We start from the raw sequence: 110,302 nt of genomic DNA on the forward strand, positions 1-110,302 counted from the left end.
GCCGCCGCCGGCATAGAAGCGCCGCGACGGCGCGATCGCATCGCGCGGCGCGCCCGCAATCGTGCCGAGCCGGATCCGGCCCGCGAGGACGGTACCCTTTGCGACGCTCTTGTACGTGCTCGCATCGAATTGCAGCCGCGCATAGCCGAAGGCTTTGCCCTCGAGCGAGATTTCAGGTGAGAGAAACGCCCACTCAGGCGGAAGCCGCGCGTCGGATCGAGCAGATCGTTCGACCCGTCGTAGCTCAGCACAGTGGGCAGCGCGCCGATGAAATAGGTCCGCCGCCGCGGCGCGCCGGTGTCGATGAGGACGTCACGCTCGTCCGATGCGACGAGTTCGGCACCGAGCGACCAGGTCCATTTCTTCTGGAAGAAGATGTTGGTCTGGCGCTCGAGGCTGCCCGACAGCGACACCGTACGCGCCTGGTACGCCGTGCGCTTGACGTTCGAGGCGACCGTCTGGAAGGTCAGGATCCGATCGCGCCCGTTGAAATTGTTGCGGCGGAAGGTGACGCTCGCGGATTGCTCCTGCGTCCCGAGCACCCCTGCCAGCGTCAGGGCGCCCTCGGGTGGGAAGAGGTTGCGGTTCGTCCAGCTCAGCGCGGCACGCGCGCCTTCGCCGGTGCCATAGCCGAGCTCGCCCGCGATGGTGTGCTTGGGGGCGGGTTCGAGGCCGACCGCGATGTCGACCGTACCGGGCTCCTTGCCCTCTACCGGCGTAATCTTGACGCTCGATACCAGGCTGGTCTGGACGAGTGCCCGGCGCACATCGGCGAGCGCCGACGCATCGAACGACTGCCCGGGAACGAAGCGGGCGATATCCTGGACATGATCGGCATCGAACACCTTGCTGCCCGACGTCATGGTGATCGCCCCGAAGCGCCGAGCGCCGCCGGGAACGACCGCCAGGTCGAGCATCGCGGTATGCGCGGCGCGATCGACCACGATCTGCGGATCGCCGACGATCGCGAAGGGAAAACCGCGATCGCTGATCGTCGTGCGCAGGCTGGTCTCGGCGGCGAGCACGGCATCGACATTGACCGCGTCGCCGGGATCGAGCCCGAACGCCTTGCGCAAGGCGGGCGCCTTGTCGCCGGCGGCGTCGATCCCGGCGACGTTGACGCCCCCGAAGGTATAGAGCGTGCCGGGTTCGGCATCGAGCACCACGAGCGGCCATGCCGCCGGCTCGACGCGCGTCGCGACCCGCGCGTCGTAATAGCCTTCACCCCGCAGCAGGGTGGTTAGCAGCGTCGCATCCTCGCGCGCGCGTCGGTCGAGCTGCGCCGCGTTCGCGGGCTGGCCGTCATTGGCCCTGAGCGTCGAGAGTTGCGCGAAGCGATCGCGCAGCAGCGTGCTCGCCACATCATCGATCCCATCGATGCGATAGCTGTAGCGCGTCTCGCCGGTCATCGCAGTCGGGGTATTGGCCGTGACGGGTTCCTGCGGCGCCTTTGACAGGTCGGGCCAGTCCACCCCGAGTCCGGGCAGGGGCGCGAGCGGTGACTGCGGATCGAGCGGCAGGCTTGTCTGCGGCAACGGATCGGCGGGCGACTCGACTGGCGCCGCGACGGGGGCCCCCGCCGGACGCGTTTGCGCCACCGCGCCGGAACCGACACACCAAAGAATCCCAGCGGCCGCCCGATACGCACGCCGCCGCCCCACCGATAACGACATACGCCGTCCTAGCCCGGCTGTTTGGCGAACGACAGGGGTTTAGCGCAGGTACGGCGCCGCAATCAGTGAATCGTGCCGATCGCGCGATCGAACGAGAGCAAGGCGATCAGCCGCTCGATCTGCCGCCAGCGGCAGAAGTGGAGATAGTTGCCGAGATCGCGGCTGCGGTTGGCGCGCGTCGCCGCTTCCCGGCCCGCGTCCGCGCCGAACACTGTAATGAGATCGGTCGCATGCGTCACTTCGGTGCAATCGGCGAGATAGGGAAGATGCATGCAAGCTCCGCTCGAGACACGTCCGCCGGGACTGCGGGCATCGTCCCGCTTCACGGTCCGTGCCAGTCCGGGCAAGGTCCGGCGTAGCGCGCGAGACGAAGGTTAATGCGTGCGCGCGAGGCGCCTCACCCCTCCCAACATGGGACGCTGGCGTCCTGCCGCGGGACATGGCACAGCGTCGCGCATGATCCATTCCTCTCCGCCCCGTACCCCGCTTGCCGGCGGAGCGCTGATCGCGCTCGGTGCGATCGCCGGGACGGGGATCGGCCTGTTCTCACCACTCGGACCGACGCGTGGCTTCCTGATCGGGCTTGGGCTCGGCGTGGCGATCTCGCTCGTCATGTGGCTGCGCGACTCGCGCCGCTAGCGTAGTGCCCGCGACAGCCAGACGACCCGGCCGAGGATCTGGGCGGCCTTTGTCGTGATCGGCGGATAGGCCGGGTTGTCGCTTTCGATCAGCATCCCGCCGGTCGTCCGCGACACGCGCTTGACGAGCAGGACGCCGTCGAGCCGCAGCACGAAGATGGCGGGCATAGGCTCGATCCGCGTGTCGCGTTCGTCGATCACGATCTGGTCGCCATCGGCGATCGTCGGCAGCATCGAATCGCCGCGCGCCCGCAGCATCGCCGCATCTTTGGCCTTCAGCCGCAACGATTCGAGCAAAGCGGGGTCGAGCAGCATGGCACCCGCGCGCACCGCATCGGCGGCGAGCGCGCCGGGCCCGGCCGACGCCTCGAGATCGAGCCGCCGGATCGGCGCCATGCGCGGGATGGCCACCCCGCCAAGCTCGGCCGCATCGACGCGAAAATACGCTGCGAGCAACGCCCGGTCGCGTTCGGCAAGGTCGCGCGGCGTGCCGCGTCGGACATATTGCTGGAGATAGGCGTCGTTGCGGCGAAGCATCCGCGACAGCGCGGCATAGCTGACGCCGTTCGCGTCGATCAGCGCTGCCAGGCGCGTGCGGGGATCATCCCTGTCCATACGCCCGATCATAAGCATAGGATTTTTCCTAGACAAGTTGGAAAATAGAACAGATCGTGAACATGAAGCCATTGAGGCTGCAACGAATCACGAGGAGACCGGCATGTCGGTGTTGCAGAAGATCGACCGTTATCTGAAGGCGAGCGCCATGCCGCCGACCACGTTCGGGCGGCTCGCGGTGCGCGACCCGCGCCTGGTCCGCGATCTGCGCTGCGGGCGCGAGCCGGGAACGCGGATGGTCCGCCGGATCGAGGCATTCCTCGCCGACCAGCGAGCCGAGCGATGAGCCGCGGCCCCGATTCCGCCATCTTGCTCCAACGCGCGCTCGAACGCAGCGCCGATGCGGCTGGATGCGCCGCGGTGGCACGCGTGCTAGAGACGACGCGCTGGGCGAGCGCCACCTTTGTCGGCGCGCGACATCAGATCGCCCTCACGCTGCGCGACGATCCCGTGAGCCTGCATTGGCTGGCCGCGCTCGGTGACGCCGAGTTGACGATGCGCGGGCATCTGGTCGCCGATATCGTGACGCGCTCGACGCCACGGCGCAATGGCGAGGCGGTCGTCGCGCTCGAGGCGTTGACGGTCGAGACCTGAACGCCCGCGCCGGATGCGACGATCAGCGGTGGTCGGTCGCCAGCCGGCGCAGGCTGCTCAGACTGTCCTCGATCGTCTCGCGCGGCTGGGTTGCGCTCGGCGGCGTGTCGCGGCGGCTGACGACGCGCTCGAGCCGGTCGAGCAAGGCGTGGATCGAGTCCGAAGGGTCACTCGATCCGGTCGCCTCGCGCGGCGGACGCGCGATCGGCGTGGGGGTGCGCCGCTCGACCGCAGGCGCATCGATCGGGCCGAGCGGGAAGGTTTCGAAACGCTCGCTCGGATCGTAGGTCTGGCGACGCGGCAGCGGCAGCGGCTGGTCGACGATCGCTGCGGCGGGCGCGGTGTCGCGCAGAAAGGTCGGGTCATAGGCCGAGAGCGGCTCGTCGAGATCGACCGGCAGCGAGCGCTCGACGAGCGGCGCCATTTCGGCCGCATCGAGATGAACGGGACGGGCGCGGACTTCGAGGAACGGCGTGCCAAGATCGGTATTGGCAAACAGCGGGCGGCGCGCCGGGGCGTCGGGATGCGCGTCGGCGCGGCGCAGCACCGGAGCATCCTCATCGTTACGGGTGCGGCGGTGGAGCGCGATCGTGCGGGTGCCGAACGCCAGGAACAGCGCGAACCACGCCAGTACGCCGACCCCGCCGCCACAGAGCAACACGAGCGCGGCGCGCGCGGTATAGCCCAACGGCGGCTCGGCGGCGGAGACGACCGATGCGATGCCGCTATCGACCACCATCGACTCGAGCAAGCCGGTCGGGATCAGCGCGAACATTGCCGCGGTCAGCACCCCGATAATGGCCGCGACGAGCGGGGCCAGTGGGAGGGTCAGGCGTTGAGGATCGGAGGAGACGGCCATGCACTCTGCTCTGCCATGCTATCGGTAAGTTTTTGGTAAACGGGCGCGTAACGCGCAACGTTAACAGCCCAGTTACGCTCCGCCTCGACAAAAATACGCCCGCGTTCGCGGCGATCGTCCCAACTGCCGCGATCGGCAAGCAGATCGGCGAGCGCGCGCGCCATCGCAGCGGGGTCGCCGGGCGCGAACAGCGTCCCCGTTTCGCCATCGCGAATCAGCTCGCGATGCCCGCCGACGTCCGATGCGGCGACCAGCCGGCGTTGCGCCATCGCCTCGAGTGGCTTGAGCGGCGTCACCAGGTCGGTCAGCCGCATCTTCTTGCGCGGATAGGCCAGCACGTCGATCACGCTGTAATAGCGCTCGACCGCGCCATGCGGCACGCGCCCGACGAAATGGATCTGCGCCGCCACTGGCGATGCCGCCGCCTGCGCACGCAGCGCGGCTTCCATCGGACCGCCGCCGACGAGCACGAGATGCGCCTGCGGACGCGCGGCGACCAAAGCGGGCATCGCCGCGATCAGATCGTCGAGCCCTTCATAATCGTAGAAGCTGCCGATGAAGCCAATGACGTCCTTCCCGGTGATCCCGAGCGCTTCGGCAAGCGCGGCGTCGTGTGCCAGCGGCGTGCCGAACATCGCGAGATCGACTCCGTTGGGCGAGACGATCAACTTGCCGGGATCGATCCCGCGCGCGATCAGGTCGTCGCGCAGCCCCTCGCAGATTACCGCCACCGCATCGGCGCGCCTGACCGCCCAGGTCTCGAGCGCACGCGTCGCACGATAGCGCAGCGAGCCCTCGCGGCCCGTCCCGTTGCCGACCGACGCGTCCTCCCAAAAGGCGCGGATCTCATAGACCAGCGGCAGCTTGTATTTGCCGGCGACGCGCAGGCCGGCGAGCGCATCGAGCACGGGCGAATGCGCGTGGAGGATGTCGGGCTTGAACCGTTCGACAACCTCGCCGATTCGTCGCGCGAACGCCGCGATCTCGCGCAGCTCCCCGAACGGCGCCGGCAAGCGCTTCACCGCGGCGGTGCGGAAAAAGTCGATGCCATCGACGCTCTCCTCCAGCGCTCGCGGCGACGCCTGCCGCGGCCCGGTCACTGCAGCAACGGTCCAGCCGCGCTGCATCTGGCTTTTCAGGATCGCGCGGGTGCGGAAGGTGTAGCCGCTCTGCAACGGCAGGCCGTGATCCAGAAGATGGAGAATGCGCATGCTATCGCCCTAACGCATGAGTGCTTAACGGAGCCTCAACCCCACACCCGTAGAACGGCCTGAACCCCGCAGCGATAGGGCGGGTACGGGCTTTGCGAAAGGAGCGCGACGGCATGATCGACAATCTCGCGCTGGCGATCAGCCACGGCCTGATCGCGCTGACAATCTGGCGGCTGCTGCGCCGCCCCGATCTCGACCGCGAAACCGTGCCCGGCGAAGCGCCCGTCCGCAAGCGGAAGGGCCGCCCGCTTGCGTGATCTCGTCTTCGTCGCCTTCCTCGCCGCCTTCTTCGCGGCGGGGTTTCGTCGGCCGTTCATCTTCGTCCTCGCCTATGTCTATATCGACGTCGTCGCGCCGCAGCGGCTGACCTACGTGCTGCTCAACAGCGTGCCCGTTTCGCTGATCGCGGTCGTGCTCGCGGTCGGCGGATGGCTCGTCGCCGACGACAAGACCGGCACACGCTTCACGCCGCGGCAGGGAATGATCGTCCTGCTGATGGTCTATTGCTATTGCACCACACTCACCGCCGATTTCCCGGTCGAGGCGCTCGATAAATGGGGGTGGGTATGGAAGTGCCTGGCGTTCGCCGCCTTCCTCCCCTTCACGCTGCGCACCAAGCTCCGGATCGAATCGCTGCTGCTGGTGATGGTCGCCTCGGCAGCGTCGATCATCATTGTCGGCGGGATCAAGACGATCGCCAGCGGCGGCGGTGGCTATGGCTCGCTCAACCTGATGGTGTCGAACAATTCGGGCCTGTACGAGGGATCGACGATCTCGACCGTTGCGGTCGCGATCATCCCCTTGATCCTGTGGTTCACGCGCCACGGCACGATCTTTCCGCCCGACTGGAAGGTGAAGGGCTTTTGCTATGCGCTCGTCTTTTCCTGCCTGTTGATCCCGGTGGGCACCTCGACGCGCACCGGGCTGCTCTGCATTGGCCTGGTCGCCTTGCTGATGCTGCGCGATGCCAAGCGCAAGGTGCTGTATCTGTGCCTGCTCGGCGCGGCGGGGATGATCGCGGTGCCGTTCCTGCCGTCTGCCTTCACCGACCGGATGAGCACGATCAAGACCTATAGGGGCGACGAATCGGCCTCAACGCGGATCGCTGTTTGGGGCTGGACTTGGGAATATGCGAAGGAGCATCCGCTGGGCGGCGGGTTCGAAATGTATCGCCAGAACAAGATCCGCTACGACACAGAACGCGTCGAGGGCAGCGCCGAGAATGCGACCGTCGATCGCCATCTGACGGTCGACCAGGCGCGCGCGTTTCATAGCGCGTATTTCGAGATGCTCGGCGAGCAGGGCTTTCCGGGACTGATCCTGTGGCTGTCGATCAGCCTGATCGGCATCTTCCGCATGGAGGTGCTGCGCCATCGCTATCGCAAGGGCGCGGTCGACATGGCGTGGGTCACGCCGCTCGCCGGCGCGTTGCAATCGGCGCATATCGTCTATCTGCTCGGCGCGGCGTTCATCGGCATCGCATTCCAGCCGTTCGTCTATATGCTGATCGGCGCGCAGATCGGGCTCGATACCTATCTTGCGCGCAAGCGGGCCGGACAGCCGTGGAAGCCGCGCCGGGCGATGCGGGCGGCTGAACCTGCAGCCGCATGATGACCTCGCTGTCCCCTGCCCCGCGCCGCCACGAACTGCGCGCGCTGACCGGGATGCGCGGGATCGCCGCGTGGTTCGTCGTCCTGTTCCATATCCGGATTTCACTCGACTGGTTGCCGCCGACGGTGCTGGCCGTCTTCGCCAAGGGCTATCTGGCGGTCGATTTCTTCTTCCTGCTGTCGGGCTTCGTCATCTGGCTGAGCTGGAGCGCGCGACTCCGGCGCGGTGGTCTTGGCGCCGTGCCGGGGTTCCTGTGGCGCCGGCTGGCGCGAATCTGGCCGCTCCACATCGTCATGCTGGGCGCGACCGTCGCGCTCGTCCTCGCGCTCGCCGCGACGGGGCGGCACGATGCCGGGCATTATCCCTATGCCGAACTGCCGCTGCACGTCGCGCTGCTGCAGACCTGGGGGTTTACCGACCATCTCGCCTGGAACGACCCGAGCTGGTCGATCAGTACCGAATGGGCTGCCTATCTGCTCTTTCCGCTCATCGCCTTCGCCCTCGACTGGCGGCGCGTGCCGAGCTGGGTGGTCATCGCGATGATCGTCGCTTTGCTGGCGCTGCTGCATGTCGCGATGGCGGGGGCACCGACGCTCGGCACCGACATCTGGATCTTCGGGCTGCGCCGCTGCCTGATCGAGTTCACGGTCGGCGGCGCGCTGTGTTCGCTGTGGGAGCGGTGGCGCGATGCGCCGCTCGTCCCCGCGCTCGTGGCGATCGGCTGTGCGCTCGTGGCATTTGCCGCGAAGCTGTCCGGCGAGCCTGAGACGCTCACCGTCCCCGCCGCGTTCGCCGCCGGCTTGCTCGCGCTCGCTTTGACCTCGGAAGTGCGCGGCAACCCGCTCGACATCCCGGCGCTGCACTATCTCGGCGAGATCAGCTACGCGACTTATCTCAGCCACTTCCTGCTGTTCGTCATCGTCAAGCTCGCCTTGATCGACGACGTCCAGGGAATCCCGCCGGTCCTGATCGCGCTGTATCTTCTGCTAGTGCTGGGAACGTCGGTGGCGCTCCACCATCTGGTCGAGCGCCCCGCACAGGATTGGATGAACCGTCTCCCCGCCCACCTGAGGCGGGCGGGGAGCGCGGGTCAGGCCGCTTCGAGCTCTTCCTGAAGCGCCTCGAGGATCGCCTTGTTGAAGGCGGGGATGTCGTCGGGCTTGCGGCTGGTGATGAACGGGCCGTCGATCACGACCGCTTCATCGACCACGTCTGCGCCGGCATTGGCGAGATCGGTGCGCACCGAGGGCCAACTCGTCATGCGACGGCCATCGACGACATCGGCCTCGATCAGCAGCCATGGCGCATGGCAGATCGCGGCGATCAGCTTCTCGTCATCGGCGAATTCCTCGATGATCTCGATCGCGCGGTCGTTCATCCGCAGCGTGTCGGGGTTGGCGACGCCACCCGGCAGCAGCAGCGCGGTGTAATCCTCGGTGTCGACGTCATCGAGCAAAATGTCGGGCGTGATCGTGTCGCCCTTCTCGTCGTGGTTCATGCCCTGGATCGGATCGGTCTTGTCCGAGGCGAGCGTCACCTTGACGCCGGCGTCGAGCAGCGCCTGGCGGGGTTGAAAGAGTTCGACCTGCTCGAAACCATCGGTTGCGAGAATGAGCACGTGGGCAGTTGAAAGATCGGCCATGATGGGTCTCCGGCTGGGGTGTTCCGGCGGCTTAACCATCGGCAGGGCCAGCCCGTTCCGGAACGATGCGATGGCCCGTGCATTCCTAAAGGCCATGGCGAACATCTCTTACCACGACGACAGTGACCCTGGTATTACACGCAAGGCGATGAAGCACGGCTGGGGCTATTTCACCGTCGATGGCGCGCGCATTACAGACCGCGACGAGATCGACCGGTTGAACGCGATCGGCCTGCCCCCCGCCTATCGCGACGCCTGGTACTGCCCGAGCCCCAACGGCCATATCCAGGCGGTCGGCTGGGATGAGAAGGGCCGCAAGCAATATCGCTATCACCTCGGCTTCCGCGAAACGCAGGAGGCGGCGAAATACGAACTGTGCGCGCCGTTCGGCCATGCGCTGCCCAAGCTGCGCGCCCGCGTCGCCACCGATCTCGCCAAGCGCGGCATCGGCAAGGACACCGCCGTCGCGGCGGTCGTTCGACTGCTCGATCTTGGCAAGGTGCGGATCGGCAACGAAGGCTATGTGAAGGCCAACAAGAGTTTCGGCGCGACGACGCTGCGCAAGCGCCATGCCGCGTTGAAGGGCACGGCGTTGAAGCTGCAGTTCAAAGCCAAGTCGGGCAAGTTGCGGGTGCTGACGATCACCGACGGATCGCTCAGCCGTTTCGTCAAACGCTGCCAGGATTTGCCGGGCCAGCATCTGTTCCGCTGGATCGACAGCGCGGGCGAGGCGCATCCGGTCACCTCATCCGACGTCAACGCCTATATCCGCGAGGCGATGGGCGCCGACTTCACCGCCAAGCATTTTCGCACCTGGAGCGCGAGCGTACTCGCCTTCGAGGCACTCGCGACCGCGCCGCACGACATCAGCCTCAAGACGATGCTGCTCCCGGTCAGCGAGGCGCTTGGCAATACGCCCGCGATCGCGCGCAAGTCGTATGTCCATCCTGCCCTGCTCGCGCTCGCCAAGGACGGACAGTCCGCATTTCGCGAAACGCTCCGCCTGCCGCGCAGCACGCAGCATCTGAGCCGCGCCGAACGCGGCTTGCTCGCCTTCCTCGAACAGGGCACGGCACCGTCTCCTGCGAAAGCCGCCTGAGAAGTTTAAATGACGACCAAGAATAGCACCGCAATCCTGCCGCCGATCCGCGTCCAGGATTTCGATGAACAACTCCGCAGCCTGATCAGCACGACCTATCGCTGGGCCGCAACGCACTGGCTTCAACTGATCGTCGCCGTCGCGGTAGCCAGCGCGCTGGTGGTCGCGATGCATTTCGTCCGCCGGCTCGCGCGAAAATATTGCGCACATCCGTCATTGTCGCGTCGCTGGGGCGCGATCGTTGCGCGCGCGGTCGTCGCCACGGGCAACACTTTCATGGTGATCGCCGCCATCAAACTCGTCAGCGCGGCGAATTTCACCGACACCCCGCAAAATGTGCGCGCGACGATCAGCTTCATCTGGATCCTCGTGGCGGGCTATCAGGGTGCCATCTGGGCGCGCGAGATCATCATCGGCGCGATCGAATATCGCACCGCCGACGAGCATTATTCAGGCGAGGCGATCGGCAGTGCGATGGGGATCATCCGCATCCTCGTGGGCTTCGCCGTGTTCGCGATCGCCGCAATCGTCGTGCTCGACAATTTGGGCGTCAATGTCACCGGCCTGATCGCCGGTCTCGGCGTCGGCGGCATTGCGATCGGTCTGGCAGCACAAGGCATCTTCGCCGATCTGTTCGCAGCCCTCGCGATCATCTTCGATCGCCCGTTCCGGCGCGGCGATGCGATCAGCTATGACAAATCGTCGGGCACGGTCGAGGCAATCGGGCTCAAGTCGACGCGCATCCGCGGCGTCACCGGCGAGGAGCGGATCGTCGCCAACAAGCAATTGCTCGAGAAGGAAATCATCAACAACACGCAACGCGAATATCGCCGCGTCGTGTTCACGCTGGGGCTGGTGCAATGGACCCCGATCGAGACGCTCGAGGCGCTGCCGACGATGATCAAGGACGTGGTCGAGGCGCGCGGCATGAAGTTCGTGCGCGCGGGCTTCACCACCTTCGGCGCGAGCAGCTACGATTTCGACGTCGAATTCGATTCGCCGAGCGCAGCGTTCCAGGAATTCTACGACGCGCGCCATACCGTCGGCCTGGCGATCATCCGCTGCCTCAACGATGCGGGGATCAGCCTCGCGTATCCGACACAGACAAGTTTCACCGCCGCGCCCGACGGCGAGATGGTGTTGCCCTATGCGGCGCCCGATGCGCACCCGGCACCACCAAAGGTCGAACCGACGCCCGTTCCGGCGCACCGCCAGGGAACTGGCGCAACGCCGAGCGACTCTGCGGTGGATGACGATTCGGGGCATAGCTGACCCACCGTCACCCCGGCCTTGTGCCGGGGCCCACCGGGATGCGCGACTTGTCGTCGTAGCACGCGCGGCACGGTGGACCCCGGCACAAGGCCGGGGTGACGGAGGAGCTCAGATCCCACCTTCGTCCAGGCTCAGCAAAGTTGCATTCCCGCCAGCACTCGTGGTGTCGATCGACACCGCGCGCTCCACCACGAACCGGTGAAGGTAATGCGGCCCGCCCGCCTTTGGCCCGGTGCCCGACAGCCCCTCGCCGCCGAACGGTTGCGAGCCGACCACCGCGCCGATCATCGAGCGGTTGACGTAGAGATTGCCGACCTGCGCGAGCGCCTCGGTCTCCTCGGCGGCGCGCGCGATGCGGCTGTGCAGGCCCATCGTCAGTCCATAGCCCTTGGCGTTGACCGCCGCGATCGTCTCGGCGAGCTTGCCCGCGGGCCAGGTGGCAACGTGCAGGATCGGCCCGAACCATTCCTGCATCAGGTCTTCGATCCGGTCGAGCTGCACCAGAGTCGGCGGCACGAACAGCCCGTCGGCGGGCGCGTCGAGCGTCTTCACCACCCCGGCGCGCGCGCGATAGGCCATCAGCTTGTCGTACGCGGCCTGATCGATCACCGGGCCGACATCGGTCGCCGGATCGGCCGGATCGCCGAGCCGCAGCGTCTCCATCGCGCCTTTCAGCATCTCGATGGTCGTGCCGGCGATTTCCTCCTGCAGCAGCAGGAGCCGCAGCGCCGAGCAACGCTGCCCCGCCGAGCGGAAGGCCGAGGTGACGACGTCCGCCACGACCTGCTCGGGAAGCGCGGTCGAATCGACGATCATCGCGTTGATCCCGCCGGTCTCGGCGATCAGCGGGACGATCGGGCGGTTGTCGTCCTCAAGCAGCGACCGCGCAATTTTCCGCGCGGTGGCGGTCGAACCGGTGAACGCGACGCCCATGACGCGCGCGTCGGCAGTCAGCGCGGCCCCGACGTCTGGGCCGCCGGGGAGCAGGATCAGCGCGTCCGCGGGCACGCCGGCTTCATGCGCCAGTTCAACCGCGCGTGCGGCGATGCGCGGCGTCTGCGGCGCGGGCTTGGCGACGACACTGTTGCCCGCGACGAGCGCGGCGACGGTCTGGCCGAGGAAGATCGCGAGCGGGAAATTCCACGGCGCGATCGTCGCCCACACCCCGCGCCCGTCGAAGCGCAGCACGTTGCGCTCGCCAGTCGGCCCGGGGAGTTCGACCGGCTGGAGCCCGTCACGCGCCTGTTGCGCATAGTAACGGCAGAAATCGACGGCCTCGCGGACCTCGCCGAGCGCGTCGGGGATGGTCTTGAAGGCTTCCTGGACGCAGATCGCCATCAGGTCGTCGCGGTGCTGCTCGAGCAGATCGGCGAGGCGATCGAGGCAGGCGGCACGCTGGGTGACCGGGGTGGCGGACCAGGCGGGGAACGCGGCGTGGGCGCGCGCAACCGCATCTCCCCTCCCGCTTGCGGGAGGGGTTGGGGGAGGGAAGTGCGCAACGGTCGAGGTCGCGCCTGAGGCACGCCCCTCCCCTAGCCCCTCCCGCAGGCGGGAGGGGGATTCGACTGCCGCGACCGTCTCGCGCAGCACCACCCGATCCGCGAGGTCGAGCCCAGCGCTGTTGCGCCGCCCCGCCCCGAACAGATCGACCGGCAACGGAATGCTCGGATGCCGCGCACCACCGACCGCGGCGATCTTCGCCACCGGGTCGGCGAGGATCTCCGCCTCGGTCAGCCGCTCATCGGCCAACTGATGCACGAACGACGAATTCGCCCCATTCTCCAGCAAACGCCGCACCAGATACGCCAGCAGATCGCGATGCCCACCGACCGGCGCATAGACCCGGCAGTGATAGCCATTCTCGCGCACCAGCCGCTCGTACAGCCCGTCGCCCATGCCGTGCAGCCGCTGGAACTCGAAGTCGCGGCTGTTGCCCGCCCATTCCATGATCGTCGCGACCGTCAGCGCATTGTGGCTCGCGAAAGCCGGACGGATATTCGGCGCATCGAGCATGTCGCGCGCGACGGCGAGATACGACACGTCGGTCGCCGCCTTGCGCGTGAACAAGGGATAGTCCGCCAGCCCCTCGACCTGCGTGCGCTTGATCTCGCTGTCCCAATAGGCGCCCTTGACCAACCGCACGTTCATGATCCGATCGAACGCGCCCGCCCACGCGACAACCGGCCGCGCGCGCTTGCCGTACGCCTGCACCGCCATGCCGAACCCGTCCCAGCCCTTGAGGCTCGGCAGTGCGGCGACGGTGCCGATGATGTCGAGGCTCATCTCGAGCCGCTCGCTCTCCTCGGCATCGACCGTCAGCGCGATGCCCTTGCTCGCCGCCTGCACCGCGAGCGCCTCGAGCATCTCGGTCAGCGCCGGCACGCACTCGTCCCAGCGCGACACTTCGTAGCGCGGGTGCAGCGCCGACAGCTTGACCGAGATCGAATGCCCCGCCGCCGGATCGCGCCCGACCGCGTCGACCGCGTCGGTATAGGCGCGGAAATAGCGCTGCGCGTCGTCGTGCGTCCGCGCCGCCTCGCCGAGCATGTCGAAGCTCGCGGTGAAGCCCTTATTCTCGGGCTTGCGCATCCGCTTCATCGCCTCGTCGATCGTGCGGCCCATGACGAAGATCTCGCCCATCATCCGCATCGCCGCGCCGACCGCCTGCCGCACGAACGGCTCGCCCGCGCGACTGATGAGACGCCGCAGCGAACTCTGCGTCTGCCCGTCGCCAACCAGCGCACGGCCGACCACCAGGCCCCAGGTCGCCGAATTGACGAGCGTCGAGTTCGACTTGCCCGTGTGCGCGCGCCAATCGGCATCACCGAGCTTGTCGGCGATCAGCAGATCGGCGGTCTCGGGATCGGGCACGCGCAGGAACGCCTCGGCCAGCGACAGCAACGCCACGCCCTCGGACGAATTGAGCCGATATTCTAGCAGAAACTGGTTCACCCACCCCTTGCCCTGCGCCGCACGCAGGTCGGCAAGCAGCCCGAGCGCATGCCCCATCACCCGCTCGCGCGAATCGGGCGTGAGCGCTGCACGGTCCAGAAGCGACTTTAGAACATCGGGTTCGCTCGCCCGGTGCAAAGCGCCCATGGATTTGCGGGCAGTGGACGCTACGTCAAAGGTCATGTTCCGGTTTCCGGTCAGGGTGAGACTTGCGCGGGGCGTGCGTGAGTGCCATTTGCCTGCGCGGCGTCGCCTATGCGACGAATTTGCTTTCAGGGGAATGCCGTGACGACCGTTACAGCTCAGGAAATGACCGGCCGGATCGGCACCGAACAGGTGTCCGACTGGGTCGAGATCAGCCAGGAGATGATCGACAAATTCGCAGATGCGACGGGCGATCATCAGTTCATCCACGTCAACCCGGCAATGGCGGCGATGACGCCGTTCGGCGGGACGATCGCGCATGGCTTCCTCACGCTGTCACTGATGCCGTTGCTGTCGTCGAAGATCATCGATCCGGTGACGATCGACGGCGTGAAGATGGGGATCAATTACGGCGGCAACAAAGTCCGCTTCCTTCAGCCGGTCCGCTCGGGCAAGCGCGTGCGCGGGCGTTTCAAGCTGCTGAGCTTCGAGGAGAAGCGCCCCGGCCAGTGGCAGCAGACCAACGAATTCACGGTCGAGATCGAAGGCGAGGAAAAGCCCGCGATGATCGCCGAATGGATGTCGCAGATTTTCGTTTGATTTTAGATCCCCCTCCCGCTTGCGGGAGGGGTTAGGGGAGGGCAGTTCCGAACGCTGCGCTTTCCTTGAACTCCCCTCCCCCAGCCCCTCCCGCAAGCGGGAGGGGGGAAGAAGCAGAAGGAAGAAACCCATGCGTTCCGCCGTCATCGTCTCCACCGCCCGCACCCCGATCGGCCGCGCTTACCGCGGCGCGTTCAACAACACCCCCGCCCCGACGCTCGCGGCGCATTCGATCCGCGCGGCGGTCGAGCGCGCCGGCATCGACGGCGGCATGGTCGACGACGTCGTGTTCGGCTCGGCGCTGCAGCAGGGTCATCAGGCCGGCAACATCGCGCGCACCTCGCTGCTGCGCGCAGGGCTCCCCGTCACCGTTCCCGGCATGTCGGTCGACCGCCAGTGCGCCTCGGGCCTGATGGCGATCGCCACCGCCGCCAAGCAGATCATCATCGACCAGATGGACATCACCATCGGTGGCGGCGTCGAGAGCATCAGCCTCGTCCAGACCCCGCAGATGCGCGTCGCCGCCGATCCCGAGCTGATCGCGATGCACAAGGACGTCTACATGCCGATGCTCGGCACCGCCGAGACCGTCGCCAAGCGCTACAATATCAGCCGTGAAGTCTGCGACGAATATGCACTCGAGTCGCAGCGCCGCACCGCCGCCGCGCAGGCCGCGGGCTATCTCGACGCCGAGATCGTGCCGACGACCGCCACTATGGCGATCACCAACAAGGAAACCAAGGAAGTCACCTACAAGGAGGTGACGCTGTCGAAGGACGAGGGCAACCGTCCCGAGACGACGCTCGAGGGCCTGCAGGCGCTCCAGCCGGTGATGGGCCCGGGCATGAACGTGACGGCGGGCAACGCTTCGCAGCTGTCGGACGGCTCGTCGGCATCGGTGCTGATGGAAGAGAAGCTCGCCGAACAGCGCGGCCTTCAGCCGCTCGGCCGCTACGTCGGCATGGCGGTTGCCGGCACCGAGCCCGACGAAATGGGCATCGGCCCGGTCTTCGCGATCCCCAAGCTGCTCGAGCGCTTCAATCTCAAGATGGACGATATCGGGCTGTGGGAGCTCAACGAGGCGTTCGCGGTGCAGGTGCTCTATTGCCGTGACAAGCTCGGTATCCCGAACGAGTTGCTCAACGTCTCGGGCGGCGCGATCTCGATCGGCCACCCCTATGGCATGACCGGCGCACGCGCGACCGGCCACGCGCTGATCGAAGGCAAGCGTCGCGGCGCGAAATATGTCGTCGTGACGATGTGCATCGGCGGCGGCCAGGGTGCTGCCGGGCTGTTCGAGGTCCTCTGAGCCTGATTGCTACCCGGGAGGCCCTGCGCCTCCGTTTCGAGCCCCGGTCGCTACGGCGTACCGGGGCTCGTTTCGTTTCGGGCCGGCGCGCCCTGCGGCTCCAAAAAATATTGCTAAAGCTTTGCGTGCCGCTGCCGTTGTTCCCAAGGAAAAGGGAGTCGCGCGCATGAGCATCGGTGGCATAAGTTCGATCAGTCCGCTGTTCTCGCAACTGCAGGCGCAAGGGCTGTCGAAGGACAAGTCCAAGCTCGTCGCCGACGATGTAGCAGCGGCCACCGCGCAAAGCGCGGCGGGCAGCAGCGCGGGCGCCGCCAAGATCACCCCCGAGGTGCGCGCCGCGATCGACACCAAGATTTCCGCCGATGTCCTCTCTGGCAAGCTGTCCAAGTCGGATGCTACCGCGGTCAAGGCGGTGCTCGACAAGGCCGACGGCCAAGCCCCACCGGCCGCGTCGGGCTCGACCGATGACGCCGCCCCCGCCGCTGCGGAAGAGACCGGCGGCGCAAAAGCGGGCGGCGGTGCCGGTGGCGAGTCGAAAAAGACCGAGTTGTCCGAATCGATCGTCGTTGCCGGATCGACCAAGACGACCACGATCACCTATACCGACAATACCACCGAGACGACCACGAAGACGGCCAGCCAATCCGACATCGTGCGCTACAGCAAGCCCGGCCCCGGCCCATCGGAAGCGGTGAAGGAGTACAGCCCCGCGATCGAACCCGGCCTGATCGTCGATCAGCTGGCCTGATCGGCGTCAGGATCCCGCGGCGCCGCCACGATCATCGTCGCGGCGCCGCAACCAACCGCTCTCATCGTCGTTTCTCTCCCGAACCATCCTTCAGGAGAGACCAGCATGGCCGACACGCACGAGATCACCCAGACGCTCTGGAAGAAAATGGCCGACAGCCCGTTCCTGATGGTCGGTCTGGCCGACGGCTCGTCGCACAGCGAACCGCTGACCGCGCAGCTCGACAAGGACCTGGTCGACACGCTCTTCTTCTTCGTCGGCAAGGACAATCGCTTGATCGGTGGCGGCAAGGTGATGGCGCAGTTCGTCTCCAAGGGGCACGATTTCTTCGCATGCATCGCCGGCACGATCGCGCAGGACAATGACCGCGCGATGATCGATAAGCTCTGGAACAAGCAGGTCGAGGCCTGGTTTCCCAAAGGCAAGGAAGACCCCAACCTCGCGCTGCTGCGCCTGAAGATCGACAATGCCGAGCTGTGGGAAACCGACCTCTCGCTGTCGGGTCGCCTCAAGATGCTCGTCGGCGGCACGATCACGCCCAGTGAGAATGGCAGCCACGCTGTCGTCGACACGACTGCTGCCTGAGGAAACAGTTCGGCCCTGCCTTCGCTGAAGGCAGGGCCGAACCACTATCTGCGATGAAGCGCGCGGCGTCAGCCGTGCGCTTTCATCCATTCCTCGACGACCGGTGCGACCTTATTGCGCCACTTCGAGCCGTTGAAGATGCCGTAATGCCCGGCACCCTCGGCCATGTAATAGCGCTTCTTCGCGTCAGGCAGGTTGGTCGCGATCGTCAACGCCGCCTTGGTCTGGCCCAGCCCCGAAATATCGTCCTTCTCGCCCTCGATCGCCAGGATTGCGATGTCGGTGATCGCGCCCGGATCGACGACGCGGCCGCGGTGCGTCATCGTGCCCTTGGGCAGCGCATGATCCTGGAAGACGACATCGATCGTCTGCAGATAGAATTCGGCGGTCATGTCGCAGACCGAGCGATATTCCTCGTAGAACGCCTTGGTCGAGTCGGCCTGGAGATCCTCGCCCTGGACGAGATGTTTGAACAGCTCGTAATGCGACATCATGTGGTTGCCGAGGTTCATCGACATGAAGCCGGCAAGCTGCAGGAAGCCCGGATAGACGCGGCGCCCGGCACCCGGAAAATTACCCGGGATCGTCGCGATGACGTTCTGGCTGAACCAGCTGTGCGGCCGCTCGGTCGCCAGCGTGTTGACCGCGGTCGGCGCCTCGCGCGTGTCGACCGGCCCGCCCATCATCGTCAGCGTCTTGGGGCGGCACGGATTCTTGTCGGCGCTCATCACGCAGGCAGCGGCGTAGCACGGCACCGACGGCTGGCAGACCGCGAGAATGTGCGTGCCCCCCTGCCCGTCGTTCGGCCCGATCGCCTCGAGGAATTCGATCAGATAATCGACGTAATCGTCGAGATCGAACTTGCCGTCGCTCAACGGGACGAGCTTCGCGTCGCGCCAATCCGTAATGTAGACGTCGGCAACGGGCAGCATCCGCTCGACCGTGCCGCGCAGCAGCGTCGCATAGTGTCCCGACATCGGCGCGACGATCAGCAGCTTGGGGCCGCCCTCGACGCCGACACGGCGGAAGCGCTTGAGTTGCCCGAAGGATTTGCGCAGTACCACGTCTTCGACAATCGCCACCTCGGCGCCATCGATCGTCGTGCTGTCGAGCCCGAACGCCGGCTTGCCGCGCGGCGCCGCGGCATGCGCGAACACTTCGAGCGCCGAGCCGAGCACGGCACCGCCGCCGAAATAGGCGAACGGATTGGCGGGATTGCTCAGCAGTCCGGCACTGAAATCGGCCATGGCGCTGGCGCCTGCCAGCATCGACTTCTGCATTTCGTAAGCGTTGTAAAGCATACCGGACTTTCTAGCAGACAATCATCAATGTCAAAATACTGTTTATGCTGCGCTGCGGCAAACAGCAATGCCGGGTTTGCGGCAATTCCGTAGCGGATTGAGGCAGGGTCTGGCGCCTGCTACGCACCCCACATGGTCGAAACACAACCCGCCGCCGTCCCGATCGATCCTCCCGTCGCGCCGCCCCGACCAAGCGGGCGAAAGCTCGCCAGCCTTGCGATGGTGTGGCGCTACACCTCGCACTATCCACTCCAGCTGACGATCGCGCTGGTGGCCTTGTTCGTCACGTCGACGACGACGCTGGCGACCTCCTGGAGCATCAAGTCGGTGATCGACCGCGGCTTCACCCACGGCGCCGGCGACATCGCGCATATCGACCATGTCTTCTATGATCTGCTCGGCCTCGTCGTCGTCCTCGCCATCGCGACTGCGATCCGCTTCTACTTCGTGTCGTGGCTCGGCGAACGCACCGTCGCCGATATCCGCATCGCGGTGCAGGCCAACCTGTTGCAGCTCGCGCCGCGCTGGTTCGAGGAGAACCGCCCGTCCGAAGTCGCCTCGCGGCTGACCTCGGACACCGCGCTGATCGAAGGCGCGGTCGGCACGACGGTGTCGGTCGCCTTGCGCAACGGGCTGACCGGGATCGGCGGCGTGATCCTGCTGTTCGTCTTCGCGCCGAAAATGGCCTTGTCGATCGTGATCGGTGTGCCGTTGATCATCCTGCCGATCATGCTGCTCGGCCGCCGCGTGCGCAGCCAGTCGCGCGCGAGCCAGGACCGCATCGCCGATATCGGGTCGATGGCGGTCGAGACCTTCACCGCGATGAAGATCGTCCAGGCATTCGGCCAGGAAGCGCGTGAGGCGAAGCGCTTCGGCGATGCCGTTGATCGCAGCCTCGATGCCGCCAAGCGGCGCATCGCGACGCGCGCGATCATGACCGCGCTGGTGATGGGGCTGTTGTTCGGCGCGGTGACGCTGCTGATGTGGTCGACTGTCGGCGATGTCGCCGCCGGGCGGCTGTCGGCGGGGTCGCTCGCCGGCTTCCTCGTCACCGCGACGCTGGTGACGGGCTCGTTCGGCTCGCTGACCGAAGTCTATGGCGACCTGCTGCGCGCCTCGGGCGCCGCCGAGCGCCTGTCCGAGCTGCTCGCCGAAGTCCCCGAGATCCGCGCGCCCGCGCAGCCGACGACGCTTCCCGTGCCCGCGCGCGGCACGCTCGAATTCGACCATGTCGAGTTCCGCTATCCGACGCGGCGCGACGTCGCGGCACTGCATGATTTCTCGCTGTCGGTCAGCCCCGGCGAAACCGTCGCGATCGTCGGGCCGTCGGGCGCGGGCAAGACCACCTTGTTCCAGCTGATCCAGCGCTTTTACGATCCCGAAGCGGGCAGCGTGCGGATCGACGGCGTCGACTTGCGCAACGCCGACCCGGCCGAAGTGCGCGCGCGAATTGCGATGGTGCCGCAGGAGACCGTGATCTTCGGCGCGTCGGCGCGCGACAATCTGCGCTACGGCCGCTGGGACGCGCCCGACGACGCGCTCTGGGCCGCCGCCGAGGCCGCCAATGCCGCCGAGTTCCTCCACGAGCTCCCCGAGGGGCTCGACACCTTCCTCGGCGAGGGCGGCGCACGGCTGTCGGGCGGCCAGCGCCAGCGTGTCGCGATCGCACGCGCGCTGCTGCGCGATGCGCCGATCCTGCTGCTCGACGAAGCGACCAGCGCGCTCGACGCCGAAAGCGAACGACTCGTCCAGGAAGCGCTCGAGCGCTTGATGGCCGAGCGCACGACGCTCGTCATCGCGCATCGTCTCGCCACGGTGCGCGCAGCCGAGCGGATCATCGTGATGCGCGAGGGGCGGATCGTAGAACAAGGCAGCCACGCCTCGCTGATCGGCGAGAGCGGCCTGTATGCGCGGCTGGCCAGTCTGCAGTTCAGCGAAGCCGCCTGATCTCAGCCTCCCCTCCGGCTTGCGGGAGAAGCTGGGGGAGGGCATGATCCTGCCAACCGCGCGGATGGACGGGCCCTCCCCGTCCCACCGCCAAGCGGATGGGGGAGAGATATGCGCGACTTCGACATCATCGTTTATGGCGCCACCGGCTTTACCGGCCGGCTCGTCGCCGAATATCTGACCCAGATCGGTGCGCAGCGCTGGGCCATGGCCGGTCGGTCGCTATCCAAGCTGCAGGAGGTGCGCGACCTGATCGGCGCAGCCGCCGACACCCCGCTCGTCACCGCCAATTCGGATGACCCCGCCAGCCTGCGAAGCTTGTGCGAACGCACCAAGGTCGTGCTCACCACGGTCGGTCCGTACCAGCTCTACGGCAACGACCTAGTCGCCGCCTGTGCCGAGACCGGCACCGCTTATGTCGACCTGTGCGGCGAGCCCGCCTGGATGCGCCACATGATCGACGCGCATCACGAAACCGCCAGGCGCACCGGCGCGCGCATCGTCTTCTCGTGTGGGTTCGATTCGATCCCGTTCGACCTCGGTGTGCTCGCGCTGCAGGACGCCGCCAAGGCCAAGTTCGGGCATCCCATGCCGCGCGTTAAGGGCCGTGTTCGGAAGATGCAGGGCGGCGCGTCGGGCGGCACCGTGGCGAGCCTCAAGGCGACGCTCGCCGCCGCTGCCAAGCAGCCCTCGATCCTCGGCCTGCTGGTCAATCCGTTCGCGCTCACCCCCGGTTTCGAGGGGCCAGCGCAGCCCAAGGGTCTGCTCCCCGAATATGACCGTGCGATCGAGGCATGGGTCGCGCCGTTCATCATGGCGCCGATCAACACCAAGAACGTCCACCGCACCAACTTCCTGCTCGGCGAGGCGTACGGCGCCGACTTCGTCTATGACGAGATGATGGTCGCGCCGGGGATCGGCGAGATGAGCAAGGCCGCCGCAGAGGCGATCGCGCGGATGAACCCGCTCGCCAGCGACAAGGGCCCCAAGCCCGGCGAAGGCCCCTCGCCCGAGGAACGCGACGCAGGCTTCTACGACCTGCTCTTCATCGGCGAAGGCGCGAATGGCGAGCGGATCGACTGCGTCGTCACCGGCGACAAGGATCCGGGCTATGGCTCGACGAGCAAGATGATCGCCGAAACCGCTTTGTGCCTGGTCGAGGATGTCGCGGGTGAAGGCGGTATCTGGACCCCGGGCGCGCTGATGGGAAAGGTGCTCGCCGACCGCTTGCAGGCGAAAGCGGGGCTGACTTTCCGCGCCGGATGAGCTCGCGCCGTCGCCCCGGCGCAGGCCGGGGCCGCTCGGTTGCGCGCGCGGCCGGGAGCGCGCGTCATCGGGCCGGCCCCGACCTCCGCCGGGGCGACGATGGGCGGTCGGCCTTTACCGCTTCTTCCCCTGATGCCGGATGTTCGTCGGCCGCCCGCGATGCTTGATCACACGCTTCGGGCGTCGGTCGTCGCTTTCGACTCGAGCCCCCCTGCCCTCGACCATCTCGAAGCGTAGCGCCCCCGATACCGGGTTCGCTTCGGCCAGCCGCAACTGAAGCTTCTGCCCGCTGGCATAGACCGTCCCGCTCTGGTCGCCGATCAATGTGCGCGAGGCTTCGTCGAAGCGGAAATATTCCCCCCCGATATCGCGCACCGGCATCAGCCCGTCGCCGCCAATCCCCTCGACCGTCGCGAAGAAGCCGAAATTGGTGACGCCGGTGATCCGCGTCTCGAGCACCTCGCCGACCTTCTCCGACAGATACGCCGCGACATAGCGGTCGATCGTGTCGCGCTCAGCCTCCATCGCGCGGCGTTCGAGCATCGAGATGCTCTCGCCGATCTTCTCCATCGCCGCGGCTTCGCCCTCGGTCAACCCGCCGGGCCCCAGATCATACGCCGCCGCCAGCGCGCGGTGGACGAGCAGATCGGCATAGCGCCGGATCGGCGAGGTGAAGTGGCCGTAACTGCCGAGCGCGAGCCCGAAATGCCCCATATTGGCGGGGCTGTAATAGGCCTGCGTCTGCGTGCGCAGCACCTGCTCCATGATCTGCGGGCGTTCGTCGCGATCGATCACCTTGTCGAGGATGTGATTGAAGGTGCGCGGCTGGACGACCTGGCCGAGCGCGAACTCGATCCCGAAGGTCTTGAGATAGTCCTTCAACGCGACCAGCTTCTCGCGGCCGGGCTGCTCGTGGACGCGGTACATGACGGGCGCCTTCTTCGCCTCGAGCGCCTTGGCGGCGGCGACGTTGGCGGCGATCATGTAATCCTCGATCAATTTGTGCGCATCGAGCCGCTCGCGCGGCGCGACCGAGAGGATGCGGCCCTTCTCGTCGAGCATCACGCGGCGTTCGGGGAGATCGAGATCGAGCGGCGCGCGCGCGGTGCGCGCCTTGTTGAGCGCATGCCAGCAGGACCAGAGCGGGAGGAGGGCGTGGAGGATTGCGCTGCCCGAATCCCCCTCCCGCGTGCGGGAGGGGTTAGGGGAGGGGCGTGCCTCCATCGCGTCGTCGTCCGTCGCGTGGACAGGCCCTCCCCCAGCCCAGTTCGGGGTCGGATGTGCCCCCGGCACATCCTCGACAGCGCGGGGCGCTGTCGACCCCGAACTCGCGAGCGGGAGGGGAGCAGAAGGAGCAGAAGTAGCGTGATGCGCATCCACCATCGCCTGCGCCTCTTCATACGCCAAATTCGCCGCAATCCGCACCACCGCACGCGTGAACCGCCACGACTTCAGCGTTCCATCCTTGCCGATCCGCAAATGGCACGCCAACGCCGCCCGATCGACGCCTTCCTTCAGCGAACACATCTCCGCCGACAGACTCTCGGGCAACATCGGCACGACGCGATCGGGGAAATACACGCTGTTCCCGCGCCGCCGCGCTTCGCGATCAAGGCTCGACCCCGGCCGCACGTAGAACGACACATCGGCGATCGCGACGATCGCCTTCCAGCCGCCATCATTGGCGGGATCGTCATCGAGGGCCGCCCACACCGCATCGTCATGATCGCGCGCATCGGCCGGATCGATCGCGACGATCGGCAAATGGCGCAGATCCTCGCGCTTCTCGCCGAGCGGCTGCGCGGCAACGCGAACCGCCTCGTCGAGCGTCTCGGACGAGAACACATCGGGAATGCCGAGCTTGTGGATCGCGATCAGCGAGAAGCTACGCGGCGCGAACGGATCGCCGAGCACCTGCGTCACGCGCACCGTTATCCGCGGCGGCCGTCCCGCCATCTCGGCGAGCACCAGATCGCCGACCTGCGCCTCGCCCGCATCGGACACCTGGAACTCGCGCCGCTCCTTCTTCTCGACGCCTTGCAGCCACAGCGCCTTGCCCTCCTGGCGCAGCACGCCGAGCACGAGCTCCTCGCCCTTGGGCAAGGTCTTCATCGGATGCGCGATCCACCCCTGCCCGGCTTCCTCGGTCCGCGCGAGCACGCGGTCGCCGACGCCGAGCGCGCCGTTCTTCTTCTCGCGCACGCGCAGTTTTGGCGCGGGCGTCGTCGCTTCCCAGCGCTCGGGCACCGCCCAGACATTGCCGCTGTCGTCGACATCGACGATCCGCAGCACGGTCACCTTGGGCACGCCGCCCATCTTGTGGAAGGCGCGGCCGGGGGCGCTGTCGATCAGCCTTTCATCCGCCATGTCCTTCAACAGCGCCTTGAGCAGGATCTTGTCCTGCGCGGTCAGCCCGAAGGCACGCGCGATCTCGCGTTTGCCCGCAGGTACGTCGCTTTCGGCGATGAAGGCGAGGATCTGGTCGCGCGTGGGCAGACCGGGGCTGCGCTTGATTGGCTTGGGCATCGGAGCAGCGATACGCGAGCACGACGCAAACGGCAAAGGGCGCGCCATCCACTGCGGATGCCGCGCCCGTGCCGGCGCTCAGAACTTCTGCGAAATGCCAACCTTCGCGGTGAATCCGAGCGGGCTCGCGGTGAACGGATCGTAATTCTGATCGAGCCGTGCAAACGGCGGCGCCTTGTTGAAGATGTTGAGCGCCGACAGCGTCAGCGTCGACCCCGTCCCGCGCAGCACCAGCCGATAGGTCGCATCGAAGGTGGTGAACGGCTTGATATTTTTGCCCGCCGTTACCGAAGCGCCCGCCAGCGCGCCGGTATTCGCCCCGAAGATCGCGGCGCCGCGCTGATCGGTATAGCCGTCGATATAGTTGTACTGGACGCGCAGGCTGTGCCCACCGACGGCGCCCTGGACATAGGCGGTACCCTTGATCTGCGGGATCGGATAGGCGGTGGTCTGGTAATTGAGCAGCCCCACGCCATCGAACGCCGGCTGGACGACGATGCCTTCGACCGTGATGTCCCTGGTCTTGTATTCGATCACGTAAGTGCCGCTGCCGCCGAATTCGAGATTCGCGGCACCGAGCCCGAAGCGATACGCCGCCTGCAGATCGAGCCCCGAGGTGGTGACGTTGGCGCTGTTGATCGTCTGCGTCCGCAGCCGCTGGACATTGGCGATGCCGCAGCCCGAGCCGGTGAAGGTGAAACGCGCCTGAAGCGCCGCATAGGCCGCATTGCCGCAATTGGCGGTACCGCTCGCGCCGAACAGCGCGTTGACCATCCCCTGGATCGGCTCGCCCTCGATCGGCCCCTTCAATTTGTAGCGGTAATAATCGAGGCTCGCGCTGAAGCCGCCGCTGTGGAGCAGGATGCCCGCGCTATAGGTCGTCGCCTTTTCGGGCGAGAGGTTGGGGTTGCCGTTGATATCGACCGCGCGAAACGACGTGCCGATGATCTGCAGCGCGGTCAGATTGCCCGACAATTGCTGCGCGGGCGGCCCGCGAAAGGTCGTCCCAGCCCCGCCGCGCAGCGCCAGCCAGTCGGTCACCTGCAGCCGGATGCGCCCCTGCGGGTTGAAGGTCGAGCCGACCCGCCCGCCATAATCCTCGTACCGCGCCGCGAGTTGCACATTGAGCCGGTCGAACACGGGCAGCTGCAATTCGGCGAACACCGCCTTGATATCGTTGCTCGTCTTCAGATTGGCGTTGGTACCGAGGAAACCGAGCGCGCCGGTCTGCTGCGTACAGGTCGCCGCCGGATTGAGCGGCGAGCCCGGGCACGGATTGACCGCGATGTTGCTGTCGTTGTTGTAGAGCACCGAATAGTCGTTCTTGCGATACTGCGCGCCGACCGCGAAGCTGAGGTCGCCGCCCGGCAGTCGCAGTCCGGTCTTGCCGCTCAGCACCAGATCGCCGACCAGCAGCCGCGTGTCGTAGCGCGTGTTGGTGGTGCGGAAGAAATTGTCGAACGTCGCCAGATCGTTGATCAACCCGGCACCGGGGGTGAGGTTGTAGCCCGCCGGGTTGCGCGTGCCGGCATAATTGGGGTTCGCCGTCCCGCTCACCCCGTTCGCGGCGACCGCGGTCGAGAAGGGGTTGAAGAAGGTGCAGCCATTGGTCCCGGCAAGCGCGGCGAGTTGCGCCGAAGTCAGCCCGGCGCGCGACTGCGGCGTCGCATAGGCGCAATTCGCGCCGCCAAAGCCCGCCAGCGCGTTCTGCAGCAGGTCGCCGAAGGTGTCGGTCCCCTCGCTCTCGCGATAATATTCGGAATAGGTGAAGCTGCCGGTCAGATTGAGATCGGGCGTCACGTCGTACGAGAGATCGGCGGTGAAGCGCATCTCGTCGGAGACGCGCTTGCTATAGGCCGATCCGCGATCGTCGCCATTGTGATTGAGGAACAGCGGATTGCCGCCGAGCAAGGCCGGGCGGAACAGCACCGGGAAGGCGATCGCCGGCGCGAGCGGGACGCCGCCTGCGGTGATGCAGCCCGACGCCGCACCGTATAACGAGCAATAATCGCGCAGCGCCGGGGCATAGGTCGGGATGACGAACAGCCCCGCGCCGCCGCTCGCCGCGTTCACCGAGGGCGGCAGGGTCGGCAGATAGGTCGGCGACGTGGTGATCCGCGTCGAGCTGTTGCCATAGAGCGCGCTGGCCGAGAATTTGAGTGTGTCGGTCAGCTGGATCGATGTCTCGACATAGGCCTGGATCCGATCTTCGGGCTCGACGAGATTGCCGAACTGGCCGTAATTGTTGAAGCAGCGGTCGGTCGTCGATCCGGCCTGGCTGCGGAAGCCGCCGAGCGCCTCGCACCCGAGATCGCGGACGAAATTGGCCGAGCCGGCAAAGCCGAAATTGCCCGGATTGCCGCCCCCGGTATAGCCGCCCTGCGGGTTGTTGGCATAGGGCTGGACGGTGAAATCGCGATCGGTCGTGCGCAGTTCGGAACGGTGCTGATAGCCGACCGAGGCGAGGAAATGCAGTGCCCCGCCATTATGGCCGAAGCTCAGATTGGCGGTGTAGTCGCCCGTCGACCCGCGAATATAGCGATAATCCCCCGAGGCGAGGAAGCCCTTCTGATCGGTCCGCGTGATGAAATTGACGACGCCCGCGATCGCATCGGAGCCATAGGTCGCCGCCGCGCCCTCCTTGAGCACTTCGACGCGACCGATCGCGCCCGAGGGGATCAGGTTGATATCGACGATCGGGATGCCGCCGCCGATCGGCACCAGCCGCTTGCCGTTGAGCAGCACGAGCGTGCGCTGCGGGCCGAGCCCGCGCAGGTTGACCGAGGCGACGCCTTCATTGCCCTGGCTGCGACTGTCGAACTGGTTGGCATCGCCGATCACCCCGCTCGAGGTCGGCAGGTTCTTGAGCAGGTCGACCGCGCTCGGCGTACCCTGTTTCGACAGCTCTTCGCTCGAAATGACATCGACCGGGATAGCGGCATCCTCGGGCGTGCCGCGGATCAGCGATCCGGTGACGACGATGTCGGGGCCGGTGAGATCCTCGACCGGCCCACTCGGTCGCGGCGGCGGTGGCGGAGTGGCCCCGATCTGCGCTGCGGCTGGCCATGCCAGGCCGACCGACAGCGCGAAAATGGCGCACGACGTCACATGCCGCGAACGAGGCATCGCATCTCTCCCCTAATGGGTCAGAGCACTGAACGGCTCCGTACCCGAAGCTCGAATTGACTCCGAAACGGCCCTAATGTCAAGCCAGATATGGGGTCGGATTGCCGAGTTTTCCTATAGGGAACGTCCCCTAAGCGATTTCGCTAGGTCGATGACGGGCAGGACCGATCCTCGAAACACACGCATGCACGGCGTGCGCTCCGCTCGAAATGCCGCGCATGGCAAAAGCGCGGCGCCGCTTCCCTTTCAGGACGACAGCCACCGCACCTTGTCGTTACGGATCGAAAACAATCGGACGCGAAGCCTCGCGCGCGGAGCGGCTCAGTAGCCGTTCAACCGCGCGAAACGCTCGCGATGAAACGCCGCATTGCCCCACATCGCTTCGAGCACGCGGGCGCGCTTGATGTAGAAGCCGGCGTCGTAATCGTCGGTCATGCCGATCCCGCCGTGCAGCTGGATCATCTCGCGGCTGACGAGATGGAGCGTGTCGCTTGCGACCGCCTTGGCGAGACTGACGGCCTGGTCGAGATCGGACCGCCCGGCGTCGATCGCCTCGAGCGCGCCCTCTACCGCCGATCGCATCAATTCGAGCTCGGTGAACATCTTCGCCATGCGGTGCTGCAGCGCCTGGAAGGTCGAGAGCTGCTGGCCGAACTGGACGCGCGTCTTGAGATAATCGTTGGTGGTGGCGAACGCCTGTTCGGCCATCCCCAGCATTTCCGCGCACACCGCCGCCGTCGCGCGGTCGATGACCTGCGCAGTGAGCGTCGCGTCGCCCAGTTTCTCCGCCGGTGCCGCATCGAACGTCACCTGCGCATGGCTGCGCGAGTCGGCCATGTGGCGCGACGCGCGCGTGACGCCGGCATCGCCCGCGACGAGATAGAGGCCATCGGTCGCTGCGACGACGAAGACCCCTGCGCTGTCGCCCTCGGCCACGAACGCCTTGGTCCCGCTGAGCTTGCCGCCGCTCACCGTGGTCACGATCTTCGCGGGATCATGGACCGGACCTTCGTCGATCGCGAGCGTCGCCACCACCGCGCCGCTGGCGATCTGCGGCAGCCACTGCGCCTTCAGCGCCTCTGACCCGCCCATCAGGATCGCGGTCGCCGCCGCCGAGGTGGAGGCCAGCGGCGAAGCAGCGAGATTGCGGCCGAGCTGTTCGAGTACCAGCCCGAGCGAGAGATAGCCGAATGCCGTGCCGCCATGCTCTTCCGGGATGACGATGCCCGGCAGCCCCATCTCGCCGAGCGTCGCCCACGCCGCCGGATCATAGCCCTCGGCGGGCGCCGCGGCGCGCATCTTGCGGAAGGCGCTGACGGGCGATTGCTCGTCGGACCATTCGCGCACCATGTCGCGGAGCATCGTCTGTTCGTCGTTGAGTACGGCCATGGTGCAGTCCCCGCTCGTGAAATGGGAAAACGGGGGAGGATGACTTAGGCCATCCTTCACCCCGCCCCTCTCCGGCCCGCCGGCAAACGCGCGCGGCAGCCTATCCTTGCATTACTGGTGGTCGAGCATCCCGAGGATGCGCTTCGAAATCACGTTGTTCTGGATCTCGGTCGATCCGCCATAGATCGATACCGCCTTGCCCCACAGCCAGGTGCGCGTCTGGGTCAGCTCGTCTTCGCTGAAGCCCTCGCCTTCCCAGCCGAGCCCGGCCATCCCCATGATCTCGATCGAGAGTTCGGCGCGATCCTGCGTGATGCGCGCGCCGACATTCTTCATGATCGATGTGGCGGCCGACGGCCCCTGGTTCGATTTCGCCTCGAGTGCGGCGCGGCGCAGCGTCAGCGCAAAGGCGCGGCTGTCCATCTCGTGCCGCACGATCCGCATCCGCAGATCGCTGTCGGGAACGCGGCCCTTCTCGTCCTCGCCGCGATATTCCTTGGCGAGCGCACCCATCGGCTTGCCGGCAAACAGCCGCGACGCACTGCCACCGCCCGACAGGCTGCTGCGCTCGTGCTGGAGCAGGCGCGTGCCGATTTCCCAGCCCTGCCCTTCACGCCCGACGAGGTTTTCCTTGGGCACCTTCACATTGGTGAAGAAGGTCTCGCAGAACGGCGACTGGCCCGAGATCATCGCGATCGGCCGAACTTCGACACCGGGCGCGGTCATGTCGAGCAGCAGGAAGCTGATGCCGCCATGCTTCCGGCTCTTGTCGGTGCGCACGAGCGCGAAGCATTTGTCGGCCCACTGGCCGCCCGAGGTCCAGGTCTTCTGGCCGTTGACGATATAATGGTCGCCGGCATCTTCGGCGAAGGTCTGGACGTTGGCGAGGTCGGAGCCGGCATTGGGCTCGCTATAGCCCTGGCACCAGCGCACCAGCCCCTTGGCGATCGCCGGGATATGTTCCTGCTTCTGCGCCTCGTTGCCATATTCGAGCAGCGTCGGCCCGAACATCATCACGCCCATCCCGCCGATCGGGTTCCACGCGCCCGCGCGCGCCATTTCCTCGTTGAGGACGCGGATCTGCGCCTTGTCGAGACCGCCGCCGCCATAGGCCGCGGGCCAGCTCGGCACGCCCCAACCCTTCTCGCCCATCGCGGCCTGCCATGCGGCCTGGTCGGGCGAAAGCGCGGTCGGGCCCTCGAGCGCCGACATGGCATTGTCCCTGCCCTTCAGCGATGCCGGGAAATTCGCGACAAGCCAGCCACGCACTTCTTCGCGAAACCCGTCAAGGGGAGCCGCTGGAGCGTCGAGTTCGGGCGCGGTAGCCATGGAAGCTGTCCTTTCAGACCGAATCTGAAGATCGGGTATGGCGGCGCGATACGACAGAATGCTGCCGATGGGAAGAGGCAGCATTGCGCTAGGGCGCATTGTTCGCGCCCCCCTCCCTGGAAGAGCGTCGGGTGAACAGCGCCGCGCGCTGTTCAGGTCATGCCGGGGGCATGACCGACCCGACGCTGGCTGGGGGTGGGTCGGCCCGTGGCGGCGGTCGAACGTCACAACGGGCCGCCCCACCCCCGCCCCCTCCCTTCCAGGGAGGGGAGGTTTACGCCGCGGGGAAACCCGATAAGCTGCTCACTCCGAGGGGAACCATGCCATGCCGTTCGCCAATCGTGCCGTGCCGATCGTGCTCGCCGCCGTGCTGATCGATTCGATCGGTTTTGGCATCGTCATGCCCGTGCTGCCGTCGCTGATCACCCGCCTCGGCCATGTCGGGATCGACGATGCGACGCGGATCGCGGGCTATATGCTCGTGGCATTCGCGCTGACCCAATTCGTCGCCGGGCCGGTGCTTGGCAATCTGAGCGACCGCTACGGGCGCAGACCGGTGCTGGTCGCCTCGATGCTGGCGTTCGGCATCGACTATGCGTTGATGGCGCTCGCGCCCACCCTTGCCTGGCTGTTCGTCGGTCGCGCCGTCGCCGGCGCGGCAGGGGCAATCTACGGCCCGGCAAGCTCGGTCATCGCCGACGTCACCCCGCCAGACAAGCGGAGCGCTGCGTTCGGCCTGGTCGGCGGCGCGTTCGGCATCGGCTTCATCCTCGGCCCTGCGCTTGGCGGGCTGCTTGCCGAACTGGGGCCGCGCATACCCTTTGCCGCCGCCGCGTTGCTCGCCTTGGGCAACGCCGTGGTGATGGCCTTCGCGATGCCTGAGTCGCTCGCGCGTGCGCACCGCCGTCCGTTCCGGTTGCGCGACGCGCATGTCGTCGGCGCGTTCAAGCCCTTGTTCGCAAGCCCGAAGGCGGTGCCGCTGGTGATCGCCCTGTTCCTCTGGCAGAACGCCAATCAGGTCTATCCCTCGATCTGGGCGTTCTGGGCGACGATCCGCTTCCACTGGACCCCCGGTGCGATCGGGCTGAGCCTTACCTATGTCGGCTTCGTCCTCGCCTGCGTGCAGGGGCTGATGGTCCCGGCGTCGATCGGGCGGCTCGGGGATCGGCGCGCGCTCGTCGTGGGCCTGACCTGTGCGATCCTCGGCTTCCTAGCGTTCGCCTTCATCCAGGCCGGCTGGCAGGTGTATGGCATCATGCTCGTCGCCGCCTGCCAGGGATTTGCCGCCCCCGCGTTCAGCGCGTTGCTGTCGCGAATGGTCGGGCCAGAGCGCCAGGGCGCATTGCAAGGCGGGATCGGCAGCATGAGCAGCGTCTCTTTGGTGATCAGTCCCTTGCTGATGTCGCAAGCGCTCGCCGCCGGGGTCAGACATGGTTTCCCCGGCGCAGCCTTTGCCGTGGCGGCGGCGCTTGCGCTTGCCGCGCTCGGCATCGTCGCGTGGAACGGGCTCGACCGGTCGAGATCGGCGCGCGATGCGGTTGCGCAGGCGTAACGGCTCTCCCATCTGAGGCGCGACACTTCAGGAGCAAGCGCATGATCGACCTGCATTACTGGCCCACGCCGAACGGCCACAAGATCACGCTGTTCCTCGAGGAAGCGGGAGTCGACTATCGCATCGTGCCGGTCAACATCGGGTCGGGCGCGCAATTCCAGCCCGATTTCCTCAAGATCGCGCCCAACAACCGCATGCCGGCGATCGTCGATCATGATCCCGAGGGCGGCGGCGAGCCGATCGCGATCTTCGAATCGGGTGCGATCCTGCTCTATCTCGCCGACAAATATGGGACGTTCATCGGCACCGATCTGCGCCAGCGGACCGAGACGGTGCAATGGCTGATGTGGCAGATGGGGGGCCTCGGGCCGATGCTCGGCCAGAACCACCATTTCAGCGGCTATGCGCCCGAGAAGATTCCCTACGCGATCGACCGCTACGTCAACGAGACCAACCGGCTGTACGGCGTGCTCGACCGCCGGCTCGAGGGGCGTGCGTTCATCACCGGACAATATTCGATCGCGGACATGGCCTGCTATCCGTGGATCGTGCCGTTCGAGCGGCAGGGGCAGCGGCTTGAGGATACGCCCAACGTGAAGCGCTGGTTCGACGCCATTGCCGCGCGGCCCGCGACCGTCGCGGCTTATGCCAAGGGCGCAGCGATCAGCGAGAACAAGCCGATGACCGAGGAAGCGAAGAAAGTGCTGTTCGGGCAGACGGCGAAGGTGCTCGGGTAAGGGGATCTCCCCGACGTTAAGCCGGGGGGACCGGCGGCGTTACGCGCTCGCACTCGGGCGGGCACTCGCCCGGGCATGCCACTTGCGCAACGCCCCCAGGTCTTCCGGTACCCCGATCCCCACGAACCCCGCGAAGTCGACCGTCGTCAGCAACACGATATCCGCGACCGAATAGCCCTCCCCGTCGAGCCAGGCGCGCCCGGTCAGCGCAGCGTCGAACTCGCGCATCGCCTCCAGCACGCGCGGACGCTGCGTTTCCCCATAATCGGGAAATTGCGGCTTGATGACGCGCGCGGTGAAGGGGTGGGTGTGCAGCCATACCTGCGACAACGGCGATCCCATCCGCAACTCGACGCGCCGCAGCCCCTGCTCGACCTCGGCTACTCCGCGCGCGCCCTTGCCGAACAAGGGAGGCTCAGGGTGCAGGCACTCGAAGTAGCGGCAGATCGCGATGCTCTCGGTGATGACGCTGCCGTCGTCGAGTTCCAGCGCAGGAATCTGCCCCAGCGGATTGACCTTGAGGAACGCCGCGCCCTTATGCTCCATGTCGCGGATGGACAGCGTCGTGCTGGGCACGCTCAAGCCCTTTTCGGCGAGATAGATCCGTACACGCCGTGGATTGGGCGCCGGGTTGACAGCGTCGTAGAAGAGCATGATGGCACCCCCCAAAATGTATTTTCGAAGATCGCGTATGGCATTTTTCCGTCAGCTGGACTAGCGAATCGAAGCCATGGACTTGCAAAAAGAGACACGATGACCGCTGCCGAAATGCTTGCCGGCGACTTCGCCACGCTGCCCGACCTGATCCGCGCACACGCCGCCGAGCAGGGCGACAAGGTCGCGCTCGCCGAGGCTGGCGGTGAGCTCGATTATGCCAGTCTCGATGCGCTGATGGACCGCATCGCCACAGCGCTCCAGCGCGACGGCGTGCGGCAGGGGCAGGCGGTCGCAATCATCGCCTCGGCCAGCATCGATTATGCCGCGGTGTTTCTCGGGGCTCTCCGCGCGGGTTGCCTCGCCACCCCGATCGCGCCGTCGGGCACGCCCGAAAGCATCGTCGCGATGATCGCCGATTGCGCCGCGCCGATCACCTTCGTCGATGCCGACGCCGCCACCGCGCTCGCCGGGCAGCATATCCCGGGCAAGCTCGTCCGCCTAAAGTCGCTCGGCACCTGGCTGGCGCCCGACGGCGCCACCCCCGCGCCTGTTACGATCCGGCCCGAGGACGGCTTCAACATCATCTATTCGTCGGGCACCACCGGCACCCCCAAAGGCATCGTCCAGAGCCATGCGATGCGCTGGGCACATATCAACCGCAACGAGGCCGCCGGGTTCGCGAGCGCGGTGACGATGATCGCAACGCCGCTCTATTCGAACACGACGCTCGTCAGCTTCCTGCCGACGCTCGGCTGGGGCGGCACCGTCGTCTTGATGAAGAAGTTCGACGCGCGCGGCTATCTGACGCTCGCCGAGCGCCACCGCGCGACGCACACCATGCTCGTTCCGGTGCAATATCAGCGGCTGATGGCGCTCCCCGATTTCGACCGGTTCGATTTGTCGAGCTTCCGCTTCAAGACCTGCACCTCGGCGCCCTTCTCCGCCGCGCTCAAAGCCGACGTGCTCGCACGCTGGCCGGGGCTGCTCGTCGAATATTACGGGATGACTGAAGGCGGCGGGACCTGCCTGCTCGTCGCCAACGGCTTTCCCGACAAGCTCCACACCGTCGGCCGCCCGGTCGAGGGCCATGACATCCGCCTGATCGACGACGACGGCACCGAAGTGCCCCAAGGCGAGATGGGCGAGGTCGTCGGCCGGTCGCCGGCGATGATGACGGGCTATCACGGCCGCAGCGACGCCACCGCCGCCGCCGAATGGCACGATGCCGAGGGCAATCGCTACATCCGCCACGGCGATGTCGGCCGCTTCGATGCAGACGGCTTCCTCACCCTGCTCGACCGCAAGAAGGACCTGATCATCTCGGGCGGCTTCAACATCTACCCGACCGATCTCGAGGCGGTGCTGCGCACGCATCCCGCGGTCGCCGATTGCAGCGTGATCGGCGTGCCGTCCGAGACATGGGGCGAGACGCCGGTCGGCTTCTACGTGCCGCACACCGGGGTCGACGCGAGCATCACGGAGATCCTCGACTGGACCAACGCCCAGCTCGGCAAGACGCAACGGCTGTCGGCGCTCCACGCGATCGACGAGCTGCCGCGCAGCGCGATCGGCAAGGTGCTCAAGCGCGACTTGCGCGATCGTCTGGCGGAGACCGCAGCATGACCCCGATCCGCGAGATCCTCGCCGCCGCGACGCCGATCGAGGGTGGCTTCCGCGCACAGATCCCGAGCGACTGGCTGCAGGGCCGTACCGCCTATGGCGGCCTGTCGAGCGCGCTCGCGCTCCACGCCGCGCAGGGGATCGAACCCGATCTGCCGCCGCTGCGATCGGCGCAAGTGTCGTTCATCGGCCCGCTGTCGGGCGAGGTGCGGGTCACCGCGACCAAGCTGCGCCGCGGCCGCACCGCCGCCTTTATCCAGGCCGACATCGTCTCCGACGCCGGGCTCGGCTATCGTGCGGTGTTCGTCTTCATGGCCGAGCAGCCGTCGCGGGTCGCGCTCAGCGGCGGTCTCGCCGCCACGCTGCCGCCGCCTGCGCCGGATGCGAAACTCTACACCGGTCCCGACGAATTCTTCACCGGCAACTTCAATTTCCTCGATCTCAAGGCCGAAGCGCCGGGCGAGGCCGAATGGCTGCGCTGGGCCCGGCTGCGCGATCATGCGGGGATCGACCCGATGGTCGAAGTGCTCGCGCTCGCCGACGCGCTGCCGCCCGCGGCGTTCAAGCTGTTCGGCAAGGAGTTCGTGCCGCTGAGTTCGGTGACGTGGATCGTCAATCTGCTCACGCCTGCGCCCGCCACGACCGACGGCTGGTGGCTGCTCTCGGCCGAATCGCAGCACGCCGTCAACGGCGGTTCGAGCCAGACGATGATGCTGTGGAACGCCGACGGGGTGCCCGTCGCGCAAGGCATGCAAAGCGTCGCGATCTTCGGATAGGGCATGCCGTGCGCGTCTGGCGGAGGGGCGCGATGGCTGCCGCCCCTCCCCGACCGTCGCCCCGGCGAAGGCCTGGGCCGCTCGGATGGAAACAGGCCACCGAACGACACCGGCCTCCGGCGACGACGAAGCAGGGCATGTCTGCTTGTGGTGGTTAGGCGACAGGCCGCTTTTGGACAAATTACGGCTTTGTTGCATAATTACGCGAGAGCATGACCGACGTTTTACTTGAAGATGTTATTGGATACGGACGGTCACCGGCGTTCCTATTTCGGAGAACCGATTGAGAATTGCAGCACGGACTTTGAGCTCGGTAATCTGACGATCGAAGGTGCGGGCGACAACGCGCTGGCCCAGGAGTTTGAAGCAGTGCATTTTGGTCTCGACCAGACTGCGGCGATGATAGCCGCTCCACTTTTTCCAGATTGCGCGACCAAGCCGCTTTGTCGCGCGTAGCGCTCCATTGCGTGCATCGACGCCGGGACCGCCTTCTGCCCATGGTTGCCCGTTGCGGCGGACCGGGATGACCGCATCGGCACCGCGCCCGGCAATAGCGGCATGGCAGTCCCTGGTATCATAAGCGCCATCTCCGCCGACGCTGAGTATCCGCTCGTCTCCGGGAATTTGCGCCAGGAGAACGGGCAGCGTCGGTGCGTCACCAATGGCATTCGTCGTGACCTCAATGGCCCGGATATCCAGCGTCCCAGCATCAATCCCGAGATGCACCTTGCGCCACTGGCGACGGTAGGACGGTCCGTGTTTGCGCGTCTTCCACTCGCCTTCTCCCGTCATTTTGATCCCGGTGCTGTCGACCAGCAGGTGCAGTCCGCCCGAGCTGATCCGCCCGCCGAGGTTGACCTTCAACGTCTTCTGCCGTCGGCACAGCGTCGTATAATCCGGCACCGACCAATCCAGCCCCGCCATTTTGATCAGGCTCGAAACCAACCCCGTCACTTGCCGCAAAGGCAGGTTGAACAGCGTCTTCAGCGTCAGGCACAGCTCTATCGCGCTGTCTGAAAACCGCATCGGGCGACCAGGGCGACCACACGGCTTCGAAAGCCAGTGCATCTCCGGATCAAACCATATTTCCAGCGACCCACGCCGCTTCAGCGCCGCATTATACTCAGGCCAGTTCGTCGTACGATACACAGGTGCGGCAGGTTTGGGCATTACGCCTATCTATACCGCTCGATTCCCTGCGTGAATCCCCGCCATCAGTTTTGCAACAAAGCCATGCGCAAGAGCGATCGGCGGCAGCAACCGCGTTTCCGTCCCCCATTTGCGACAAATTGCGACACTTCCCCGCGCCCACGACACAGCCGCGCGACAGGTTTCTCCCTATGAAGGAGACATAGGAACGGCACCCCGCCCAGCCAGCACAGGAGTTTCCGTCATGTCCCTCTCGCGCTTCTTCGTCGCCACGACGGTCGCTGCGCTCGCGACCGCCGCTGCCGTGGCGCAAGGCGGCGGCGGCATGTTCCGCACCGCCGACAGCAATGGCGACGGGCTGGTCTCGCGTGCCGAAAACACCGCCGAGGCCACCGCGCGCTTCACCACGATGGACGTCAACAAGGACGGCTTTCTCACCGCCGACGAAATGAAGGGCCCAGGCGCCCGCATGATGACGCGCGCCGATGCCGACAGCGACGGCAAGATCTCGCGCGCCGAGTTCCTCGCGCAGGCCGATACGCGCTTCAACCGGATCGATGCCAACAAGGACGGCCAGATCTCGCGCGAAGAGCTCACCGCCTGGATCGACCGCGCACACGCGATGCGACCCGGCGGTGCCGGCGGCCGCGCCGATCCCGCCGACGCGATCGCCCCGCCACCGGCGCCTCCGCCCCCTTCTTCTGCGCCATCCGCGCCGGGCAACTGATCCGGGCCGTTCCCCCTTGGCCCGGACGCCGGGCGAGCGTCCCCCCCGCTCGCCCGGCATCCCCTTTCAAGAGCGCCACACCATGCTAAGCAGCGAACCGATGGGAGACACGCCACATCTGTTGCTCGTCGACGACGAACGCTCGATCCGTGAACCGCTCGCGCAATATCTCACGCGGCAGGGCTTTCGCGTGACGCAGGCCGGCGACGCCGAGGGCGCGCGGGCGCGGATGACGGCCTATGCGATCGATCTCGTCATCCTCGACATCATGATGCCCGGCGAAGACGGCCTGTCGCTCACCCGCCACATACGCGAGAGCGGCGAGATCCCCGTCATCCTGCTCACCGCCCGCACCGAGGAGACCGACCGGATCGTCGGGCTCGAAATGGGCGCGGACGATTATGTCGTGAAGCCCTTTTCGCCGCGCGAGCTGGCGGCGCGCGTCAAGGTCATCCTGCGGCGCGCGGCGGCGGGCGGCACGCGCCAGCATGCACCCGAGAGCGGATCGTTCGCCTTTGCCGGCTGGGTGCTCAAATCGGGCGAGCGCACTTTGGTCGATCGCGAGGGCGTGTCGGTGCCGCTCTCGACCGGCGAGTACAACCTCCTCCACGCGCTCGTCACGCGCCCGCGCCAGGTGCTGACGCGCGACCAGCTGCTCGATCTGACGCAAGGTCGCGAGGCCGCCGCTTTCGACCGCGCGATCGACAACCAGATCAGCCGGCTGCGCCGCAAGATCGAGGCCGACGCCAAGGCGCCCGAACTGATCAAGACGGTGTGGGGCGGCGGCTACACGCTCGCCGCCGAAGTGACGCGCCTTTGAGGATCACGCGCCTGCGGGCGATCCCGCGCAGCCTTTCCGGGCAGATGGCGCTGCTCATCGCGGTTGCCTTGTTCGTCGCGCAGGCGATCAACTTCACGCTCGCGTTGCAGGACCGCCGCCGCGCGCGGCTCGACCAGGCGACCGGGCCGGTCGTCACGCGGATCATCGATGCCGACGAGCGGATCGCGGCGGGGCGGCATGTCGGCAACGGATCGGGCTGGAGCCGCATCCATCTCGCGCCGAGCTCGCCGATCCAGCCGAGCGGCGAGCATGTCGCCGAGGTCGAAAGCGCGTTGCGCACCGCGCTGTCCGAAGCCGGGGTCAAGGTCTCGCGGATCCAGACCCAGGTCATGCCGATCCAGCGCGACGACCCGCGGCTCCGCTATGTCAGCGCCCAGCGCGTCGAACGCTTGCTGCGCGCCGGTGCCGAGCTGCAGGTCGCGGTCGAGCGTCCCTCCGGGCAATGGCTGGTGCTCAGCCTGCCGTGGACGCGTGACAATTCGGATATTTTCTGGCGGCTGATCGCACAGACCGCGATCCTCTATATCGTCGTCCTGGTGCCGCTGCTGTGGGCCGGGCGGCGCATTTCGCGCCCGTTGCGCGGCCTCGCCGAAGCTGCGCGCAGTTTCCAGCCAGGTGCCGCCGCCGATCCGGTCGCCGCCGCCGGGCCGCAGGACGTGCGCGACGTGATCGCCGCGTTCAACGCGCTGCGGCTGCGCGTCACTGCGATGCTCGACGAGAAGGACCGGATGCTCGGCGCGATCGGGCATGATCTGCGCACCCCGCTCGCCTCGCTGCGCGTCCGCGTCGAATCGGTCGACGACGACGCCGACCGCTCGAAGATGGCCGAGACGATCGCCGAGATGAACCGGATGCTCGACGACATCCTGTCGCTTGCCCGGCTCGGGCGCCCAAGCGAGCCGCCGACCGAAGTCGATCTGGCGGCGCTGGTCGATGCCGTGGTCGAGGATTTCCGCGAGATCGGGCGCGAGGTCGTGTTCGAGGAGAGCCCGCGCATCCGGATGCGGCTGCGTCCGGGCCTGATGCGGCGCGCGTTGCGCAACCTGATCGAAAATGCGCTGAAATATGCCGGCGCGGTTGAGGTCAGCGTCGAAGCGGGGGCGCACTCGGTGGCGATTTTGGTGTGCGACCGCGGGCCCGGCATCCCGCCCGATCGGCTGGGCGACGTGTTCGATGCGTTCACCCGGCTCGAGACGTCGCGCAACAAGGAGACGGGCGGGATCGGGCTTGGCCTCGCGCTTGCGCGGACGATCGTGCGCGATGCCGGTGGCGACATCACGCTCGCCAATCGCGACGGTGGCGGACTGATTGCGCGGATCACGCTGGCGCGCTGACCCCTGCAGCGGTTTCCCGCCGAAGCGATACGGGCCAGAGCACGGCGCATCGCTTCGGCACGTCGTTCATACGAGCGCGCACCGTCAGAAGCGGTACTTTAACCCGGCCTGCAGGACGGGATAGACCTTATAGTCGTCGACCTTGCGCTGGGTGTTGAGCCGCTCGTTCTCGAGCTCGGCGAGGAAGCGCGGATCGGTGGCAAGCGTCCCGTTCGAGACGAAATCGCGCACGCGCACCGAGCCCTGGAACAGCGCGCCAGCCTCGACATTGAAGCTGAGACCGCGATGCAGGCCGCCGCCATAGCCGAGCGTCAGCTGCGGCGCGACGTCCTTGACCTCGGCGCGCCCGCTGATCGTGCCGATCTGTGCCGGCGTGAACGCGGTCGAGCCGATCGTCGTCGTGCTTTGGGGCGTCGCGCGCAGGCGGCCGTTATTGCCGTTGATCCGCGCGCCCGCCGACAGGAAGAAACCCCCGCCAAAGGGGTAGAGATCGAGCATCACGCCGCCCGATTTGAGGTTGGCGTGGCCGTCGTAGCGGACGTTGTTCGATTTGACGCTGTGGCTGAACGACAGGAACGTCGCATTCGCGCGCACACCGACCGTGCGATTGGCGCGATAACCGATCTCGGGGCCGACCCCGAGCGTGCCCGCCGTGACCCCGACACGGAAACGTCCTTCGTCCGCGGCCGGCGTCGGTTGCTGGCTATCCTGCACGGGCCCCGTTTGCGCAAAGCCCGGTTGCGCGATCAGCGTCAGGCACGAAGCGGCCAGCGCAATCCGAAAAAAAGGTGTCATGATTCCCCCAATTTGCTGCGTCCGCCCGTGATTCGCACAGGTGTTCGCCCATTACCGGGGGGTGTAGCGAGCGACCATGTTAAATTAGCTAATTGATTTGGCTCAATAAAATCGAACAGGTTCAGCATCAGCAATCGGATCGAACGGGCGCAGCCCGCCGCGTCCGGCTTGCGCGCAATGGTCGAGACAGGCACGATCCCGCCATCCTACCTTGCGCGTGTCCTCCTCTTGCTTCGCCCGGTCGTGGGCGGCGCGATTCGACCAGCGACAAGGCCTACGCGTGTGGAGAGTATGTTCGATGTGGCTGTTCGACCGTTTCGCCAAGAACCTCGTCAAGCGCGGCGAGCTGACGATCATCGATGCCGACGGAAAACGCTATCAGTACGGGACGCCCGACCCAGCCTTCAGACCCGTCACGCTACGCTTCGCCGACAAGAATGTCGCGACCTACATTGCCCGCCACCCGCGGCTTGGCGCGGCGCTCGCCTGGATGGATGGACGGCTGCTCGTCGATAACGACGACATTGCCGGGATGATCGACCTGATCCGCGGCAATGGCCGCTGGGAAGACGGGCGGAGCACGCTTGGCACCAAGAACCCGGTCAAGCTCGCCTGGGCGGCGAGCACCGCGCGATTGCGCCAGCTCAACCGCATCGCCAAATCGAAGCAGAATGTCGCGCACCATTACGACATTGGCGACCGGCTCTACGATCTCTTTCTCGACGCCGACCGCCAATATAGCTGCGCCTATTTCACCGACGAGGACAACACGCTCGAGCAGGCGCAGCTCGACAAGAAGGCGCATATCGCCGCCAAGCTGCGGTTGCGCCCCGGGCAGCGCGTGCTCGATATCGGCTGCGGCTGGGGCGGGATGGCGCTGTATCTCAACCGCGTGGCCGACGTCGATGTGCTCGGCATCACGCTGTCGGAAGAACAGCTCAAGACCGCACGGCGCCGCGCCGCGGAAGCCGGCGTCGCGGATCGCGTCAAATTCGAGCTGATCGACTATCGCGAGCTGACCGGTCGGTTCGATCGGATCGTCTCGGTCGGCATGTTCGAGCATGTCGGCGTACCCAACTACCGCACCTTCTTTCACAAATGCCGTGCTTTGCTCGAGGAGGACGGCGTGATGTTGCTTCACACGATCGGCCGGATGGGCGGCCCTGGGCAGACCGATCCGTTCACCGCGAAGTACATCTTTCCCGGCGGCTACAATCCGGCGCTGTCCGAGATCGTCGGCGCGAGCGAATCGGTCCGGCTGATCACCGCCGATGTCGAGACGCTCCGCGTCCATTACGCGCTGACGATCCGCCATTGGTACGACCGCACGCGGGCCAATCGCGACAAGATCGAGGCGATGTTCGATGCGCGCTTCTATCGGATGTGGGTGTTCTACCTCGCCGGCGCGATGGCGGCGTTCAAGCATGGCGTGATGTGCAACTACCAGCTCCAGCTGATCCGCGACCGCCGCGCGCTGCCGCTGACGCGCGGGTATATCGCCGAGGCCGAAGCTACTTTGCAGGGCACCGAAGCGGCGCCGTTGCCCGAGCCTGCCTTGCCATGATACGCTAGCGTCCCGATCGGGGGGGACGATCATGACGTATCGGCTGGTTCTTGCAGCAGTGCTGATGGCAGGCGGCGGGGTTGCCTCGGCGCAGACCACCGATGTCGCCGTGAAAGAGATCACGCAGGCCGAAGACGCCTGGCGACAGGCGCGGATCCATGCCGACCTCGACTTTCTCGAAGCCTTTTACGCAAAGGAAGGGCGGATCCAGGACATGACCGGCGCGGTCAAGACGCGTGCCGAAGATATCGATGTCTTCAGGACCGGCAAGATCAAGCCGAAATTCATCGATCACGGCAAGCTCGACATCGCCGTCTATGGCACCGCGGCGGTCGTCACCGGTGTCGATCATCTCGGTGGCACCGCCTTCGGGCAGTATGGCGAGATGTATCTGCGCTTCACCGATGTCCTGGTGAAGCGCGATGGCCGCTGGCAGTTGGTCGTCCAGCAGGCCACCCCGACGACGGGCTTTTAGAGGGGTCGCGGATCGGACCGACGATCAGGCGACCGCGATGACTTCGATCGCCTCGTCCTTCCCCGCGAAATCGACCCGCTCGCCGACCTCCGCGCCGATCAGCGCGCGCGCCAGCGGTGCCTGGTAGCCGATCTTCCCCGTCGCCGGATCGGCCTCGTCGCCACCGACGATCTCGACGCTGCGCTCGGCGCCGTTGAGGCGATACGTCACGCTGCTGCCGATGCCGACCTCACCCGCTGCCGGCGCCGTGACCACCTCGGCAGTGGTCTGGCGCGTGTGCCAGTAGCGCAGCTCGCGCAGCACCGCGTCGCGATCCTCGGCCGGCGCTTCCGCCACCGCCGCCTCAAGTTCGACCACCTTGGCCCCGATCAGCGCCAGCCCGCGTGGCGTCACCAGGTTCGGCCCCGGCGCGATCGGCCGTTCGAACTTGGGTTCCAGATGTTCTTCGTCGCTCTCGCGGCGGAAGGCGACGCTCATTCAGGCTCTCCACAGGCTTTGTTGCACAACGTCGTGGCGGACACTTGGGTGCAACGCAACAATCTGCTACGGCCCGCCGATGCTGAATATCAATGGTATCACGGTGCGCCTCGGTGGGCGCGCGATCCTCGACGGTGCGAGCGCGGCGCTGCCGCCCAAGAGCCGCGTCGGCCTGATCGGACGCAACGGCGCCGGCAAGTCCACGCTGATGAAGGTCATGATCGGCCAGCTCGAGCCCGACCTCGGCGAGATCGAGATGCCGCGCGGCACGCGCATCGGCTATATCGCGCAGGAGGCGCCGTCGGGCACGACGACCCCGGTCGAGGCGGTGCTCGCTGCCGACACCGAGCGCGCGTCGCTGCTGGAAGAGGCCGAGACCTGCCAGGATCCCGACCGCATGGGCGTCATCTACGAGCGCCTGACCGCGATCGACGCTTATACGGCCCCTGCCCGCGCCGCACGCATCCTCGTCGGCTTGGGCTTCGACGAGGAAATGCAGGGCCGCCCGCTCGATTCCTATTCGGGCGGCTGGAAGATGCGCGTCGCGCTTGCCGCCTTGCTCTTCTCCGAGCCTGACCTGCTGCTGCTCGACGAGCCCTCGAACCATCTCGATCTCGAAGCGACGCTGTGGCTCGAGAACTTCCTCAAATCCTACCCCGCGATGATGGTCGTCATCAGCCACGAGCGTGATCTGCTCAACAATGTGGTCGACACGATCCTCCATCTCGAGGGCGGCAAGGTCCATCTCTACACCGGCGGCTATGACAGCTTCGAGCGCCAGCGTGCCGAGCGCGTCGCGCAGCTCGCCGCCGCCAAGGCCGCGCAGGACACGCAAAGGGCCAAGCTGAGCGAGTACATCGCCAAGAACTCGGCCCGCGCCTCGACCGCGAAGCAGGCGCAGAGCCGCCAGAAGATGCTCGCCAAGATGCAGCCGATCGCGTCGATGGCCGAGGATCCGACGCTGTCGTTCGAATTCCCGAGCCCCGAGGAACTGCGCCCGCCGCTGATCACGCTCGACATGGCCGCCGTCGGCTACGCGGAAAAGCCGATCCTCCAGCGCCTCAACCTGCGCCTCGACCCCGACGACCGCGTTGCCCTGCTCGGCCGCAACGGCAACGGCAAGACCACGCTCGCCCGCCTGCTCGCGGCGCAGCTGCCGACGATGGACGGCGCGATGAATGCCAGCGGCAAGATGCGCGTCGGCTATTTCACGCAGTATCAGGTCGAGGAACTCGACGGCGACGATACCCCGCTCGAGCACATGACGCGGATGATGTCGGGCAAGACCCCTGGTGCGGTCCGCGCGCAGCTCGGTCGCTTCGGCTTCTCGGGCGTCAAGGCGACGCAGAAGGTCGGCAAGCTCTCGGGTGGCGAACGCGCCCGTCTGGCGCTGGCACTGATCACGCGCGACGCGCCGCACATGCTGATCCTCGACGAGCCGACGAACCATCTCGACGTCGATGCGCGCGAGGCGCTGGTGCAGGCGCTCAACGCCTATGACGGCGCGGTCATCCTCGTCAGCCACGATCGGCACATGGTCGAACTCACCGCCGACCGGCTCGTGCTGGTCGATAACGGCACCGCCAAGGAATATGCCGGCAGCATGGAGGATTACATCGCCTTCGTGCTCTCGGGCGACGGCGGCGGCGAAGGTGCCAAGACCAAGGCCGCCAAGAAGGACGACAAGCCGCAACTGAGCGCCGCCGCGGTCGCGCTACAGAAGAAGGCGCACGAGGCCGAGGCACTCGTCGCCAAGCTGACCAAGCAGCGCGACGCGATCGACCGCGCGATGCTCGATCCAAGCACCGCCGAAGCGTGGCTTGCGCGACTGAGCCCCGCCGATCTCGTCAAGCAGCACGCGCAGGTGTCGAAGAAGCTCGATACCGCTGAGGCGGTGTGGTTCGAGATCAGCGAATCGCTTGAGATGGCAGCCGCTTAACCACCATTAGGGACGTTTCCTTACGGATGTGCAACGTTTCGCCCGAGGGAAAAAGGCGGAAATCGTGGACGCGTGTCGTCTTTCAGGTGACAGTGATCATATCCTGGGGAGGCAACACTGATGAAACTCTCACCACAAATACGTGCGCGCCTGACCGCGGCTCGGAATGATCTCGGCGCGCGCAGCCACGCGAACATGCTCGACTGGTCCGACGACCAGTGCCTCTCCGCGCTGAGCCTGATCAACGCCGGCCATAGCGTGTGCGACGCGGTTGCGATCGTGCTTGGCGATGCGGTGCTCGAGGACGGCCAGGTCGATTATAATCCTGGCTGCGCATGGATCGATTTTGCGCTGGCCCGTCACGACCGGACACCGGCGCAGGCCGAGCACATCCTCGCGCACTGGGAAAGCCTGCAGCTTTTCCCGACGGGATCGACCGAGGCGCTGATCCGCGATCCGGGCACCCCAGCAACGCCCCCGCAAATCGGACACGCGCTGTACTGAGTTCGCTCCGCTGGCCTCGCCTGCGGGGTTAACGACCGGGTCGTGCCGTCGATCAATCCCACGCGCGGTCGGCCGCGCGGCGCGCCGGCCTGGCGCTGACCACTATCGGCATCGTCCCGGTCTGAAAGGCGGCGGCCGAAACGCGGCGCTGCGACACGATGGTGCGAAAGACGGCAAAACTTTCCGGATCGATATTATAACGAAAATCGATACAGTGCTTACCGTCCAACCCAGCTTCTGAAGTCAGCGGCAGCTGGTATTTACCCCTTCAGCAGCAGAGGCGATCCCGCGCTCTTGCGACGAACACGCCGGAATGCGTGCTTTTGGAGGACCGGACAATGGACATCGACACCAGCACGCTCTTCACGCCGATCGTGATAAACGGCCACACAGTCAAGAATCGCTTGTCCGTCGCGCCGATGACGCGGATCACGGCGACCGAGGACGGGCGGGCGACCGAAACGATGACCCGCTACTATGAGCGCTTCGCGCGCGGCGGCTTCGGGGCCGTCATCACCGAGGGCATCTATACCGATCAGGATTTCGCGCAGGGCTACCACCAGCAACCCGGAATGACCGACGCGGCGCAGGCGAACGCCTGGAAGCCTGTCGTAAGCGAGATCAAGACGAACGGCGCACTTGCCATCGCCCAGCTCATGCATGCCGGTGCGATCAGCCAGGGCAACCGCTTCCGCGACACCAGTGTGGGACCGTCCGCGATCCAGCCGAAGGGCGAGCAGATGGCGTTCTACCATGGCACGGGCCGCTACGCCGTGCCCGCCGCTATCACGGATGAGCAGATCGCCGACGCCGTCAACGGCTTTGCCGAATCGGCAGCTCGCGCGATCGGGATCGCCGGTTTCGACGCGATCGAGATCCACGGCGCCAATGGCTATCTCCTCGACCAGTTCCTGACAGACTATGCGAACACCCGTTCGGATCGTTGGGGTGGCACCACCGAGAACCGCGTGCGTCTGATCGTCGAGACCATCAAGGCGGTGCGCGAAAAGGTCGGCGCCAGCGTCCCGGTCGGCATCCGTATCTCTCAAGGCAAGGTGAAAGACTACGAACACAAGTGGGCCGACAGTGAGCGCGACGCGGAGATCGTCTTCGGCAGCATCGCAGACGCCGGTGCCGACTTCATCCACGTGACCGAATACGAAGCGTGGAAACCTGCGTTTGCCGACGGGGGGCCATCGTTGATGCGCCTTGCCAAGCGGTACGCGCCCAAGGCGGCGATCCTCGCCAATGGCAATTTGCATAACCTCGACCGCGCGGTGGCCGCGCTCGACGACGGGGCCGACGTCTTGACACTCGGGCGTGGGGCATTGGCCAATCCCGACCTGCCCCGCCGGCTGCTAGAGCGGGAAACGCTGCGGACCTTCGACCCGGCGATCCTCGGCCCCATCGCCAACATCAAGGACGTCGAATTGGCGATCTGAGACAGTTCGGTTCGACCCGACGCCGTCCCTCTCGGCGGCGTCGGGTCGATCCCGAACCTGGAGCGGGGCGATGGGGTATCATGCCGGCCCCGATTGCCGCACCCGCGGTGGCGCGACGGCGTTGATCGACCAGCCGTGCGCTTCGGCGATGGCGCGACCGTCCAGCACAGCCCGCTCCCCGACGACGGATCTGCCACCGCCCGCAGCGGTCTCGTCGAACAACCGCTGGCCGAATAACCGACGCCCTTCGGAACCGGATCGTCGATGATGAGCCTTTGGCCGCAACGCCGCCTGGAGACTTATGCTGGCGCGCGATGCTTTGCGCGAAGCCCGCGATCGACGCGCGACCATGCGGCGTTGGCCACCCTCATCCGAAGTTCGGGAGGGTTTTCGTAAGGACGTCCCTTCTCGGTCGAGACCTGGCGCGGCGTCCGCCTCGGTCGCAATCGTCGGACATCGTCACCATCGAAGCAGACGCGGACCGAGTGTCGCTCCAAGCAACGTCGCGACCCCGAGGCCGAGCGAATACCAGAGCAGCACGAAACCGGGCGAGGTCTCGGCGCAGTGCAGCGCGTAGATGGACGCACCCGTGGCGCCCGACACGAGACCCGCCGCAGCGCCCGCCGCCCTCAGCCTGGTCGGCGCCAGCCGCGACATCGCCCACATCAGACCGACGAAGACGGGCAGCGCGAGCGCCGCGACATAGGCGGGGCACTGCCGCCAGCTGGATCCCATCCAGAACGCCTTCGCATCGCCGGAAGGTGCCGCGGCCCAGCGCATCGCGGCGACGGCGGCCAGCACGGCGACCGGGGGCCAGAGCAGCCTCAACCAGTGGAGCGTTGCTGCGTTCGGCCTGCTCAGCCGATCGAGCGCGACGAACCCGAGCGACGCGATCGACGCCGTATAGAGCAGCTTGATCCAGAACGAGACGGTCAGCACCGCGACGGGCATGTCGGGTCGCGGACCAAGGCCGGGCCAGAACAGCACGGCGACCCCGGCGACCACGGCGCCGGTGACGAGACCCTTGCGCAGCATTATCCGCGTGGCTCCGCGGGGCACGGGTTGCAGCCCGCTCGACAGTTCCGCAATCAACACTTCGGTTTTCATCAAACGCTCCGTCGAACACTCGTCCGACGGGCCTCCGCGCCGCGAGTCTTCCCTAAAGTTCGGTGCGATCGGCGATTTGGTTACCGGGCTCGGGGATTTTGCTGACCTCCCGCCTTGGCTAACCAACGTCGCGGCGATCCTCGCGCGTGCCGGATCCCTTCTCCGCGCCGCGCCGGGCGGTGCCGACGTCAGCTCGAGCCACTCGGCGTACCACGCCTGTACCGCCCCGGGCGCCCCGGTCTTGTAACCAGGTGGCGCGCACAGGCGAACTGACGTGCATCTCTTGCCCCCAACAGGGAATGCCACAATGAACACCCGGTCGCCCCGCTCCACCCTTTCCGCTGCGCTCGCGTTCCTTGGTTCGGGTGTGGCCTTCGCGGCGCTCTCCCTCTTCGCCGCCCCGGTCCAGGCACAGCCAGTTCGCCCCTTCAGCCTGGCGACGCTCAAAACCGCGCAGGCGGCGGGCAAGCCCGTGCTCATCGACGCCTTCGCGCCCTGGTGCCCGACCTGCCGCGCGCAGGCGCCGACGATCGACGGTCTCGCGACAGATCCGGCCTATCGGGACCTACTGATCCTGCGGTTGGACTACGACCATCAGACGACCGAGAAGAAGGTGCTCGGAATCAGCAAGCAGAGCACGCTCATAGCGTTCAAGGGGGGCAAAGAGACCGGCCGTACGCTCGGCATTACCGATCCTGGCCAGATCAGGGCCTTCGCTGCCACCGCGCTACGCTGAGCCATGACGCGGCTCGATCGGCGTGCCGTCGTCCTCGGCATCGGCGCCGCTGCGATCGGCGGTGCCTCGCTCGCCGCCGTCGTGCAGCCTGCCACCTATGAGGATCCAGGCGACATGTACGCCGCCCTGCGGGGCCAGTCCGGTCAGCGGTTGAGGATAGGCGGCGGGAGCATCAATGTCGTCTTTGCCGATGGGGCACCGGGCCTCTCGCGGGGCCCCGTGATGCACTGGATCCGGACGGCGGCGATGGCGGTCACGGCGTATTTCGGCAGGTTCCCGGTCGAAGATTATGGATTGCTCGTCATCGCGGAACCGGGCGATCGCGTCGGCCACGGCACCACGTTCGGCTTTGACGGCTCCGCCACCCGAATCCATGTCGGCGTCGGCGCAGGGCGCGAAGCCTTCGCGCGCGACTGGGTCCTCGTGCACGAGATGGTGCATACCGCGCTGCCCGACCTCCCGCGCCGCGCGCTCTGGCTTCAGGAAGGGAATGCAACCTATGTCGAACCCCTCGCCCGCGCGCTGATCGGTCAGCTTGCGCCGGCGGAGGTTTGGCGGGAAGCCCTTCAAGGGATGTCCGACGGCAACCCGCACGCCGGCGACACGGGCATGGACGGCACGCTCGCCTGGGGACGCCTGTATTGGGGCGGCGCACTCTTCTGGCTTCAGGCCGAGATCGCCATCTACCGGGACACGCGCGGCGCGCAGTCACTCCGCGCCGCGCTCCGGCGGATCAACCGCGTGAGCGGCGGCAATACGGCGACTTGGTCGCCAGAGCAGCTAATGACGGTTGGCGACGCGGCACTTGGCGCAACGTCGCTGATCGCGCTCTACCGCCGCTTCGCGACCGCGCCGGTCGAAACCGATCTGCCGCGACTGTTCGAGGCGCTGGGCGTCGCGGTGGCACCGGATGGCGCGCTTACCTTGGACGACAGGGCACCCCTGGCGCAATTGCGCCAGGCGATTACGGCGCGCTGACCGTCCTGCGACCTGCATTGTCGAGCTTGATCAGCACGTTCCCACGGGTCCGCGACGGCGCGGCGCTCGGCGTTGACGTAACACTTTAGTGGATCCGCTTGGCGCACCGTGGCGCGCTCTGTCGCCATCGTACAAGATCCACTGCGGCGACCTCCAATCGCGGCCGACGAGGCCGCCTGCAACCGGCACTGCTAGTGCTCAGCCTGCGGCATAATCGCGCGGTTTCGTATTGCGCGCGGGATCCAGGCCCAGAAGATAGTCGAGCGACACTTTGCCACCGCCACGAAACACGATGGGAAGCAGCAGGCCCGCCCAGCTCAGGTGCGTCGGCCAGGCATCGGGATAGACGAACACTTCGATCACGATCGTCATGCCGAGCAAGCCGAGAGCCGCGACGCGATTGAACAGTCCGAGCACCAGCAGGATCGGGAAGAGATGCTCCTGATAGGCCGCGAGATGCGCGGCAATATGCGGTGGAATCAGCGGTATCCGATAGTCCGTCTCGAACAGCGTGTAGGTGCTGTCGGTAATGTGCAGCAGTCCATCGACCTTGGTGCGCCCCGACATGAAGAACACCCCGGCGACGCCGAGGCGTGCGACCAGCAACAGGATCGAGCCCGAAAATCGGTCGAGCAAGGAACAGAGGCGTCTATAGAAGTTCATGGTCATTTCCCTTTCGGATCATCTTGGACGAAGGCGCCGGCGGACAGCAGTGCGGCAAAGATACTCGCGACATCCCCGCCTTTGGCGGAAGCATTGGCAGCAGCCTGCGCGAGCGTCGGGCCCGCAAGGAAGGCTCTCGTCGGTCCATCGATGACGCGAATCTCGACCGCGTCGCCCGGCCGTGTGACGAGGACCGTCTCCTCGACCCAGACGATCTCGGCGAGCGCGTCGGGCCCGGCGTCGGGCTGATGCGCGAGCCACAAGCTTCCCAGAGGCATCGGTGCCGTCGCGGTACGGGTTGCGGGATGCCACCGCAGAACCGCCTCGGGGTCGATACCCCGGGAAAGGTCCTGCGGATCCAGGGGTGCGCGGTCCGCAGCGAACAGCGCCTCGGTCACGAGGCGTTCGAGCCCTGCGACGGCGCCAAGATACGGCGCTTCGGCGAACGGGGTCCAAGCATCGACGAAATGCCCGAAGGCGTCGCCATATAGACAAAGCCGCGCCTCGCGTGGTGGCGCGACCGCGACGTACGCGGCCGCGCATGCGGCGAACGCGTCCTCGCCGACGATCGCGGCCGTTACCGGGTAATTTGCGAACAGCGCGTCGCGCGCCGCCTTGGTCGCGGTATTGCGGTGAATCGCGAGCGCGCGCCGCATGGCCGGGTCGCTCGCACTTTCGGGGGATTCAAGCATGGCGCCAAAGGCCTGTTGAAAAGTGGCGGTATCATGCATCGATGGTCGTCCCGTATTCGAGCAGATGATGCGCGCGATCGCGCTCGCGCATCAGCGCGGCGAAGGGCGGGATGTCGTCGTCGCGCTCGATCAGCGTCGGCCGCGGACCGATGCGCTCGATCAGGCGTCGATACAGCATCCACACCGGGTCCGAGATCGGCGCATCGTGGCTGTCGATCAGCAACCCGCTCTCCTGGTCCGGGTCGGGCCTGTGCCCGGCAAGATGGATCTCACCGACGATCGACGCGGGGATCGCATCAACCCGTGCGTCAGCCGAGAAACGCAGGTTCGCCGCGCTGACATAGATGTTGTTCACGTCGACGAGCAGCCCGCATCCCGTGCGCCGCGCCAGTTCGGTGAGAAAGCTCGCCTCGCCGAAGTCATGACCGGGCAGCTCGACATAGAGCGATGGATTCTCGACCATGATCGTGCGACCCAGCGCATCCTGCACGCGCGCCACGTTCGCCACCGTGATGTCGAGCGCCTCGCGGGTGCGCGGGAACGGGAGAAAGTCGGCGTGATGCGCACCCTCCCATTTCTGCCAGGCGAGATGGTCCGAGACCGCCGCAGGCCGGATCAGGTCGGAAAGCGCTTTCAGCCGCCGCAGATGGTCCGCCGAGGGCGGCTCCACCGACGCGAGCGACAGGCCGACGCCGTGGAGCGCGATCGGGAAGCGCTCGGCGAGCGCGACGAGCGCGCGCAGCCGCGGCCCTCCCTCGACCATGTAATTCTCGGCATGGACCTCAAACCACAGGCCCAGGTTTCGCGCCGTCAGCGCTTCATCGAGATGCTCGAGCTTGAAGCCCAGGCCTGTGGTCATGGTCATCGCAGCGGACTCCTCAGGCGCCCGGGATGAGCGAGCCGAGGCCCTTCGGCGTCTTGATCTTGGCGCAGGTGCCGGCCGGCACGAGCTTCCAGGCGTCCTTCTGATAGTCGACCTTCGAGGTGCCCGCGCAGGTGGTGCCGGCGCCGGCCTTGCAGTCGTTCTTGCCGGCCTTCGAGACGCCGTAGCACTTCTCCATTGGCTTGCTCGCCTGTGCGTGGGCGGCCGTGGTCGCGCCTGCAGCGAGGGACACGAGCAGCAGGGCGCTCAGGGCGGTAGTTGTACGTTGTGTCATGGGACGGTCTCCAATCAGCCTCACGTGCGACGATCCATCGGGGGATGGGTCGCCGCACGGTGGTCCGAGAGGCTGATGGGAACGGACCACGGCGTTCAGTCCGCTCGATCCGACGCCGTGGTTACAGATTGGCCGCGACGTCGGATTTTTATCGCGTCTGTAACCGGGCGTCTTCTGGTGGCGAAATTCCCAGCGCCACTCGGCAAACGTCATCCATCAGGAGTATCCCCATGAAGACCTTCAAGACCGGCGCCGCCATCGCTTCCGCCGCTGCCATGTTCGCCCTGACGGGCCTCGCAATGACCGCTCCCGCGCAGGCCGCTGGCAAGACGGCCAAGGTGCAGCCCTGTTACGGGGTCAATTCGTGCAAGGGCACGTCCGATTGCAAGTCGGGCACCCATGACTGCAAGGGCCAGAACGACTGCAAGGGTCAGGGCTTCAAGGATCTTTCGACCAAGGCTTGCGCCAAGATGGGCGGCAGCCTCACCCCCCAGGGCTAACCATCCGCAGCTCGGCCGAAACGGTCGGGCGCATTCCCGTCTGCAACACCGTCCGGCGGCGTCAGGCTATCGGGCGGTGTTGCGTGTCGCGGCGCTTCAGTGGCATGTGTCCTCCGTCATCTGCAGGATCGGACGGATCGTGCCCGGCGCCGATGCCAGTGGAATTACTGCTGCACCGCCCACCATCGAGCGTTCAGCGGGCGACCGGCCGCCACGGCCAGCAGCCGTGCTGTCGTGCTGCAGCAGCGACACAGTGCCGGCGCCAGCCAGCGTCAGGGTATCGACCGCCTTCGACGCGTCGATGTCGTATCAAATCTGCGGCGCGACCGCCTCTCCGGCAGCAGTCGGCGATCGTCGATCGCTGCGCCCAGGAGGGCGAGGCCGGCAAGCACGAGTCCCCAGCGGCGAAGGCCGCGGCGAGGAGCGATACCGGCCGAAGATCCTCCACCAGGGTATCAATGAGGGCGTCATTCACCATCGGTTTGCGGGTGAACACCCGACGCCAATGGTGCCAGTTCCCGATGGATAGTCCTTCGACGAGCGATCCGGCCTCGCACCGCGGACACGCAGCGCGGCGGGGCCCTGGCGCATTGCTCAGATCGCCGTTGTCAGGTTCGTAAGCCATTCCGGCGACATCTCGAGAACGTAGCCCTCGATCAGGTGGTCGGTTCCGGTAAGGATGAGCAGACCAACCGCGATCAGCAGCGCGCCGAGCGCCTTCTTGCCCCCGCTTCCCGCGCTCATCAGACGACCGCGCCAGCGAACGATCACCGAACGGGCCGCGAGCGCCAGGATCAGCAGGACACTTGCGATCCCGAGACCAAACGCCGCCAGTACGAACGCGACCTCGCCAAGATCCTGCCCCTGCGCCGCGAGGACCGTCGCCGCGCCCAGGGTCGGGCCGACGCACGGGCTCCAAACCAGCCCGAGCAGCATGCCGATCGCGGCCTGCCCGGGCAGACCGAACCGTTCCATCCCCGCCTGCCGCGCGCCAGCCCATCGCGCGAGCGGGGTGGCGAGACGCTCCGCAAGGCGCTGGAGTTGCGGAACGACGAGTGCGAGACCGATCACCGCGAGAATGACTGCGCCGGCGATGCGGACACCGTCAGTGTCGAGGCCAAGCGACTCCCCAGCGGTCGCGATCACGAATCCAGTCACGGTGAACGACACCACCAGACCCGCCGCCAGCGCGAGCGGTCCGAAGCGATGCTTCTGCGCGGCACTGCCGAGGACGATAGGAACCAGCGGCAGCACGCAGGGCGACAGGATGGTGAGCGCCCCTGCCGCAAAGGCGAGCGCCGGATTCAGGACGCTGCTCATCGCCGCGCGTCCTCGGCAGGCCAAGATGCGGCGGGGATAAGGCGATGAAGGCACATGGGGTGGGTTCCAGCGTTGCGAGGGATCGGCCGGCGCGATCGCCAGCCATGATGAGAGTTTCGCAAGCGAAGCGCAGGAAGTTACACTGGCAATGGTGCCAGGGCACCGGCCGTGGCGTCAGCGAACCGCTGAGGCGAGGAGCGCGTTGATGGCGTCCTTGTTGGTCAGGTATGCTAGGCGCCCAACCTCCCGCTGGCCGCGGTATGCGATCAAGGTCGCCTGTTTGCGCACGCCGAAGCCTCGCCAGACTGGCTTCTGCGTGTCGTAGTTGATCCGAAAGATGATCAGTTTGTCATAAGCGGGCGACAGGACCGCCTGCCGGATCGTGTGATTCTGCGAGAAGCAGACGGGGCACCACCAGGCGTGCACGTCGAGCAGGATGGGGCGGCCTTGAGCCTGCGCCGCGACGAAGGCGGCCTGATCGAAGGCCCTGAACTCGGCGGCATGGGCGGGCGCGACCGCCAGGATCGATGCCACGAAGGCGGCTGTGGTCAGACGAAAGGACATGATGCGGTCTCCCGGGAAGGCGGCCAAGCCGTCATTGCTGGTGTGTTCGTGCCAGACGCCCCGCCCGTTACAGACGGCTCAATCGAGCCGAGCCCTGTGTTGCAGCAGCGAAATCGCGAGCACCGCCACAAGGAACAGGGCAATGGGCCCGCCATGGGCGAGGATCGTCCACCCGTCGCGTCCACGCAGGGTGGCGTCGCGCGCGGCGCGGGCGAAATGGGTCAGCGGGAAGATTTCGCCCAGTCGCTGTGCCCAGATCGGCAGCGTCGAGAACGGATACAGGAATCCCGAAAGCAGCATCGCCGGAAGATAGAAGGCGACCGCTCCCTGGAGCGCCGCCAGCTGGGTCCGCGCGCGCGCCGCGAGCGCCTGCCCGAGCACCAGGTGCGCGACGGCGAAGAGCGGAAAGAGCGCAAGGAATGCGGGAAGATTTCCGTGTACCGGCACTGCGAACAGCCAGACACTCGCGACGAGGACGATCAGCCCTTGCAGCGACCCGATGACGGCAAGCGGCGCGACCTTGCCGAACAGCAACGGCACGCGTCCCACCGGCAGCGCCGCCAACGCCTCCCACGTTCCAAGCTCCCGCTCGCGCGCCAGGCTGAGCGCGCCGAGCATCAGCATGCTGATCATCATGATCGTTCCGGTCAGCGTGGGTAGGAAGGCCCAGTCCGGGCGTGCGGACGGATTGAACAGACGTTCCATCCGAAGGCGGGGGCCGATGTCCGCCACCTCGTTCCGCTCCGCGAGCGCATGCCAGTAGATCGCCTCGACCTTGGCCTCCGCCGCATCGGAGACATTGGGATCGGTGGCGTCGATCACCGTCCGAACCGGCTCGAAGGGTGTCGTCGGCAGCTCGATCCCGACCACCGCCTTGCCCGCGCGGACCATGGCCTCTGCCTGGCCCGGCGCAAGATCGCTCGCGGCGACACGGAGCCTTGCAGTGCCGACCAGCTGCGCGACATCGCCGCGCTCGGAGGGCGGTCCCGCGATCGCCACCGCAATGTCGGTCGCCGATGGCCTGATCGCATAGCCGAAAAGCACGATCTGGAGCGCCGGCACCAGCAAGAGCAGGGTGAAACTCGTCGGCGAGCGCAGCAGGCGAAGCAGTTCCACCCGCGCGATGGCGAGCGAGATCGCGATCATCCCCATCAGCGCCGCGTTCCGGCGAGACGGTGCACCACGTCTTCGAGATCGCCGCCCCCCGCCGACGCGACGAAGTCGGCGGGTGTCATCGGCCCCTCGGCACACCCTTCCGCATAGTGGAGCAGGGTCGGGCAGCGCTCGGCCTCGATCAGGTCGTGCGTGCTGACGATGACGCAATGCCCTGCCGCTGCGAACTCGCCCAGCCATCCCCAGATCGCGCGCCGCGTCGCGACATCGAGCCCCGCCGTCGGTTCGTCGAGCAGCAGCAGCGGTGGGTCGCCGAGCGTGACGGCGGCGAATTGCGCGCGCCGGGCCCAGCCGCCGGACAAGCGATCGAAGCGGGTCGCCAGCACGCCGCCCAGCCCGTACCGCTCGGCCGCGCGCGCAATGGCGGTCGGCCGGTCGGGCAGTCGCAGCACGGCTGCGCGAAAGGCGAGATTCTCGGCAACGCTCAACTCCGGGTAGAGCGACAGCTTCTGGCTCATATAGCCGATGTTCGAGCGCAGCGCGGTGCTTGGTCGTCCGATGTCGTGACCGAGGACGTGCCCTTGGCCGGTGTCAGGCCGCACCAGGCCGGCGAGCATCCGGAGCGTCGTCGTCTTTCCACCGCCATTGGCGCCTACCAGACCCAACATCGCACCCGGTTGAAGCGTGAAGCTGACACCGCGCACGGCCCAGGTCGCGCCGTAGCGCTTGCCGAGCTCGCTGACGACGATCGCATCAGACCGATCGACCGGCTTCATAGACGAACCCTCCGAACATGTATTTGGTGGCCTCGGCCCCGAGCGCGAGCGTCAGGGTGCCGGCGGCCGGACGGCGCGCGCGAAGCTCGGCGAGCGCGATCCAGATTGCCGCCGAGCCGGTGTTGCCGACGCGGTCGGCGTTCACCAGGAAGCGTGCCTCCGGCAGACCGAAATGCCCGGCCAGCTGATGGCCGATCCTGCCGCTCGCCTGATGCGGAATGATCCAGTCGGCGGCGGCAAGGTCGAAGCCGCGCGCCGCGGCGGCGCGGACACCGGCGTCGAACAGGGCGCCACCGCCGCGCAGCACCGCGGCGAAATCATGTTCGAACGAAAGGGGGCCGGCGTTCCCGGGTCCGGCCCGGTCCGACCCACCATGCCGCATCTGCAAGCCGGGGTCGCGATCGAGGCCCAGGGCGCCATACCACGCGGCGCGAAGCCGATCCGAGCCGGTCGCTACCGGACCGAGGATCACCGCCCCCGCACCGTCGCCCATCTGCACGAGGTTGACGATCTGGCCCGAGTCGCCGGCGAGCGCCGCAGGATCGAGGAACACCGAACCGGTCTCGGAACCGACGATCGCAACGGGCCGGGCACCGGGCTGCGCCAGCAAGCCGAAGGCGATCATCAGCGCGTTGGCGAAGCCCGTGCAGGCCTGACGCAGTTCGAGATGCGGTCCGGCGAACCCCAGGATGTCGGCAACGAACGCCACATTGGACGGCAACGGCTGTGCGGGCGTGGCCGTGTGTGCGATCAGATAGCCAAGGTCGCTCGCTCGGAGGCCGGCGTCGCGCAGCGCGGCGTCGACGGCCCGCGCCGCAAGAGCGGGATTGCTGGCCCCCGCTCCAAGGCTGTCGATCCGAGCGGCCCATGTCCGGCCGATATGCCGCGTCCGGATACCGAGGCGTTCGGCGACCGATCGCCCCAGCGCCAGACTGCGCCCCTCGAGCCCGGCCTGCCGCAGCAGCGTCTCGGTCGACACGGGCGTACCGGGAAATGCCAAGCCTGTGCCCAGCAGCGACAGCTCGCCGTGCGATTGCCAGGCGCGTGTCAGACCTTCGCTCATGCGCGGTATAGCCCGTCCGGAAGTCGGCCAATATCGTCGAGAAGCCAGCGCGGATCGAACGACAAGGCTTCGAACGCGTCGCCGGCCTCGACGAGCAGCGCACCCAGACGTTCGCGGACTGCGGACCCGACGGTCTTCAGACTGGCCTCGCTCATCCGCGCGACGGCGAGCGAACGCGTGATCCGGACATGACGCGCCTCGTCGCGCGCAATCCCGCGCAGGATCGGAGCCAAGACCGCGTCGTCAGACAGCGGCGTTCCTGTCCGCAGCAGTCGCGACAGCAGCAGGCACACCGCCGAATCCAGCGCGGCGATGCGTGCGAGGCGAACCGCGGCGTCACCACGGCCGAGCTCGAGATGAAATCTCCGCGACAAGGCGCGCGCGCGGCTCTGGTCGGGCGGTGCCGGCAACCCCGCCGCCAATGCCTGGATCACGCGGTCGTGAACCCGTTCCTCCGCGGCAACCCGCCGCAGCGCAAACGCTGCTACGCCTTCCTCACCATGAGCGAGGTCGGTGAAGGCCAGCCCGGCGGCCTCTTCCCCGCATCCAAGGATCGGCAGCAGCACGGCCAACGCCATCGCCGCGTCTGCGGATAGCGTGCCGCGAATCGGCCGGACAGGACGGACATCCGCGGTCGTGAAGCACCGCGGCGATGTGAGGGCTACGCTCGGTTTCGGGGCGTCGCGATGATCCATTGTGATCAGTTCGTCCGATCAGGCGGACGCGTTACATTGTGCGACGAAGGCGGCTCGCTATTGCTACGATTTCGTTCAAACACCGGGTACGCGCGCTGATGCCAGCCGGCGATGTCGTGAAGGACGAGGTTGTCGTGGATCTTATCGTAGCGACGAGACGCAAGCCCGTCGCCGCGGCGCAGGATGCCGACAAGCATGCGCAGCAGGCCGCCAAGCGAATGGAGCCGAAAGCGCGCGGTCCGATCTTTACGAAAGGCCGCGGACTGAGCCGCAACCGCCATGACCCCCGCAATGGCGTCGATACAATTCAACAGGATTGGGTGAACTGGCATGAAAGTACGGCGCGTATCAACGATCCTGTCCGGCATCGCGATGCTCTCATCCCCGTCTACGGTGATGGCGCGTGATGTTGTCCTGCTGTCTGCAAGTTCCGCTGGCATTGAAACGGTGCAGGCTACGGTCGGCGGCCGGAAAGGGAGCTATCTGTTCGACAGCGGTATCGGAACGTCGGGTATTACACCTGCCGTGGCCGCGGCGATCGGTTGCAAACCGTGGGGCAAGGTGACCGGCTTTCGCGCAATCGGCGAACGCGTCGACGTACCGCGCTGCAACGCCAGCCTGGTGAAGGTCAGCGCGTTTAAAACAACTCTGCCGCAACTGTCGGTCTTCGGTCTGGCCAGGTTCATGGGGCCTGCGTCGGCCGGCCTCGCCGGGGTCATCAGCCTCGATGTCTTCGAAGGTCAGATCGTGACGCTGGACGTGGCCCATCACCGGCTCACGATCGAGGACGCGTCCAGTTTCGCCGCGATCCGGAAGACGGGTGTGGAGGTGCCGATCCGGCTCGTACGCGTGGCGGAAGGCGCAGCACTCACCGTGGACATGGGGGTGCCGACATCCTCGGGTACGGCATGGATGGAGCTGGACACCGGCAATTACGGCCCGGCGATGGTCGATCGCACGATTGCCGGCTTGTTCGGTCTCAACCAGTCCGACCCATCGGTGCAGCACTGGGACGTTGCCCCGGCGCAAGGGCTGCAATTTTCCGGGCCCGTGCGGGTCGGGGACCTCATCCTCGACGGGAACCTCGGCCGCGATGTACTCCGCCACTGGGACGTCACCCTGGATCTCGCTCATGGTCGAGGCTGGGTCAGACCGCTCCCTTCCACGACATCGCGGCCTGGTCAGGCTGCCGGATAACGCGATCATTCCCGTCAAATTTTGCGCCTGCGATTTGTTGGCGGGCTGCGGCATTTTTCTATTCGTGTCTCTACCTCGGCGCGCATTCGCATGTCGTCGAGCATGCGCTGACGCGGCCCGGTGACGGTTCGGCCGATCGATCGATCGAATCGACATGGGAGGTGCCTCTCGTTGGAGCAACGCCATCACCCGCGACGGCGCCTGCGAGGCCCAGCTCAGCGCCGGCATGTTCCGTCAGACCAGTCGCACCCCCGCCATGGCGTCGGTGTTGGGTGATGCGGATCGCCGCGCGGTGACGCGGGAATCAATCGGTTGATGGAGTTCTGCGCGATACCGAGACGCCGCTGCCGCATCTTCGGACCTGGCTGCCGAGCGCCCGAAGGGTCGACCTCCGTCCACCAACGCAGGCATCACACTTCAGCGCTGCGCTCCAACTCATTCCGGTGGTGCGGGCGGTCGGGCTCGAACCGACACTCCGATTAAGGAACGGGATTTTGAGTCCCGCGCGTCTACCAATTTCACCACGCCCGCTTGGCCGATCGAGGCGGCGCTGCCGCGCCCGTTCGGCGAAGCGCAGGCCTATAAGCGACGCGTCCGGCGATTTCCAGCGCGATTGTGAAGAATGTCGGTGGGTTCGTCCGCGCCCGGTCCCGCCATTCCGCGGGCGCGATCATGACAGGGATTTCACGAGGAACGCGACGCGCATTGCTCGTACAAGGCCCGCCTCCGCTCATATCTGGAAATGCCCGATGGTCGAAGCTGCCGACGCAAAAGAGTTGATCAACGATGCCATCGAGCGCGCCGAGGCGGAGCGCGACGCCGGCGAGCGCGAGGAACGCGCCACCGAACGCGCCTTTCGCGACCGCGTGTCGCTGATGGTCGGCGGCTTCGCGGTCAGCCTCGCGGTGATCCACATGGCGGCGGCCGGCAGCGCGCGCGAAAGCCTGTTGAAAGGGATCGAGGCGTCCGACACCTTCGCCTATATGCAGGCCAAGATCGTGCGCGAGACGGTGCTGAAGACCGCCGCGCACGGTGCCGCCGCACCCGCCGACCGGCGCGACTGGACCGCCGAGGCCGCTCGTCTGCGCGCGCCCGACACGGCGGGTCACGGCATCGGCCAGTTGCAGGCGAAGGGCGATGCGTTGCGTGAAGACGGCGCCCATGCCGCGCGCGCTGGCGAAGGGTATGAGCTCGGCGAGACCGCATTGCAGCTCGCGATCGTGTTGCTGTCGATCGCCCTGATCGCGCGCTCGCGGCCGATCGTGGTGGGCGCGGCGGGCCTCGCGGTGATCGGAGTGGTGACGGCTGTCGCCACCGCGCTGGGCGTCACCCTGCCCTGGATCGGCTAGCCGCCCGCCGCGCACATGAAATTCGCGTCAGGAAGCGCCGCGCCGCTTGAAGCGCGGGTACGGCCGAACGATCTCCCACTCCCTAATGCGAGGAGTGGACATGACCCCCGACGAACGCACCCTGTTGACCAACTTTCTCGGCGAGCTGACCAGCGCGCGCGGCGGCGCCACGGATAGCGAAGCCGACGGCCTGATCCGCCAGGCGCTCGCCGCCAACCCCGATGCCGGCTATTTGCTCGTCCAGCACGCGATCGTCGCCGACCAGTCGCTCCACGCGGCGCAGGCGCGGATCGCCGAGCTCGAGCAGCAGCTGAGCGCCCCTGCCCCGGCGCAATCAACCAGCTTCCTCTCGCCTGCCGGCGGCCCATGGGGGAACCGCGCCGCGGCCTATGCCCCGCCTCCGCCCGACGAGCGCCCCGGCATCTTCTCGGGCGGCGGCGGGCTTGGCAGCTTCCTGCGCTCGGCTGGCACGACCGCGGCGGGCGTGGCGGGCGGCGAAATGCTGTTCAGCGGACTGTCGGGGCTGTTCGGCGGGCATCGCTCGGAAGGGTTCGGCGGCGGCCAGGGCTTTTTCGGCGGTGGCGGCGAGGAGAATGTCGTCATCAACAATTACGGCGACGACGACGACGATCGCGGCACCTGGTGACCGCAGCGGCGCGCGGGGAGCCCCCTCCCCGCGCGTCACGAATCGCCAACGCTGTCCGCCGCGCTGACCGGCGATGCGCGGCCGCCGGGAATGACCAGCGCCATCAGCAAGGCGAGGCCCCCGCCGATCAGCGTCGCGGCAATGCGATGCTCGGCATTGGCGACCGCATCGCCGGTGCCGAGCGAGATGAGCAGCACGATCGTTGCGGTAATCGACGCGGTCAGCCCGGCATAATGCGCCTTCTGCAGCGCGAACGCCGACCCCGCGGCGAGCGTCGCGCCGGCGAGGAAGATCCAGCTCTCGGCATGGAACGCCGCAGCGAACAGCGTCGCGACGAGGCACCCGCCAAGCGTCCCGCCGATCCGCGCGAGCCCGCGCGCCCGCGTATCGCGCAGACGCGGCTTGAGCACGATGAGTGCGGTCATCGGCGCCCAATAGCCGTTGGCGAGTCCAAGCCGCTGGATCACGATCAGGCTGCCCCCGACACACAGCGCCGCGCGCAGCACGTGCCGCACCAGCGTCCCACGCTGCGGCGCGGGCAGGATCGCAGGCGCGAGAAACGGCGCCGCCGAGCGCGGGAACAGCCGCGCGAGCACCACGACCGAGCCGATCTCGATCGTCCCGCCGAGCAGGATCATCGCCGAGCGTTCGCCCGCGGCGGCGATCCCGCCATGATAATAGCCCGCGACGAAGAAGATGATGACGATCTGCAGCACCACCCACCACACATCCTCGTCATACAAAGCGAGCGCCGCGCAGCCCGCGGCGGCGGCGACCGCGGCGAGGACAAAAACCGTGCTCTCCTGGCCGAGCACCGTACCCGCGAAGGCTGCGACGACCATCCCCGCCATCGCCCAGCCCATCGCCGCCCAGCGCCGCCCGCGCATCTCGCGTGCCGCGCCGAAGCCGACCGCGAACGCCGCGCCCGCTGCGGTCGCCGCTTGGACCGGATAGCCGAGCAATTGCCCCGCAAGCAGGATCAGCGGCAGCGCAGGCACGCACAACGCCGCCTCGCGCCAGTGGAAGGGTCGCAGATGATGGTGCCCGAGCCGCAAGCGGCGCGGCGGTAGCGCTTCGGGCTGGCTCGCAGCGGTCGGATGGATACGGTCCATCGCGGCTAAACTCGTCGCTGCGCCGAAGGAGCCGAGCTCCGGCGACGGATTCGCCGACCGGAGGGCGCTTTGGCTTTGGCGTCGCGGCGCGCGATGCGGTACCCGCCCCCATCTCACCCACCGGAGCACCGTGATGGCCGAACGCACCGACGCAGAGCACAATGCCAAGATGGCCAAGATCAAGGTCGCGCGTGACCGGATCGTCGAGGGCAAGACGCAGGAAAAGGGCTTGCTGATCGTCCATACCGGCAACGGCAAGGGCAAGACCTCGGCGGCGCTGGGCATGGTCGTGCGCGCGCTCGGCCACGGGATGAAGGTCGGCGTCATCCAGTTCGTCAAGGGCGCGTGGGAGACGGGCGAGAAGCCGGTGTTCGACCGCTTTGCCGACCTGATCGAATTCAAGCCGATGGGCGAAGGCTTCACCTGGGACACGCAGGACCGCGCACGCGACGTGGCGGTGGCGCGCGAGGCGTGGGACGAGGTCAAGCGGATGATCGCCGATCCATCCTACGCGATGGTGGTGGCGGACGAGCTCAACATCGTGCTGCGCTACGACTATCTGCCGCTCGACGAAGTGCTTGACGTGCTCGCCGCAAAACCCGCCGACACGCACGTCATCGTCACCGGCCGCAACGCGCCACAGGCGCTGATCGACATGGCCGACCTCGTCACCGAGATGACGCTGGTGAAGCATCCGTTCCGCGAACAGGGAGTCAAGGCGCAAAAGGGGATCGAATTCTAGCGCGGGCGGGTGCCGCCACATCGCCGCGGCCCCGTTCGGCAGTCTATCGTGCCGCGCGCCCGGTGCCGGGATGTTCCGCGTGCCGGTCCACAGCGCGGATCTGCGCGGCGAGCGACGCCACCGCCGTCGCAAAAGCCGGGCTGCCGCACACCGTCTGGGACTGCTCGATGTACAGGTGCCGCGCCGCCGGCACCGCTGCATCGACCAGCGGATGATGCAATGCCGCCGTCCCACGATCGGCAACCGCGCGCGTCCCCGATTCGAGGATGAGGAAATCGGGCCGAGCGAGCGCCATCTCCTCCAGCGAAAGCTGCGACAGCGCCGGCCGCCCGAGCCGCCCCGCCAGATTGACCAGCCCGACGCGGCGGAACATCTCGTCCACCAGTGTTCCCGTCCCTGTAAGATACCCCTGCCGCTGATAATAGGCAGCGACACGACCGCGACCCGGCGGCGGCCCGACGGACGCGAGGGCGCGGCGCATCTGCGCGATCATCCGCACCCCCCGTTCGGGATGGCCGACCGCCGCCGCCAGCGTGGTGATCGACGTTTCGATCGCCGCCACCCCCTCGCCACGCGGCAACTCGAGCAGCGTCAGGCCCTGCGCCTTGAGCGGCGCGAGCACCGCGCGGGTCTGGAACGGCGCGCCGATCACGAGATCGGGCCGCAGCGCCATCACTTCCTCGGCACTGCGATGCGTGAAGGGGAGGACGCGCGCCTGCGCCACGACCGCCGAAAGTTCGGGATCGCGCGCCCATTCGGTCAGTGCGACGATCTGCGACCGATCGGCGAGGCAGACGAGCAACTGGTCGGCGCACAGGTTGAGCGAGACGATCCGGTGCGGCCCCGGCGCGGGACGCGTCGCGCCCAGCAACGCAAGGCTTCCGAGTGCCAGCAGGATCCGAGCAAGGCGCACGTTCGATTTCCTTCGCTTTCCGCCGCCGCGCGGCTACGGCTGGCCGAGGCGCCCAGACCCTGCGCGACGGGCCCGACCGATCCTGAGCGAGGTCTGCCGTGCCGAACCTTCTGCCCGCGCGCAATGCCGTGCGGCTCATTCCCGTACTGGTGGTGCTGGCGATCGTGGCGGGGATCGCGTCGCTGCTGGTCGGGCCGGCGCAGCTCTCGGCGGCGACGCTGTGGGCGGCACTGACCGGCCATGGCGATCCGATCGTCCGTGCGATCCTGTTCCAGCTCCGCCTGCCGCGCGCGCTGCTCGGTCTGCTGGTCGGCGCGATGCTCGGCATGGGCGGCGCGTCGATGCAGGGCTATCTGCGTAATCCGCTCGCCGATCCGGGCGTGCTCGGCGTGTCGAGCGTCGCCGCGCTGGGCGCGGTGATCGCGATCTATTGGCAATTGGCGAGCACGCACCCGGTCGTGCTGCCGCTGCTCGCGATTACCGGCGCATTGCTGTCGCTGCTCCCGCTGATGTGGCTGTCGCGGCGTGGCGAGAGCACGCTGAGCCTGATCCTCGCAGGCGTCGCGGTCGCGACCGTGGCAGGCGCGGGGATCAATCTCGCGCTCAACCTCGCGCCCAATCCGTTCGCGGCGATGGAGATCACGACGTGGCTGCTCGGCAGCCTCGAGGATCGCAGCTTCGGCGACGTGTGGATCGCGTTGCCGTGCGTCGCGATCGGCATGATGCTGCTCTGGTGGGACGGTCGCGCGCTCGACGCGCTGTCGCTCGGCGAGGATGCGGCGCGCACGCTCGGCGTTGACCTCCCGCGCGTCCGGTTGCGGCTGATGCTCGGCATCGCGATCGGGATCGGCGGGGTCGTCGCGGTCGCGGGGAGCATCGGTTTCGTCGGCCTGATCGTGCCGCACCTCGTCCGCCCGCGCACCGATCGCAGCCCGTCGGCGATCCTGATCCCCTCGGCGCTCGCCGGGGCGGCACTGCTGACCTTTGCGGACCTCGGCACGCGGCTCGTGCCGACCGCCACCCCGCTCAAGCTCGGCGTGCTGACCGCCTTCCTCGGCGTCCCCGTTTTCCTCCATTACCTGCTGCGGGAGCGCCGCTTGTGGTGATGATCGCGACGCAAGCGCTCTCGGTCGAGCTTGGCGGCCGCCGCGTGCTCGACACGCTCGACGTGACGCTCGAGCGCGGCGCGCTGATCGGCGTGATCGGCCCCAACGGCGCAGGCAAATCGACGCTGGCGCGCGCGCTGCTCGGGCTCCTACCTGCCGCAGCGGGGCGCGTGACGATCGATGGCGCCGACGTGGCGACGCTCGGCAGCGCGGAGATCGCGCGCCATATCGCTTATCTGCCGCAGGCCTATGCGCTGCACTGGCCGCTCAGCGTCGCGCGGCTCGTCGGGCTCGGGCGGCTGCCGCATCTCGGGCCCTTCTCGCGGATCGGCGCGGCCGATCAGGCCGCGATCGACGGGGCGCTGCGCGACACCGGCACGGCGCATCTCGCCGATCGTACCGCCACCGATCTGTCGGGCGGCGAGCGCGCGCGCGTCATGCTCGCGCGCGCGCTCGCGACCGGCGCGCCCGCCTTGATCGCCGACGAGCCGTTGACCGCGCTCGACCCCGGGCATCAGCTCGACGTGATGGGGCTGCTGCGCGATCAGGCCCGCGGCGGGGCGCTGATCGTCGTCGTGCTGCACGATCTCTCGATCGCGGCGCGCTTCTGCGATCGCTTGCTGCTGCTTGACCACGGACGGCTCGTCGCCGACGGTCCTGCCGATGCCGTACTGACCGAGGACGCTCTGGCCAGCGTCTATGGCATTACCGCATGGCGCGGGACGGCCTGGGGAGCAGCCGCTGCTGCTCCCGTTCGAGCGGATCCAACCGCCGCCCCGCCCCGCCTGAGCCAATCTTAGGCGGCGTCGCCCACAGTCTGCTCGATCGTCCCGAAGATCGGATGGTGCTTGTCGTCCTCGGCCCAGATCCGCACCGTGTCGCCCGCCTTGAGGAACCCCGTGATCGGCGACCCGCTGACGATCGTCTCGACCGTGCGCAATTCGGCCAGGCAAGCATAACCGACCCCGCCCGCAGCGATCGGCTTTCCCGGCCCGCCATCGCTATCGCGGTTCGAGACCGTGCCCGACCCGACGATCGTCCCCGCGCCCAGCGCACGCGTCTTTGCGGCGTGGGCGATCAGCGTGCCGAAATCGAAGGTCATGTCGGCCCCCGCCGCGACGCGCCCGAACGGCTGTCCGTTGAGATCGACCATCAGCGTGCGATGCAGCTTGCCGTCCTGCCACCAGTCGCCGAGCGAATCGGGGGTGACAAACACCGGCGAGAAGGCGCTGGCGGGCTTCGATTGGAAGAAGCCGAAACCCTTGGCGAGTTCGCCCGGAATGAGGTTGCGGAGCGAGACGTCGTTGGTCAGCCCGACGAGCCGCACCGCCGCCAGCGCATCCTCGCGGCTCGCGCCCTGCGCGACGTCGCCGGTGACGACGACGACCTCGCCCTCGAAATCGCAGCCCCAGCTTTCATCTGCGAGCGAGATCGCCTCGCGCGGTCCCAGGAACCCGTCCGACCCGCCCTGATACATCAAGGGATCATGCCAGAAGGTCTCGGGCATCTCCGCCCCGCGCGCCTGCCGTACCAGCGCGACATGGTTCACATAGGCCGAGCCATCGGCCCATTGATACGCACGCGGCAGCGGCGCTGCCGCCTTGTGTTCGTGGAAGCGCTGCATCGGGATCGTCTCATGCTCGAGGTCGATCGCGAGGTTCTGCAGGTCGGGCAGTACGCGGTCCCAATCGTCGAGCGCGGCCTGCAGCGTCGGCGCGATGTGTCCGGCATCGGCGTACCAGGCGAGATCGTTCGATACGACGACGAGCTTGCCGTCGCGCCCGGATTTGAGGCTGGCCAGTTTCACATGCGCTCTCCTGAATGTTTCCCCAGAGCATAGCTCTGCTGCCGAACGTGTCGAGCGCAACCCGCTTGACGGAAGCGTCAACGCCCCGCACACCGTCAAAAAAACGCGTTGCAACGCGAAACCTAGGAGAGTCCGAAATGTCCTCGCTCGACACCGTCGCCGGCCGCTTCGCTTATACCGAAGACCATGAGGCGTTCCGCCAGACGGTCCGCCAGTTCCTGCAGAAGGAAGGCGTGCCGCACGTCACCAAATGGGAGGAGGAGCGCCTCGTCCCGAAGGACTTCTGGATGAAGGCGGGCGAGATCGGCATGCTCTGTCCGACCGCGCCCGAGGCGTATGGCGGGCTCGGACTCGACTTCGGCTATAACGCGATCGTCGACGAGGAGATGGCGTATAACGGCGTCCCCGCCGGCTTCTCGCTCCAGTCGGACATCGTCGCGGGCTATATCGAAACCTATGGCTCGGAAGAGCAGAAGAAGCAGTGGCTGCCGAAGATGGTCTCGGGCGACGTCATCACCGCAATCGCGATGACTGAGCCGGGCACCGGCTCCGACCTGCAGGCGATCCGCACGACCGCGAAGAAGGACGGCAACCACTACGTCATCAACGGTTCGAAGACCTACATCACCAACGGCCAGAATACCGATTTGACGCTGGTCGTCGCCAAGACCGATCCCGACGCCAGGCCCGCCTGGAAAGGCATGTCGATCATCCTGGTCGAAAGCGACCGCGACGGGTTCAGCAAGGGCCGCAAGCTCGACAAGATCGGCCAGGAGGCAGCCGACACATCCGAGCTGTTCTTCGAGGACGTCCGCGTGCCGATGACCAACTGCCTCGGCGAAGAGGGCAAGGGCTTCATCTATCTGATGAGCCAGTTGCCGCAGGAACGCCTCTCGATCGCGGTGTCGGTCCAGGCCTCGGCGCAAAAAGCGCTCGACGAGACGGTCGAGTTCACCAAGACGCGCAAGGCCTTTGCCGGAATGGTGTTTGACTTCCAGAACACCCGCTTCGTGCTCGCCGATCTCAAGGCCAAGCTGCAGGTCGGCTGGGCGCATCTCGACTGGGCGATCGCGCGGCATTTGAAGGGCGAACTGACCAACGAGGAGGGCGCCGCGGCCAAGCTGTGGCACACCGACCTGCAATGGGAAGTGATGGACGCCTGCCTCCAGCTTCATGGCGGCGCGGGCTATATGAACGAATATCCGATCGCCCGCGCCTGGCGCGCCGCGCGTGTCACGCGGATCTTCGGCGGCACCAACGAGATCATGAAGGAGCTGATCGGGCGCTCGCTCTAGCGAGCGCCGGCATCAGTGCTGCTTCTGCAGATAGGCGATCACGTCAGCCCGATCGAGCGGGTCGGCGAGCCCTGCGAACCCCATCGCGGTGCCAGGCACCATCGCCTTGGGGTTGGTAAGCCATGCGTCCATCCGCGCGGGCGTCCAGGTGCCGCCCGCCGCCTGCAGCGCTCCGCTATAGGGAAAGCGCGGGCGGCGCTGCCCGACGGGCGCGCCCATCACGCCGAACAGGTTCGGCCCACTGCGATCGGCGGCAGAAGCGTCGATCGAATGGCAGGCAAAGCACTGACCGAACACCTTTTCGCCGGCGGACGCGCTCGCAACGCGCAACAGCGCCGCCGGCGAAGGCGCAGGTCCGGCGGCGCGGCGGCGCGCTTCCTTGTCGTCGCCCGGCGAACAGGCGGTCAGCAGGAGCGCGACGGCGCAAACACGGATCGTCGAACGCATCGCGCCGACGGCGTCGCCGCGGCGACTGGGTCCGCTCATGCCGACAGCGTCCGTGCCCGCTCGCTCAGCCGCTCGACCGCGGCGGCGTGAATCCCGGGCGTCGTCGCGAGCACGCCGAACGCCTGCGCGCTCGCCGTATTGAACGCAAGCGGCGCACCGAACGCGTCGGTCACACTGGCGCCCGCCTCGGCGGCAATCAGCGCCGCGGCGGCGATGTCCCATTCATAGCCCCAGCGCAGCGTCGCGACGAGATCGGCCTCGTCCGCCGCGACCATCGCGATCCGCAAGGCGATCGAATTGGGCTTGGCCACCACGACGAGATCGCTGTCCACATTGGGCAAGCCGTCGGTCGGCACGCGCGACCCGCTGAACACGCACCGGTCGCCGACGCGGATCGCCACGCCGTTGCGGGTCGCCCCCTGCCCCAGCGCCGCCCGGAAAATGTCGCCGCGCGCGGGGGCGTCGAGCACGCCGATCGTCACGCGGCCCTGCTCCACCAAGGCGACCGAGACCGCCCAGCCATCGCGCCCGCGGATATAGTCGCGCGTGCCGTCGATCGGATCGACCACCCACACCCGCCCACAGGCGAGCCGATCGGCATTGTCGGCGGTTTCCTCGGACAGCCAGCCTGCATCGGGCAACAAGGCCGACAGCCGCGCGTGAAGCAGCGTGTTGACGTCGAGATCGACCTGGCTGACCGGGTCGTTCGGCGCCTTTTCCCACCGCGCGAAGTCGGTCCGCCAATGCCGCAGCGCGAGCGCGCCCGCCTCGGCCGCGACCGCCGCTACCGCATCGGCAAGCCCAAGATCAGCAGGCCCGGTCTCAGCCACTCGCCACCGTCATCCCGTCGATCCGGATCGTCGGCACGTTGATCCCGTAGCGGAATTCGAGATCGTTCGCGGGGGTCAGTTCGCGAAACATGTCCTTCAGATTGCCCGCGATGGTGAATTCGGCGACCGGCCCGGTGACGATGCCGTTCTCGATCCGGAAGCCGGCGGCACCGCGGCTGTAATCGCCCGTGACGCCGTTGACGCCCATCCCGATCAGTTCGGTGACGAGCACGCCGTTGGCGATGTCCTCGATCAAGGTCCCGGGCGGAAGATCGCCCGCGGCCATGTGGAGGTTGCTTGTCGACACGCCTGGCGCGCCGCCGACGCCGCGCGCAGCGTGCCCGGTCGGTTCGAGCCCCAATTGCCGCGCGGACGCGCTGTCGAGCAGCCACGCCTCGAGCATTCCCGCCTCGATGATCGCCATCGGCGAAACGGGCAGCCCCTCGCCGTCGAACGGGCGCGAGCGCAGGCCGTGCGGCAGATGCGGATCGTCGAGCACCGTGACACCGCTCGAGAACACCTGCGTGCCGAGCGCATCGAGCAGGAAGCTGGTCTTGCGCGTGATCGCCTGGCCCGAGATCGCGCCAATCAGATGGCCGAGCAGGCTCGACCCCACGCGCGGATCGAACACCACGCTCATCGGCCCGCTGGCAAGCCGCCCGGGATTGACGCGCGCCACGGCGCGATTGCCCGCGCGCGTGCCGATCTCGGCGGGATCGTCGAGCGCCGCGCGGTGCCGCTTCGAGCTATAGGCGTAATCGCGTACCATCGCGCCGCCCTCGCCCGCCAGCACGCTCGCCGACAGGCCGTAGCCGGTCGTGGCATAGGCCGCGGCGAACCCGTGGCTGGTGGCGAGCGCCCAGATCGAGCGTGCCGCGCTGGCCGAACCCCCTTCGCTGTTGGTCACGCCGGGAACCGCGCGCGCGGCATCTTCCGCCGCCTGCGCCGCAGCGCGCAGTTCCGTGGGCGAGGCTTCGTCGCCACAGCGCGCCAGATCGTCGAGATCGAGCAGCGGCGGCGCGCCGTGCATCAGCCGATCGGCGGGTGCGAGCCCGGCCCAGGCATCCTCGGGCGCCTCGCGCGCCATCGCGATCGCCCGCTCGACCAGCGCGGACAGCGCATCGGCCGACAGGTCTGAGGTAGAAACGCTCGCCGAGCGCTTGCCGACGAACACGCGCAGCCCCAGTTCGGCGCTTTCCGAACGTCCGACATCCTCGAGCGCGCCGAGCCGGACGGCAATGTCGAGCGAGGTATCGGCGGCATAGACCGCATCGGCGGCATCGGCGCCCGCCGCCTTCGCACGAGTGACGATATCGGCAGCGCGATCGCGGGCTTGGTCTGGAGTCAGCATGGCTGCGGACTTAGGTGCGGGCGGGCACGCGTGCAACCTCATCTCCGCCCCGCCCCTCAGCGGAGGGAGGGGATCAATACGGCCACGGCGTCCCGACGACGACGCACGCGAGAAACATCAGCAACCCGGCGAACCGGTTCGAACGAAATCGCTGCAGCGCGCCCGCGCCATCGTCGGGCGCAAGCGTCACCACCTGCCAGACGAAATGCCCCGCCACCGGCAGCAAGGCGAGCAGCGCCAGCCCATCGGGCCGCAACACCCAGATCGCCGCCCCCCACAGTGCCAGCGCTGCGGCATAGAACAGCCCGACGCCGAGCCGGACCCGGCGGCCCATGCGCAGCGCCGACGAGCGGATGCCGATCAGCGCATCGTCCTCGCGGTCCTGCAATGCGTAGATGGTGTCGTAGCCGACCACCCAGCAGATCGACCCCGCATAGAGCAGCAGCCCCGGCGGGGTGAGCGCACCCGCCACGTCGCTCCACCCGACCAGCGCCGCCCAGGAAAAGACGAGGCCGAGCCAGATCTGCGGCCACCAGGTGATCCGCTTCATGAAGGGATACGCGGCGACCGGCGCGAGGCTCGCGACCGCAACGACCGCGGCATAGAGGTGGAGTTGCAGCAGCACGACCAGCCCGATCAGGCTGAGCGCGACGAGCCAGGCCCATGCCGCCTTGAGCGACACCGCGCCGCTCGCCAGCGGGCGGCTGCGCGTGCGCGCCACCTGCCGGTCGAGATCGCGATCGACGATATCGTTGAACACACACCCCGCCCCGCGCATCGCGATGCTGCCGAGCAGCAGCCACGCGATCAGATCCCAGCGCGTCACCGCCCCGCCTGCGAGCGCAACGCCCCACGCGCCCGGCCAGAACAGCAGCCACCAGCCGATCGGCCGGTCGAACCGCGCGAGCAGCGCGAACGATCGGGCGCGGCGCGGGAGCAGCCCGACGAGCCCGCGATGCTCGGTATCGGGGGTCAGGTCGGCGGAGATGCGATCAGCGGAGGTCATGGCCCCGCTCATACCCGCGCGGAAAGATTGCGGAAACGCTGTTGTGCGACCGCTCAAACACTATCACGCCGGCCTGCACGACGCGACGGGCGACGGACAGCCGCCTCGACTTCGCCATGCTCGGTCGCGATAGGAGGCCAACCCCCTTCCGGGCCGGACAGCACAGGCGGACAGCATGGTACATCTCTCCGTCGCGATCGGACGGTTCTTCGAAGCTCTGCTCTGGGCGCTCGCGCGCGGTATCGGCGTGATGGCGGGCTGGGCGATCCTGGCGGCGCTGGCGCTGGGGATGGTGGCGCTCGGGGTGCGCGCGATGTGGCGGCGGCGGTAGTCTCGGGCGTGCTGTGACGACCGAAACTGGTGGTTAGCTGCCACTACAGCCAAGGATGATCCTTGATTGTCTGGTAGAGATCGATCCAATCGTCAGGAACAGGATTTCTTAGAGCATAGTCGCCCTGTTCGCTTGCCGACAGGTTCGAATACCATTGATAAAATTGATCATAATAGTCTTCACCCGGCCCCATCCGCCATCCGATCGATGAGGCCGAAATGTCGGGAAAAGCAGTCCAAGGTGGCTCCATAGCCGCAACGTAATGCGTCAATGCAACGACCGATAGTGAGCGAAAGCGGACCTGGCTCTGTCCTACAACCCGGCGGTTATGGTATGACCAGTAAGGTCCCTGAAATCGTTGGACCTGCACGGGTGCGTTAGCACAAAAAGGAAACGATCGCCGTCGCAAACAGCGCGTGTTGGGGTCAATCGAGTCAAGCAGATCGCGCCACGCAATTCTCCCCCGCCAAGGGAAGGAATTGGAACACCTCGCGTTGGGGTAGCAAACCACCCCCCAACCCCCTACCACGCCGCCATGCCCGCTACCCCCGCCTGGCCGCCGCAATCGACGCCGCGCCTGTTCGTCGAGACCCCGCTCGCTCTCGGCCCGCTCCGCGTCGATGGCCCGCAGGCGCATTATCTCGGCAGCGTGATGCGGATGAAGCCGGGCGATCCTGTCAAACTGTTCGACGGCCATTCGGGCGAATGGCTCGGCGTCGCGGCGAGCGTCGCCAGGCGCGAGCTGATGCTCGACGTCACCGAGCAGCTCCGCGAACCCGAGCACGTGCCCGATCTGTGGCTCTGCGCTGCACCGATCAAGAAGGGCCGGATCGACTGGGTCGCCGAGAAGGCCTGCGAGCTCGGCGTCGCGCGGCTCATCCCCGTGCTGACGCGGCGCACCGTGGTCGACCGGCTCAACGGCGATCGCCTGCGCGCGCACATGATCGAGGCGGCCGAGCAATGCGGCCGCACCGCGGTGCCCGAGCTTGCCGAGCCGGTAAAGCTCACCGCCTTGCTCCGCGACTGGCCCGCCGAACGCGCGCTGTTCTTCGCCGACGAGACCGGTGGCGCGCCGGCGCTCGAGGCGATGCGCAAGGCCCCCGCCTCGGCCGCGATCCTGATCGGGCCCGAAGGCGGCTTCGACGATGACGAGCGCGCGGCGATCCGCGCGGTGCCCGGCGCGGTCGCGATCGGGCTTGGTCCGCGTATCCTGCGCGCCGATACCGCAGCCGCCGCCGCGGTCGCGCTGTGGATGGCATCCCGAGGGGATTGGTAGCCTTTCGAAACCCGCTGGCGGGCGGGCAATCGCAGCGCTAAGGCGCGGATATGACAACGCGCCCAGACACCATCAAAAGCTCGCCCCTGATCGAATCGCGCGACCAGCTCGTCGCGAGCTTCGCGCGCGGCGAAAAGCCCGCCGACCGCTGGCGGATCGGCACCGAGCATGAAAAGTTCGTCTATGCCGACAGCGACCACCATGCGCCGAGCTACACCGAAAAGGGCGGCATCCGCGACCTGCTGAAAGAGCTCGAGAGCTTCGGCTGGGCGCCGGTGACCGAGCGCGGCCCCGACGGCACCGAAAACGTCATCGCGATGACCGGGGCGGACGGCTCGATCAGCCTCGAGCCCGCGGGCCAGTTCGAGCTGTCGGGCGCGCCGCTCGAGAACCTTCACCAGACCTGCGCCGAAACCGGCCGCCATCTCGAACAGGTCAAGGCGATCGGCGAGAAGTTCGGCATCGGGTTCCTCGGCATGGGGATGTGGCCCGACAAGACCCGCGCCGAGCTGCCGATCATGCCCAAGGGCCGCTACGCGATCATGCTGCGCCACATGCCGCGCGTCGGATCGATGGGGCTCGACATGATGCTGCGCACCTGCACGATCCAGGTAAACCTCGATTACGCCTCCGAAGCCGACATGGTGAAGAAGTTTCGCGTCGGCCTGGCGCTTCAGCCGCTGGCAACGGCGCTGTTCGCCAATTCGCCCTTCACCGAGCGCAAGCCCAACGGCATGCTGTCGTATCGCAGCCATATCTGGTCGGACACCGATCCGGCGCGCACCGGCATGCTGCCGTTCGTGTTCGAGGACGGTTTCGGCTACGATCGTTATACCGACTATGCGCTCGATGTGCCGATGTACTTCGTCTACCGCGACGGCAAATATATCGATGCCGCGGGCCTGTCGTTCCGCGATTTCCTGAAGGGCGAGCTGTCGGTGCTGCCGGGCGAGAAGCCGACGCTCGACGACTGGACCGATCATCTCTCGACCGCCTTCCCCGAAGTGCGGCTCAAGACCTTCCTCGAGATGCGCGGCGCCGACGGTGGCCCCTGGAACAAGATCTGCGCGCTGCCGGCCCTGTGGGTCGGGTTGCTCTACGATCAGGGTGCGCTCGATGCGGCATGGGACCTCGTCAAGGATTGGACGATCGACGAGCGCCAACGCTTGCGCGATGCGGTGCCGAAGATGGGCCTCGATGCGCCCGTGGCGGGCGGGCGCACGCTGCGCGATATCGCGGGCCAGGTCGTCGACATCTCGAGCGCCGGCCTCAGCGCACGCAATCGCACCGACGCGAGCGGCAGCAACGAGACGGGCTTCCTCGACCCACTGCGCGAGATTGTCCGCAGCGGCAAGGTGCCGGCGCAGCTGCTGCTCGACGCGTATCACGGCGCATGGGACGGCGACGTTTCGAAGGTGTACAAGGCGCTTCGGTTCTAGGACATCGTGGTGCAGGGGTGCCGATGGTCGATCATCCGAACGGTATTCCCGAACGGTTCGAGGCCGCGTGGAACGCGCATGATATGGCCGCATTCGGCGCGGTATTTCATACCGATGCGACCTTCGTGAACCGCTTCGCGACCTATTGGCGCGGGATCGACGAGATCGTCGCCGGACACACTTTCATCCACACGACGATCTATCGCGATTCGACGCTACAGGTGGATCCGGCGGATATCGAATGGATCGGCGAGGAGACCGCGATCCTGCACTTCTGGACGCGGCTCACCGCTGGTGCCGCGCATCCGTCAGGACCACATCAGGCCGACACGCTGATCCTTGCGGTCGCTACCCGCCGCGACGGCGACTGGCGGATCAAGGCTGCGGAGAATGTCACCCTTTGCGATCCCATGACCGGCAAGGAAATCCTGCGCCCGGCTTAGTCCCGGGGTCATCGTCTCACTCTCGAGTCTACTCCGGACGAGGCTGGACCGCCGGGTCCGCGGCTGCAGGCGTCCCCCAAACCCCGAAGATTTTCGCGAAGACGCGCGGCACCGCGCCGTTGCGCGCCATCCATTGCGTGTAGACCTGATAGTCCGGGTCCATCCCCAGATGCCGCTCCTCGGTCTTGGCGCGCCAGTAATAGACGCCACTGACCACCCCCATCAGGATCGTCGCGCGCGCCGCATCGACGAACGAACCCGTCGTGAGGAACGGGATCGTCGAAATCCACCAGAACAGGTTCTTCGACAGATACGCCGGATGGCGCGAGAAAGCGTAGGGCCCGTGCGTCAGGATCCCGCGATTGGTCAGGTTCGAAAAGCGAAAGCCGAACGCCACCGTCGCCCAGGCGTAGATCGCAGTGAGGCCGATCAGCACCACACCGATCGGGATCAGGATCGCCGGATGCCCGGCGAACCATGTCGACCAGCCATCCGACCCATAGCTGCCGGGATGATAATCGAGCGGCCCGTTATCTGCCATCAGCGTGAAGGGCGGATAGCAGATCAGCGCCGCCATCCACGCCGCGGCGAACGGGTTGGCGCTGCGGATGTGCGAATCGAGCGGGCGGAATGTCAGGATATAGCCCGCGGTCGCGAACGCGCAGTCGATCACGAACATGAATCCGATCAGCCAATTGGCGAGCGCGACTGGGTTGTGCAGCACCTCGGACAGATTGCCGCGGATGAAACCGGCAAAGCCCGGCGGCACCACCGCCAGCATGAAGGCGAGGAAGAATGCCTTCACCCCCCAGCTGCGCAGATGGTTGTAGATCGCCGCACGGTCGATCGGCTCGTCGAGTCCCATCAGCCATGCGCCGAGCGCCCAGCAGCCGTCCTTGGGCTGTTCGAGCCGGCGGTCGACCCACGGTATATAGAGGATCGATCCAATGAACAGCACCGGCGCGGCGACGCCGAAACACTGCATCGCGAACGGGAAGCCGCCCCATTGGTTGGTCCAGTAGAAGCGCTCGGTGCCATAGATCAGCGCGATCCCGGCCCAGGTCAGCCACAGCCCGGCGAGCTTGGTGAGCGAAAGATCGAGTGTCTCGCGCCACGGTTTGGGCGCGGACCAGTCGATTCCGGTCGAAGCGCGGCGGTGGACCTTGTCGACCAGCACCGCCCAAAGCACCATCGGCACCGCACACGCCGCGATGTTGACCAGCGCGGCATAGGGGCCGTCCATGCCGACATAGCGCGCGACCGCGACCCAGGCGAACAGGCCGGCCAGCCCGGCCAGCCCACAGCCCGTGCTCACCGCCGAGGCGGGTCGCGGGTCGGCGGCACGCGCCGCGCGCGCTAGGGCGGTGTCATGGAACATCACCGGCATGGGTAGCACCCAAGCGTTAGGAGCGGGTTAAGGATATTGCCGCCCGCTCAGCCGCGCAACATCCGGAAGATCGCCGAGAAATCGAGCCCACCCTGCCCGGCATCGGCAAAGCGCTGGTACAGTTCGGCGGCTTTCGCGCCCATCGGCGTGTCGGCACCGGTATCGCCGGCGGCGGCAGCGGCGAGCTTGAGGTCCTTGAGCATCAAGGCGGTGGCGAAGCCGCCCTGATAGTCGTGATCGGCAGGCGTGTCCGGACCGACGCCGGGGACCGGGCAATAGCTCGTCATCGACCAGCTCTGCCCCGAGGCGACGCTCGAAATGTCGTAGAAGGTCTGCGGGTCGAGCCCGAGCTTCTCGGCGAGCAGGAACGCCTCGCACGTCGCGACCATTGTCGCGCCGAGCAGCATGTTGTTGGCGATCTTGGCGGCCTGGCCGGTGCCGTTGGCGCCAGCGTGGATCACCGCCTTGCCCATCGCCGCCAGGATCGGCTGCGCGCGCGCGAAGGCTTCCGCACTGCCCCCGACCATGAAGGTCAGCGTGCCGGCATTGGCGGCGCCGATCCCGCCCGAGACGGGGGCGTCGACCGCGGTGAGGCCTTTGGCCTGCGCCGCCTCGGCGACACGCTTGGCGGTGGCGACGTCGATCGTCGAGCAGTCGAGCAGCAGCGTCGATGGCCCAATGTCAGCGGCGAACAGGTCGGCATAGACGGCTTCGACATGTGTGCCGGCGGGCAGCATCGTGACGATCGCCTCGGCGCCGTCAGCGGCCTCGGCCGCGGAGGCGGCGGGCAGGCAGCCGGCGGCCGTAGCGCGGTCGAGCGCGTCTGCCGACAGATCGAAGGCGCGGACGTCGTGGCCGGCCTTGGCGAGGTTCGCGGCCATCCCGCCGCCCATGTTGCCGAGGCCGATGAAAGCGATGCGTGTCATGTCTCTCTCCTACTTCTTCTTACTCCCCTCCCGCTTGCGGGAGGGGTTGGGGGAGGGCAGTGGCGGCTTGCGCATCGCTTGAGGCACGCCCCTCCCCTAGCCCCTCCCGCAAGCGGGAGGGGGATTGCCGTCACTTCCCCGTCCACGTCCCAGCACGCTTTTCAACGAACGCGCTCATCCCCTCGCTCTGGTCGTCCGTCCCGAACAGCGCATGGAACAGCCGCCGCTCGAACTGCACGCCCATGCTCAGGCTCGTCTCGAACGCCGCATTGACCATCTCCTTGTTCGCCAGCACGGCGAGCGGCGCCATCCCGGCGATCGTCGTCGCGGTCTTGACCGCTTCCTCGACCAGCTCGGCCGCCGGCACGACGCGCGAGACGAGTCCCGCACGCTCGGCTTCGGCGGCGTCCATCATCCGGCCGGTGAGGCACAGCTCCATCGCCTTGGCCTTGCCGACCGCGCGCGTCAGGCGCTGCGATCCGCCCATGCCGGGCGAAACCGCAAGCTTGATCTCGGGCTGGCCGAACTTGGCCGAGTCGGCGGCGAGGATGAAGTCGCACATCATCGCCAGCTCGCATCCGCCGCCGAGCGCATAGCCCGACACCGCCGCGATGACGGGCTTGCGCGTCTTGGTGAAACGATCCCAACCCGCGAAGAAATCATGCGCGTACATGTCGGCGAAGCCCTGCGCCTGCATCTCCTTGATGTCGGCGCCGGCGGCGAAGGCCTTCTCGCTGCCGGTGATGACCGCGCAGCCCTGCGACGGATCGGCATCGAACGCCGCCATCGCCGCGAGCAGATCGGCGAGGATCTGGCTGTTGAGCGCATTGAGCGCCTGCGGGCGGTTGAGCGTGACGAGTGTCACGCGCCCGCGCTGTTCGACGAGGAGGGTTTCGTAGGTCATTTGTCTCTCCGTCGCCCCGGCGAAGGCCGGGGCCGTTGGGTGGTGCGCGCGACGCCTGCCACGCGCGAATGCAGAGCGGCCCCGGCCTGCGCCGGGGCGACGATCAGCCGGGCGTCCATTCCTCGGCAGCGGGCAGCGGGGCGAAAATCTGGTCGAGCACATGGGGGCTCACGCCCTCGGGCTCCGCTGGGTCCCAGCGCGGAGCATTGTCCTTGTCGACGATCACCGCGCGGACGCCCTCGAGGAAATCGTGCCGCTGCACGACATGCGCGCCGACGGCATATTCCTGGCGCATCTCGTCTTCGAAGGTCGGCATCGTCGCGCCTTCGCGGAGCAGGCGGAGCGAGACCTTCATCGTCTGCGGCGACTTGGTTTTCAGCGTGGCGAGCTGCTTAAGCGCCCAATCGCCGCCATCGGCATCAAGCGCGATGTAGATGTCCTCGAGCACGTCAGAGGCAAACAGACGGTCGATGTCGGCCCGATGCGCGAGGATCCGCGCTTCGGGCGGAGACGTGGCCAGGTCAGCAAGTGTTGCCGCCAGCGTCGCAGGGTCAGCCGCGATCCGCGCCTTGGCGTCTTCGAGCGCTGCACTTGGCAGATAGTGCGTGGCGAGGCCCAGCGCGAGGCACTCGGCACCGTCGAGCCGGTGCCCGGTCAGCGCGAGATACTGGCCGATCCGTCCCGGCAGCCGCGACAGATACCAGCCGCCGCCGACATCGGGGAACAGGCCGATCCCGGTCTCGGGCATCGCCAACTTGGTGTTCTCGGTCGCGATGCGGTGGTCGCACGGGCAAGCGAGCCCGACCCCGCCGCCCATCGTGATCCCGTCCATGAACGCGACTGTCGGCTTGGCGTAGGCGAAGAGGCGATGGTTGAGGCGGTATTCGGTGTGGAAAAAGCGTCGCGCGTCGGCGCCGTCGCCCGCACCGCTCTCGGCGAGCATGCGGATGTCGCCGCCCGCGCAGAAGCCGCGGCCTTCGGCGTGGTCGAGAAGGATGACTTCGATCGCGGGGTCGGTGCGCCAGCTGTCGAGCGCGGCGAGCATGGCTTCGCACATCGCGGTCGTCAGCGCGTTGAGCGCCTTGGACCGGTTGAGGCGGATGCGGCCAACGCGCCCTTCGATTGTGGTGAGGACGTCGCTCATTGCCGCGTCAATTCGCGGCCGACGATCATCCGCATCACCTGGTTGGTCCCCTCGAGGATCGAATGCACGCGCAGGTCGCGCCAGAAGCGTTCGATCGGATAGTCCATCAGATAGCCGTACCCGCCGTGCAGTTGCAGCGCCCGGTCTGCGACCGCCGATCCGGTGTCAGTCGCAAGCCGCTTGGCCATCGCCGCGAACTTGGTCTTGTCGGGCGCGTTCGCCGTCACCTTAGCCGCCGCCATGTAGAGCAGGGCGCGCGCCGCCTCCAATTCGGTGGCCATGTCGGCAAGCATGAACTGCGTGTTCTGGAAATCGGCGATCGCGGTGCCGAACTGCTTGCGGTCGCGCGCATAGGCGATCGCCTCGTCAAGGCAGCGCTGCGCCCCACCGAGCGAGCAGGCGCCGATGTTGAGCCGCCCGCCGTCGAGCCCCATCATCGCGATGCGGAACCCCTCGCCCTCGCCGCCGACGAGGTTCTCGGCGGGCACGCGCACGCCGTCGAAGGTCACCTGCCGCGTCGGCTGCGAATGCCAGCCGAGCTTGCGCTCGTTCGCACCGAAGCTGACGCCGGGCATGTCCTTCTCGATCACCAGGCACGAAATACCCTTTGGCCCCTCGACGCCGGTACGCACCATCGTGACGTACACCTCATTCTCGCCCGCGCCCGAGATGAACTGCTTCGAGCCGGTGACGATGTAATCGTCGCCATCGCGGACCGCCTTGGTCTTGAGCGCCGCCGCGTCCGAGCCCGAGCCCGGTTCGGTCAGGCAGTAGCTGGCGATCCGGTCCATCGTGACGAGCGAGGGCAGATATTTGTCCTTCACGCCCTGCGATCCGAACCGGTCGATCATCCACGCCGCCATGTTGTGGATGCTGATGAACGCCGAGGTCGAGGGACAGCCATAGGCCATCGCCTCCATGATCAGCGCCGCCTCGAGCCGCCCGAGCGCGATCCCGCCCGATTCCTCCGACACGTAGATCGACGCGAAGCCGAGCTCGGCCGCCGCCTTGATCGTCTCTCGCGGGAAGATGTGCTTCTCGTCCCATTCGGCGGCATGCGGGGTGATCCGGTCGGCGGTGAACTTGCGCGCGAGATCCTGGATCTCGCGCTGGTCGTCGGTGAGGTCGAACTGGTCGGTCATGCGGCAATCCCTAGAGGGGTATGAAGGTGCGCGGCTAGCGCCGTCGAAGGACAGACGCGCCGCCACGGATGAAGTTTCACCGGGCAGCCGCGCGATCTCAGCGGCACGCTCGCGCTCGGCGCGCGGTGCAGGACGCGCTCGGCGAACAGCCGGTTGGCGAGCGGCAGGTCGTTGCGCTCGTAATAGAGCTTCCCGCCAACGCCCTTCCGCCAGGCCAGCGCCTCGGGCAAGGTGCCGTTCGCGCTGACGAAGTCGCTGGTGTCGTGATAGACCGGATCGGCAAAGGCGGCGTCGGCGGTGACGATCGCCCAACCATCCTTGCGCAGTGCCGCGACGAGATCGGGCAGATAGCGCGCGGCGACATCGGTCTCATGGAGCAGCAACACCTGCGGCGGCGTGCGTCCCATCGTGCGGCGCATCAGCACGTCGGAGAAATCGGCCGATTGCACCATCGTCTCGACATAGAGGTCGCGCAACGCGACATCGTCGATCGCGCGCCCGGCGCGCCTGGCGGCGATCGTCTGCCCTTCGATGTTCCAGTCGGAGCCGTCGACCGAAACCCAGGCGATCTGCAGCCCGCGCGCGGCGAGCCCGTCGAGCACTGCGCGGCGCTTGACCCTATCGCGCCCGCCCTGGTTGAGGCCGGGAAAGCGGAACCACGGCCGATACCCTGCCCGGCCCTTGAGCCACTGCTCGGCCTTGTCGATATCCGCTAGGAACGCCGGCGCCGCTGTCGAAGCGAGATCGTGGTGCGAGAAGGTGTGATCGCCCACGACATGCCCCGCCGCGACATAAGCGGCGAGGCGTTCGTCGGCGCGGTTGGCGGGCCCGATCCGCCCGGGATTGGCGAAGAACGCCGCCTGTTGGACACCAGCCGCGCGCAACCCGGCGATGAGCAGCGCAGCGCGCTGGTCGGGGGTGTAGAAGGCGCCGGGGCCGCGCGGCACATCGTCGAAGGTCAGCGCGATCCGCTTGCCGTCGTTCCGCCACGGGAACGAGCGCTCGAGGCTGATCGCCGTCGGCACCGCGATCACCACGATCGCGCCGACCAGCAGCGCGATCCGGACGCGATACAGCCGCGCGTCGCGCTCCGCCGCCGCAACGCGCCGCCGCTTGCGGGTCAGCCGCCAGAGGAGCCCGCCGCGCCTCACCCCAGCTTCGGAGGATTATGCCGGCCGATCCGAATCACGCGCCCATCACTTCGGCTTCGATTTCGACACGCCACTCGGGACGAATGAAACCCGATACGATCAGCGTCGTCGTGGCCGGGCGCGCCGTGCCGAACCAGCGGCCATGCACCGCCGCGACCGCGGGAAAATCGGCGCGATCGGTCAGATAGATGCACGTGCGCACGGTGTCAGCGATATCGCCATCGAGATCGGCGATCGCCTTGGCGACGATCGCGCAGCAGCGCTCCATCTGCGCCGCGGCGTCGCCCGGCGTGGTCGATCCGTCGGGCTCGATCGGCGCGGTGCCGGCGACCATGATCTGGCCGCCGGTCCGCACCGCGCGCGAAAATCCGAGGATCGGCTCGAGCGGCGAACCACTGCTGACGCGGCGCTTCATCGGCTCACCCCATCGTCGGGATGACGAAGGCGTTTGCGCCGTCACCGACGCCACCGTCGGGCCAGCGCTGCGTCACGGTCTTGACCTTGGTCCAGAACTTCACGCCTTCCATGCCGTGCTGGTTGGTGTCGCCGAACGCCGAGCGCTTCCAGCCGCCGAAGGTGTGGTACGCGACCGGCACCGGGATCGGCACGTTGATGCCGACCATCCCGACATTGACGCGCGCCGCGAATTCGCGCGCGGCGTGCCCGTTGCGCGTGAAGATCGCGACGCCGTTGCCATATTGATGCTCGCTCGGCAGGCGCAGCGCGTGTTCGAAATCGTCGGCGCGGACGATCTGCAACACGGGGCCGAAGATCTCTTCCTTGTAGGCCGACATGTCGGGCGTGACGTGATCGAACAGCGACGGCCCGATGAAGAAGCCTTTCTCATGGCCCTGTAGCTCGAAGCCGCGGCCATCGACCACCAGCTCAGCGCCTTCGTCGACCCCGGTCTGGATCCACTGCTCGATCCGGCTGCGGTGCGCGGCGTTGACCACCGGGCCGTAATGCGCGTCGTTGTCGGTCGAAACGCCGACGCGCAACGCCGCGATCGCCGGGATCAGTTTCTCGCGCAGCGCGACAGCGGTCTTCTCACCGACCGGCACCACCACCGGCAGCGCCATGCAGCGCTCACCCGCCGAGCCGAACGCCGCGCCCGAGAGGTCGGCGACGACCTGATCGAGATCGGCATCGGGCATGACGATGCCGTGGTTCTTCGCCCCGCCCATCGCCTGGACGCGCTTGCCCGCCGCGACGCCGCGCTTGTAGACGTAATGCGCGATGTCGGACGATCCGACGAAGCTGACCGCGCTGATCGCGGGATGATCGAGGATCGCGTCGACCATTTCCTTGTCGCCGTGAACGACCTGGAGGATGCCTGCGGGCAGCCCGGCCTCGGCGAACAGCTCGGCGAGCCGCACTGGCACCGACGGGTCGCGCTCGCTGGGCTTGAGCAGGAAGGCGTTGCCGGTCGCGATCGCCACGCCCGACATCCACAGCGGGATCATCGCCGGGAAGTTGAACGGGGTGATGCCGGCGCCGATGCCGAGCGGCTGGCGCATCGAATAGACGTCGATGCCGGGGCCCGCGCCCTGGGTATATTCGCCCTTCAGCACGTGCGGGATGCCGCAGCAGAATTCGATGACCTCGAGCCCGCGCTGGATGTCGCCCTTCGAATCGGCGATCACCTTGCCATGCTCGGACGAGAGCAGATGCGCGAGCTCGTCCATGTGCGCTTCGACCAGCGCCTTGAAGTTGAACATCACGCGCGCGCGGCGCTGCGGGTTGACTGCCGCCCAGCCCGGCTGCGCCTTCAGCGCGGCGGCGACCGCGGTGTCGAGCGTCGCCTGCGTGCCGAGGTTGACGCTTGCCTGGACGAGGCCGGTGTTGGGATCGAACACGTCGCCGGTCCGCGTCGCTCCGCCGCCCGAAAGGCCGACGATGTGATGGTCGATGATCCGCATGGCATACTCTCCGTTTTGCGATGCTCTTTCGACCAATTTTTGCGCCGCGCCAACCCCATCTAGTTTCCGATGTAACGGCCTGGCGTTCGATACGATCACGTCATCCCGGCGAAAGCCGGGATGACGGTCGCGGTTAGGCTCCCGCCCCCGCCCGGCACTTCATCAGCGGCTGAATCCGCGTGCCGAACGCCTCCACGCCCTCGACGAAATCGTCGAAGGTCAGCAACACGCCGCCGGTATTGGGCACTTCCGCCATCTCGTCGAGCATCCGCGCGACGCTTTCATACGACCCGACCAGCGTCCCCATGTTGATGTTGACCGCCCCCTCGGGCGCGGCGAGCTGGCGGACGTTGGTATCCGTATTGTGCGTGTCCTTGGCGCCCTGGTCGGCGAGCCAGGCGATCGCGTCGAGATCGACCCCGGCATTGTACGATTGCCATTTCGCCATCGCCGCTTCATCGGTCTCGGCGGCGATGATCATGATGAGGACGAAGATCGAAACGTCGCGCCCGGTCTTGGCGGTGGCGGCGGCGAGGCGGCTGTTGTTCGAGGCGAACGCGGTCGGCGTGTTGACGCCTTTACCGAGGCAGAAAGCATAGTCCGCCCATTTCGCCGAGAAAGCGAGGCCCTCGTCGGACGAGCCCGCGCAGATGATCTTCATGTCGCCGTCGGGTTTGGGTTGGACGCGGCAGTCCTCCATCTGATAGTAATCGCCCTTGAAGTCGCTGACACCCTCGGCCCACAGTTCGCGCAGGATGTGCGCATATTCGTCGAGCATCTTGTAACGATTGCGGAAATGTTCGTCGCCCGGCCACATTCCCATCTGCGTATATTCGGGCGGCTGCCAGCCGGTGATCAGGTTGAGCCCGAAGCGTCCATGGCTGATCGAATCGATCGTGTTGCACATCCGCGCGGCAAACGCCGGCGGGATGACGAGCGTCGGGCAGGTCGCGAAGATTTTGATCTTTTCGGTGACGGCGGCGAGCCCCGCCATCAGCGTGAAGCTCTCGAGGCCATATTCCCAGAACTCGGTCTTGCCGCCGAACCCGCGCAGCTTGATCATCGAGAGCAGGAAATCGAGCCCGTGCTTCTCGGCCGACTGCGCGATCGTCTTGTTGAGATCGAACGACGGCATGTACTGCGGCGCAGTCTCCGAAATCAGCCAGCCATTGTTGTTGATGGGGACGAAGACGCCGACCTGCATGCGCGTTATCCTTGCACGGTTTCGCCCGCCAGCCAGGCAAGCACGAAGCTGTTGAACGCTTCCGGATCGACCACGTTGACCGCATGCCCGCCATGTTCGGCGCGGCAGAACCCAGCGATCGGCAAGCCGTTGGCGAGGGCCACGCCGGCGTTCGATGGGACGAGCATGTCGTCATCCGACACCACGACGAGCACCGGGCGATGGATGTCGCGCAGCCGCTCCGAAACATCGAACGCGGCGAGTGCGGCGATCCGCTTTTCCATCGTGGCCGCACCGGGGAAATGCGCGAGCTGCTCGGGCAACTCTGCCTCGAGCAGTGCGTCGTTCGCCGAGATCCAGTTGGGCGGATAGAGGAACAACGGCTGCGCGCGCAGATACGCCTCGGGCCCGCTTCCGCGCAGCAACGCCAGCCTTGCAGCGAAGCACCGCAGGAAGTGCGGATCGGGCGCCGCCCAGCCATTGACCACGACGAGCTTGTCGACCCGGTCGGGCGCCATCAGCGCGAGCGCCAACGCTGCGACGCCGCCCGCGGCGTGGCCGACGACGATCGCCCGCGGAATCGCGAGCGCGTCGAGCAGCGCGAGCATATCGGCGGCGAGATCCTCGACACTCACCGTGGCGGGCAGCGCCCGGTCGCTGCGGCCCGTCCCGCGATGATCGTAGGCGATCACGCGATAGCGCTCGGCCAGCGCGGGGATGTTGGGCGCCCAATAGTGCGCTGACCCGCCGAGCCCCGAGGACAGGATCAGCGGCGGCGCGTCGTCGCGCCCGTGAATCTCGTAATAGAGCCCCGCCGCCTCAGCCAAGATGCGCGACCGATGCGATTTCGACGAGGCACTCGGGCTTCACCAGTTCGGCCTGAATGCAATAGCGCGCAGGCTTGGCGCCCGGGAAATACTCGGCGTAGACCGCGTTGAACGCGGCATAGTCGGCGAGGCTCTTGAGGAAGATATGGTTCATCGCCACGTCCTCGAGCGTCGCATCCGCCGCTTCGAGCGTCGTCCGGATCGTGTCGAGGATATGCCGCGTCTGACCGGCGGCATCGCCGACATGCAGCACCGCCCCGCCCTCGCCGAGCGCGAGCATGCCCGAGACGTAGATCGTGTTGCCCGCCTGCGCCGCGGCCGAATAGGGCGCGATCGGGGTCGGGAACTCTGGTGGATTGATCGCTTCGAAAGGCATGTTCACTCCTTGGGGGACTGGCCGAAGCTGCCGCAGAAATCCGCGGTCGTGCTGACCCAGCCAAAAAACTTCTCGACATTGTAGACGGTCGCGTTCTGCATCGCGGGCGGGCCGAGATGATGCGTCGCATCCTCGAGCATCACCCCGAAATATTCGAGGTGGAAGCCGTCGCGCAGCGTGCTTTCGACGCAGACGTTGGTGGCGATCCCGACAAAGACGATGTTGCGGATGCCGCGGGCGCGCAGGACGCTGTCGAGCTGTGAATTGAAGAACGCCGAATAGCGCGTCTTGTGGAGCGAGATATCGCCCGGCTGCGGTTTCAACGCATCGACCAGCGCGTAATCCCACCCGCCGCGCGCGAGCAGCTGGCCCGCGAGCTCAGGCCGCTTGCGCATCGTCTTGAGCGCATTCGACTTGTGGAAATTGGGCGATTGCGGGCCGCCTGCCTCGACATAGTCGGGATCCCAGCCATTCTGCAGATAGATCACCTGCACGCCCGCAGCCCGCGCGGTATCGAGCACGGTGGCAATCTTGCCGATCGTGCCCGCCGCGCCTGCGATGTCGAACCCGGCGAGATCGACATAACCGCCTTCGCTCGCATAGGCGTTCTGCATGTCGATCACGACGACCGCGGTCTGTTCGGGCGCGAGCCGCAACGCCTCGGGCCGCGCCGGGAGCGTCACCGCCGTATCGCCGTCGCCGCCGGGGCAGGTTACGGTCTGGTCGTCGGGCACGCGGCACTCCTTGCGAGGAAGCGCCCGATCCTGTCGCGTTGCACGCACAAGTGCAAGACCCGCATCTTGCGCCGCGCGCAGCACCGCGCTAACCGATGCCCATCGCCGCACACGCGTGCGCGAAGCCGGCGAGCGGGTATAGTACAATGGTAGTACAGCAGCCTTCCAAGCTGAATACACGGGTTCGATTCCCGTTACCCGCTCCAGCCGCTTCCCGATGACCAGCACCAGCTTCGAACAGGCGCGCACCGCGATCGTTGCGGTCGGTCGGTGGCTCGACGCCAAGGGCTGGGCGCCCGCAACGTCGGGCAATTATTCGGCGCGGCTCGACGATGGCAGTTTTGCGGTCACGGTGTCGGGGCGGCACAAGGGGCGACTCGCGCCCGAGGACGTGATGCGCGTCGATGCCGCGGGCGCGTCGCTCGATGGCAAGAAGCCCTCTGCCGAGACGGCGCTGCACCTTTCGCTCTATCACGCCTTTCCCGATATCGGCGCGGTGCTGCACAGCCACTCGCCTGCCGCAGTCGGTCTCAGCCGCGCGGTGGCGGGTGACGGCTATCGGCTCGCGGGGCACGAGATGCTCAAGGCGCTGCCCGGGGTCGCCACGCACGACATCGCGGTCACGCTGCCGATCGTCGAGAACAGCCAGGACATGGCCGTGGTCGAGGCGGCGATCGCGCCGCGGCTGCTGGAAACGCATGCGATTCCCGCCTATCTCATTCGCAGCCATGGTCTTTATGGCTGGGGCCGCGACATGGCCGAGGCCGAGCGGGTAATCGAGGCGATCGAATGGATGATCGCCGCCGAACTCGCCGAAAGGAGCTTTCGATGAGCCGCTTGCAGGTCTTTGCCGAGACCGACGCCACGACGCCGCTGCTCGATACGCGCGACGGCGCCGCGATCGCCGAAGCGCTCGGCGCGGTCGGCGTGCAGTTCGAGCGCTGGCCGCTCAAGGCGCTCGATGCCGACAGCGACATCCTCGCGGTCTATGCCGACGAGGTGGTTCGACTGACAGCGCAGGGCGGCTATCGCTCGATCGACGTCGCCGCGATCGCGCCCGACCATCCCGAGCGCGCCGCGATACGCGACAAATTCCTGTCCGAGCATACGCATGCCGAGGACGAGGTGCGCTTCTTCGTCGCGGGCGAGGGGCTGTTCACGCTCCACCACGACGATCGCATCTTCAACATGCTGTGCAGCGCTGGCGATCTGATCTCGGTGCCCGCGGGCATGCGCCACTGGTTCGACATGGGGGCTTCCCCACGCTTCACCGCGATCCGGCTGTTCGTGAACGCCGATGGCTGGATCGCACAGTTTACCGGCAGCGACATTGCCGAGCGTTTCCCCCGGCTCGAGCCGGCTGTAGCGTGAAGGCGATCCTGACCGATATCGAGGGGACGACGTCGAGCATCGCGTTCGTCGCCGAGGTGCTGTTCCCCTATGCCCGCGCGCGCCTTGCCGAACATGTCGCGGCGCATCCGGCCGAGACCGCGCCGATCCTGGCCGAGGTTGTGGCGAGCGAACCGGGCGATCCTGTAGCGACGCTCACGCGCTGGATCGACGAGGATCGCAAGGTGACTCCGCTCAAGACGCTGCAGGGGATGATCTGGGCGGACGGGTATCGCGCCGGCGCATTCACCGGGCATGTCTATGCCGATGCCGTGGCGGGGCTCGAGCGCTGGCACGCCGCAGGGGTGACGCTCTACGTCTTCTCGTCGGGCTCGGTCGCGGCGCAGAAATTGCTCTTCGGGCACAGCGATGCGGGCGACCTGACACCGCTCTTCTCGGGCTATTTCGATACGACGACCGGGCCAAAGCGCGAGGCAGCGTCCTACACCAGGATCGCGGCTGCAATCGGTGTCGAGCCAAGCGCGGTGCTGTTCCTGTCGGATACGCTGCAGGAGGTCGCCGCGGCGCGTGCGGCGGGGATGGACGCGCTGCTGATCGATCGTGCTAGCGACGGCGGGGATATTGCGAGCTTCGACGAGGTGAGCGCAGTGCGTTCCCCACTCCCTTCCCCGGCGAAGGTCGGGGCCCAGTAGCGGACGGCTGAACGGCGAGCGCTGCGCTTCGTTTGCAAAACCTTCGCTTCTGGGCCCCGGCCTTCGCCGGGGAGGGGCAACAGAATTAGGAACGCGCGATGAAACTCGATGGCACGCATCAACGCTCGATCACGCGCACCGCCGATGGCGCGGGCGCGCGCATCCTCGACCAGCGTGAGCTTCCCTGGGTGGTAAAGTGGGTCGAACTGCGCAGCGCGCACGCGGCCGAGGTCGCGATCCGCGAGATGTGGACGCGCGGCGCGCCGCTGATCGGCGCGACCGCAGCCTATGGCCTCGCCATGGCGCTTGCCGAGGACGGATCGGACGCCGCGCTTGATGCCGCCTACGCGCAGTTGCTCGAATCGCGTCCGACCGCGGTCAACCTCAAATGGGCGCTCGACCGGGTCGCCGCGGCGGTCCGCCCCCTCCCCGCCGCCGACCGCGCCGCCGCCGCCTTCGTGCGCGCCGATGCGATCTGCGACGAGGACGTCGCGCTCAACCAGGCGATCGGCGCGCATGGCCTTGCGCTGTTCCGCACCCTCCACGCGAAGCATCCCGATCGCCCGCTCAACATCCTGACGCACTGCAACGCCGGCTGGCTGGCGACGGTCGATTACGGCACCGCGACCGCGCCGATCTATCTCGCGCACGACGCCGGTATTCCCATCCACGTCTGGGTCGACGAGACGCGCCCGCGCAATCAGGGCGCTTTGCTCACCGCTTTCGAGCTCGCCGGCCACGGCGTGCCGCACACCGTGATCGCCGACAATGCCGGCGGTCATCTGATGATGACCGGCCAGGTCGACGCGGTGATCGTCGGCACCGACCGCGTCACCGCCAATGGCGACGTCTGCAACAAGATCGGCACCTATCTCAAGGCGCTCGCCGCCAAGGATAACGCCGTGCCGTTCTACGTCGCTTTGCCCTACACCACCTTCGATGCTGCGACCGCGACCGGCGCCGACGTGCCGATCGAGGAACGCTCGGGCGACGAAGTGACATACGTGGCGGGCGAAGGCGGCCGGATCCGCGTCACCGCGTCAGGCGCGGCGAACCCGGCGTTCGACGTGACGCCGGCGCGGCTGGTGACGGCGTATGTGACCGAGCGCGGCGTGCGCGATTCGGTCTGACACGCGCGAGATCGGGCAGGCCGACGTTCCGCGGGCGTACGGTGGCCCCGCGCTACGGCCGCTTGGCCATCCGCTCCAGCGCGGCGTCCAGCGTCGCATCCTGCTTGGCGAAGCACAGCCGCACGACGCTCGTCACCGGATCCGCCGCATAGAAAGCCGAGACCGGAATCGTCGCGACGCCGGCTTCCTCGAGCAGCCAGTTTGCGAAGGTGACGTCGTCCATCGCGACCCCCGAGGCGGCGAGGTCGATCGACAGGAAATAGGTCGCGGCACTCGGCAGCACGACATAACCGAGCGCCCCCAGCCCGTCTGCCAGCCGATCGCGCGACCGCTGATAGCCCGCCCGCATCGCCTCGAAATAGGCGATGTCCTTGCCCAGCCCATAGGCGGCAGCCGCCTGAAGGTTGGGCGGCGTGGTGAAGGTCAGGAATTGGTGCGCCTTGGCCAGCACGGAGGAAATGGCGGGCGCCGCGCACATCCAACCGACCTTCCACCCGGTCAGCGAGAAGATCTTGCCGGCCGAACCGATCTTGACGGTCCGTTCCCGCATCCCCGGCAGCGCCATCAGCGACTGGTGCCGCGCGCCGTCGAACACGACATGCTCCCACACCTCGTCGCAGATCGCGATCGCGTCGTGCGCGATGCAGAAATCGGCGATCAGCGCGAGCTCGTCCGCGCCGATCATCGTGCCGGTCGGGTTGAGCGGCGAGTTGAGGAGCACCAGCCGCGTACGATCGCTCGCCACCGCGGCAAGCGCCGCGGCGGTGATGCGCCACTCGGGCGGCTCGAGCCGCACCAGCCGGGCGACGCCGCCTGCGCGCTGCACCAGCGGCAGATAGGCGTCGTAGAGCGGCTGGAACATCACGACTAGGTCGCCTGGCGTCACCAGCGCGAAGATCGCCGCGGCCAGCGCCTCGGTCGCGCCCGAGGTGACGATCACTTCGCTCGCCTCGAGATCAAGCCCCTGATGCACGCGATAATGCTCGGCGACCGCCTGGCGCAGCGCCGGCGTGCCCGCCATCGGCGGATACTGATTCGAGTCTTCGAGCAGGGCGCGCGCCGCTTCGGCAAGCACGTCCTCGGGCCCACGGCCGTCGGGAAACCCCTGGCCGAGATTGATCGCGCCCGTCGCCCGCGCGCGCGCCGACATCGCCTCGAAGATCGTGGTGCCGAGCCCGGCAAAAAGGGGGTTCATCGCCGGATTGCCCCGCGGAAAAAGTTGGTGGACAGGGTATCCACCGAATTGATGGACATAAACGGCAGTTTTCTGCGGGGTTCGGCGATGGCGTATTTTACGATACCCCCTCGCCTACCCCGAATTATTTTTCGTCTCCCGGACGGGTTGGTTCTCAATCCACTCCAGGACTTCGCATTCCTACCAAGCGACGACCCCGCCGCCAAGGTTTTTGGACAGCGGAAAGGTGCCTGCATCCATGCGATCATAGATCGTAGAGCGGCCAAGCGGCACCAGCTCGAGCACCTCTTTAAGGCGGATCAGGCGCGCTGAGCGCTTGGCGGTGGCGCTCACTGGCGGGTCGCTTTCGGGCGAAATATGACAATCTCGCCGCCAAGCGGCACCGTCCTAATCGCCAACCCATATTTCGCCTGCCATCGGAGCGCGAGAACCTCCGCCTCCGAGAGCGTCATGCGCCGATCGACCTCCCGGTAATCATCGTATGAGCCGTCGCTTCGCTCGATCGACACGGACCAAATCCACAGAGGTGCGCAGGGTTTTCCGTTGGAGGACCAACCGTCGCCAGTCGTTTCTAAAATGAGGATCGTCCCCTCGACGGGCCGCCAGCCCGTAGCTTTCGGCTGCGGGTCTGGCAGCGGTGCCCACAACGTTGGCGCACGCGTCTCCCCATTGTCGTCAACCCAGCCAGAATCAGACCAAGTCATTGCAAGCCACGGCACGTATTGCCTTTCCCCAAGATCGGGGTCGTATCCGAGTATCCACCCGTCACCGATCGGTGCGGTTTCGATAGGCTGCGCCTTGGTCATCAGAAAGCCGGACGAAATTCGTCCGCCTCCACCGGCTTGAGCTTCACGCGCGCCACCTCTTGGATCATCACGAAGGTCGATTCGGGGAACAGGCCGAGCAGGCGCTTGGCCTCGGTCTCAGCGCTGTCGAAGGTCGGGTGGCGAAAGCGCGGTGGCTTCGTCCGTTCCTTGGCGGCGCCGCCGCGGACGAGGGCCGATCCTTTCTTGCGGAACAGGAGATAGCTGCCGTTGAACGGCTTCGTCTCGGGTTTCATGGCGGTGTCGGTCATTTTGTGCTCCTGGTAAGTGGGATGCCGGATCGGCTGGTGCCGTCACGTTCGCGCCATAGATCCGCCGTGATCTTGCGGGCGGTATCAACGATTGTCTGGTCGAGGGCATTGCCCCTTTGTGGCTCGCACTGCGCGAGGATCTCGACGAATAGGCACGCGCGAGCCGCGGCGGCTGACACACGTGCGTCGCGGCTTTTCTCATCAGCTTCCATTGGGGGGTGGCAGATCAGGCTGGCGCCGCGCCGCAGTCCAGAGCGTGTGCAGCTTGGCAAGCCCCTTGCCAGTGATAAGCGCAGTGACCGCACGCTGAAGCCCTCTTTCGGGATGATCCCAATTGCTGATCTTCACGTCGAGGTATCCAGAGTTGATTTTGTCCTGATACGGCTCGTTCGTCCGCGTCAGCCAAGCGATCTCGCGCAGCCACTGGCAGAAGCGGTTGCGGCCGGTGTCGAAGATCTTGGCCCCCTGGCCCAGCGTTACCGAGTCAGGCGCGGTGGCGACCTGCTCCGCGAACGCGACCTTGGGGGCGTCAGCCCGCCGTTCCGCGATGAGCTGCTGCTCGCGCTCGGTTTTGTCAGCAAGTGCACGAAGCGCTGAAGGAAAGTCGTGAGGAAGGGCTTCAGGTAGCCGGCTCGCCTCGAGTTCCTGCCAGCGATCAACCAAGTGCGCGGTGAACTCGGGCGACAGCTGAGCGACGATCACATAGCTGTCGCGCTTGCCGATCAGGTAAACGCGCGTAAGCCGGGTTCGGCCAAGCGCATCGGATTCAGGCTCATCCCCCATTGGGGGTTGGACGATCGTCCCACGCTCGACCAGCCGCTCTATCGACTGCTTCACCTTGTCGTGGCGCGATCCAACCAGGTCAGCGATTTCGCGGCTCGACATCCTCGGCGGCGCGGCAGCGGCAATCACGAGATGCTGTCCGCCGAATGTGACTACGCCGCTCAATAGATCAGTCATATGCGTGGCTCCCATAGCTTGCCGTCCGCTCCGCAGGCGTACCCGCCGATGCGAGAGATCGAGCAGCTTTCCAGCTTTTGATGCGTGCCGCCCGAGACTGGATCGAGCGCCACCGGCGACGAGGCGTGGTTGCCGCAAGCTGGCCGATCGAGGAACCGGCTCCGCTTCCAACGACAGTCGCGGCAGAGGCGAAGTCCCGTCATGCGCTCCGCCTTTCGAACGCAACGACCGTGTCGGTGGCGATCGGCGCGAACGGTATCCGCTCGCCGCCGCCACCGCCGGAAGCGTCGCCCTCTTTCCAGCACGAGCAGAACCTCGAGGCGTGCACGACGGGGAAAACCGCCTCGATCCACTGCCCAACGACCTTTACGGTTTCGGGCGGGTTGAGATGGCAAGTGCCGAGGCTATTGTTCGGGAAGCCGTTCCGCGCGGCGCCCGCGATCTGCGCGCCGCCCTGCTCCCACCAGATGCAGGTTTCGCAGCTCGCCTTGCCACCTTCGTCGGTAACGATGCTCATGACGGCATCGCCACGTATGCGACGGCGAACAGCGCCCAAATCGCCGGCGCGATCCAGAATGTGGCGAGCGCGCCGCCGACTGTTAGGTTCGTGCCCATGAACGGGCGTCCGAGCAGCGCCCTCACTTGACCAGACCCAGGTCGACGGCGATGGGACGCAACGCACCCGCCCCGTTTTCGAAATGCCAGCGCAGCAGCTGCGCAGTACCGTATCGGACGTCCCGCAGGACCTGCATTTCGTCGTCTTCGAGGTTCAGCTTGGCACCGCGGGAGAAATGGCCCTCCAATAGCCGGTCCAAGTCGTCGACGAGCACCAGCAGGGCTGCCGCCTGATCGGCGTGGCTACTCTTGGGGCCAGCCGACCGCGCCCGGTCTCGCGCGCCGCTGTAGAGCGCACACGCGCGCTGATAATCCTCATCATTCAGCCACGGCTCTGGCGCGTTCGGCTCGTCCAAATCGTGGTCGGTGGCGCGGCACCGCTCGTTGGCAAGAAAGCCCTCGAGGAACACGGCCGCGATCGGCGACAGCGGCACGACGGGGTACGTAGTGTGAGCGAAGAGCATGGCTCAGGCCTCCTTCGCGTCGGCAATGCCGACGGCTTTACGGTTGGCTGGGGGCGCGCGGCCGGCGCGGACCGCGAGAAACGCGTCTTGCGTTGCGCCGATGTCGGCTTCGAGTTCGGTGAATTTCTCCACTGCGAGAATGAAGATCATCCAGATGTCAGTCAGATCGCGGTCCGCAGCGCCTGTGCCGGCTATCCGCTCGATTGCCTCGTTTAAGCTTTGCGTATTGTTGGAGAACAGCGTGCGCAGGCGCTCTGCCGAGCAGCCGATATCATCGAGGGCGCAGAACACGTCGTTGCAGATAGGGCTTGGCCGCTCGATCGTCGGCATTCGCTCGGCGCTCACGACTTATGCTCCTGCATGAGCATCGCGAGTGCGATCAGACTGCCAATGCCCTGAAGGGCGGACGATACAAAAGCCTTGTTCAACTGCGGCAATTCCGCATCTATTCCGCGGTTCTCCGCCGTTGCGCTGTCATTGAACGCAGTACCGATCACTTTCAGGAGGCCATGCGCTTCAGTGAGCAGGGTTTCCGTCGTGCCGGTGGCGGTCATGAACGGATTGTACCCGTCGATCTGGAACCCGTTGAGCGACCGCTGGACGGGCGTGAAATCGCCGTTCACGAGCGCACCGCCTTCGGCGTGCGACCGACGAAGAACAGGAACGTGACGCCGAAGCCTTCGAACGAAATGACAGAAGCGGGACCTTCCGCCTCGCCGTTCCACGCTTCGATAAAGCTGTTGTGCTGGATATCGATGCCGGGTTCGATCTCTCTCCAAAAATGGCGGATCGTCTGGGCAATACTTCTCCGTTCGCGCAGTGACGCGCGGTTTTGCATTAGCGACCACAGGTCACCTCCCAAGCTGAGTGGACAGCTGGGCTGAGGCGACATGGTTAACGGCGCATCAGATCAGCTGATGCACCAAGAATTAGCGCCTACGCACAAAACGCGCAAGCCTTAATTTGCGTGTACGCAAATCTGGATACGCAAATAAATTTGCTAGAGCGCTCGTGCGAACCAAGATGGACGTCCGATAATGTGGATTTCCCCTTCGTCGACCTCGTAATCGTTGTACCTGGTATTGGCCGAGAAAATGCGGAGGAACCCACGCTTCCGAGGAACCCGCTCAACCAATTTGACGACGTATGCGTCACCATCGTGGAGGCAGAACGGACCGGGCTGTGAAGGGTCGCGATCACGCTTATCGATCAGGATCTGATCGCCGTGAAAGAAGTCATCTTCCATCGAATCACCGCGGACGTCGATCAAAAGAAAATCATCCGGCCGACCCCGCAAGCGTTCTTCGATTAGCTGTCGAGGCAAGAGCGCCCGACCCGGTTCCCCTTCACCCGTGCCACCGCCGCCCATGCCTGCATAGGACGGAAGGACCTCGACCTCGATGTATTCCGAAGGTCCCGAGTCTACGATATCGTCCAACTCACCAAAAAAGCCGGGAAACCGCGCTTGCAGCTTCTCGACTGTGGGCACCGATAGCCGGCTTTGCCCCTTGACGACCCGGGTGAGGGTCGAGGCTGCGATCCCCGCCTTGACGGCAATGTCGCTGGGGGAAAGGCCAGTTGCTCTGGCCAAAGCGTCGATCAGTTGCGCGTCGCGCAGTTGGGCGTTTGTCATGACAGTCAATTAGCGTCCGCGCTAATTTCTGGCAATCGGCCCCTGATCGCCGCTTGAGAGAACGAAGCGAGAAACGTGTCTCAAATTAGCGCACACGCTTTACAATTTGCGTCTGCGCAAATAGTAACATGCGAATGAGCACAACCGCAATCGAGAGCCCTGTCGAGACCTTGATGCGCCGCGCGCAAGAGGCTGGCGTCCAAATGGTAGACATCTGCAAACGGTCCGGGGTCGCCCAATCGACGCCGTCACGCTGGAATAGCGGAGAGTTCGAACCAAAGATGAAGACGATCCGCCGTATGGACGCGGCCCTTACCGAAATTGTCAGCGAACGGACCGCCCACCTCTCGGCGGAGGGTTAAATCCATGTCGGGGGCGCGCCGGTCATCCGGTGGCGAACGCGGGTCATTCGATCCGGTCGCCTTTCGTCGTGCGATGGACGAACTCAAAGCCAGCGTGCCGATATCGGCCGTGGTTGGGCGAGCGACACCGCTCAAGCGAGCTGGTCGCGAATGGAAGGGCCTGTGCCCGTTCCATAGCGAGAAGTCGCCGAGTTTTACCGTAATTGACGCTCTTGAGTTCGCCCATTGCTTCGGCTGTGGATGGCACGGCGACATCATCAAGTTTGTCATGGACCGCGAGAACTGCGGGTTTCGCGAAGCTTACCAGCGGCTCGCCAATGATGATCTTCCGACATGGACGCCCGTTGAGCGCGCCAAAGCCCAGGCTGAAGAGCGGCTCGAGCGCTTGGCGTTCGAGCAGGACGCCCGTAAATTTTGGAAGGAAGGCTCGCCGATCGCTGGCACGCCGGCCGAGACGTATCTGCGCGCGCGCGGCATCACGATCGCGGCGCCCGACTGCTTCCGCTTCGGCATGATCCCGTCGTGGCGGAACAAGGACACAGGGGAATGGGGACGTAAGCGCCCTTCCCTCCTCTGCGGCGCGGTCGACGGCACGGGCTCGGTGGTCGGCATCCAACGTATCTTTTTCCCCAGCGACGATCCGAGCCGCGGCAAGGCCGACTGCAAGCTAAGCCTGGGCACGATCAAAGGATCTGCCCTTCAACTCGCGCCGGCCGAGGACACGGTCATATTATGCGAAGGGCCGGAAGACGGGCTGTCGGTAGCCCAGGAAGGCCCCGGCCTGCCGGTCTGGGTGCCGTTCGGCACGAGCATGATGCCGGCGGTCGAGTTCCCGCCGATCGTCAGGCGCGTGATAATCGCCGGGCAGAACAACACGCCTGGCCGGATCGCAGCGAACAAGGCGGCGATCGTCTTGGCCGAGCGCGGCCTGCTGCCGTCGTTCGCATGGCCTGGGAACCAGTACGACGACTGGAACGACCAGCTGCGCGGCGGTGGCCAATGAGCGGTATGTTCGACGAAAGTTTCGAAGCGGCCGAAGCGATGGCTCCGCAGCCGCTCGACATTAAAACTGCCGTGGTCGACGCCGTCGAGTATCCCCTCGAAGCGCTGCCTCCGATACTCGCTGAAGCGATTCGAGGAATCGTTGAGATCGCTCAGGTTCCAGTTTCGCTGGCGGCCCAGTCGGTGTTGTCGGCGATCGCGTTGGTGGCGCAGGGCTTTATCAACGTGACAACAATCACCGGGAGGTCGGCGCCCGTCTCACTCTTCTTCTTCACGGTGGCCTCATCCGGCGACCGCAAGTCTACATCCGACCTGCTCGCGCTCCAGCCTGTGAAAGATCGGGAGGAACTGCTCGGCGTCGCGTACGAAGGCGCGAAGCACAGGCACACGATCGAAGATGCGGCCTTCAAGGCAGCTACTGCAAAAGCAAAGTCGAAATCTGGCAGTCGCGCTGATATCAGCGCTGCGCTCGAGGCGGTCGGCAAGCCGCCGCTAGCGCCAGTGCAGCCGCTCCTGACCTGCGATGAACCGACGGCGCCAGGCCTGCAGAGGTTATTTGCCGAGGCCATGCCAGCGCTCGGGCTGTTTTCCGATGAAGGCGCAACCTTCCTCGGAGGCTGGTCGATGCAGGAGGAAAACCAAGCCGCCACCGGTGGCATGCTCTCCAAACTGTGGGACGGATCTCCTATAAAGCGCATCCGCTCAGACAAAGAAAATGCGGTGCAAATTCTCTACGGGCGTCGTCTCAGTGTCCATTTAATGGTGCAGCCGGATATCGCCAATTCCTTGTTGGGCAACAAAGCCGTTCGAAATCAAGGACTGCTAAGCCGAATATTGGTCGCTTCGCCTCGAAGTCTCAAAGGCACAAGGTTCTGGAAATAACCTAGCCCGGAGGCGCACGAGAACCTTCGGAAGTATCAGGAGCGTCTCGGGCGACTGCTCACGATGGACTTCGCTTATCGGGACGAGAACAGCCGTGCGCTTAATCTCGATCTGGTGCCGCTGCAGCCTGAGGCACGCGCCCGGCTCATTCAGTTCAGCGATCATTGCGAGAAGTCCCTGGCGCCAAGCGGTATTTATAGCGAAATCTCGGATTTCGCATCGAAGATGACCGAAAACGCGACCCGCATGGCTGCCGTCATCTCCTACTTCACCGGCAGCGTGAACTTAGTTTCAGAGGGTCTTAGCCTCCGAGCAGCTAATGCCGGCATCGCCCTAATCGAGTTCTACGCCGGCGAAGCAGCGCGGCTCTATGGCACCCCGGCCTTGGACGATGATTCCAACAACGCTGTAATCTTGATCGAATGGATACGGAAGCGCGAGCTAAAGGCCGTTGGCCTCCAGTATCTCAACAATCGCGGCCCTTCGCAAACGCGCAGCGCGCCACGGCTGAAGCGTGCCGTAGAGATGCTGGTCGAGCACCACCACCTCGTGGAGATCAAGGGCGGAGCAACGCTTGACCTCGGCGGAGCCCGCAAGTTCTACACCGACGCGTACACCGTTGTGCCGGTCGATCCCGCATGACCCAGCCCGATCTTTTCAGCGGAGGCTTCGCCTGGGGTAACGAGCCTGTCGCATCTGTCGCGACAGCATTTGCGCCAGATGGTGCAACAGCAAGAAGCTCAGATTTCCGCGCCTCTCATGCTTCTTTACACGGCCCTATCGCAGCTATCGCAACTGTCGCAGAAAGCCTGGCAACTCCGGACGTCACGGCCCTGTCGCAAAATCCTATCGCACGCGTTGCGACAGCGGCTGCGACAGGAAATAACGTGGATTTGTGCGCGTCACAGCCTGTTTTCCCGCCGCCTGTCGCAACTGTCGCAACTGTCGCAAATTGGCTTGAGGGCATCGAGAGAATGCGACGTGCGGAAAATCCCCCGATGTTGGCACACGGCCGCTGGAAAACGGTGGTTCAGGACGCGGTCGCGTTCGTACAGTTGTGGGGCGCCGACGCCATCGACGCGGGCTGGAGTACGCTTGACGCCTTCGGGACGAACCCAGAACCCCAGCAACGGCGCGTAGACCGTTTGGGCCTCGTTGTGTTGCTGGACGGAAGGCCGATCCGGTCCTTGGATGCGGACAGCGCAGCGATCGCCGGCCGCCCAAATACGACCAAGTTCTGGCGGTCCCTACGGACCGGAGGAGCTGTCGCTTTGTGGGACTTGCTTCCTACGCGTAGCGGGTCAGCCGAGGGGGTGGGGGTAGGGAAGCGCGCTTACGCGCTACCCCTAACCACCCTGCCCTGTCAACGGCATTCAGAAAACGCGCGAGAGCAAAAAAGGGAAAACCAATGATTGATTCGCCGACATGCGACACCTGCCACTGGTGGCACCTTCTTGATCCGGTCGGGGAAGGCGTCGAGGCCGATGGCGGCTACAACGTCAGCGACGTCGGCACAGGCCGGTGTCGGCGATATCCGCCAAAGCTACGTCGCGGACCCAATTTAGAGACAGACTCGAGCGATGCCGCGGGCGCGGCGATCTGGCCGATCACGTGGGACGAAGACTGGTGCGGCGAGCATCGGCCGGTCACCGTGGCGGCTTTACCCACTTCAACCAACGGAGGAACCAATGACCCAATTTGAAAGCGACGTGCCGCTTGAGCACGCAATGCTCGTCTGGAACCGCTGGGAAAATTACGGCGGGGCGATGATCGTTCGGCACCCTGACGTAAAGAACCTCGGACATGCATATGCGCGTTCAACCGGCGCATGCTTCGCGAACTCAGGACATCCGCGGGAAGGCGATGATCGTGATTGGCCCCGCATGTCCACCGATGCGCGGATGAAGGTGCTGCTGGCTGGCGCGTGGCAGGCCGTCGTCAGAGACGGCGTGTCGACGATCGATATGCACAACGCTCTTCAGGTTATTCCCGAGTTCCGGGTGCTCATGACGACCGACATGCTGAGCGCGGAATACCGCGAGAGCGATGGCGATGATGAAGGGGAGGATGCATGAACGACATCCCGCTCGAACACGCCCAGATCCTGTGGAGCGACGGGCCCGACGCATTCGCGGTGGTCGTTGATTACCGCGCGCCCGCCGATCGCTTCCGCCACCTCGACAACAGCCGCGGCGCCGGTGGCGACGGGTGGTCGCAGCTCACGACAGCGGAACGCCTGGCGCTGCTGATGTCGGTCGTTTGGAGCGCCATCATTCGCGACGCCGCCCCGGCCGATGCCATGCACCGCGCGCTCGTGCAGATCCCGGAATACCGGGCTTGGGTAGATTTCGACGTTCCCGGCGTCGTGGGGAGTGAGAATGCGTAGCGACGATCGCTTTCATCTGCGTGGCCTTTGGGTCATTCTACGCACCTCGGGCGGCCGCACATTGGCTCTGGTGGATTCATTGCGCGAGGTCGGCTTCGACGTTTGGACACCTATTGAGGAACGGTCTCGCCTAGCGGCACGCAACCGCGAGCTGGTGGAACAGGTCGTGGCGATCCTACCCGGGTACGTGTTCGCTCGCTATGACAGGCTGGATGATCTGTTGAACCTCTCGCGATCACCCACGCTCAACTATCAGGTATGGGACGCGGAGAAGCGCAAGATGGTGACGAGGGGCCACCCGCACTTCTCGGTGTTCCAAATGCATGGGCGCGTGAGACCACAGTCAGACCTAAGCCTTGTCCCCTTGCGCGCCCTAGAGGCGGCTCTCCAGAAAGTCGCTGACCGCCGCCGTGAAAGGGCAGGCCAAAAGGGATCGCCGCCGATATTCGCGGCAGGTCAGATCGTTCGTGTTGGGGAGGGCAGCTTCGGCGGTCTCGAACTTACCGTGGCAGAGACGAACAATGGCAAGGACGTGAAGCTGACACATCCGGACTGGACCTGGCCGATCGAAATTTCTGCTTGGAAACTCGCGGACATCCAAGTAGAAGCTCAGCCGTCAGGTCCCGCCGCATCTGCGGCTTAGGCATAGTGGGTGTTCAAGCGTCTTTGGACCATGCCCCGCCGATCCAACCAAGAAGCTTGCTTCTGGGGGGACAGCGCAAGCTTTGCCCCTCGATAGCCCAAGGTTGAGTATGGTAGAGACGATAGCTGCATCCTCGCAATTCGTTGACGCCGCTATCGGCTGCATGTGGAGAGATGCCGACATTGATTACATCTTGGGCCATCCAGATTGGTTCACGATGTTCAATGTCGAAGCGCCACAACTCGGCGGGAAAATACTGGAGAATGTTCTGAACATTGATCTGTCGGAGAACGCCAGCTTGCGTAATCAGGTCTTCGATTCATGGCGACGGTGGAACGCTAACCAGCTCGATGATTGATGTGCGGGAGCACAGAACCAACGCCCCGCCTACAGCGCCCGGGGGAGGGGTCACCGCAAGCAGGACGGCTACGCGAACGTAGCGAGTTCACAACATTGCGGCATAGCCTTCGTTCCGAGCGTACCGCTTGACGTAGGTTAACGTGGCGCACATCTTTTAACTAGGTGATCGAGTCGCGCTGTCGGGGGATTGCGTCGACTCTCACCGACCAGCCTGAGGCGCATGTCTGTCAGACCGTTCGAACATTCCCTCCGCCCATTGGGGAAGCTGGACAGCTAGGCGGAGGGAACGCAACACGCGGGCGGACCCTGCCCACTGAGTAACGTCTGACAGCCGCCCGTTAAGATTCGATGACCGAGGTCACGCGGGTGCTAAAATCTGCGAGCGACCCTATGTGGATCGCGGCTTTCGAAAGTCTAAAGTTTGGGTTCCGACATGAGCGGCAGGGCGGAAATTGCATGCCGAATATGCACGTTACCTCGTGCGGTGCTGCATGATCTGAGCCGTGGATGACGGTGTAGATGCCGGAGCATGGAACCGTCGCACCCGGTTTAAACCTGAGACGGAAAAGGTTCATTTAGCAGACCCTCTAGAGGTGAAACTACAAACCCCTCTCGACTATCCAACGATTCCGATCGCTGTGATCCACATTTTGTGCGCTATCTCGGCTAGGCCGTACCCGGTTTCCCTCTCCGAGTGAAGCGAACCTGCGGAGGTAGCATTGGCCCAGCCGTCTCCGCTCTACGTTCAAATCGAGCGCTTGGCGAGCGACTTGCACTCGCTGTCCTTCGACCTTCAAGAGGCATCACGCTCGATCGCGCACTCGGAGCGCAAGACAGCCGAGGGTGAGCGCATCGCTGCTGCCTTGCATGCTGCAGCCGATCAGGTGCGGAGGCTGTTCCGTGGCTGAACGCCTCCGCGGTCGTGCCGGCCAGGCGCAACGCAAGCGCCGCCTGGAAGCGGAGCCGCTGTGCCGCATCTGCTCCGAGCGCAGCCTCGTCACTGCGGCCACCGTGCCTGATCATATCACGCCACTCGCCCTTGGCGGCAGCGACGACGACACCAATATCCGCTGCCTCTGCCAGCCATGCCATGACGAGGTGACCGCCGAGCAGTTCGGTCGAACGCGCGGTAAGGGCCTCGGAGGCTGCGATGCAAGCGGCCGACCGACTGATCCTGCCCACCCGTGGAACCGTCGCATCTGACATCCCTGGCCGCGCTGCCTGCCGCCGGGGGGGCGGGTCGAAAGTCCAGGCCGAAGGGGGTTGGACACCGCTTGACCCTCGAACGTCATCGCTAATACAGTTTTTGCTCCGGCGCGGCCGGGCGTCAGGATAGTCACCATGGCTCGTCGCCAGCGCATCGACAGCGCAACAGGCGCTGTGGCGACGATGGCAGCGGCTGCCCGCGACCTGTCGCCGCCCAAGCATCTAAAAATTCGACGTGGCGATCTGCCGTTCTGGGACGCGGTGATCAAGGAGCGCGCGAAGAGCGAGTGGACCGATGCCGATTTGGCGGTTGCTGCCAATCTGGCTCGCGCCATGTCAGACGCCGAGCGGATCGCGGCCATGACCGTCGACGGCGGTGGGCATGTGCGGCTGGCCGACGTGATCACATCGATCGAACTGTCCGATAAGTTGGCTCGGCGGATCGTCACGCTGCGCCGCGCGCTCGGTATGGATAACCGGGCGAAGAACGGCGAGCAACGTGACGTCGACAAGCGCCGCGAGCACGCGAAGGGCATCGAGGGCGGGCACAACCCGATGGAGGACGACGGAGACGGCTTGCTGGCAAGGCCGTCGACGCTTCAGTGACGCGAGGCGAGCGAGTTATCGCGTTCATCGAGCGGTACTGCCTGGTGCCCGAGGGAAAGCTGGTCGGTAAGCCGGTCCGCCTCGTGCCGTTCCAGCGCCGATTCATCCTGGAAGTGTACGACAACCCAGTCGGCACGACTGAGGGCATTCTGTCGATTGCGCGCAAAAACGGGAAGTCGGCGCTGATCGCCTGTATCCTGCTCGCTCACCTCGCCGGGCCCGAAGCGCGACTGAACAGCCAGATAGTTTCCGGCGCGCGGTCGCGCGATCAGGCAGCGCTTGTGTTCAACCTTGCAGCGAAGATGATCGCGCTGTCGCCTGACCTCTCGAAGCTGATTCGCATCGTCCCGTCAGGAAAACGGCTGATCGGCTTGGCGCTGAACGTCGAATACCGCGCCCTGGCGGCCGACGGCCATACCGCTCACGGTCTTTCGCCGGTCCTGGCGATCCTCGATGAGCTGGGTCAGGTCCGCGGACCGCAAGACGACTTCGTGGAAGCGATCGAGACGGCGTCGGGCGCATATGACGATGCCCTACGCCTGATCATTTCGACGCAAGCGCCGACCGACGCCGACATGCTGTCGATCAAGATAGACGACGCGAAGCGGTCAAAAGATCCGAAGATCGTCGCTCACGTCTATGCCGCGGAGAAAGACGCTGACGTGCTCGATACCAAGGCGCACGCGGCGGCAAATCCCGCACTCGGCGTTTTCCGATCGCTCCCCGAGTTGCTCGCCGCGGCCGAAAAAGCTTCGCGCATGCCGTCGGCAGAGAATGGGTTTCGGAACCTGTACCTGAATCAGCGGGTGAATCGGTTCTCGCCCTTCATTTCGCCGGGCGTCTGGGGCGCCACCAACGCCGAAATAAGCGAGCAGGCATTCGCCGCCGGCACCGTCTACGGCGGCCTCGATCTTGCGGAAACGACCGACCTGGTTGCGTTCGTGCTGATCGTTCAGGACGAGCATGGGTGCTGGCACGTCAAAGCATGGTTCTGGAAACCGGAAACCACCCTGAAGGACCACGCAAAGCGCGATCGCGTGCCGTACGATGTTTGGGCCGAGCAGGGTCTGATCTTCACGACCCCCGGTGTCGCGGTCGATTATGAATATGTTGCGCGGACGATCTCGGATCTGTGCGCACCCTACCAGGTCGCTAAGATCGGCTACGACCGCTTTCGGTTCAAGACGCTCGAAGCTCAGATGCAGAAGATCGGCGTCTCGCTGCCGTTCGAGCCGATGGGTCAAGGCTATGTATCAATGGCGCCAGCGATGGACGTCACCGAAATCGACTTCCTGAACGGGAATATCCGCCACGGCGGAAACCCGGTGCTGACGATGTGCGCCGCGAACACCGTCGTCATCAAGGACCCCGCGGGCAACCGAAAACTCGACAAAGCGAAATCCACGGGCCGCATCGACGGCATGGTCGCGCTGGTCATGGCGAGAGGAATTGCAGCCATGGAAGGTGAAGCGGCTCCCGACGTCGACGATTTCCTGTCAAACGTGGTCATCGGCTGATGGCGCTATTCGACGGCTGGTTTGGCCTGAACAACCTTTTCAACCAGCGCGCCAAGCTGACCGAGCCGGATGCTCGTGCTGCGGCACAGGTTATCCAGTTCGGCAGGCCGATCACGCCCGATGCGGCTATGCAGCTGTCCACGGTATGGGCCTGCGTACGATTACTGTCGGAAACGATCGGGACGCTGCCGCTAAGCGTCTATACGAAAAAGCCGGATGGCAGTCGCGCCGCATCGCCAGACCACGCGCTCTATTCGACGCTGCACGATAGCCCGAATGCAGATCAATCCGCCGTCGAGTTTTGGGAGTGTGTCGTCGCGTGTCTCTGCCTGTGGGGCAATTTCTACGCCGAGAAATCCATCAATGTTTTGGGCCAGATCACGTCTCTGACGCCGATCCCGCCCGACCGCATGCGGGTTACGCGCGATGCCAATGGTGCACGTCGCTATAGCTGGACGGATCTAATCGGCCGCCCGTTCGTCGCGAACGAGACTGCGGTTTTTCATGTCCGAGGCTTCGGCATCGGGCTCGATCTTGGACTGTCGCCGATCGGTTACGCGCGCGCCACGCTCGGCGCTGCGTTCGCCGCAGACAAATCTGCGATGAGCGCATTCGAGAACGGGGTGCGTCCAAGCGGCATTTTGCAGCATGATGGGAAGCTGACGCAGGAACAGCGTGACCAAGCCCGCAGGAATATCCTGGACCCGCTCACCGGTCCCGAGAACACATCGCGCGGCGCCATTTTCGAAAAGGGTTGGACCTGGTCGAGCATGACCGGCGGCATTCCGCCCGGTGATCTCCAGCTGCTTGAAACCCGCGCATTTCATGTCGAGGAGCTGTGCCGGTGGTTCCGGGTGCCGCCCTTCATGATTGGGCATACCGAGAAGTCGACCAGCTGGGGCACCGGGCTCGAGCAACAGATGATCGGGTTCCTGACCTTCTCGCTGCGACCGTACCTCAGTCGCATCGAACAGGCGATCAAGAAGCAGCTCATCCCGCCCTCCGAGCAGTCGTCCGTCTATGCGGAGTTTGTGCTCGAAGGCCTGATGCGGGCCGACAGCGCGGGGCGCGCTGCACTCTATGCCTCGGCTGCACAGAACGGGTGGATGGATCGCGACGAGATCCGCGACAAGGAAAAACCTGCCGCGGCGCGGCGGCGGCGCCGGGAAGCTTACGGCGCAGTCCAACCTCGTGCCGCTCGACAAGCTCGGCGAACAAACCGGCGCGTCGCCCATCGGTCACAATGGTGGCCCGTCGCTCAACGATACCGGCGCCAACCCGCCGATCGCCGCCTGAAATCGGAGATGACAATGGATCATGATGCCACTGCGTTTGCGATGGAGGTGAAGTTCGCCTCGGACGCGCAGACCGGCGAGTTCGAGGGCTATGGTGCGATATTTGGCAGCCAGGACAGCCACGGCGACCTGATCTTACCGGGCGCTTTCAGGGACACGCTTGCGCAACGCGCTTCGGCAGGACGCACGCTGCCGATGTACGCGCAGCACGGGCCGCATGTGGGCGGTGACCATCTTCCAGTCGGCGTGTGGAAAAGCGTTGAAGAGGATGGCGCCGGCCTGAAAGTCGCGGGCCGCATATCGGGCATGGATACCGAAGCAGGCAAGCGTATCCACGGCCTCGTCAAGGATGGCGCGCTTAACGGCTTGTCGATCGAGTACAACGTGCCGCGCGGTGCGGCGGTATACGGTAAGTCTGCGGGCGAGCCGAAGCGGACGATCAAGTCCGCTAACCTGCATGGCATTTCGCTGGTCGCCGACCCTTCGCACACGATGGCGCGGATCAGCAGCATCAAATCGGCGCGCTTCGATCTGGAGCAGCTGGAAACCAAGCTGGCGGCTGGGGATCAGCTGACCGAGCGGGAGTGGGGCGATCTTCTCAAGTTGAAGTTCGACCTCACCAACAGCCAGGCGGATCGCGCTGTGCGCGTCAACCTGAAGTCGCGGCCTCGGGATGAGGCACCCACCGAAATGACCCCCGCGCTCAAGAGCGCTTTTGCCGACATCCGTGCGAGCATCGCCGGTCTCGGCCAGCAAAAGGACTGATTACCATGGCGTGGCTTTGTTGCATAATTACGCGAGAGCATGACCGACGTTTTACTTGAAGATGTTATTGGATGCGGACGGTCACCGGCGTTCCTATTTCGGAGAACCGATTGAGAATTGCAGCACGGACTTTGAGCTCGGTAATCTGACGATCGAAGGTGCGGGCGACAACGCGCTGGCCCAGGAGTTTGAAGCAGTGCATTTTGGTCTCGACCAGACTGCGGCGATGATAGCCGCTCCACTTTTTCCAGATTGCGCGACCAAGCCGCTTTGTCGCGCGTAGCGCTCCATTGCGTGCATCGACGCCGGGACCGCCTTCTGCCCATGGTTGCCCGTTGCGGCGGACCGGGATGACCGCATCGGCACCGCGCCCGGCAATAGCGGCATGGCAGTCCCTGGTATCATAAGCGCCATCTCCGCCGACGCTGAGTATCCGCTCGTCTCCGGGAATTTGCGCCAGGAGAACGGGCAGCGTCGGTGCGTCACCAATGGCATTCGTCGTGACCTCAATGGCCCGGATATCCAGCGTCCCAGCATCAATCCCGAGATGCACCTTGCGCCACTGGCGACGGTAGGACGGTCCGTGTTTGCGCGTCTTCCACTCGCCTTCTCCCGTCATTTTGATCCCGGTGCTGTCGACCAGCAGGTGCAGTCCGCCCGAGCTGATCCGCCCGCGCCGAGGTTGACCTTCAACGTCTTCTGCCGTCGGCACAGCGTCGTATAATCCGGCACCGACCAATCCAGCCCCGCCATTTTGATCAGGCTCGAAACCAACCCCGTCACTTGCCGCAAAGGCAGGTTGAACAGCGTCTTCAGCGTCAGGCACAGCTCTATCGCGCTGTCTGAAAACCGCATCGGGCGACCAGGGCGACCACACGGCTTCGAAAGCCAGTGCATCTCCGGATCAAACCATATTTCCAGCGACCCACGCCGCTTCAGCGCCGCATTATACTCAGGCCAGTTCGTCGTACGATACACAGGTGCGGCAGGTTTGGGCATTACGCCTATCTATACCGCTCGATTCCCTGCGTGAATCCCCGCCATCAGTTTTGCAACAAAGCCCCATGGCGGACGAAACCAATCTCGAAACCGAGTTCAAGAACCTTACGGTTGAGCTAAAAAAGGCGACCGACGAGGTCAAGACACAGGCCGAAAAGCACGCGACCGAACTCAAGAACCTCGGCAAGGTCTCCGAGGAAACGAAGGAAAACGCTGACAAGGCCCTGACCGCAATGGGCGGGATCGATACCCGCCTGAAGGACATCGAGCAGAAGATGGCTCGCCGCGGCGGTGCCGACGAGCAGCAGACCGAGGAGCGCAAGAGCCTCGGTCAGCGGTTCATCGAAAGCGACGAGGTCAAGGCTGCGCTCGGTGAAGCCGACAAGTTCAAGGGCAAGGTCTCGGTCGAGTTGAAGAACATCACTTCGGCGTCGACCTCAGGCGCGTCTGCCACGTCGGGCCTCGTCGTCGCGGATCGGCAGGGCTTCATCCAGCTGCCGAACCGTCCGATGACGATCCGCAGCCTGCTCATGCCGGGACGCACGAACAGCGGCTTCATCGAATATCCGAAGGAGTCGGGTTTCACCAATAATGCCGCGACTGTCGCGGAAAATCCGACCAACCCGAAGCCGCAGTCCGATATCACGTACACGCTCGTGAACACCGCAGTGCGGACGATTGCGCACTTCATCATGGCATCGCGGCAGATCCTCGCGGACGCGCCGCAGCTCCAGAGCCAGATCGACGGTCGCTTGCGCTACGGCTATGACTATGCGGAGGAACTGCAACTTCTGCTTGGTGACGGCACCGGCACCAATCTGCTTGGCCTGATGCCGCAGGCGACCGCCTATTCGGCGACCGCAGCCGGGATCACGGAATCGGCGAACATCACCCGCATCGACCGGCTGCGCATCGCATTGCTCCAGTCGGTGCTGGCGCTCTACCCGTCCACCGGCATCGTTCTGAACCCGACCGACTGGGCGCAGATCGAGATGACCAAGGATACGCAGGGCCGGTATATCTTCGCCAACCCGACCGGTCTGGCGGGGCCGAACCTATGGGGCAAGCCAGTCGTCGAAAGCCTGGCGATGGCGCAGAACCAGTTCCTGCTCGGCGCGTTCGCCATGGCCGCTCAGATCTTCGATCGCGAGGATGTGACCGTCCAAATGTCGACGGAGGATCGCGACAATTTCGTCAAGAACATGGTGACGATCTTGGCGGACGGCCGCTTGGCGTTGGCGGTCTACCGTCCGGCCGCGCTGATCGCCGGCAACTTCACCGGCGCGAAGTAAGCGTCGGGCAGCGGGGTCGCAGCTGCGACCCCGCCACCTTCCACCGAGCAACATAGGAGGCCGACATGGCCGATCGCGTCCGCATGAAGTCGAAGTCCACCTTCGACAACCCGTTCATCTATAACCATTCCAAAGAGCGCCTCGGCTCGACGACCGTCCAGCCCGACGACGAGTTTTCGACCGAGCCGGAACATGCGGACCAGCTGAAAGCCGTCAGCATGGCTGAGACGATCAGTGGCGACGTGTCCGACCGGACTGAGCGTCAGGAGAAGTTGAAGGGCACCCAAACGTCAGCGGCGGGTGCCATCATCACCAACCGCTCCGCCCCCTCGCCGGCGACGCCGGCCAAGGCTTCGGCGGCCAGCTGAGCCATGCAGGTCGTCGTCGTCACGCCGCCGAGCCCGTTTGTCGATCTCGACCTGGCAAAGCAGCACCTTCGGGTCGATGGCAGTGACGACGACAGCCTGATTTCGCTGTACATCGCAGCGGCGCAATCGATGA

The 110,302-nt window shown here is 66.1% G+C and carries 115 protein-coding genes, 2 tRNA genes and 3 pseudogenes (2 of these 120 running past the window's edge); 60 read left to right on the forward strand and 60 right to left on the reverse strand.

Going from position 1 to position 110,302, the window contains the following annotated elements; all coding sequences use genetic code 11:
* A pseudogene (locus ACVWYO_RS01805) lies at positions 1-1,673 on the reverse strand (autotransporter assembly complex protein TamA); it reaches 324 nt to the left of the window's first position.
* Positions 1,674-1,735: 62 nt separating this feature from the next.
* Entirely contained in the window at positions 1,736-1,945 is a 210-nt protein-coding gene (locus ACVWYO_RS01810) for a hypothetical protein (protein ID WP_457348500.1), read from the reverse strand.
* 184 nt (positions 1,946-2,129) lie between these two features.
* On the opposite strand from ACVWYO_RS01810, the gene ACVWYO_RS01815 reads away from it, so the two are divergent.
* Positions 2,130-2,312, forward strand: coding sequence for a hypothetical protein (locus ACVWYO_RS01815; RefSeq protein ID WP_140852555.1), 183 nt, complete (start codon positions 2,130-2,132; stop codon positions 2,310-2,312).
* On the opposite strand, the gene ACVWYO_RS01820 is transcribed toward ACVWYO_RS01815, so the two are convergent.
* Positions 2,309-2,938, reverse strand: a complete 630-nt coding sequence (locus tag ACVWYO_RS01820; protein WP_457348501.1) for a S24 family peptidase — start codon at positions 2,936-2,938, stop codon at positions 2,309-2,311. The genes ACVWYO_RS01815 and ACVWYO_RS01820 overlap by 4 nt on opposite strands.
* Before the next feature lie 91 nt (positions 2,939-3,029).
* On the opposite strand from ACVWYO_RS01820, the gene ACVWYO_RS01825 reads away from it, so the two are divergent.
* Together ACVWYO_RS01825 and ACVWYO_RS01830 are read left to right on the forward strand one after the other, a co-directional pair.
* A complete protein-coding gene (locus tag ACVWYO_RS01825) occupies positions 3,030-3,212 on the forward strand; it encodes a hypothetical protein (protein WP_457348502.1) in 183 nt (60 codons plus the stop codon).
* Positions 3,209-3,520 (forward strand): hypothetical protein, encoded by a 312-nt coding sequence (locus ACVWYO_RS01830; RefSeq protein ID WP_457348503.1) that lies wholly within the window; start codon positions 3,209-3,211, stop codon positions 3,518-3,520. Before ACVWYO_RS01825 ends, ACVWYO_RS01830 begins: the two co-directional genes overlap by 4 nt.
* Before the next feature lie 22 nt (positions 3,521-3,542).
* Here the strand turns inward: ACVWYO_RS01830 and ACVWYO_RS01835 are convergent, their stop codons facing one another.
* On the reverse strand, positions 3,543-4,379 hold the full coding sequence (locus tag ACVWYO_RS01835; protein WP_457348504.1) for a hypothetical protein: 837 nt from the start codon (positions 4,377-4,379) through the stop codon (positions 3,543-3,545).
* Positions 4,349-5,590, reverse strand: a complete 1,242-nt coding sequence (locus ACVWYO_RS01840) for a TIGR04063 family PEP-CTERM/XrtA system glycosyltransferase (RefSeq protein WP_457348505.1) — start codon at positions 5,588-5,590, stop codon at positions 4,349-4,351. Before ACVWYO_RS01840 ends, ACVWYO_RS01835 begins: the two co-directional genes overlap by 31 nt.
* A 113-nt stretch (positions 5,591-5,703) precedes the next feature.
* Between ACVWYO_RS01840 and ACVWYO_RS01845 the strand changes: the two genes are divergently transcribed.
* From ACVWYO_RS01845 to ACVWYO_RS01855, 3 genes are read left to right on the forward strand one after another with little or no spacing between them, the layout of a single operon-like run.
* The gene (locus ACVWYO_RS01845; protein WP_457348506.1) at positions 5,704-5,847 is read left to right on the forward strand and encodes a hypothetical protein; all 144 of its coding nucleotides are present in this window, start codon (positions 5,704-5,706) and stop codon (positions 5,845-5,847) included.
* A complete protein-coding gene (locus ACVWYO_RS01850; RefSeq protein WP_457348507.1) occupies positions 5,840-7,201 on the forward strand; it encodes a putative O-glycosylation ligase, exosortase A system-associated in 1,362 nt (453 codons plus the stop codon). Before ACVWYO_RS01845 ends, ACVWYO_RS01850 begins: the two co-directional genes overlap by 8 nt.
* Positions 7,198-8,316 carry an acyltransferase family protein gene (locus tag ACVWYO_RS01855; protein WP_457348508.1) on the forward strand — a complete coding sequence of 373 codons (1,119 nt, stop codon included), beginning with the start codon at positions 7,198-7,200 and terminating at the stop codon, positions 8,314-8,316. The genes ACVWYO_RS01850 and ACVWYO_RS01855 overlap by 4 nt, the downstream gene beginning before the upstream one ends.
* On the opposite strand, the gene ACVWYO_RS01860 is transcribed toward ACVWYO_RS01855, so the two are convergent.
* On the reverse strand, positions 8,292-8,843 hold the full coding sequence (locus tag ACVWYO_RS01860) for a type 1 glutamine amidotransferase domain-containing protein (RefSeq protein WP_457348509.1): 552 nt from the start codon (positions 8,841-8,843) through the stop codon (positions 8,292-8,294). The two genes, ACVWYO_RS01855 and ACVWYO_RS01860, sit on opposite strands and share 25 nt — an antisense overlap.
* Before the next feature lie 94 nt (positions 8,844-8,937).
* Here ACVWYO_RS01860 and ACVWYO_RS01865 point away from each other — a divergent pair, with 94 nt between their 5' ends.
* A complete protein-coding gene (locus ACVWYO_RS01865; protein ID WP_457348510.1) occupies positions 8,938-9,942 on the forward strand; it encodes a DNA topoisomerase IB in 1,005 nt (334 codons plus the stop codon).
* 9 nt (positions 9,943-9,951) lie between these two features.
* A complete protein-coding gene (locus ACVWYO_RS01870; protein ID WP_457348511.1) occupies positions 9,952-11,214 on the forward strand; it encodes a mechanosensitive ion channel family protein in 1,263 nt (420 codons plus the stop codon).
* Positions 11,215-11,322: 108 nt separating this feature from the next.
* Here ACVWYO_RS01870 and putA read toward each other — a convergent pair whose 3' ends face one another.
* A complete protein-coding gene (gene putA, locus ACVWYO_RS01875; protein WP_457348512.1) occupies positions 11,323-14,349 on the reverse strand; it encodes a bifunctional proline dehydrogenase/L-glutamate gamma-semialdehyde dehydrogenase PutA in 3,027 nt (1,008 codons plus the stop codon).
* A gap of 126 nt (positions 14,350-14,475) precedes the next feature.
* Between putA and ACVWYO_RS01880 the strand changes: the two genes are divergently transcribed.
* The 4 genes from ACVWYO_RS01880 (at position 14,476) to ACVWYO_RS01895 (ending at position 17,552) form a co-directional block, all read left to right on the forward strand.
* Complete coding sequence (locus ACVWYO_RS01880; RefSeq protein ID WP_457354831.1) at positions 14,476-14,910, forward strand: MaoC family dehydratase; 435 nt, start codon at positions 14,476-14,478, stop codon at positions 14,908-14,910.
* A gap of 130 nt (positions 14,911-15,040) precedes the next feature.
* Complete coding sequence (locus ACVWYO_RS01885; RefSeq protein WP_457348513.1) at positions 15,041-16,219, forward strand: acetyl-CoA C-acyltransferase; 1,179 nt, start codon at positions 15,041-15,043, stop codon at positions 16,217-16,219.
* A gap of 166 nt (positions 16,220-16,385) precedes the next feature.
* Positions 16,386-16,967, forward strand: coding sequence for a hypothetical protein (locus tag ACVWYO_RS01890; protein ID WP_457348514.1), 582 nt, complete (start codon positions 16,386-16,388; stop codon positions 16,965-16,967).
* Between the two features lie 105 nt (positions 16,968-17,072).
* Entirely contained in the window at positions 17,073-17,552 is a 480-nt protein-coding gene (locus tag ACVWYO_RS01895) for a pyridoxamine 5'-phosphate oxidase family protein (protein WP_457348515.1), read from the forward strand.
* Between the two features lie 68 nt (positions 17,553-17,620).
* Here ACVWYO_RS01895 and ACVWYO_RS01900 read toward each other — a convergent pair whose 3' ends face one another.
* The gene (locus ACVWYO_RS01900; protein WP_457348516.1) at positions 17,621-18,853 is read right to left on the reverse strand and encodes a polyhydroxyalkanoate depolymerase; all 1,233 of its coding nucleotides are present in this window, start codon (positions 18,851-18,853) and stop codon (positions 17,621-17,623) included.
* Positions 18,854-18,985: 132 nt separating this feature from the next.
* Here ACVWYO_RS01900 and ACVWYO_RS01905 point away from each other — a divergent pair, with 132 nt between their 5' ends.
* Together ACVWYO_RS01905 and ACVWYO_RS01910 are read left to right on the forward strand one after the other, a co-directional pair.
* Positions 18,986-20,800: an ABC transporter transmembrane domain-containing protein gene (locus ACVWYO_RS01905; protein WP_457348517.1), complete on the forward strand. Its 1,815-nt coding sequence runs from the start codon at positions 18,986-18,988 to the stop codon at positions 20,798-20,800.
* A 111-nt stretch (positions 20,801-20,911) separates the two neighbouring features.
* Positions 20,912-22,066, forward strand: coding sequence for a saccharopine dehydrogenase family protein (locus tag ACVWYO_RS01910; protein ID WP_457348518.1), 1,155 nt, complete (start codon positions 20,912-20,914; stop codon positions 22,064-22,066).
* Between the two features lie 114 nt (positions 22,067-22,180).
* On the opposite strand, the gene ACVWYO_RS01915 is transcribed toward ACVWYO_RS01910, so the two are convergent.
* The 4 genes from ACVWYO_RS01915 to ACVWYO_RS01930 form a co-directional block, all read right to left on the reverse strand.
* A complete protein-coding gene (locus ACVWYO_RS01915) occupies positions 22,181-24,592 on the reverse strand; it encodes an RNB domain-containing ribonuclease (RefSeq protein ID WP_457348519.1) in 2,412 nt (803 codons plus the stop codon).
* Between the two features lie 78 nt (positions 24,593-24,670).
* Entirely contained in the window at positions 24,671-27,718 is a 3,048-nt protein-coding gene (locus ACVWYO_RS01920) for a TonB-dependent receptor plug domain-containing protein (RefSeq protein WP_457348520.1), read from the reverse strand.
* A gap of 321 nt (positions 27,719-28,039) precedes the next feature.
* On the reverse strand, positions 28,040-29,107 hold the full coding sequence (locus tag ACVWYO_RS01925) for an acyl-CoA dehydrogenase family protein (RefSeq protein ID WP_457348521.1): 1,068 nt from the start codon (positions 29,105-29,107) through the stop codon (positions 28,040-28,042).
* A 111-nt stretch (positions 29,108-29,218) separates the two neighbouring features.
* Positions 29,219-30,436: an acyl-CoA dehydrogenase family protein gene (locus ACVWYO_RS01930; RefSeq protein WP_457348522.1), complete on the reverse strand. Its 1,218-nt coding sequence runs from the start codon at positions 30,434-30,436 to the stop codon at positions 29,219-29,221.
* Positions 30,437-30,761: 325 nt separating this feature from the next.
* Between ACVWYO_RS01930 and ACVWYO_RS01935 the strand changes: the two genes are divergently transcribed.
* A complete protein-coding gene (locus tag ACVWYO_RS01935) occupies positions 30,762-31,988 on the forward strand; it encodes an MFS transporter (protein WP_457348523.1) in 1,227 nt (408 codons plus the stop codon).
* A gap of 41 nt (positions 31,989-32,029) precedes the next feature.
* Entirely contained in the window at positions 32,030-32,725 is a 696-nt protein-coding gene (locus tag ACVWYO_RS01940) for a glutathione S-transferase N-terminal domain-containing protein (RefSeq protein ID WP_457348524.1), read from the forward strand.
* A 39-nt stretch (positions 32,726-32,764) separates the two neighbouring features.
* Here the strand turns inward: ACVWYO_RS01940 and ACVWYO_RS01945 are convergent, their stop codons facing one another.
* Entirely contained in the window at positions 32,765-33,379 is a 615-nt protein-coding gene (locus tag ACVWYO_RS01945; RefSeq protein WP_457348525.1) for a glutathione S-transferase family protein, read from the reverse strand.
* A 99-nt stretch (positions 33,380-33,478) separates the two neighbouring features.
* Between ACVWYO_RS01945 and ACVWYO_RS01950 the strand changes: the two genes are divergently transcribed.
* The gene (locus ACVWYO_RS01950) at positions 33,479-35,005 is read left to right on the forward strand and encodes a class I adenylate-forming enzyme family protein (RefSeq protein ID WP_457348526.1); all 1,527 of its coding nucleotides are present in this window, start codon (positions 33,479-33,481) and stop codon (positions 35,003-35,005) included.
* A complete protein-coding gene (locus tag ACVWYO_RS01955) occupies positions 35,002-35,778 on the forward strand; it encodes a thioesterase family protein (protein ID WP_457348527.1) in 777 nt (258 codons plus the stop codon). The genes ACVWYO_RS01950 and ACVWYO_RS01955 overlap by 4 nt, the downstream gene beginning before the upstream one ends.
* A 237-nt stretch (positions 35,779-36,015) precedes the next feature.
* Here ACVWYO_RS01955 and ACVWYO_RS01960 read toward each other — a convergent pair whose 3' ends face one another.
* The gene (locus tag ACVWYO_RS01960) at positions 36,016-36,948 is read right to left on the reverse strand and encodes an IS5 family transposase (RefSeq protein WP_457348219.1); all 933 of its coding nucleotides are present in this window, start codon (positions 36,946-36,948) and stop codon (positions 36,016-36,018) included.
* 223 nt (positions 36,949-37,171) lie between these two features.
* Here ACVWYO_RS01960 and ACVWYO_RS01965 point away from each other — a divergent pair, with 223 nt between their 5' ends.
* From ACVWYO_RS01965 to ACVWYO_RS01975, 3 genes are all read left to right on the forward strand, one after another.
* Positions 37,172-37,654, forward strand: a complete 483-nt coding sequence (locus ACVWYO_RS01965) for an EF-hand domain-containing protein (protein ID WP_457348528.1) — start codon at positions 37,172-37,174, stop codon at positions 37,652-37,654.
* 100 nt (positions 37,655-37,754) lie between these two features.
* On the forward strand, positions 37,755-38,474 hold the full coding sequence (locus ACVWYO_RS01970; RefSeq protein WP_140851737.1) for a response regulator: 720 nt from the start codon (positions 37,755-37,757) through the stop codon (positions 38,472-38,474).
* A gap of 44 nt (positions 38,475-38,518) precedes the next feature.
* Entirely contained in the window at positions 38,519-39,829 is a 1,311-nt protein-coding gene (locus tag ACVWYO_RS01975) for a sensor histidine kinase (protein WP_457348529.1), read from the forward strand.
* A gap of 84 nt (positions 39,830-39,913) precedes the next feature.
* Here the strand turns inward: ACVWYO_RS01975 and ACVWYO_RS01980 are convergent, their stop codons facing one another.
* Positions 39,914-40,624 (reverse strand): hypothetical protein, encoded by a 711-nt coding sequence (locus tag ACVWYO_RS01980; RefSeq protein ID WP_457348530.1) that lies wholly within the window; start codon positions 40,622-40,624, stop codon positions 39,914-39,916.
* A gap of 298 nt (positions 40,625-40,922) precedes the next feature.
* Between ACVWYO_RS01980 and ACVWYO_RS01985 the strand changes: the two genes are divergently transcribed.
* Both ACVWYO_RS01985 and ACVWYO_RS01990 read left to right on the forward strand, forming a co-directional pair.
* Positions 40,923-42,188: a class I SAM-dependent methyltransferase gene (locus ACVWYO_RS01985; protein ID WP_457348531.1), complete on the forward strand. Its 1,266-nt coding sequence runs from the start codon at positions 40,923-40,925 to the stop codon at positions 42,186-42,188.
* 31 nt (positions 42,189-42,219) lie between these two features.
* Positions 42,220-42,663, forward strand: a complete 444-nt coding sequence (locus ACVWYO_RS01990) for a nuclear transport factor 2 family protein (protein ID WP_457348532.1) — start codon at positions 42,220-42,222, stop codon at positions 42,661-42,663.
* A gap of 24 nt (positions 42,664-42,687) precedes the next feature.
* Here the strand turns inward: ACVWYO_RS01990 and ACVWYO_RS01995 are convergent, their stop codons facing one another.
* Positions 42,688-43,140 carry a GreA/GreB family elongation factor gene (locus tag ACVWYO_RS01995; protein ID WP_457348533.1) on the reverse strand — a complete coding sequence of 151 codons (453 nt, stop codon included), beginning with the start codon at positions 43,138-43,140 and terminating at the stop codon, positions 42,688-42,690.
* Positions 43,141-43,219: 79 nt separating this feature from the next.
* Between ACVWYO_RS01995 and ACVWYO_RS02000 the strand changes: the two genes are divergently transcribed.
* Together ACVWYO_RS02000 and ACVWYO_RS02005 are read left to right on the forward strand one after the other, a co-directional pair.
* A complete protein-coding gene (locus ACVWYO_RS02000; RefSeq protein WP_457348534.1) occupies positions 43,220-45,079 on the forward strand; it encodes an ABC-F family ATP-binding cassette domain-containing protein in 1,860 nt (619 codons plus the stop codon).
* A gap of 120 nt (positions 45,080-45,199) precedes the next feature.
* On the forward strand, positions 45,200-45,583 hold the full coding sequence (locus tag ACVWYO_RS02005) for a hypothetical protein (RefSeq protein WP_457348535.1): 384 nt from the start codon (positions 45,200-45,202) through the stop codon (positions 45,581-45,583).
* Positions 45,584-45,635: 52 nt separating this feature from the next.
* Here the strand turns inward: ACVWYO_RS02005 and ACVWYO_RS02010 are convergent, their stop codons facing one another.
* Complete coding sequence (locus ACVWYO_RS02010) at positions 45,636-45,812, reverse strand: hypothetical protein (protein WP_457348536.1); 177 nt, start codon at positions 45,810-45,812, stop codon at positions 45,636-45,638.
* A gap of 109 nt (positions 45,813-45,921) precedes the next feature.
* Here ACVWYO_RS02010 and ACVWYO_RS02015 point away from each other — a divergent pair, with 109 nt between their 5' ends.
* A complete protein-coding gene (locus ACVWYO_RS02015; protein WP_457348537.1) occupies positions 45,922-47,025 on the forward strand; it encodes an NADH:flavin oxidoreductase in 1,104 nt (367 codons plus the stop codon).
* A gap of 459 nt (positions 47,026-47,484) precedes the next feature.
* On the opposite strand, the gene ACVWYO_RS02020 is transcribed toward ACVWYO_RS02015, so the two are convergent.
* Complete coding sequence (locus tag ACVWYO_RS02020; RefSeq protein ID WP_457348538.1) at positions 47,485-48,132, reverse strand: NrsF family protein; 648 nt, start codon at positions 48,130-48,132, stop codon at positions 47,485-47,487.
* 307 nt (positions 48,133-48,439) lie between these two features.
* Between ACVWYO_RS02020 and ACVWYO_RS02025 the strand changes: the two genes are divergently transcribed.
* Positions 48,440-48,868, forward strand: coding sequence for a thioredoxin family protein (locus ACVWYO_RS02025; RefSeq protein WP_457348539.1), 429 nt, complete (start codon positions 48,440-48,442; stop codon positions 48,866-48,868).
* 3 nt (positions 48,869-48,871) lie between these two features.
* Positions 48,872-49,846 (forward strand): hypothetical protein, encoded by a 975-nt coding sequence (locus ACVWYO_RS02030; protein WP_457348540.1) that lies wholly within the window; start codon positions 48,872-48,874, stop codon positions 49,844-49,846.
* Between the two features lie 198 nt (positions 49,847-50,044).
* Here ACVWYO_RS02030 and ACVWYO_RS02035 read toward each other — a convergent pair whose 3' ends face one another.
* Genes ACVWYO_RS02035 through ACVWYO_RS02050 form a run of 4 tightly spaced genes read right to left on the reverse strand, consistent with a single transcriptional unit; the run spans position 50,045 to position 52,358 of the window.
* A complete protein-coding gene (locus tag ACVWYO_RS02035; RefSeq protein WP_457348541.1) occupies positions 50,045-50,509 on the reverse strand; it encodes a DoxX family protein in 465 nt (154 codons plus the stop codon).
* A 2-nt stretch (positions 50,510-50,511) separates the two neighbouring features.
* Positions 50,512-51,240: an HvfC/BufC family peptide modification chaperone gene (locus ACVWYO_RS02040; RefSeq protein ID WP_457348542.1), complete on the reverse strand. Its 729-nt coding sequence runs from the start codon at positions 51,238-51,240 to the stop codon at positions 50,512-50,514.
* Positions 51,233-52,066, reverse strand: a complete 834-nt coding sequence (gene bufB, locus ACVWYO_RS02045; protein ID WP_457348543.1) for an MNIO family bufferin maturase — start codon at positions 52,064-52,066, stop codon at positions 51,233-51,235. Before bufB ends, ACVWYO_RS02040 begins: the two co-directional genes overlap by 8 nt.
* Positions 52,067-52,079: 13 nt before the next feature.
* Positions 52,080-52,358 (reverse strand): BufA1 family periplasmic bufferin-type metallophore, encoded by a 279-nt coding sequence (locus ACVWYO_RS02050; RefSeq protein ID WP_457348544.1) that lies wholly within the window; start codon positions 52,356-52,358, stop codon positions 52,080-52,082.
* A 230-nt stretch (positions 52,359-52,588) separates the two neighbouring features.
* Here ACVWYO_RS02050 and bufA2 point away from each other — a divergent pair, with 230 nt between their 5' ends.
* A complete protein-coding gene (bufA2, locus tag ACVWYO_RS02055; protein ID WP_457348545.1) occupies positions 52,589-52,858 on the forward strand; it encodes a BufA2 family periplasmic bufferin-type metallophore in 270 nt (89 codons plus the stop codon).
* Between the two features lie 594 nt (positions 52,859-53,452).
* Here the strand turns inward: bufA2 and ACVWYO_RS02060 are convergent.
* The 6 genes from ACVWYO_RS02060 to ACVWYO_RS02085 form a co-directional block, all read right to left on the reverse strand.
* Positions 53,453-54,178, reverse strand: a complete 726-nt coding sequence (locus tag ACVWYO_RS02060) for a cytochrome c biogenesis CcdA family protein (protein WP_457348546.1) — start codon at positions 54,176-54,178, stop codon at positions 53,453-53,455.
* A gap of 174 nt (positions 54,179-54,352) precedes the next feature.
* Complete coding sequence (locus ACVWYO_RS02065; RefSeq protein WP_457348547.1) at positions 54,353-54,742, reverse strand: thioredoxin family protein; 390 nt, start codon at positions 54,740-54,742, stop codon at positions 54,353-54,355.
* Positions 54,743-54,820: 78 nt separating this feature from the next.
* Positions 54,821-55,894 carry an ABC transporter permease gene (locus ACVWYO_RS02070; protein WP_457348548.1) on the reverse strand — a complete coding sequence of 358 codons (1,074 nt, stop codon included), beginning with the start codon at positions 55,892-55,894 and terminating at the stop codon, positions 54,821-54,823.
* Positions 55,894-56,631, reverse strand: coding sequence for an ABC transporter ATP-binding protein (locus ACVWYO_RS02075; RefSeq protein WP_457348549.1), 738 nt, complete (start codon positions 56,629-56,631; stop codon positions 55,894-55,896). Before ACVWYO_RS02075 ends, ACVWYO_RS02070 begins: the two co-directional genes overlap by 1 nt.
* The gene (locus ACVWYO_RS02080) at positions 56,609-57,694 is read right to left on the reverse strand and encodes a 3-oxoacyl-ACP synthase III family protein (protein WP_457348550.1); all 1,086 of its coding nucleotides are present in this window, start codon (positions 57,692-57,694) and stop codon (positions 56,609-56,611) included. The genes ACVWYO_RS02075 and ACVWYO_RS02080 overlap by 23 nt, the downstream gene beginning before the upstream one ends.
* Positions 57,691-58,272, reverse strand: a complete 582-nt coding sequence (locus ACVWYO_RS02085) for a 3-oxoacyl-ACP synthase (protein WP_457348551.1) — start codon at positions 58,270-58,272, stop codon at positions 57,691-57,693. Before ACVWYO_RS02085 ends, ACVWYO_RS02080 begins: the two co-directional genes overlap by 4 nt.
* 215 nt (positions 58,273-58,487) lie before the next feature.
* Between ACVWYO_RS02085 and ACVWYO_RS02090 the strand changes: the two genes are divergently transcribed.
* Together ACVWYO_RS02090 and ACVWYO_RS02095 are read left to right on the forward strand one after the other, a co-directional pair.
* Complete coding sequence (locus ACVWYO_RS02090; RefSeq protein ID WP_457348552.1) at positions 58,488-58,796, forward strand: hypothetical protein; 309 nt, start codon at positions 58,488-58,490, stop codon at positions 58,794-58,796.
* Positions 58,786-59,586: a hypothetical protein gene (locus tag ACVWYO_RS02095; RefSeq protein WP_457348553.1), complete on the forward strand. Its 801-nt coding sequence runs from the start codon at positions 58,786-58,788 to the stop codon at positions 59,584-59,586. Before ACVWYO_RS02090 ends, ACVWYO_RS02095 begins: the two co-directional genes overlap by 11 nt.
* 444 nt (positions 59,587-60,030) lie before the next feature.
* On the opposite strand, the gene ACVWYO_RS02100 is transcribed toward ACVWYO_RS02095, so the two are convergent.
* Positions 60,031-60,117: transfer RNA gene (locus ACVWYO_RS02100), tRNA-Leu, on the reverse strand.
* A 218-nt stretch (positions 60,118-60,335) separates the two neighbouring features.
* Here ACVWYO_RS02100 and ACVWYO_RS02105 point away from each other — a divergent pair.
* Complete coding sequence (locus ACVWYO_RS02105) at positions 60,336-60,935, forward strand: DUF4337 family protein (protein ID WP_457348554.1); 600 nt, start codon at positions 60,336-60,338, stop codon at positions 60,933-60,935.
* 100 nt (positions 60,936-61,035) lie between these two features.
* The gene (locus ACVWYO_RS02110) at positions 61,036-61,581 is read left to right on the forward strand and encodes a DUF2076 domain-containing protein (RefSeq protein ID WP_457348555.1); all 546 of its coding nucleotides are present in this window, start codon (positions 61,036-61,038) and stop codon (positions 61,579-61,581) included.
* Between the two features lie 35 nt (positions 61,582-61,616).
* Here the strand turns inward: ACVWYO_RS02110 and ACVWYO_RS02115 are convergent, their stop codons facing one another.
* Positions 61,617-62,693, reverse strand: coding sequence for an FUSC family protein (locus ACVWYO_RS02115; protein WP_457348556.1), 1,077 nt, complete (start codon positions 62,691-62,693; stop codon positions 61,617-61,619).
* Positions 62,694-62,826: 133 nt separating this feature from the next.
* On the opposite strand from ACVWYO_RS02115, the gene cobO reads away from it, so the two are divergent.
* Positions 62,827-63,435 (forward strand): cob(I)yrinic acid a,c-diamide adenosyltransferase, encoded by a 609-nt coding sequence (gene cobO / locus ACVWYO_RS02120; protein WP_457348557.1) that lies wholly within the window; start codon positions 62,827-62,829, stop codon positions 63,433-63,435.
* Between the two features lie 43 nt (positions 63,436-63,478).
* Here cobO and ACVWYO_RS02125 read toward each other — a convergent pair whose 3' ends face one another.
* Entirely contained in the window at positions 63,479-64,348 is an 870-nt protein-coding gene (locus tag ACVWYO_RS02125) for an ABC transporter substrate-binding protein (protein WP_457348558.1), read from the reverse strand.
* 98 nt (positions 64,349-64,446) lie between these two features.
* On the opposite strand from ACVWYO_RS02125, the gene ACVWYO_RS02130 reads away from it, so the two are divergent.
* Positions 64,447-65,454: a FecCD family ABC transporter permease gene (locus tag ACVWYO_RS02130; protein ID WP_457348559.1), complete on the forward strand. Its 1,008-nt coding sequence runs from the start codon at positions 64,447-64,449 to the stop codon at positions 65,452-65,454.
* On the forward strand, positions 65,454-66,254 hold the full coding sequence (locus tag ACVWYO_RS02135) for an ABC transporter ATP-binding protein (RefSeq protein ID WP_457348560.1): 801 nt from the start codon (positions 65,454-65,456) through the stop codon (positions 66,252-66,254). Before ACVWYO_RS02130 ends, ACVWYO_RS02135 begins: the two co-directional genes overlap by 1 nt.
* Here ACVWYO_RS02135 and ACVWYO_RS02140 read toward each other — a convergent pair.
* On the reverse strand, positions 66,251-67,261 hold the full coding sequence (locus ACVWYO_RS02140; RefSeq protein WP_457348561.1) for a fumarylacetoacetate hydrolase family protein: 1,011 nt from the start codon (positions 67,259-67,261) through the stop codon (positions 66,251-66,253). The genes ACVWYO_RS02135 and ACVWYO_RS02140 overlap by 4 nt on opposite strands.
* Before the next feature lie 137 nt (positions 67,262-67,398).
* Between ACVWYO_RS02140 and ACVWYO_RS02145 the strand changes: the two genes are divergently transcribed.
* Positions 67,399-68,556, forward strand: coding sequence for an acyl-CoA dehydrogenase family protein (locus tag ACVWYO_RS02145; RefSeq protein ID WP_457348562.1), 1,158 nt, complete (start codon positions 67,399-67,401; stop codon positions 68,554-68,556).
* A gap of 12 nt (positions 68,557-68,568) precedes the next feature.
* Here the strand turns inward: ACVWYO_RS02145 and ACVWYO_RS02150 are convergent, their stop codons facing one another.
* From ACVWYO_RS02150 to ubiA, 4 genes are all read right to left on the reverse strand, one after another.
* On the reverse strand, positions 68,569-69,042 hold the full coding sequence (locus ACVWYO_RS02150) for a c-type cytochrome (protein WP_457348563.1): 474 nt from the start codon (positions 69,040-69,042) through the stop codon (positions 68,569-68,571).
* Positions 69,039-69,833, reverse strand: coding sequence for a 3'(2'),5'-bisphosphate nucleotidase CysQ (locus ACVWYO_RS02155; RefSeq protein WP_457348564.1), 795 nt, complete (start codon positions 69,831-69,833; stop codon positions 69,039-69,041). Before ACVWYO_RS02155 ends, ACVWYO_RS02150 begins: the two co-directional genes overlap by 4 nt.
* Entirely contained in the window at positions 69,826-71,184 is a 1,359-nt protein-coding gene (locus tag ACVWYO_RS02160; RefSeq protein ID WP_457348565.1) for a TldD/PmbA family protein, read from the reverse strand. Before ACVWYO_RS02160 ends, ACVWYO_RS02155 begins: the two co-directional genes overlap by 8 nt.
* Positions 71,185-71,257: 73 nt before the next feature.
* Positions 71,258-72,190, reverse strand: coding sequence for a 4-hydroxybenzoate octaprenyltransferase (gene ubiA / locus ACVWYO_RS02165; protein ID WP_457348566.1), 933 nt, complete (start codon positions 72,188-72,190; stop codon positions 71,258-71,260).
* 175 nt (positions 72,191-72,365) lie between these two features.
* Here ubiA and ACVWYO_RS02170 point away from each other — a divergent pair, with 175 nt between their 5' ends.
* The 4 genes from ACVWYO_RS02170 (at position 72,366) to ACVWYO_RS02185 (ending at position 75,679) form a co-directional block, all read left to right on the forward strand.
* Positions 72,366-72,521: a hypothetical protein gene (locus tag ACVWYO_RS02170; protein ID WP_457348567.1), complete on the forward strand. Its 156-nt coding sequence runs from the start codon at positions 72,366-72,368 to the stop codon at positions 72,519-72,521.
* 535 nt (positions 72,522-73,056) lie between these two features.
* Positions 73,057-73,797: a 16S rRNA (uracil(1498)-N(3))-methyltransferase gene (locus ACVWYO_RS02175; RefSeq protein WP_457348568.1), complete on the forward strand. Its 741-nt coding sequence runs from the start codon at positions 73,057-73,059 to the stop codon at positions 73,795-73,797.
* A gap of 50 nt (positions 73,798-73,847) precedes the next feature.
* Positions 73,848-75,236: a glutamate--cysteine ligase gene (locus ACVWYO_RS02180; RefSeq protein ID WP_457348569.1), complete on the forward strand. Its 1,389-nt coding sequence runs from the start codon at positions 73,848-73,850 to the stop codon at positions 75,234-75,236.
* A 23-nt stretch (positions 75,237-75,259) separates the two neighbouring features.
* Positions 75,260-75,679, forward strand: a complete 420-nt coding sequence (locus ACVWYO_RS02185) for an SgcJ/EcaC family oxidoreductase (RefSeq protein ID WP_457348570.1) — start codon at positions 75,260-75,262, stop codon at positions 75,677-75,679.
* A gap of 28 nt (positions 75,680-75,707) precedes the next feature.
* Here ACVWYO_RS02185 and ACVWYO_RS02190 read toward each other — a convergent pair whose 3' ends face one another.
* The 12 genes from ACVWYO_RS02190 to rutB form a co-directional block, all read right to left on the reverse strand.
* A complete protein-coding gene (locus ACVWYO_RS02190; RefSeq protein ID WP_457354833.1) occupies positions 75,708-77,057 on the reverse strand; it encodes a methyltransferase family protein in 1,350 nt (449 codons plus the stop codon).
* Between the two features lie 56 nt (positions 77,058-77,113).
* Positions 77,114-77,992, reverse strand: a complete 879-nt coding sequence (gene mmsB / locus ACVWYO_RS02195) for a 3-hydroxyisobutyrate dehydrogenase (RefSeq protein WP_457348571.1) — start codon at positions 77,990-77,992, stop codon at positions 77,114-77,116.
* Positions 77,993-78,122: 130 nt separating this feature from the next.
* Positions 78,123-78,896 (reverse strand): enoyl-CoA hydratase, encoded by a 774-nt coding sequence (locus ACVWYO_RS02200; RefSeq protein ID WP_457348572.1) that lies wholly within the window; start codon positions 78,894-78,896, stop codon positions 78,123-78,125.
* A 103-nt stretch (positions 78,897-78,999) separates the two neighbouring features.
* On the reverse strand, positions 79,000-80,040 hold the full coding sequence (locus tag ACVWYO_RS02205) for an enoyl-CoA hydratase/isomerase family protein (protein ID WP_457348573.1): 1,041 nt from the start codon (positions 80,038-80,040) through the stop codon (positions 79,000-79,002).
* Complete coding sequence (locus ACVWYO_RS02210) at positions 80,037-81,182, reverse strand: acyl-CoA dehydrogenase family protein (RefSeq protein WP_457348574.1); 1,146 nt, start codon at positions 81,180-81,182, stop codon at positions 80,037-80,039. Before ACVWYO_RS02210 ends, ACVWYO_RS02205 begins: the two co-directional genes overlap by 4 nt.
* Positions 81,179-82,333, reverse strand: a complete 1,155-nt coding sequence (locus tag ACVWYO_RS02215) for a polysaccharide deacetylase family protein (protein WP_457348575.1) — start codon at positions 82,331-82,333, stop codon at positions 81,179-81,181. The genes ACVWYO_RS02210 and ACVWYO_RS02215 overlap by 4 nt, the downstream gene beginning before the upstream one ends.
* Before the next feature lie 34 nt (positions 82,334-82,367).
* Positions 82,368-82,748: a RidA family protein gene (locus tag ACVWYO_RS02220; RefSeq protein WP_457348576.1), complete on the reverse strand. Its 381-nt coding sequence runs from the start codon at positions 82,746-82,748 to the stop codon at positions 82,368-82,370.
* A 4-nt stretch (positions 82,749-82,752) separates the two neighbouring features.
* Entirely contained in the window at positions 82,753-84,252 is a 1,500-nt protein-coding gene (locus tag ACVWYO_RS02225) for a CoA-acylating methylmalonate-semialdehyde dehydrogenase (RefSeq protein ID WP_457348577.1), read from the reverse strand.
* A gap of 133 nt (positions 84,253-84,385) precedes the next feature.
* A complete protein-coding gene (rutA, locus tag ACVWYO_RS02230; protein WP_457348578.1) occupies positions 84,386-85,456 on the reverse strand; it encodes a pyrimidine utilization protein A in 1,071 nt (356 codons plus the stop codon).
* 5 nt (positions 85,457-85,461) lie between these two features.
* Positions 85,462-86,262, reverse strand: coding sequence for a pyrimidine utilization protein D (gene rutD, locus ACVWYO_RS02235; RefSeq protein ID WP_457348579.1), 801 nt, complete (start codon positions 86,260-86,262; stop codon positions 85,462-85,464).
* Positions 86,255-86,638 carry a Rid family hydrolase gene (locus ACVWYO_RS02240; RefSeq protein ID WP_457348580.1) on the reverse strand — a complete coding sequence of 128 codons (384 nt, stop codon included), beginning with the start codon at positions 86,636-86,638 and terminating at the stop codon, positions 86,255-86,257. Before ACVWYO_RS02240 ends, rutD begins: the two co-directional genes overlap by 8 nt.
* Positions 86,639-86,640: 2 nt before the next feature.
* On the reverse strand, positions 86,641-87,372 hold the full coding sequence (rutB, locus tag ACVWYO_RS02245) for a pyrimidine utilization protein B (RefSeq protein WP_457348581.1): 732 nt from the start codon (positions 87,370-87,372) through the stop codon (positions 86,641-86,643).
* Between the two features lie 132 nt (positions 87,373-87,504).
* Between rutB and ACVWYO_RS02250 the strand changes: the two genes are divergently transcribed.
* The 5 genes from ACVWYO_RS02250 to mtnA all read left to right on the forward strand — a co-directional run bounded on the left by ACVWYO_RS02250 (position 87,505) and on the right by mtnA (position 90,544).
* Positions 87,505-87,578, forward strand: a tRNA-Gly gene (locus tag ACVWYO_RS02250).
* A gap of 11 nt (positions 87,579-87,589) precedes the next feature.
* Entirely contained in the window at positions 87,590-88,204 is a 615-nt protein-coding gene (locus ACVWYO_RS02255; protein WP_457348582.1) for a methylthioribulose 1-phosphate dehydratase, read from the forward strand.
* The gene (locus tag ACVWYO_RS02260; RefSeq protein WP_457348583.1) at positions 88,201-88,743 is read left to right on the forward strand and encodes a 1,2-dihydroxy-3-keto-5-methylthiopentene dioxygenase; all 543 of its coding nucleotides are present in this window, start codon (positions 88,201-88,203) and stop codon (positions 88,741-88,743) included. The genes ACVWYO_RS02255 and ACVWYO_RS02260 overlap by 4 nt, the downstream gene beginning before the upstream one ends.
* Complete coding sequence (gene mtnC / locus ACVWYO_RS02265) at positions 88,740-89,414, forward strand: acireductone synthase (protein WP_457348584.1); 675 nt, start codon at positions 88,740-88,742, stop codon at positions 89,412-89,414. The genes ACVWYO_RS02260 and mtnC overlap by 4 nt, the downstream gene beginning before the upstream one ends.
* A 98-nt stretch (positions 89,415-89,512) precedes the next feature.
* Entirely contained in the window at positions 89,513-90,544 is a 1,032-nt protein-coding gene (gene mtnA / locus ACVWYO_RS02270; protein WP_457348585.1) for an S-methyl-5-thioribose-1-phosphate isomerase, read from the forward strand.
* 52 nt (positions 90,545-90,596) lie between these two features.
* On the opposite strand, the gene ACVWYO_RS02275 is transcribed toward mtnA, so the two are convergent.
* From ACVWYO_RS02275 to ACVWYO_RS02325, 11 genes are all read right to left on the reverse strand, one after another.
* On the reverse strand, positions 90,597-91,739 hold the full coding sequence (locus ACVWYO_RS02275) for an aminotransferase (RefSeq protein ID WP_457348586.1): 1,143 nt from the start codon (positions 91,737-91,739) through the stop codon (positions 90,597-90,599).
* Positions 91,740-91,919: 180 nt separating this feature from the next.
* Positions 91,920-92,072 (reverse strand): helix-turn-helix transcriptional regulator, encoded by a 153-nt coding sequence (locus tag ACVWYO_RS02280; protein ID WP_457348587.1) that lies wholly within the window; start codon positions 92,070-92,072, stop codon positions 91,920-91,922.
* On the reverse strand, positions 92,069-92,545 hold the full coding sequence (locus ACVWYO_RS02285) for a hypothetical protein (protein WP_457348588.1): 477 nt from the start codon (positions 92,543-92,545) through the stop codon (positions 92,069-92,071). Before ACVWYO_RS02285 ends, ACVWYO_RS02280 begins: the two co-directional genes overlap by 4 nt.
* Positions 92,545-92,814 (reverse strand): hypothetical protein, encoded by a 270-nt coding sequence (locus ACVWYO_RS02290; protein WP_457348589.1) that lies wholly within the window; start codon positions 92,812-92,814, stop codon positions 92,545-92,547. The genes ACVWYO_RS02285 and ACVWYO_RS02290 overlap by 1 nt, the downstream gene beginning before the upstream one ends.
* 201 nt (positions 92,815-93,015) lie before the next feature.
* A complete protein-coding gene (locus tag ACVWYO_RS02295; RefSeq protein WP_457348590.1) occupies positions 93,016-93,945 on the reverse strand; it encodes a phage antirepressor KilAC domain-containing protein in 930 nt (309 codons plus the stop codon).
* A gap of 28 nt (positions 93,946-93,973) precedes the next feature.
* The gene (locus ACVWYO_RS02300) at positions 93,974-94,291 is read right to left on the reverse strand and encodes a hypothetical protein (RefSeq protein WP_457348591.1); all 318 of its coding nucleotides are present in this window, start codon (positions 94,289-94,291) and stop codon (positions 93,974-93,976) included.
* A gap of 121 nt (positions 94,292-94,412) precedes the next feature.
* Positions 94,413-94,853: a hypothetical protein gene (locus ACVWYO_RS02305; protein WP_457348592.1), complete on the reverse strand. Its 441-nt coding sequence runs from the start codon at positions 94,851-94,853 to the stop codon at positions 94,413-94,415.
* A gap of 3 nt (positions 94,854-94,856) precedes the next feature.
* On the reverse strand, positions 94,857-95,198 hold the full coding sequence (locus tag ACVWYO_RS02310; protein WP_457348593.1) for a hypothetical protein: 342 nt from the start codon (positions 95,196-95,198) through the stop codon (positions 94,857-94,859).
* Entirely contained in the window at positions 95,195-95,476 is a 282-nt protein-coding gene (locus ACVWYO_RS02315; RefSeq protein WP_457348594.1) for a hypothetical protein, read from the reverse strand. Before ACVWYO_RS02315 ends, ACVWYO_RS02310 begins: the two co-directional genes overlap by 4 nt.
* Entirely contained in the window at positions 95,473-95,691 is a 219-nt protein-coding gene (locus ACVWYO_RS02320) for a hypothetical protein (RefSeq protein ID WP_457348595.1), read from the reverse strand. Before ACVWYO_RS02320 ends, ACVWYO_RS02315 begins: the two co-directional genes overlap by 4 nt.
* Before the next feature lie 162 nt (positions 95,692-95,853).
* The gene (locus ACVWYO_RS02325) at positions 95,854-96,486 is read right to left on the reverse strand and encodes a LexA family transcriptional regulator (protein ID WP_457348596.1); all 633 of its coding nucleotides are present in this window, start codon (positions 96,484-96,486) and stop codon (positions 95,854-95,856) included.
* A gap of 435 nt (positions 96,487-96,921) precedes the next feature.
* Here ACVWYO_RS02325 and ACVWYO_RS02330 point away from each other — a divergent pair, with 435 nt between their 5' ends.
* The 11 genes and pseudogenes from ACVWYO_RS02330 (at position 96,922) to ACVWYO_RS02380 (ending at position 107,510) form a co-directional block, all read left to right on the forward strand.
* Positions 96,922-97,851 (forward strand): CHC2 zinc finger domain-containing protein, encoded by a 930-nt coding sequence (locus tag ACVWYO_RS02330; protein ID WP_457348597.1) that lies wholly within the window; start codon positions 96,922-96,924, stop codon positions 97,849-97,851.
* Positions 97,852-97,889: 38 nt separating this feature from the next.
* Positions 97,890-99,374, forward strand: a pseudogene (locus ACVWYO_RS02335) (YfjI family protein).
* Positions 99,375-100,140: 766 nt separating this feature from the next.
* Positions 100,141-100,434, forward strand: a complete 294-nt coding sequence (locus tag ACVWYO_RS02340; RefSeq protein ID WP_457348598.1) for a hypothetical protein — start codon at positions 100,141-100,143, stop codon at positions 100,432-100,434.
* The gene (locus tag ACVWYO_RS02345) at positions 100,421-100,807 is read left to right on the forward strand and encodes a hypothetical protein (RefSeq protein WP_457348599.1); all 387 of its coding nucleotides are present in this window, start codon (positions 100,421-100,423) and stop codon (positions 100,805-100,807) included. The genes ACVWYO_RS02340 and ACVWYO_RS02345 overlap by 14 nt, the downstream gene beginning before the upstream one ends.
* Entirely contained in the window at positions 100,804-101,118 is a 315-nt protein-coding gene (locus ACVWYO_RS02350; protein ID WP_457348600.1) for a hypothetical protein, read from the forward strand. Before ACVWYO_RS02345 ends, ACVWYO_RS02350 begins: the two co-directional genes overlap by 4 nt.
* Entirely contained in the window at positions 101,111-101,761 is a 651-nt protein-coding gene (locus ACVWYO_RS02355) for a transcription termination/antitermination NusG family protein (protein ID WP_457348601.1), read from the forward strand. Before ACVWYO_RS02350 ends, ACVWYO_RS02355 begins: the two co-directional genes overlap by 8 nt.
* A gap of 109 nt (positions 101,762-101,870) precedes the next feature.
* Entirely contained in the window at positions 101,871-102,119 is a 249-nt protein-coding gene (locus tag ACVWYO_RS02360) for a hypothetical protein (protein ID WP_457348602.1), read from the forward strand.
* A 902-nt stretch (positions 102,120-103,021) separates the two neighbouring features.
* Positions 103,022-103,324, forward strand: a complete 303-nt coding sequence (locus ACVWYO_RS02365) for an HNH endonuclease signature motif containing protein (RefSeq protein ID WP_457348603.1) — start codon at positions 103,022-103,024, stop codon at positions 103,322-103,324.
* Between the two features lie 138 nt (positions 103,325-103,462).
* Positions 103,463-103,933, forward strand: a complete 471-nt coding sequence (locus ACVWYO_RS02370) for a hypothetical protein (RefSeq protein ID WP_457348604.1) — start codon at positions 103,463-103,465, stop codon at positions 103,931-103,933.
* Positions 103,930-105,450 (forward strand): terminase large subunit, encoded by a 1,521-nt coding sequence (locus tag ACVWYO_RS02375; protein WP_457348605.1) that lies wholly within the window; start codon positions 103,930-103,932, stop codon positions 105,448-105,450. The genes ACVWYO_RS02370 and ACVWYO_RS02375 overlap by 4 nt, the downstream gene beginning before the upstream one ends.
* Positions 105,450-107,510: a phage portal protein gene (locus ACVWYO_RS02380; protein ID WP_457348606.1), complete on the forward strand. Its 2,061-nt coding sequence runs from the start codon at positions 105,450-105,452 to the stop codon at positions 107,508-107,510. Before ACVWYO_RS02375 ends, ACVWYO_RS02380 begins: the two co-directional genes overlap by 1 nt.
* A 64-nt stretch (positions 107,511-107,574) precedes the next feature.
* Here the strand turns inward: ACVWYO_RS02380 and ACVWYO_RS02385 are convergent.
* Positions 107,575-108,509: pseudogene (locus ACVWYO_RS02385) on the reverse strand (IS5 family transposase).
* A 65-nt stretch (positions 108,510-108,574) separates the two neighbouring features.
* Here ACVWYO_RS02385 and ACVWYO_RS02390 point away from each other — a divergent pair.
* From ACVWYO_RS02390 to ACVWYO_RS02400, 3 genes are all read left to right on the forward strand, one after another.
* Positions 108,575-109,801, forward strand: coding sequence for a phage major capsid protein (locus ACVWYO_RS02390; RefSeq protein WP_457348607.1), 1,227 nt, complete (start codon positions 108,575-108,577; stop codon positions 109,799-109,801).
* Between the two features lie 65 nt (positions 109,802-109,866).
* On the forward strand, positions 109,867-110,169 hold the full coding sequence (locus ACVWYO_RS02395; RefSeq protein ID WP_457348608.1) for a hypothetical protein: 303 nt from the start codon (positions 109,867-109,869) through the stop codon (positions 110,167-110,169).
* 3 nt (positions 110,170-110,172) lie between these two features.
* A protein-coding gene (locus ACVWYO_RS02400) for a head-tail connector protein (RefSeq protein ID WP_457348609.1) crosses the window boundary here: on the forward strand, positions 110,173-110,302 show its start. 527 nt of this gene lie beyond the right edge of the window; the window shows 130 of its 657 coding nt (coding positions 1-130); the start codon lies at positions 110,173-110,175; its stop codon lies beyond the right edge, outside the window.

The organism is Sphingomonas sp. UYP23, from assembly GCF_054059235.1.

Bases quoted from the DNA above. Each gene is read 5' to 3' on its own strand.
- ACVWYO_RS02305 (WP_457348592.1), bottom strand. From the start codon at position 94,853: ATGCTCTTCGCTCACACTACGTACCCCGTCGTGCCGCTGTCGCCGATC.
- ACVWYO_RS02345 (WP_457348599.1), top strand. From the start codon at position 100,421: ATGACCCAATTTGAAAGCGACGTGCCGCTTGAGCACGCAATGCTCGTC.
- ACVWYO_RS02135 (WP_457348560.1), top strand. From the start codon at position 65,454: ATGATCGCGACGCAAGCGCTCTCGGTCGAGCTTGGCGGCCGCCGCGTG.
- ACVWYO_RS01895 (WP_457348515.1), top strand. From the start codon at position 17,073: ATGGCCGACACGCACGAGATCACCCAGACGCTCTGGAAGAAAATGGCC.
- ACVWYO_RS01930 (WP_457348522.1), bottom strand. From the start codon at position 30,436: ATGGCTACCGCGCCCGAACTCGACGCTCCAGCGGCTCCCCTTGACGGG.
- ACVWYO_RS01995 (WP_457348533.1), bottom strand. From the start codon at position 43,140: ATGAGCGTCGCCTTCCGCCGCGAGAGCGACGAAGAACATCTGGAACCC.
- ACVWYO_RS02035 (WP_457348541.1), bottom strand. From the start codon at position 50,509: ATGAACTTCTATAGACGCCTCTGTTCCTTGCTCGACCGATTTTCGGGC.
- ACVWYO_RS01840 (WP_457348505.1), bottom strand. From the start codon at position 5,590: ATGCGCATTCTCCATCTTCTGGATCACGGCCTGCCGTTGCAGAGCGGC.
- ACVWYO_RS02090 (WP_457348552.1), top strand. From the start codon at position 58,488: ATGCCAGCCGGCGATGTCGTGAAGGACGAGGTTGTCGTGGATCTTATC.
- ACVWYO_RS02205 (WP_457348573.1), bottom strand. From the start codon at position 80,040: ATGAGCGACGTCCTCACCACAATCGAAGGGCGCGTTGGCCGCATCCGC.
- ACVWYO_RS01855 (WP_457348508.1), top strand. From the start codon at position 7,198: ATGATGACCTCGCTGTCCCCTGCCCCGCGCCGCCACGAACTGCGCGCG.
- ACVWYO_RS01905 (WP_457348517.1), top strand. From the start codon at position 18,986: ATGGTCGAAACACAACCCGCCGCCGTCCCGATCGATCCTCCCGTCGCG.
- ACVWYO_RS01955 (WP_457348527.1), top strand. From the start codon at position 35,002: ATGACCCCGATCCGCGAGATCCTCGCCGCCGCGACGCCGATCGAGGGT.
- ACVWYO_RS02200 (WP_457348572.1), bottom strand. From the start codon at position 78,896: ATGACCTACGAAACCCTCCTCGTCGAACAGCGCGGGCGCGTGACACTC.
- ACVWYO_RS01880 (WP_457354831.1), top strand. From the start codon at position 14,476: ATGACCGGCCGGATCGGCACCGAACAGGTGTCCGACTGGGTCGAGATC.
- ACVWYO_RS02105 (WP_457348554.1), top strand. From the start codon at position 60,336: ATGGTCGAAGCTGCCGACGCAAAAGAGTTGATCAACGATGCCATCGAG.
- ACVWYO_RS01860 (WP_457348509.1), bottom strand. From the start codon at position 8,843: ATGGCCGATCTTTCAACTGCCCACGTGCTCATTCTCGCAACCGATGGT.
- ACVWYO_RS02275 (WP_457348586.1), bottom strand. From the start codon at position 91,739: ATGAACCCCCTTTTTGCCGGGCTCGGCACCACGATCTTCGAGGCGATG.
- ACVWYO_RS02240 (WP_457348580.1), bottom strand. From the start codon at position 86,638: ATGCCTTTCGAAGCGATCAATCCACCAGAGTTCCCGACCCCGATCGCG.
- ACVWYO_RS01920 (WP_457348520.1), bottom strand. From the start codon at position 27,718: ATGCCTCGTTCGCGGCATGTGACGTCGTGCGCCATTTTCGCGCTGTCG.
- ACVWYO_RS02390 (WP_457348607.1), top strand. From the start codon at position 108,575: ATGGCGGACGAAACCAATCTCGAAACCGAGTTCAAGAACCTTACGGTT.
- ACVWYO_RS01970 (WP_140851737.1), top strand. From the start codon at position 37,755: ATGGGAGACACGCCACATCTGTTGCTCGTCGACGACGAACGCTCGATC.
- ACVWYO_RS02095 (WP_457348553.1), top strand. From the start codon at position 58,786: ATGGCGCGTGATGTTGTCCTGCTGTCTGCAAGTTCCGCTGGCATTGAA.
- ACVWYO_RS02260 (WP_457348583.1), top strand. From the start codon at position 88,201: ATGAGCCGCTTGCAGGTCTTTGCCGAGACCGACGCCACGACGCCGCTG.
- ACVWYO_RS02000 (WP_457348534.1), top strand. From the start codon at position 43,220: ATGCTGAATATCAATGGTATCACGGTGCGCCTCGGTGGGCGCGCGATC.
- ACVWYO_RS02070 (WP_457348548.1), bottom strand. From the start codon at position 55,894: ATGGGGATGATCGCGATCTCGCTCGCCATCGCGCGGGTGGAACTGCTT.
- ACVWYO_RS02355 (WP_457348601.1), top strand. From the start codon at position 101,111: ATGCGTAGCGACGATCGCTTTCATCTGCGTGGCCTTTGGGTCATTCTA.
- ACVWYO_RS01945 (WP_457348525.1), bottom strand. From the start codon at position 33,379: ATGCTCTTCTACGACGCTGTCAACCCGGCGCCCAATCCACGGCGTGTA.
- ACVWYO_RS01965 (WP_457348528.1), top strand. From the start codon at position 37,172: ATGTCCCTCTCGCGCTTCTTCGTCGCCACGACGGTCGCTGCGCTCGCG.
- ACVWYO_RS01835 (WP_457348504.1), bottom strand. From the start codon at position 4,379: ATGGCCGTCTCCTCCGATCCTCAACGCCTGACCCTCCCACTGGCCCCG.
- ACVWYO_RS01985 (WP_457348531.1), top strand. From the start codon at position 40,923: ATGTGGCTGTTCGACCGTTTCGCCAAGAACCTCGTCAAGCGCGGCGAG.
- mmsB (WP_457348571.1), bottom strand. From the start codon at position 77,992: ATGACACGCATCGCTTTCATCGGCCTCGGCAACATGGGCGGCGGGATG.
- ACVWYO_RS01980 (WP_457348530.1), bottom strand. From the start codon at position 40,624: ATGACACCTTTTTTTCGGATTGCGCTGGCCGCTTCGTGCCTGACGCTG.
- ACVWYO_RS01820 (WP_457348501.1), bottom strand. From the start codon at position 2,938: ATGATCGGGCGTATGGACAGGGATGATCCCCGCACGCGCCTGGCAGCG.
- rutA (WP_457348578.1), bottom strand. From the start codon at position 85,456: ATGCAGGTCGGCGTCTTCGTCCCCATCAACAACAATGGCTGGCTGATT.
- ACVWYO_RS02360 (WP_457348602.1), top strand. From the start codon at position 101,871: ATGGTAGAGACGATAGCTGCATCCTCGCAATTCGTTGACGCCGCTATC.
- mtnA (WP_457348585.1), top strand. From the start codon at position 89,513: ATGAAACTCGATGGCACGCATCAACGCTCGATCACGCGCACCGCCGAT.
- ACVWYO_RS02110 (WP_457348555.1), top strand. From the start codon at position 61,036: ATGACCCCCGACGAACGCACCCTGTTGACCAACTTTCTCGGCGAGCTG.
- ACVWYO_RS01975 (WP_457348529.1), top strand. From the start codon at position 38,519: ATGGCGCTGCTCATCGCGGTTGCCTTGTTCGTCGCGCAGGCGATCAAC.
- ACVWYO_RS02020 (WP_457348538.1), bottom strand. From the start codon at position 48,132: ATGAAAACCGAAGTGTTGATTGCGGAACTGTCGAGCGGGCTGCAACCC.
- cobO (WP_457348557.1), top strand. From the start codon at position 62,827: ATGGCCGAACGCACCGACGCAGAGCACAATGCCAAGATGGCCAAGATC.
- ACVWYO_RS01870 (WP_457348511.1), top strand. From the start codon at position 9,952: ATGACGACCAAGAATAGCACCGCAATCCTGCCGCCGATCCGCGTCCAG.
- ACVWYO_RS02160 (WP_457348565.1), bottom strand. From the start codon at position 71,184: ATGCTGACTCCAGACCAAGCCCGCGATCGCGCTGCCGATATCGTCACT.
- ACVWYO_RS01990 (WP_457348532.1), top strand. From the start codon at position 42,220: ATGACGTATCGGCTGGTTCTTGCAGCAGTGCTGATGGCAGGCGGCGGG.
- ACVWYO_RS02145 (WP_457348562.1), top strand. From the start codon at position 67,399: ATGTCCTCGCTCGACACCGTCGCCGGCCGCTTCGCTTATACCGAAGAC.
- ACVWYO_RS01915 (WP_457348519.1), bottom strand. From the start codon at position 24,592: ATGCCCAAGCCAATCAAGCGCAGCCCCGGTCTGCCCACGCGCGACCAG.
- ACVWYO_RS02225 (WP_457348577.1), bottom strand. From the start codon at position 84,252: ATGCGGATCATCGACCATCACATCGTCGGCCTTTCGGGCGGCGGAGCG.
- ACVWYO_RS02080 (WP_457348550.1), bottom strand. From the start codon at position 57,694: ATGAGCGAAGGTCTGACACGCGCCTGGCAATCGCACGGCGAGCTGTCG.
- ACVWYO_RS02085 (WP_457348551.1), bottom strand. From the start codon at position 58,272: ATGGCGTTGGCCGTGCTGCTGCCGATCCTTGGATGCGGGGAAGAGGCC.
- ACVWYO_RS02015 (WP_457348537.1), top strand. From the start codon at position 45,922: ATGGACATCGACACCAGCACGCTCTTCACGCCGATCGTGATAAACGGC.
- ACVWYO_RS02185 (WP_457348570.1), top strand. From the start codon at position 75,260: ATGGTCGATCATCCGAACGGTATTCCCGAACGGTTCGAGGCCGCGTGG.
- ACVWYO_RS02350 (WP_457348600.1), top strand. From the start codon at position 100,804: ATGAACGACATCCCGCTCGAACACGCCCAGATCCTGTGGAGCGACGGG.
- ACVWYO_RS01925 (WP_457348521.1), bottom strand. From the start codon at position 29,107: ATGGCCGTACTCAACGACGAACAGACGATGCTCCGCGACATGGTGCGC.
- ACVWYO_RS02050 (WP_457348544.1), bottom strand. From the start codon at position 52,358: ATGACACAACGTACAACTACCGCCCTGAGCGCCCTGCTGCTCGTGTCC.
- putA (WP_457348512.1), bottom strand. From the start codon at position 14,349: ATGACCTTTGACGTAGCGTCCACTGCCCGCAAATCCATGGGCGCTTTG.
- ACVWYO_RS02030 (WP_457348540.1), top strand. From the start codon at position 48,872: ATGACGCGGCTCGATCGGCGTGCCGTCGTCCTCGGCATCGGCGCCGCT.
- ACVWYO_RS02330 (WP_457348597.1), top strand. From the start codon at position 96,922: ATGGACGAACTCAAAGCCAGCGTGCCGATATCGGCCGTGGTTGGGCGA.
- ACVWYO_RS02285 (WP_457348588.1), bottom strand. From the start codon at position 92,545: ATGACCAAGGCGCAGCCTATCGAAACCGCACCGATCGGTGACGGGTGG.
- ACVWYO_RS02325 (WP_457348596.1), bottom strand. From the start codon at position 96,486: ATGACAAACGCCCAACTGCGCGACGCGCAACTGATCGACGCTTTGGCC.
- ACVWYO_RS01810 (WP_457348500.1), bottom strand. From the start codon at position 1,945: ATGCATCTTCCCTATCTCGCCGATTGCACCGAAGTGACGCATGCGACC.
- ACVWYO_RS01815 (WP_140852555.1), top strand. From the start codon at position 2,130: ATGATCCATTCCTCTCCGCCCCGTACCCCGCTTGCCGGCGGAGCGCTG.
- ACVWYO_RS02115 (WP_457348556.1), bottom strand. From the start codon at position 62,693: ATGGACCGTATCCATCCGACCGCTGCGAGCCAGCCCGAAGCGCTACCG.
- ACVWYO_RS01830 (WP_457348503.1), top strand. From the start codon at position 3,209: ATGAGCCGCGGCCCCGATTCCGCCATCTTGCTCCAACGCGCGCTCGAA.
- ACVWYO_RS02150 (WP_457348563.1), bottom strand. From the start codon at position 69,042: ATGAGCGGACCCAGTCGCCGCGGCGACGCCGTCGGCGCGATGCGTTCG.
- ACVWYO_RS01825 (WP_457348502.1), top strand. From the start codon at position 3,030: ATGTCGGTGTTGCAGAAGATCGACCGTTATCTGAAGGCGAGCGCCATG.
- bufA2 (WP_457348545.1), top strand. From the start codon at position 52,589: ATGAAGACCTTCAAGACCGGCGCCGCCATCGCTTCCGCCGCTGCCATG.
- ACVWYO_RS01950 (WP_457348526.1), top strand. From the start codon at position 33,479: ATGACCGCTGCCGAAATGCTTGCCGGCGACTTCGCCACGCTGCCCGAC.
- ACVWYO_RS02170 (WP_457348567.1), top strand. From the start codon at position 72,366: ATGGTACATCTCTCCGTCGCGATCGGACGGTTCTTCGAAGCTCTGCTC.
- ACVWYO_RS02380 (WP_457348606.1), top strand. From the start codon at position 105,450: ATGGCGCTATTCGACGGCTGGTTTGGCCTGAACAACCTTTTCAACCAG.
- ACVWYO_RS02040 (WP_457348542.1), bottom strand. From the start codon at position 51,240: ATGCATGATACCGCCACTTTTCAACAGGCCTTTGGCGCCATGCTTGAA.
- ACVWYO_RS02180 (WP_457348569.1), top strand. From the start codon at position 73,848: ATGACAACGCGCCCAGACACCATCAAAAGCTCGCCCCTGATCGAATCG.
- ACVWYO_RS02300 (WP_457348591.1), bottom strand. From the start codon at position 94,291: ATGAGCATCGTTACCGACGAAGGTGGCAAGGCGAGCTGCGAAACCTGC.
- ACVWYO_RS02210 (WP_457348574.1), bottom strand. From the start codon at position 81,182: ATGACCGACCAGTTCGACCTCACCGACGACCAGCGCGAGATCCAGGAT.
- ACVWYO_RS02320 (WP_457348595.1), bottom strand. From the start codon at position 95,691: ATGCAAAACCGCGCGTCACTGCGCGAACGGAGAAGTATTGCCCAGACG.
- ACVWYO_RS02255 (WP_457348582.1), top strand. From the start codon at position 87,590: ATGACCAGCACCAGCTTCGAACAGGCGCGCACCGCGATCGTTGCGGTC.
- ACVWYO_RS02370 (WP_457348604.1), top strand. From the start codon at position 103,463: ATGGCTCGTCGCCAGCGCATCGACAGCGCAACAGGCGCTGTGGCGACG.
- ACVWYO_RS02395 (WP_457348608.1), top strand. From the start codon at position 109,867: ATGGCCGATCGCGTCCGCATGAAGTCGAAGTCCACCTTCGACAACCCG.
- ACVWYO_RS02340 (WP_457348598.1), top strand. From the start codon at position 100,141: ATGATTGATTCGCCGACATGCGACACCTGCCACTGGTGGCACCTTCTT.
- ACVWYO_RS01960 (WP_457348219.1), bottom strand. From the start codon at position 36,948: ATGCCCAAACCTGCCGCACCTGTGTATCGTACGACGAACTGGCCTGAG.
- ACVWYO_RS02290 (WP_457348589.1), bottom strand. From the start codon at position 92,814: ATGACCGACACCGCCATGAAACCCGAGACGAAGCCGTTCAACGGCAGC.
- ACVWYO_RS01900 (WP_457348516.1), bottom strand. From the start codon at position 18,853: ATGCTTTACAACGCTTACGAAATGCAGAAGTCGATGCTGGCAGGCGCC.
- ACVWYO_RS01865 (WP_457348510.1), top strand. From the start codon at position 8,938: ATGGCGAACATCTCTTACCACGACGACAGTGACCCTGGTATTACACGC.
- ACVWYO_RS02075 (WP_457348549.1), bottom strand. From the start codon at position 56,631: ATGAAGCCGGTCGATCGGTCTGATGCGATCGTCGTCAGCGAGCTCGGC.
- ACVWYO_RS02065 (WP_457348547.1), bottom strand. From the start codon at position 54,742: ATGTCCTTTCGTCTGACCACAGCCGCCTTCGTGGCATCGATCCTGGCG.
- ACVWYO_RS02060 (WP_457348546.1), bottom strand. From the start codon at position 54,178: ATGAGCAGCGTCCTGAATCCGGCGCTCGCCTTTGCGGCAGGGGCGCTC.
- ACVWYO_RS02175 (WP_457348568.1), top strand. From the start codon at position 73,057: ATGCCCGCTACCCCCGCCTGGCCGCCGCAATCGACGCCGCGCCTGTTC.
- ACVWYO_RS02220 (WP_457348576.1), bottom strand. From the start codon at position 82,748: ATGAAGCGCCGCGTCAGCAGTGGTTCGCCGCTCGAGCCGATCCTCGGA.
- ACVWYO_RS01890 (WP_457348514.1), top strand. From the start codon at position 16,386: ATGAGCATCGGTGGCATAAGTTCGATCAGTCCGCTGTTCTCGCAACTG.
- ACVWYO_RS01845 (WP_457348506.1), top strand. From the start codon at position 5,704: ATGATCGACAATCTCGCGCTGGCGATCAGCCACGGCCTGATCGCGCTG.
- bufB (WP_457348543.1), bottom strand. From the start codon at position 52,066: ATGACCATGACCACAGGCCTGGGCTTCAAGCTCGAGCATCTCGATGAA.
- ACVWYO_RS01910 (WP_457348518.1), top strand. From the start codon at position 20,912: ATGCGCGACTTCGACATCATCGTTTATGGCGCCACCGGCTTTACCGGC.
- ACVWYO_RS02190 (WP_457354833.1), bottom strand. From the start codon at position 77,057: ATGTTCCATGACACCGCCCTAGCGCGCGCGGCGCGTGCCGCCGACCCG.
- ACVWYO_RS02025 (WP_457348539.1), top strand. From the start codon at position 48,440: ATGAACACCCGGTCGCCCCGCTCCACCCTTTCCGCTGCGCTCGCGTTC.
- ubiA (WP_457348566.1), bottom strand. From the start codon at position 72,190: ATGACCTCCGCTGATCGCATCTCCGCCGACCTGACCCCCGATACCGAG.
- ACVWYO_RS01885 (WP_457348513.1), top strand. From the start codon at position 15,041: ATGCGTTCCGCCGTCATCGTCTCCACCGCCCGCACCCCGATCGGCCGC.
- ACVWYO_RS01935 (WP_457348523.1), top strand. From the start codon at position 30,762: ATGCCGTTCGCCAATCGTGCCGTGCCGATCGTGCTCGCCGCCGTGCTG.
- ACVWYO_RS02005 (WP_457348535.1), top strand. From the start codon at position 45,200: ATGAAACTCTCACCACAAATACGTGCGCGCCTGACCGCGGCTCGGAAT.
- ACVWYO_RS01940 (WP_457348524.1), top strand. From the start codon at position 32,030: ATGATCGACCTGCATTACTGGCCCACGCCGAACGGCCACAAGATCACG.